Raw genomic sequence first — 92,807 nt, 5'->3', positions numbered from 1 at the left:
CGATCTTTTGACTTTGTTTTTTTTAGAATCAAGATCAAAAGATCGCAGCCTGCGGCAGCTCCTACGGGGTTTGTGTCAGAACGAGTCGCCTGGCACGCGAACGAAACCTTCCATCAACACCCGCGCACTGCGGCTCATGATTGCCTTGTTCACGGTCCATTCGCCATTGACCTGACTGGCCTCGGCGCCGACACGCAGGGTGCCGGACGGATGGCCGAAGCGCACCGCATTGCGTTCGATACCGCCTGCAGCGAGGTTCACCAAAGTGCCGGAAATCGCTGCGGCCGTACCGATCGCCACTGCCGCCGTGCCCATCATCGCGTGGTGCAACTTGCCCATGGACAATGCACGCACCAGCAGGTCGACATCCCCCGCCGCTATCGCCTTGCCGCTTGATGCCACGTAGTCCGCAGGCTTGGCCACGAAGGCCACCTTCGGCGTGTGCTGCCGCTTGGCCGCTTCGTCGATGTTCGAAATCAGACCCATGCGTAGCGCGCCGTAGGCACGGATGGTTTCGAACATCAGCAAGGCTTTCGGATCGCCATTGATCGCGCCCTGCAACTCGGTGCCTTTGTAGCCGATGTCTTCGGCATTGATAAAAATTGTCGGGATGCCGGCGTTGATCATGGTCGCCTTGAAGGTACCGACACCGGGTACTTCCAGGTCATCCACCAGGTTGCCGGTAGGGAACATCGAACCGCCGCCACCCTCTTCATCCGCTGCCGGATCGAGAAACTCGATCTGCACTTCGGCCGCCGGGAAGGTCACGCCGTCGAGTTCGAAATCACCGGTTTCCTGCACTTCACCATTGGTGATCGGCACGTGGGCGATGATGGTCTTGCCAATGTTGGCCTGCCACACGCGAACCACCGCCACGCCGTTGTGCGGGATGCGGCTGGCGTCCACCAGACCATTGCTGACGGCGAACGAACCGACCGCCGCCGACAGGTTGCCGCAGTTGCCGCTCCAGTCCACGAACGGCTTGTCGATCGACACCTGACCGAACAGGTAGTCGACATCGTGATCGGCCTTGATGCTTTTCGACAGGATCACGGTTTTGCTGGTGCTGGAAGTCGCGCCGCCCATACCGTCGATTTGCTTGTCGTACGGGTCGGGGCTGCCGATTACGCGCAGCAGCAAAGCGTCGCGGGCCGGGCCTGGGACCTGTGCCGCTTCAGGCAAATCCTTCAGGCTGAAAAACACGCCTTTGCTGGTGCCGCCGCGCATGTAAGTCGCTGGAATTTTGATCTGCGGTGCATGAGCCATGGTGCTCGTTACTCCTAATCTGAAAGCAGACACGGGACTTGAAGTCCCGTGTCGGTACAGCCTGTTTTAGACGGCGACCGCCGATTCTTCGAGGAAGTCCTGGGCGAAGCGTTGCAACACACCGCCAGCCTCGTAGATCGACACTTCTTCGGCGGTATCGAGGCGGCAGGTCACCGGCACATCGACGCGTTCGCCGTTCTTGCGATGGATCACCAGCGTCAGCTCGGCACGTGGCGTGCGCTCGCCAATCACGTCGTAGGTTTCGCTGCCGTCGATGGCCAGGGTATGACGGTTGGTGCCCGCTTTGAATTCCAGCGGCAACACGCCCATGCCCACCAGGTTGGTGCGGTGAATGCGTTCGAAACCTTCGGCGGCAATCGCTTCCACACCCGCCAGGCGCACGCCCTTGGCCGCCCAGTCGCGGGACGAACCCTGGCCGTAGTCTTGACCTGCGATGATGATCAGCGGCTGCTTGCGATCCATGTAGGTTTCGATGGCTTCCCACATGCGCATCACTTTGCCTTCCGGCTCGACACGGGCCAGCGAACCCTGCTTGACCTTGCCGTTTTCCTGAACCATTTCGTTGAACAGTTTCGGGTTGGCGAAGGTTGCGCGCTGCGCAGTCAGGTGGTCACCACGGTGAGTCGCGTAAGAGTTGAAGTCCTCTTCCGGCAGGCCCATTTTCGCCAGGTATTCGCCGGCGGCGCTGTCGAGCATGATGGCGTTGGACGGCGAAAGGTGATCCGTGGTGATGTTGTCCGGCAGCACCGCCAGCGGACGCATGCCCTTGAGCGGACGTGCCCCGGCCAATGCACCTTCCCAGTACGGCGGACGGCGAATGTAGGTGCTCATCTCGCGCCAGTCGTACAGTGGCGCGACTTTCGGACCGGTGTCTTCGTGGATGGCGAACATCGGGATGTAGACCTGACGGAACTGCTCCGGCTTGACCGAGGCCTTCACCACCGAGTCGATTTCTTCGTCGCTCGGCCAGATGTCTTTCAGGCGGATTTCCTTGCCATCCACCACGCCCAGCACATCTTTTTCGATGTCGAAACGGATGGTACCGGCGATGGCGTAAGCAACGACCAATGGCGGCGACGCGAGGAACGCCTGCTTGGCGTACGGGTGAATCCGGCCGTCAAAGTTGCGGTTACCGGACAACACGGCAGTGGCGTACAGGTCGCGGTCGATGATCTCTTGCTGGATCACCGGATCCAGCGCGCCGGACATGCCGTTGCAGGTGGTGCAGGCGAAGGCCACGACGCCGAATCCGAGCTGCTCCAGCTCATCGGTCAAACCGGCTTCGTCGAGGTACAGCGCGACGGTTTTCGAACCCGGTGCCAAGGACGATTTGACCCACGGCTTGCGGGTCAGGCCGAGCTTGTTGGCGTTGCGCGCCAGCAGGCCGGCGGCGATCACGTTGCGCGGGTTGCTGGTGTTGGTGCAACTGGTGATGGCGGCAATGATCACCGCGCCATCCGGCATCTGGCCAGGTACGTCTTCCCACTGACCGGCGATGCCTTTGGCTGCCAGATCCGAAACCGCGACACGGGCGTGCGGGTTGCTCGGGCCAGCCATGTTGCGCACGACCGAAGACAGGTCGAAGGTCAGGCCGCGCTCGTATTGCGCGCCTTTGAGGCTATCAGCCCACAGGCCGGTCTGCTTGGCGTAGTTCTCGACCAACTGCACCTGCTCGTCTTCACGGCCGGTGAGCTTGAGGTAGTCGATAGTCTGCTGGTCGATGTAGAACATCGCCGCGGTGGCGCCGTATTCCGGGGCCATGTTGGAGATGGTCGCGCGGTCGCCGAGGGTCAGCTTTGACGCGCCTTCGCCGAAGAACTCCAGCCACGCACCGACCACTTTTTGCTGGCGCAGGAACTCGGTCAACGCCAGCACCATGTCGGTGGCGGTGATGCCCGGTTGCAGCTTGCCGGTCAGTTCGACGCCGACGCTTTCCGGCAGGCGCATCCAGGAGGCGCGGCCGAGCATCACGCTCTCTGCTTCCAGGCCGCCAACGCCGATGGCGATCACACCCAGCGCATCGACGTGCGGGGTGTGGCTGTCGGTGCCGACACAGGTGTCGGGGAAGGCCACACCGTCGCGCACCTGGATCACCGGGGACATTTTCTCCAGGTTGATCTGGTGCATGATGCCGTTGCCCGGCGGGATCACGTCGACGTTCTTGAACGCCTTCTTGGTCCAGTTGATGAAGTGGAAACGGTCTTCGTTGCGACGGTCTTCGATGGCGCGGTTCTTCTCGAACGCCTGCGGATCGAAACCACCGCGCTCGACGGCCAGGGAGTGGTCGACGATCAGTTGGGTCGGCACCACCGGGTTGACTTGTGCAGGGTCGCCGCCTTGCAGGGCGATGGCATCACGCAGGCCGGCGAGGTCGACCAAAGCAGTCTGGCCGAGAATATCGTGACACACCACGCGGGCCGGGAACCACGGGAAGTCGAGGTCGCGCTTGCGTTCGATGAATTGCTTCAGGGATTCGGTGAGCGTGGCCGGGTCGCAGCGACGCACAAGGTTTTCCGCCAGCACACGGGAGGTGTACGGCAGGGTGTCGTAGGCGCCAGGCTGGATCGCCTCGACCGCTGCGCGGACATCGAAGTAATCCAGTTTGCTGCCGGGCAGCGGTTTACGGAATTGAGTGTTCATCGTCAGGACTCGGTCACGGTAGTTACAAAAGGTGGGGCCTGGCACCAGACTTGAATTGAACACAATCCACTGTGGGAGCGAGCTTGCTCGCGATAGCGATGTAACTGGCGACATTGATGTTGAATGTCAGCCCGTCATCGCGAGCAAGCTCGCCCCCACAGGGATCTGCGTTGATTTCAGATCCCGGTGCCGACCTCCACCATTCAGCGTTGTTCGATTGGTACGAACTTGCGCTGTTCAACGCCGGTGTACTCGGCGCTTGGACGGATGATGCGGTTGTTGGCACGTTGTTCGTACACGTGGGCAGCCCAGCCGGTCAGGCGCGAGCAGACGAAGATCGGTGTGAACAACTTGGTCGGAATGCCCATGAAGTGGTACGCCGAGGCATGGTAGAAGTCGGCGTTCGGGAACAGTTTCTTCTGCTCCCACATGGTCTTGTCGATGGCTTCGGAAACCGGGAACAACACTTTGTCATCCACTTCGTCAGCGAGTTTTTTCGACCAGCCCTTGATCACCTCGTTGCGCGGATCGTTGTCCTTATAGATCGCGTGGCCGAAGCCCATGATCTTGTCCTTGCGCTCGAGCATGCCGAGGGTGCCTTTGATCGCGTCTTCCGGCGACGAGAAACGCTCGATCATTTCCATCGCCGCTTCGTTGGCACCGCCGTGCAGCGGGCCGCGCAGCGAGCCGATGGCCGCGGTGATGCACGAATACAGGTCGGAAAGGGTCGAGGCGCAAACACGTGCGGTGAAGGTCGAAGCGTTGAACTCGTGCTCTGCGTAGAGGATCAGCGAAACGTTCATCACCTTGACGTGCAGCTCGCTCGGTTTCTTGCCGTGCAGCAGGTGCAGGAAGTGGCCGCCGATGGACTGCTCGTCGCTCACGCAATCGATGCGCTTGCCTTCGTGGCTGAAGTGATACCAGTAAGTCATGATCGCCGGGAACGCGGCCAGCAGGCGGTCGGTCTTGTCGTGCTGCTCGGAGAAGTTGTTCTCCGGCTCCAGGTTGCCCAGGAACGAGCAGCCAGTGCGCATCACGTCCATCGGGTGGGCGTCGGCGGGGATGCGTTCCAGCACTTCTTTCAGCGCTTGCGGCAAGTCACGCAGCTTGCTCAGCTTGGTGATGTAGGCTGCAAGTTGCGCTTTGCTCGGCAGTTCGCCGTACAGCAGCAGATAGGCAACTTCTTCGAACTGTGCGTCAGCCGCCAGTTCACGTACGTCATAACCACGATAGGTCAGACCGGCACCCGACTGGCCCACGGTGGACAGTGCGGTTTGCCCGGCTACCTGGCCACGGAGCCCGGCGCCACTGAGTACTTTTGCTTCGGCCATTTTTGTCTCCAATATTCTTGAATTTTTTAGGAAATCGGCAAACACACGGGTCGGGAATCATCCCGGTCCTGTAGGAGCGAGCTTGCTCGCGATGGTGGACCGAACACCGCGGGGTGCCAATTTTCCCGCGTCATCGTTAACGACCATCGCGAGCGAGCTTGCTCCTACCTCTTCGCGGCGAACAACGCATCGAGCTTCTGCTCGAAGGTGTGGTAGTCGATGCGATCGTAAAGCTCCATGCGGGTCTGCATGGTGTCGATGACGTTTTGTTGAGTGCCGTCGCGACGGATCGCGGTGTAGACGTTTTCTGCAGCCTTGTTCATGGCGCGGAACGCCGACAGCGGGTACAGCACCAGCGATACGTCGGCAGCGGCCAGTTGCTCGGTGGTGTACAGCGGCGTCGCGCCGAACTCGGTGATGTTGGCCAGGATCGGCGCTTTCACGCGGTTGGCGAACAGCTTGTACATGTCCAGCTCGGTGATGGCTTCCGGGAACACCATGTCGGCGCCGGCTTCGATGCACGCGGCGGCGCGATCCAGGGCAGACTCCAGGCCTTCCACCGCCAGGGCGTCGGTACGGGCCATGATCACGAAGCTGTCATCGGTACGCGCATCGACGGCGGCCTTGATGCGGTCGACCATTTCCTGTTGGGTCACAATCTCTTTATTCGGACGGTGACCACAGCGCTTGGCGCCAACCTGGTCTTCGATGTGAATCGCCGCGGCGCCGAACTTGATCATCGACTTGACGGTGCGAGCGACGTTGAACGCCGAGGAACCGAAACCGGTGTCCACATCCACCAGCAATGGCAGGTCGCAAACATCGGTGATACGGCGCACGTCGGTCAGCACGTCATCCAGACCGGTGATGCCCAGGTCAGGCACGCCGAGGGAGCCGGCAGCCACCCCGCCACCCGACAGGTAGATCGCCTTGAAACCGGCGCGTTTGGCCAGCAGCGCGTGGTTGGCGTTGATCGCGCCGACCACTTGCAATGGATGCTCGCTGGCGACCGCATCGCGGAAACGCTGGCCTGGAGTGCTCTTGTTCAAACTCATGACTCACCTCGTTTGGCTGTCGGGTTAGCGCCGTCCTGGTAATGACGGGCGATGTTGCGTTTGGAGGCGCCGATATGACGGCGCATCAACAACTCGGCCAGTTCACCGTCACGGTCGGCGATGGCATCGAGAATGCGGTGGTGCTCGGCGAACGCCTGGTGCGGGCGATTGGGCGTGGTGGAAAACTGGATGCGGTACATGCGCACCAGTTGATACAGCTCGCCGCAGAGCATTTGGGTCAGCGTGCGGTTGCCGCTGCCCTGGATGATTCGGTAATGGAAGTCGAAATCGCCTTCCTGCTGGTAGTAGCCTCTCCCGGCCTGAAACGCCTCATCGCGCTCGTGGGTTTCCAGGACCCGACGCAGTTCGTCGATTTCCTCGAGGCTCATGCGCTCGGCGGCCAGGCGACAGGCCATGCCTTCCAGGGATTCGCGGATTTCGTATAGCTCAATCAGTTCGGCGTGGTTGAGCGACACCACCCGGGCGCCGACATGCGGCACGCGAACCAGCAGACGCTGGCCTTCCAGACGGTGGATGGCCTCGCGCAACGGGCCACGGCTGATGCCGTAGGTGCGCGCCAACTCCGGCTCGGAGATTTTGCTGCCCGGCGCAATCTCGCCTTTGACGATAGCCGCCTGAATGCGTCGGAAGACGTTCTCGGACAGGGTCTCCGTATCGTCTTGCGTTGAAACGGGGGGATCGAGTTGATCCAGCATATTGTCGACACCTTGTGAGCCAATGCCGCAAAAACTAACGAATACAGGCGACACAGTCAAAGGTTAAATCGATATTGTCGACAATCTTCTGATAACCGGCTGCACCATAACGAAGCAATCCCTCTGTTTATAGCCACCGGCCAGCGCTGGCGCCATCAAACTACCGTGCTAGAATGCCGCCCGCATTTGTTTGTCACATCTGCACTGCCTGTCATAAAAACCTGACAGGCATACGAGGGAGCTTGCGCAGCGATGCCAGGGCCTTGAATCAAGTCGGACCGCTGCGCATCAGGATTTATGAGACTCAAGCCCTTCCCTGCCTTCCTTTATTTCCTTTGTCTGCCTGGTTTCGCAATGGCCGGGGAAAAGACCGTGTATGGCCTTAATGAGTACGCATCGCTCAATGGCATTGACCTGGAAGTGGCGGCCAAACTCGACACCGGGGCAAAAACCGCTTCCCTGAGCGCGCGGGATATCAAACGTTTCAAACGCAACGGCGAGTCATGGGTGCGCTTTTACCTGGCCATCGACGCCGCCCATTCGCACCCGATCGAACGCCCGCTGGCCCGTGTCAGCAAGATCAAGCGCCGGGCCGGCGACTACGACCCCGAAGAGGGCAAGAAGTACACCGCCCGCCCGGTGATCGAACTGGACATCTGCATGGGCTCGGCCCTGCGTAGCATCGAAGTGAACCTGACCGACCGCAGCGCTTTCCAATATCCGCTACTGATTGGCTCCGAAGCCCTCAAACGCTTCGATGCACTGGTTGACCCCAGCCTTAAATATGCTGCCGGCAAACCTGCCTGCACCACCGACGCTCATACCGCCGAGTAATTTCAATGCGCTCTCTTACCCTTCATCTGAAACTGCTGATCGCCATCCTGGTGGCGCTGGGCATTTCAGTTACGGCCTATCAGATCTTCGTGCTGGGCATCCCGGTGACCGAAGACGCCACCGACGACCTGTGGAACATCGACGCCAAGGTCGAGTTCGTCGCCAGTGCCAAGGACCCGGTCAAGATCCAGATGTTCGTGCCACCGCTGAGCCGCGACTTCGTCAGCCTCAACGAGAGCTTCATCTCCAATAACTACGGCGTGGCCGTGAACCGGGTCGACGGCAACCGCAAGGTCACCTGGTCGGCGCGCCGGGCCAAAGGCAATCAGACGCTGTATTACCGCCTGGTGCTGACCAAGCGTTATTCCGGTGAGAAAGCCAAGATCAAAGGCCCGACCTTTCGCGACAGCATGACCATCGAAGGCCCGGAAAAAATCGCCGCCGAAGCCCTGCTTGCTCCGATTCGCCAGCACTCGGCCGACGTCGAAACCTTCGTCGGCGAAGCCATCAAGCGGGTCAACAACCTCAACGACGACAACGTGAAGCTGTTGCTGGCCGGTGATCCGTCCACCGCGCACAAGGCGAAAATCGTCGAGTTGCTGCTGTCCGTCGCCCACGTGCCGATCGAGAAGGTCCACACCATCCGCCTGGTGGCCGATCAGCCGCAAATCCCGGAACTGTGGCTGCGCAGTTTCAACGGCACCGACTGGCTGTACTTCAATCCGGAAACCGGTGAACAGGGCCTGCCGACCGACCGCCTGCTGTGGTGGACCGGCGACGAAAACCTGATCACCGTCGATGGTGGCAAGAAAGCCAACGTGACCTTCAGCCTGAACAACAGCGAAATGAATGCCATTCGCCTGGCCAAGCTGACCGACGAAAACACCGACGCCAACTTCCTCGAATATTCGCTGTACGGCCTGCCGCTGCAAACCCAGCAGACCTTCATGATCATGGTGATGATCCCGATCGGCGTGCTGGTGATCCTGATCCTGCGCAACCTGATCGGCATCCAGACCCTGGGCACCTTCACCCCGGTGCTGATCGCCCTGGCCTTCCGCGAAACCCAGCTCGGCTTCGGTATCGCGCTGTTTACCATCATCACGGCGCTGGGCCTGTCGCTGCGTTCCTACCTCGAACACCTGAAACTGCAAATGCTGCCGAGGCTGTCGGTGGTGCTGACGTTCGTGGTGGTGTTGATTGCGGCGATCAGCCTGTTCAGCCATAAACTCGGCCTGGAGCGTGGCTTGTCGGTGGCGCTGTTCCCGATGGTGATCCTGACCATGACCATCGAACGCCTGTCGATCACCTGGGAAGAACGCGGCGGCGGCCACGCCATGAAAGTGGCCATCGGCACGCTGTTCGCCGCGTCCCTGGCGCACCTGATCATGACCGTGCCGGAACTGGTGTACTTCGTGTTCACCTTCCCGGCGATCCTGCTGATCCTGGTGGGCTTCATGCTGGCCATGGGGCGTTATCGCGGTTATCGCCTGACCGAACTGGTGCGCTTCAAGGCCTTCCTGAAAAAGGCTGACGCCTGATGTTCGGCTTCTGGAAGACCTGGAAGGCCCTGGAAGCCCAGGGCATCATGGGGATCAATCGGCGCAACGCAGACTACGTGCTCAAGTACAACAAGCGCAGCCTGTACCCGATCGTCGATGACAAGATCATCACCAAGGAGCGCGCCATCGCCGCTGGCATCCATGTGCCCGAGCTGTATGGCGTAATCTCCACCGAGAAGGAAATCGACAATCTCGAAGAGATCATCGGCGCACGCAGCGACTTCGTGATCAAACCGGCCCAGGGCGCTGGCGGCGACGGCATCCTGGTCATCGCCGACCGCTTTGAAGGCCGCTATCGCTCGGTGTCCGGCCGGATCATCAGCCATGAAGAAATCGAGCATCAGATTTCCAGCATCCTGACCGGCCTGTACTCCCTGGGCGGTCACCGCGACCGGGCCCTGATCGAATACCGCGTGATTCCGGACCAGATCTTCAAGAGCATCAGTTACGAAGGCGTGCCGGACATTCGCATCATTGTTTTGATGGGTTACCCGGTGATGGCCATGTTGCGCTTGCCGACCCGCCAGTCCAACGGCAAGGCCAACCTGCACCAGGGCGCCATCGGCGTCGGTGTGGATCTGGCCACCGGCCTGACCCTGCGCGGCACCTGGCTGAACAACATCATCAACAAACACCCGGACACCACCAATGCAGTGGATGGCGTGCAACTGCCCTACTGGGACGGTTTCATGAAACTCGCCGCCGGCTGTTATGAATTGTGCGGGTTGGGCTACATCGGAGTCGACATGGTCCTGGACCAGGAAAAAGGCCCGTTGATTCTTGAACTCAACGCCCGGCCTGGGCTGAATATTCAGATTGCCAATGACTGCGGGCTGACGTTGCGTACTCATGCGGTGGAAGCACGAATGGAAGACCTCAAGGCTCGTGGCGTGACCGAATCGGTCAAAGAGCGTGTGGCGTTTGTACAGGAGATGTTTGGGCACATTCCTGCGGTCGAGGGTTGATCTTTTGTGGCGAAGGAGCAAGCTCCCTCGCCACAGAATGTAATTTCAGTCGCTTCCGATGTGCCTTCCCTCTAGGACCAAATCCTGCAGAGGACTACAATCGCCACCCCGCCTCGATGGCTGACTTCCCCCGCCCATGTTGACCTGCTCCGTACACCCGCTGCCCTATCGCGCCAACCCCGCCCAATACTTCGCGGCGATTCGCCATGCCCCCGGCGCCGTGCTGCTCGACAGCGGCCGCCCCAGTGCTGACCGCGGTCGCTATGACCTGCTCAGCGCCTGGCCACTGGAACAACTGACGGTATCGCCCGACGAAAGTGGCGATGCCTTCCTGCAACGCCTGCGCGATAACCTGACACGCCTGGGCGAAGCGACTCTGCCGGTACCTTATGAGTTGCCGTTTGCCGGTGGATTGATCGGCTACCTGAGTTACGACTTCGGCCGGCATCTGGAGCGCCTGCCGAGCCAGGCACAGGACGACCTGCAACTGCCTGACGCGCGTTTCGGCCTGTACGGCTGGGCATTGGTCAGCGATCACCTTTCGCTGACCAGTCAATTGGTGTTCCACCCGACACTGCCCACCGGCGAACGCCAGCGCCTGATCGATCTGTTCAGCCAGCCTGCACCGGAAGTGGTCGCGCCCTTCAAACTGCTCACCCCGATGACTGCCGACTTGAGCGCTGACCAGTATCAACAGGCAATCGAGCGCATCCAGCAATACATTCAGGCCGGCGACTGTTATCAGGTCAACTTCGCCCAGCGTTTTCGTGCGCCCTGCCAAGGTGATCCCTGGACCGCTTACTGCGCACTGCGCGCAGCGTGCCCGACGCCTTTTTCCGGTTTCCAGAGCTTGCCTGACGGCGATGCCGTACTCAGCCTGTCGCCGGAACGCTTCGTCAAAGTCAGCCAGCGCCATGTGGAAACCCGCCCGATCAAGGGCACTCGACCTCGGGGCCTGACGCCTGAGCAAGACGCCGCGAACGCCACCGAACTGCTGGCCAGCCCCAAGGATCGCGCGGAAAACCTGATGATCGTCGACCTGCTGCGCAATGACCTCGGCCGGACCTGCCGCACCGGTTCGGTTCGGGTACCGGAACTGTTCAGCCTGGAAAGCTATCCGAACGTGCATCACCTGGTCAGCAGTGTCACCGGTGAACTGGCGGATGACCGCGATGCCCTGAACCTGATTGCTGGCAGCTTCCCGGGGGGCTCGATTACCGGCGCGCCAAAGATTCGCGCCATGCAGATCATCGATGAGCTGGAACCGACCCGACGCGGACTGTATTGCGGTTCATTGGTCTACCTGGACGTGCGTGGCGAAATGGACAGCTCCATCGCCATCCGCAGCTTGCTGGTCAAGGACGGGCAGGTGTGTTGCTGGGGCGGCGGCGGGATTGTCGCGGACTCGGAGTGGCAGGCTGAATATCAGGAGTCGATCACCAAGGTGAAGGTATTGCTCGATACCCTGCAAAACCTCTGACACCACACCCGTCCCTGTAGGAGCGAGCTTGCTCGCGATGGTCGTCAACGATAACGCGGCATGCCTGACATCCCGCAGCGTTTTCAGATTCATCGCGAGCAAGCTCGCTCCTACAGGAAATGTACTTACAGGCTCAACGTCCGGTTCGAAGCCTTGATGAACTCCTGCTTCAGCTCTTCAAACGTGTGCACCGCCGGGAACTGCGGGAACTGCGCAATCACGTTTTCCGGCGCATGGAACAGAATCCCGGCATCGGCCTCGCCCAGCATCGTGGTGTCGTTGTAGGAATCCCCCGCTGCGACCACCCGGTAGTAGAGGCTCTTGAAGGCCAGGACCGACTGACGCTTGGGATCTTTCTGACGCAACTGGTAGCCAGTGACGCGCCCGCTGTCGTCGGTAATCAGACGATGGCAGAGCAAGGTCGGGAAGCCCAGTTGGCGCATCAGTGGCTGGGAGAACTCATAGAAGGTGTCCGACAGGATCACTACCTGGAAGCGCTCGCGCAGCCAGTCGACGAACTCGATGGCGCCATCCAGTGGCTTGAGCGTGGCGATCACTTCCTGAATGTCGGAAAGTTTCAGGCCGTGCTCGTCGAGAATCCGCAGGCGCTGCTTCATCAGCACGTCGTAGTCGGGAATGTCCCGGGTGGTGGCCCTGAGGGACTCGATCCCGGTTTTTTCGGCGAAGGCGATCCAGATTTCCGGGACCAGCACACCTTCAAGATCCAGACAGGCAATTTCCACAAGACACTCCCATTTGTATTGATTATTGAGTCGAGCGAGCATAAAGCCTGCCGAACTCTAGCGACTCGGGCCTGCCTGCGCAACGCAGAGGATGCCCCGGCCCGTGCAGCTTTTTGTTACCATCGACCCCATATAGAGCGCCCAGCGCCACCGACCTGTAGGAAGCCGCCCTGATGAGCCCAACGTTCGACGTCGTGGAACTCGCCACGACCTATGCCAACAAATCCGCCCAGGACATCCTGAAGCTCGCTTTTGCCGAGTTCGGCGATGACCTGTGGATATCTTTCAGCGGTGCCGAGGACGTGGTGCTGGTGGACATGGCCTGGAAGCTGAACAAGAACGTCAAAGTGTTCAGTCTCGACACCGGCCGCCTGCACCCCGAGACCTACCGCTTCATCGATCAGGTGCGCGAGCACTACAAGATCGACATCGAGCTGGTGTCGCCGGACCACACCAAACTCGAACCCTTCGTGAAGGAAAAAGGCCTGTTCAGTTTCTACAAGGACGGCCATGGCGAATGCTGCGGTATCCGCAAGATCGAACCGCTGCGCCGCAAGCTGTCCGGCGTGAAAGCCTGGGCCACCGGCCAGCGCCGGGACCAGAGCCCCGGCACCCGCAGCGCCGTCGCAGTGATGGAAATCGACACCGCGTTCTCCACCCCGGAACGCACCTTGTACAAGTTCAACCCGCTGGCGCAAATGACCAGTGAAGAGATCTGGGGCTACATCCGCATGCTGGAACTGCCGTACAACAGCCTGCACGAACGCGGTTTCATCAGCATCGGCTGCGAACCCTGCACCCGCCCGGTACTGCCGAACCAGCATGAGCGTGAAGGCCGCTGGTGGTGGGAAGAAGCGACGCAGAAGGAATGCGGGTTGCATGCGGGGAATATCATCAGCAAGGGGTAGGAGCGAGCTTGCTCGCGATGGTCGTCAACGAAAACGCTGTAAACCTGATTCCCCCGCGACGCTCTCGAGTTTTTCGCGAGCAAGCTCGCTCCTACAGAGTCAATGTGCCACAACACACAACGTGTACACACGAATGTCACCATAAGTGCCATTTGTGTGTGCACTTTTAGTTTCAGCGCCCCAAAAAGTTACATCTCCTTTCTCATCACCTCGCCCACATCCTCCCTCTCCAAAAATAAATACCTGTTCAATCGGTCAATTTAAATTTTCTATTTTTCAGTCAGTTATTCGTTTTCGATAACAAAACGAAATGAGCACTGGTTTTTATAGAATCGCAACTGGCACAAATCTGGCTTAAGTGCATACATGTTTTGTATACAATCAAATCAAAACATACGCACACTTTATATCCGCAAGCCTGAAGCGCCCTATCCCGTACAGGCTGCAGATGCCCCGTAACCAATGATATTCGCCACCCGCGACGAAGATTTGTCGAGCCAACGCTCATGCACAGTCATCGCGGCGTCGAGCATCAGGAGCCTGCCGGAATGCGTACTAGTCTCTCCAATAACAACATCGCGCTGGATCTACCCTCTTCCCATTCCACCCACACCGCCGACAACCAGGCGCATCACGCCCCCGTGGTGCTCAGCCCCCGACTGCACAACAAGGACCTGGCACCGACCAAGGCCGAAGGCCGGCGCTGGGGCCGCTACAGCATCTTTGCCCTATGGACCAACGACGTTCACAACATTGCCAACTACTCGTTTGCCATCGGTCTGTACGCTTTGGGTCTGGGTGGCTGGCAGATCCTGCTGTCCCTGGGTATCGGCGCGGCGCTGGTTTACTTCTTCATGAACCTGTCTGGCTACATGGGCCAGAAAACCGGGGTGCCGTTTCCGGTCATCAGCCGGATCAGTTTCGGCATTCATGGTGCGCAGATTCCTGCATTGATCCGCGCCGTGATCGCCATCGCCTGGTTCGGTATTCAGACGTACCTTGCGTCCGTGGTGTTTCGCGTGCTGTTGACGGCGGTCCATCCAGGGTTCGCCGACTACGACCACGACTCGATCCTCGGCCTGTCGACCCTGGGCTGGGTGTGTTTCGTCGCGATCTGGTTCGTGCAACTGGCGATCCTTGCTTATGGCATGGAGATGGTGCGGCGCTACGAGGCGTTTGCCGGCCCGGTGATTCTGCTGACCGTCGCCGCACTCGCCGCGTGGATGTACACCCAGGCCGATGCGACGATTGCCTGGTCGATCCGCGAGCCGCTGACTGGCGGTGAGATGTGGCGCAACATCTTTGCCGGTGGCGCACTGTGGCTGGCGATCTACGGCACCTTGATCCTCAACTTCTGCGACTTCGCCCGCTCTTCGCCGTGCCGCAAGACCATCAAGGTCGGAAATTTCTGGGGCTTGCCGGTGAATATCCTGGTATTCGCCAGCATCACGGTCCTGCTGTGCGGCGCGCAATTTCAGATCAATGGCCGGATCATCGAAAGCCCGACCGAAATCATCGCCTCGATCCCCAACACCTTCTTCCTGGTGCTCGGCTGCCTGGCATTCCTGATCGTCACCGTGGCGGTGAACATCATGGCCAACTTCGTCGCCCCGGCGTTCGTACTCAGCAACCTGGCGCCCAAGTACCTGACCTTCCGCCGCGCCGGGCTGATCAGCGCGACCATCGCCGTGCTGATCCTGCCGTGGAACCTCTACAACAGTCCGCTGGTGATCGTGTATTTCCTGTCCGGCCTCGGTGCCCTGCTCGGCCCGCTGTACGGGGTGATCATGGTCGACTACTGGCTGGTACGCAAAGGCCAGGTCAACGTGCCGCAGTTGTACAGCGAAGACCCGAACGGCGCGTATTACTACAGCCGCGGGGTCAATTTGCGCGCCGTGGCGGCGTTCATTCCCGCTGCCCTGATCGCCATCGTCCTGGCCCTGGTGCCAGGGTTCCACAGCGTATCGCCGTTCTCCTGGCTGATCGGTGCCGGCATCGCCGGGATGCTCTACCTGATCATCGCCAAGCGCCAACCGCACTACGCCGATGTCAGCGGCGAAGCCATCGCCGTCGACAACGTCAGCCACTGATCCTGTCGCGGCCCGGCGTGGTCGGGCCGCAGAACCAACTGCAATAAGGACTTTCAATGCGCATTCTCGTGGTCAACGTCAACACCACCGAATCCATCACCCAGGCCATCGCCCGTTCGGCGCAAGCCGTCGCGTCGCCCGGCACGGAAATCGTCGGCCTCACCCCGCACTTCGGCGCCGACTCCATCGAAGGCAATTTCGAAAGCTACCTGGCGGCCATCGCGGTCATGGATCGGGTGATGTCCTACGACCAGCCATTCGACGCCGTGATCCAGGCCGGCTATGGCGAGCACGGCCGTGAAGGCTTGCAGGAACTGCTCAATGTGCCGGTGGTGGACATCACTGATGCCGCCGCCAGCACGGCGATGTTTCTCGGACACGCCTATTCCGTGGTCACCACCCTCGATCGCACCGTGCCGCTGATCGAAGATCGCCTCAAGCTCTCCGGCCTCTGGGACCGTTGCGCCTCGGTACGGGCCAGTGGTTTGGCAGTGCTGGAACTGGAACACGAACCGCAACGCGCACTGGAGGCCATCGTGCATCAGGCCGAACTGGCGGTGACCCAGGACAAGGCCGAAGTGATTTGCCTGGGCTGCGGCGGCATGGCCGGGCTGGACGAGCAGATTCGCCGGCGTACCGGGGTACCGGTGGTGGATGGCGTGACGGCGGCGGTGACCATTGCCGAGTCCTTGGTGCGACTGGGGCTGTCGACGTCGAAAGTGCGGACTTATGCGGCACCGCGGCCGAAGAACATCATTGGCTGGCCGGCGCGGTTTGCCCGGTAGACCGCGGTGCCCCCTTCGCGAGCAAGCTCGCTCCCACAGGTTTGGCGTCGCACCTCAGTGATGTATACGACGCAAAACCTGTGGGAGCGTGGCTTGCCCGCGATGGCCGCGCCTCGGTCCTGAGCCTGACTCAAACCGCACTGAACCTCCGCTCCAACCCCCGTTCGGCAAACTGCTCAATGATGAAATCGACAAACGCCCGGGTTTTGCCGGGCAGCAGCTTGTGTTCGGCGTAATAGATGGAGGTGTAACCATCATCGATGTACCAGTCCGGCAACACCCGCTGCAACCTGCCCGACTCCAGATAACCCGAGGCAAACGGCATGCTCACCAGCGCAATGCCCAAACCCTGCGCAGCCGTGGCGCAGGCGGCCTCGGAATCGCTCATGGTCATCCGCGCCTTGAGCGTCAACGGGCTGTGTTGCTGATTGCGATGGGTCAACTGCCAGGAGCGTACCCGTCCGGTCTGCGGCGAGCGGATAAGAATCCCGTCATGGTGCTTGAGGTCATCCGGCTCGCTGATCGCCGCATGTGTCTCCAGGTAGTCCATCGTAGCCACCAACACCCGATGCGCGGGACTCAGCCGGCGTGCCACCACGCCCTGGGGTAATTCGAAGCCACCGCCGATTGCCGCGTCGAAACCTTGCCCGATCAGATCGACCTGGCGGTTGTCGAAGTGCCAGTCCGGGTTGATCGCCGGGAATCGCCGCAGAAACTCACCGAGCATCGGCACAATGTACAGGCAGCCAAATACCGTCCCCATGCTGACTTTCAAGGTGCCGGCCGGCTGCCCTCCGGCACTGGCGAGATTGGCCACGGCATTCTGGATGGTGTGCAGGCTGCCGCTGACTTCGCCGAGAAACAACTGGCCGGCCTCCGTCAGCGTCAGGCTGCGAGTGCTGCGCTGAAACAATCTGACGCCCAGCCGCGCTTCGAGCTTGGCGACGCTCTTGCCTACCGCCGCCGGTGTCAGGCTCAGACGCCGCGCGGCCTCGGCGAAGCTGCCGACCTCAGCGCTGCGCACAAAGCATTCGATACTGTTGAAGGTTTCCATAGGCGCCACTATAAACTTTTGGTTTACACAGACTATCGCGATTATGGTCTACACAGCATGGAATCCTGAATCGATACTAGCCTCCATCAACCGGGACATCTCGCCTCGGGACTTGGAGATCGACATGACTACTCAGAACCTCAGCGGCAAAGTGGCATTGATTCAAGGTGGTTCCCGCGGCATTGGCGCAGCCATCGTCAAGCGCCTGGCTGCTGAAGGCGCAACCGTTGCCTTCACCTATGTCAGCTCCACGGCAAAAGCTGAAGAACTGCAAGACAGCATCACCGCCAAAGGCGGCAAGGCCCTGGCCATCAAGGCCGACAGCGCCGACGCCGACGCCATTCGCGGCGCCGTGTCCGCCACGGTAGACGCTTTCGGTCGCCTGGATATCCTGGTCAACAATGCCGGCGTACTGGCCGTCGCACCGCTGGCCGAGTTCAAACTCGAAGACTTCGACCAGACCCTGGCCATCAACGTGCGCAGCGTGTTCATCGCTACACAGGCCGCCGCCAAATACATGACCGAAGGCGGACGCATCATCAACATCGGCAGCACCAACGCCGACCGCATGCCCTTCGCCGGTGGCGGCCCATACGCCATGAGCAAGTCGGCACTGGTCGGCCTGACCAAAGGCCTGGCCCGTGATCTCGGCCCGCAAGGCATCACCATCAATAACGTGCAACCGGGTCCGGTCGACACCGACATGAACCCGGCCCACGGTGACTTTGCGCAAAGCCTGATCCCGCTGATGGCCGTGGGCCGTTACGGCAAGGCCGAAGAGATCGCCAGTTTCGTCGCCTATCTTGTCAGCCCTGAAGCCGGCTACATCACAGGGGCCAGCCTGACCATCGACGGTGGCTTTGGCGCCTGACATTTGTCAGTCCTGGGGGAGCGAGCCTGCTCGCTCCCAGATTTTCAGTCGTCAGGTCCACTCAAGCGCCGGTAAACCACAAGCGCCCGGCTCGAACGCCTTCAACGTACGAAGAATGCCATCGGCGTGTGCATACCTGGCGTCGGCCATTGCCGCATCCGGAATTGCAATCGCCGTCATCCCCGCTGCTTTCGCCGCAGTAACACCAAAGGGCGAATCCTCGAACACCAGGCAATCTTCGGGTGCAACGCCCAGACGCCGCGCCGCCGTCAGGAAAATATCCGGTGCCGGTTTGGCGGCACCCACCTCGGGGTCATCGGCGGTGACGATGAAGTCGAACAAGGCGAACCAGTCGCGGTGCAGGGTGGTTTTCTGGCCGAACGACTGGCTCGAAGAACTGGTGCCCACGGCAATGGGTATGTTGTTGGCCTTCAGATGCCGTACCAGCTCCTGTGCGCCAGGCATTGCCTGCGCTGTAGGAAAACGCTCGCGCATCAGCGGTTCGCGGATTATCAGGAACTCTTCGGCGGTAATCGGCAGGTCCAGCGCTTCAACCACATAGCACGCCAGATCACCTGCACCGCGGCCGATAATGTTCTGTTTGATGCTCCAGTCGAACGTCCGCCCGTAACGCGCGGCAATGATGGACGTGACTTCGGTGTAGATGCCCTCTGTATCCAGCAACAAGCCGTCCATATCGAAAATCACGGCCTTGATCGGGCCGAATGTTTTCAGTGGTGCATTCATCGCATCTGATCCGTTTTCCAGGGCATCCCGGGCGGCGCAGGTGAAGCCCGCCCCCGAATGGATTAAAGGATTCAGCAGCATAGCGAGCGTCGCTGGCTTAGAGCAACGATGAAATCCTGATCCACGCCGAATGGCTCTCGTGAATTAGCGATTCGCCCTACATCAAACGCCAACTTTCCCGACTTCTTTCCTTGAAGATCCTCCGCAGAGTCTCACGTCCTACATTCCGCCAAGCGAAAGTCTGCAGATGTTCGATCCCCAAAAGGTATTGGCATGTCCCGCCAGCGGTCCACTGACACAGGTGCACAGGTTCGCCACCAGTATCGACACAATCGAGTGCATCGCCACCCACAACTGCCCGGTGTCGATGGTCACCGGCGAAGTATTGCTGACCTTCACGGACAGCACCCTCGACGGGATCTTGCCGTTCGACTTCAACCGCATCTATCGCACCAGTGCCGTCGAACTCGACACCGGCCTCGGTTTTGGCTGGAGCCATTCGCTGTCCCAGCACCTGGAACTCCACGACGAGCGGGTGCTGTGGATCGACCCCGAAAACCACCGTACGCCATTTCCACGGCCAACGGCGACGCGCCCGGTGATCCACAACAGCCTGTCGCGGGCGGCGATTTACCTCGGCGAGGAGCCGGACGAACTGATCCTCGCCCTGGCCGGCGACTGCGCGCGGTTCTACCACTTTCATGGCGGCCGGCTCAGCGCGATCAGCGACGCCTACGGCAACCACGTGACGGTGCAGCGGGACCGCTTTGACCGGATCCAACGCCTGGACAACGGCGCCGATCGCGCCTTGTTGCTGCGTTACGATGTCAAGCACCTGGTGGCCGTCGACTATCAGGTGTTTCAGCGCAGCGGCCCCAAGGCGTCCACCTGGCGCACCGAACAGACACTGGTCAGCTACCGCTACGACGCCCGCCAGCGTCTGATCGAGGCGACCAATGCCGCGGGTGAAAGCGAGCGCTATGACTACGACGATCAGCACATCATCCTTCAACGGCAACTGGCTGGCGGCGCGAGTTTCTTCTGGGCGTGGGAACGCTCCGGCAAGACGGCCCGCTGCATTCATCACTGGGCCTCGTTTGCGCAGATAGAGGCGCGTTACGCCTGGGACGATCAAGGCGGCGTGACGGTGAACAACGCCGACGGTAGCGAAGAGGTTTACGTTCATGACGACCGTGCACGGTTGCTACACCACGTCGGGCTGGATGGCGGTGAGCAGCACAAGGCCTACGACGATCAGGGCCGTCTGATCGCCGAACAGGACGCCCTCGGCGCTGTCACCGAATACCATTATGACGAGGTCGGCCGGCTGATCGCGCTGCTTGCGCCGGATGAGGCGCTCACGTCCTACGAGTATCGCAACGGTTTCCTGCATACCCGCATCTGCGGTCAGGCGACATGGAGCTACCAGCGCAATGCCCAGGGCGACATCACTGCCGTCACCGATCCCGACGGGCAGATCACCCGCTATTTCTACGACTCGCAGGGGCGCTTGCTGACGATCCGTTTCCCCGACCAGAGCGGTCACCGGTATGTCTGGAACGCCTTGGGACAATTGCTGGAAGAGACCCTGCCGGACGGTGCTCAGCGCACTTTTTCCTACAATGCGTTGGGGCGGCGGATTACCCGGCAGGACGAACACGGTGCCGTCACCGGTTATGAATGGGACGCCGTGGGTCGACTGACCCGGACCACGCGGCCCTCCGGTGCCCGCCGTGCCTATCGCTACAACGCCTATGGCCAGGTCACCGCCGACACCGACGAACTGGGACGGGTAACCCGTTACGAATACGCCGACGACCTGCGCCTGGTCAGCCGTCGAATCAACCCCGACGGCAGCGCGCTGAAATACCGCTACGACCATGCGCAATTGTTGCTCACCGAGATCGAAAACGAGGTTGGYGACACTTACCGGCTGGATTACACCCCAGGCGGATTGATCCGACAGGAAACCGGCTTTGATGGCCGTCGTATCGCCTACAGCTACGACCTCAATGGCCAATTGCTGAAGAAAACCGAGTTTGGCGACGACAGTTCGCTGCTGGTTACCGGTTATCAACGTGACAGCGCTGGGCGGTTACTGGTCAAAACCCTGCCCGATGGGGTCAAGGTCGAGTACCGCTATGACAACCTCGGGCGACTGGTCCGCGTCGATGACGGCCAGGACCATCCGCTGGCGTTCGAATACGACCGCCAGGACCGGCTGATCTCCGAGCGTCAGGGCTGGGGCACCCTGAGTTACGGCTATGATGCCTGCGGTCGGCTCAAGCGCCTGCGCCTGCCGGACGCCTGTGTCCTCGTCTACCACCACGCCAAGGGGGGCGACCTCACGGCCATTGACCTCAACGGCACGCGCCTGACCAGCCATCGCTTTGTCGGCGGGCGCGAACAACAACGCCAACAGGGCCTGCTCCTCAGCGATTACGCCTACGACGAGCAAGGCCGTTTGCAGGCCCATGCCGTCGGCCAAAAGCACCGACCGCTATTTCGCCGCAAGTATGCCTACAGCATCAAGGGCAACCTCCTGCAGATTACCGACAGCCGCCACGGTTCACGCCGCTACCAATACGATGCGCTCGACCGCCTGACCGGCGTACGCCACGCCCGCGACCAGTTCGCGGAGAATTTCACCCATGACCCGGCCGGCAATCTGCTGATCCACGACCGCCCCGGCCCGTGTGTGCTTGAGGGCAACTGTTTGCGTCGCCGTTTCGACAGCCACTACGACTACGACGCCTTCGGCAACCTGATCCGCGAACGCCGCGGTATGCCGACCCAGGTCACCGAATACACCTACGACAGCCAGCACCGCCTGATCGGCGTCAGCACCCCGGACGGTAAACGTGTCAGCTACTGCTACGACGCGTTCGGCCGGCGCATCGGCAAAACCGTCGACGGCCAGACCACGCAATTCTTCTGGCAAGGCGACCAACTCATCGCCGAAAGCGGCCCCCGACACTACCGCAGCTACGTCTATGAGCCCGGCAGCTTCCGCCCGCTGGCGCTGCTCGACGGCAAAGGCCGGGTAGACGCCTGCCCGCTCTACTACCAACTCGACCACCTCGGCACCCCGCAGGAACTGACCAGCTACGGCGGCGTCATCGTCTGGTCGGCCAAATACACCGCCCACGGCAAACTGCGCGAACTGAGTCACGGCGACGGCGAGCGACTCGAACAGCCGCTACGGTTTCAGGGGCAATACTTCGATGCTGAGAGTGGCCTGCACTACAACCGGCATCGCTACTACCATCCGGACATCGGTCGTTATATGACGCCGAATCCGCTCAAGTTGGCCGCAGGGTTGAACCCGTATCGGTACACCCGGAACCCGACTGGGTGGGTTGATCCGCTGGGGTCGAAGGGGAACTGTCCACTGGCGAACAAGGCCAGGGGCTCGGCGACAAATGGGGTGGGTGGGGTAAAGGTTGATGAGTGTGGACCCAATGCGCCCTCTCCAAAACCTCCAAACCGATACTTGCATCACGCAGACTCAGGCCACGACATATCGAGGACTGGGCGATGGACGCATTCGATCAGCTAGACAACCGGTCAATCCGGCAACACGACTCGATCAATCTTCGTCCTCTTCCTCATCTTCCAACTCAATATTCCCCACATCGCCCAAATCATCAGCATCGTTAAGCGGCACCGTCGCATCATCCATCAGCGATCCCGGATCTTCATTGCCGGGATCGTTGATGGATGGCAGTCCGCTCGGGTCCTTTTCTTCCTTGCCTTCGCTTTTCGCAGTCATGGGATGCCTCGCTCAACTAGTGATGCTTTTTGTGGTGCTTGTTCGCGTGTTTATAACCGTTACCGGAATGGGAGTGACCGCTGTCACTCCCCAGATTATTGCCAACCGCACCGCCAGCTGCACCGCCCAGGCCTGCACCGATGGCCGATCCGGTCGAACCGCCAAGACTGTTGCCGACCACCGATCCACCCGCCGCTCCCAAACCACCGCCTACCGCCGCCTCGGTGCGACTGTGCTTGGGCGCGGCAATGGCACTGCCAGCCGCTCCGCCGACACCTGCACCAATCGCTGCGCCCGTACTGCCGCCCACCTGGCCACCGACAACGTTGCCCAGCACCCCACCAAGACCACCGCCTACCGCGGCATCTCCATTACCTCCCGCCAGCGCCACCTGAGAGACCAGCAATCCAAAAACAATCGCAGGCACCATCAATAGTCGAGCACTCAGGCTTCCGTTTTTTTTGCCGTTGGTTTTCGGGTTCATGGCACGCCTCGCATTCTTCCAGGGTATGGAAGATTTGAGCTGCTGCGGCGTGAAACGTTCATAAATGAAAAAGCCCGGCATCAGGCCGGGCTCTTTTCAAATCTGAATCAGGATCAGTGGCGCTTGTGACCATTGGCCAGGTTGCTGCCTACGCCGCCGCCCAATGCACCGCCCAGGCCTGCACCGATGGTGGCACCGGACTTGCCGCCAAGGCTGTTACCGATCACCGAACCACCGGCCGCGCCGACACCGCCACCGATAGCAGCGCTGGTGCGATGACCTTTTTTGGCGGCAACTGCGCTGCCCGCCGCGCCAGCGACGCCCGCACCAATCGCTGCACCAGTGCTGCCGCCCATCTTCTGGCCGACCACGTTACCCAACGCGCCGCCCAAGCCACCGCCCAGCGCGGCAGTGCCGTCACCAGCCATTGCACCTTGAGCAACCAGAAGCCCCAGAACCAGAGCAGGCAGTGTTAAACGCATGACAAAAACCTCAAACAATAGGGGTAAACAAAAAGGGGGCGAGATTGAATGCTTTTGCGCGGATAAAGTCCAGCACGCCGGTCCAACTTCGCGATTGGCGACGGTTGGACAGCATTTCTGGAAAAGGTTTTATGACGGACAAAAAAAAGCCCGCTGGGGAAACGGGCCAGGTGTTGCTTTCTAACGGATGAGTCGAGATTACGGAGACTGCTGTGAAAAGTTTGTGAAAGATCACCACTTTAAAATACTTGTCATAAAACCCTTTCAGACATTAAAAACCCCGTTCAATGAGGGGGTCTGCCTAACATTCGGTTACTTCCTGACCGGTGCTGTCACCTTGGGTAAGAATTTGCCCTTCAGTACCCGGCACGCCCTGGTCTTGATCTTGTCGACCTCTGTCTGGTCCTCGCCGAAACTGGCCACATACTGGGTCTGGCCACACCGCACGGAATTGTTGATCGGAAACTCTGCGCCATCGTCCTCGATATACGGATCAGCCATCTCTTCACCCCTTGTCAAAAAGCGGGATCGACACCGGCAAGCCCTTTTGCCGAACAATATCGACCGCCAAGGTTTTTGAGACTAGACGGTCACTAATGGACCTGCCGTTCTTATTTCCCCGTGAGCGACGAATGGCTTCTCACCTTTCACCCCAACTTGACCGCAGTCCCGGTCACGAACACCACGACCATCCCGCCTTTGCCGGCCGGCATACTGATCTCATAATCAAGCCCGACCACCGCGTCCGCCTGAAGCGCCTGCGCCCTCTCCTTGATTTCATCGGTGGCCTGAATGCGTGCTTCTTTCAACGCTCGCTCCAGTGTCTGGGAGCGTCCGCCGAAAAAATCGCGCATCCCGGCAAATACGTCTCGAACAATGTTGATCCCTTGCACCGACTCGGCGCTGACGATGTCCAGGTAGGCGGTAATTTGTCGGCCTTCAATGGAGTGGGTTGTGGTGGTGATCATGGGTGTTCCTTGCTGTTCAGAAATTCAGCCAGCACATCAAACGCCGAAATAGCGCTCGTAGACAACTTTCCCGCGAGGGATTGCTCCCAGGTCATGGGTGCCCTGGCGCCAAGCGGGACGAAACTGATCCCGTCGATATCTTTGCGTAGTGCTATCTCCAGAGGAACCGGAGCCCCCAGGCCGCGAGAAACGTTGATCGTCGGCATCAGTTGCCGAAAGTTCGAAACACTCCAGCGCATTGCCGGGAACTGGAAATAGCTGCCGTCTTCAAAACGCACAGTGCGATCAGCGGGGGGTGGCGAACCGACCATCCAGCCGAGTTTGGCAGGGTCACTGGCTTCAGCGTCGGGAAAAGTTGCAGGGGCGGATGCGAGGGCCATTGATGACATGGCAACAATCGACACAGCCGCGATGAGCTTGGCTGCGCCGCGAAAACTGGCGTGAGGATGGAGCATGATATCGATTCCGTTCGAAGAGTTTGAGCAGTCTACAGCCGGATCGGCTTATTCACTGCTTAAGCATGCGCCTCGCGATCAAGAACATCAGCAACCCACTGATTGATACTTTTGTGGGCTAACTGAGCTTTCACAGCAACCGTCGCGTGAAGGGCTGGGGCCAGGCGCAGACTGAGATGGCCTGAATAGGGTTTCTGTGGGGTGCGGCCGAGTTTGGCGCAAGTCTCCAGATAATCGGTGACGGCCGCTTCAAATGCGGTGCGAAGTTCTTTGACTGACTCGCCGTGAAACCCGACAACATCCTTGATGCCCGCAATGTGGCCGACAAACAGACCGTCTTCATCGCTGTATTCGATCCGGGCTGAGTAGCCGTTGTAGTTCATTACGTTCACGGGGTAACTCCTGCTTGTTCAAGAAAAGCCCGGGCGTCACGCACCTGATAGGGCTTGGCTTCTTTGTCGGGGTGCGGCCGGTGGAAGGTGGCGACCACTGCGTTCAGTTCAAAACGTACTCGCGATCCATTACCTTCGATGGTTATGGCCCCTGCAGCGCTGAACAAGGATTCGATGCGGGACCACTCCATGGTGGCCGGAGGTGGGTCTTGAAAATATGGCTTTGAGGGCGCTGAGTTGTTTATTGTTCATGGTATTAAATCATGATACCGCACGAGATTTAGCAACCGCGAATGACATCGCTGATGCGTGGGAGCAGCCTCTGACACGTGCGTAAAAAAACGCCGCTTATCCAGATCAGGAAAGCGGCGTTTTTGTGTGGAAGGGTTTGTTTTGCACGGCAAGCAGGATATCGGGGTGACTCTCGCCGGGCTTGTAGGCAATTTCCGAGAGTTGCGTAAAGCGTTACGCTTGCTGCGTTTTTAGCTGGTCCCTCCCCCCCCACGCTAATCTATGTGGCGATCACAGAAGCGCACCCTGTTTGCTCAGCGTTGCTTAGCCAACTTAGGAGCCGGTGCACAGAGTGTTGGATTAACGCCCAGAGACATCAGCAATCAGCCCAGCCCCCAGAACCTGTGGTGTTCAAATGACGAAAACGCTATCCGCAGGCGGGTCTTGAGGAATTGAACGCCCCTGCCTCGAAGTGGCCAGCCTCGCAAGCTCAGCACTCAAAAGATGAAGAAAGTTCGTACGCTGACCACCCAGCGCGTGCCGCGTGAGGCGACGCATTGGAGTGGCAGTGGTCAGAGTAGGATAAGATGCCTGCAAATCAGGCTCGCTGTGAGTAGCCCCACATGACAGATAACAGTCGGAACACCACCCGTCTGATCAAGAAGTACCCGAATCGCCGCCTGTATGACACGCACACCAGCAGTCATTTGACCCTTGCGGATATTCGTCAATTGGTCATCGATAAAATCCCCTTCGAGGTGGTCGACGCCAAGACTGGCGAGGATCTGACCCGAAGTATTTTGCTGCAGGTCATTCTGGAAGCCGAAAGTGGTGGTGAGCCGATCTTCTCCATTGAGATGCTCATGGGGATTATCCAGTTCTACGGTCCTTACCAGGGCGTCCTCGGCAGCTACCTGGACAAAAGCATCCAGACGGTCATCGACATCCAGACCCAGACCGGCGCTCAGTCCTCTGAAGCCTGGGGTGAGTTCATGCATCAGCAAGCACCGGTCATGCAGGATTTGATGCGCCAGTACGTCGACCAGTCAAAAGCCCTCTACCTGAACACTCAGAACCTCTTTGGCCTGTTCGGCGGCACACCGTCAGGCAAGCCAGGCGCGGGTGGCGGGTCGAAAAAAAATGGCGATGGGGAATAAACCCATCGCCATCGGTGTAACCGTTCTAACTTGACTTACTTGTTACCGCTTGTTGCCTTGCCAGTCTCTGGCGCGGTTTTCCCGGCTGCGGCAGTCGCTGCAGTTGCTGCAGTCGCTGCCTCGAAACCGCTCTGGGCAACGTCAGTAGCCTGTTTTACGGCTTTCTGTGCGCTTTCAAAAACGGTGCCAGCATTGGCCAGCGACGACTTGAACGCTGCCACAACAGGCTCGGAGCCAGCCGGTGCATTCTTGCTGATCACTTCAACGAACTCTTGCACCTGCTTGGTGCCCGCCTCGACCTGACGCGTGGTCAGTTGGGCGATTTCCGACTGGGTGCCAACAATCAGCGCGTGTACTTGACGATTGAACTCAGCCAGGCGTTCGGCTTGCACATTTGGCTGGGTGAAAGAAGCCTGGAGCTCAGCGAACCCTTGTGGATCACGGACTGCCAGCAGTTTGCGCAAACCGTCGAACTGCTCCTCGGTGGAGGCCTGCAGAGTCTTGATCTGCAATTGGGTGAGCTGTTCAACGCTGGCGAAGATTTTGCCGCTGATTTGCTGCAGGAGGTCTAGGTTGGCTTTCTGAGCGTCTTGCAATTTTTCCGAGTTAAAAAAAGTCATGCTTGAATCTCCTGATTCTGAAAGGCCGACATGAGCCTGAGGACGCGATAGCGATCCTGCCGATCATCGCGTTAGCCTTGATATTGCAGTGCACAAATTCGTTTGGCAATGTTTTTTTGTGCACCGCACAATAATCTTTCACCTCCCGCCACTATTCGCTATAGACTCCTGAAAGGCGAACGGCCAGCCAAGCTCTCTTTAATGATGAGATGCAGGCGAGCTGCTTCTCATGCATAAAGCCAGGAGATCACCATGGGCCAGGAAGATATTATTGCATCGCAATATGACAGACTCTCCTCTCAACGCGGTCTGTTCGAACACCTGAGTCATCTGCAGCGCCTCAATACCCTGAACGTCCTTGATGCTTTGCGCCAGCGCCAGGAAAAAACCCTCATGCCTCTGAAGCGGGGCCAACTCAGACAACCCACGCCCGCTGACTGGCAGGAATACTTCACCGACCTCGCTCAACGCAGCCTGCTGTTCTGGGACACCCTGCGCCAGCGCGGCGACAATACACTGGCCCATGAACGCGCCGGGTATCCGCTGCTGCTCAAGTTCGATCATGAAACCCTGATCGCAGGCGCCGATCTCCCGCGCCCGGTCAACTATTCACTGCTGCAAATCCTCCCCGGGCCAGAGCAAAAAATCGACAGCAACGGCCAGCCGGTGATCATCATTGACCCACGCGGCGGCCACGGCTCGGGAATCGGCGGTTTCAAACAGGATTCGGTATTAGGCGAAAGCCTCAGAGCCGGCCACCCCACCTATTTCATTTCTTTCAGTCACTCGCCACAGCCTGGGCAAACCCTGGCCGATATTGTCGAAGCCCAGGCCCGGTTCATCGAAGTCGTCAGTGCCCTTCACCCGGCCAACAGCAAGCCGATCATCATCGGCAACTGCCAGGCCGGTTGGGCCTTGATGGGATTGGCGGCAACACGGCCGGAACTGCCAGGGTTGATCATTATCAATGGTGCCCCCTTGTCGTACTGGGCCGGTGTCAATGGACGCAATCCGATGCGCTATACCGGTGGCCTGCTGGGTGGCGGCTGGATGGCTCGCCTGGGCAGCGACTTGGGCAATGGCCGTTTCGACGGTACCTGGCTGGTCAGCAATTTCGAAAACCTGGACCCGGCCAACACCTATTGGGGCAAGTACTACCAGTTGTTCAGCCAGGTCGACAGCGAGGCTGCACGCTTCCTCGACTTCGAACGCTGGTGGGGCAGCCCGACCCTGCTCAATGGCGAAGAAATCGAGATGATTGTCGATGACCTTTTCATCGGCAACCAGTTGTCCGGCGGTCTCGGCCGCAAGAGCTCCGGCATTGACCTGAAACGGATCGAAGTACCGGTGGTGGTGTTCTGCTCCTACGGAGACAACATCACCCCTCCACAGCAGGCATTGAACTGGATCGCCGATGTCTATCCCAGCGATCTCGCTTTGCATGACGCAGGACGTACCATCGTCTACCTGCGGCACGCCAGCATCGGCCATTTGGGCATTTTTGTTTCCGGCAAGGTGGCGCAACGTGAACACCGTGGGTTGCTCGGTGCGGTGGAAGCCATCAATGCGCTGCCGGCAGGGCTATATGAAATGCTGATCGACGATCTGCCGGCCGCCTCAGGCAGCGGTGACGTGCAATACCGAGTGCGTTTCGAATCAAGGCGAATCGCCGATATCCATGATGACGTCGAGCCGACTCGTGATGACGATCGCGAATTCTCTCTGGTGGAGCGTGCGTCTGAAATCAACAGCACGCTTTACGACGGGTTCATACGCCCGTGGCTACGTCAGATAGTCAACGAGCCGGTTGCCGAACTGATGCGCAGGACGCATCCCTTCCACCAACAGCAAGTGCTATGGAGCAGCCTGAACCCGGCGCTGTGGTGGTTGGCCGGGACCGCCTCCCAAGTCAGCAGTGATCGTCGTCCTGCACGCAAAGATAACCCGTTGCTGGCCTGGCAGGAGCTGTTCTCCAACCAGACGCAAGACGCCCTGAATGCTTATCGCGATATCCGCGATGCCACCCAGGAGCTGTGTTTCTATGGCATTTACGGCGCACTGAGTGTCCTCACCAGCAACAAGCCTGTGCGAAATCTCCAGGCACATGCTGATCAGCAAGACCAAGCCCTGATCGAACGCCTGCAGGATGCACTGCCCCATGGGGGCCCGCTGGAAGCGTTGGTGCGGATTCTGTTTTTGCTGGGCCGCGACAGCGACAAGGCGGGCAAGGAAAGCATTGAAAAACTGATCCAGCAGGTGCATCTGCTGGTCCAGGACTACAGCAATGAGCCTGCTGCCCTGCGCGAAGCCATCCGGTTGCAGAACCTGCTGGTTTTTGCCCACCCACAAGAAAGCTTACGCAGCCTGCCCTTGCTACTCCCGGACACCAAGGCACGCCAACAGGTCCTCGCAGCCGTTGGGCAATTGATGCCCGAACTGCTGACAATTACTGGAGCTGAACGGGAATTCTGGCGTGAACTGCACGCGCTACTCGAAGTCCCCCTGCCGGGCTTCAGCCTGACCCAACCGCCCAGTGAAACAGATGTCATTCAGCAGGCGCCCCCTCTGGAGCCATCCCCGTTTGTGGCAGTGCTGCCGTCGGAGATCACACCGGCGCCCGCCCCCGTCATCGTAGCTAAAGCCCCAAAACGCAAAGCGAGCAAAAGGACAAAAGGTCCAAAGTCTCAATGAACGCCTCAATGCGCCTTCACAAGGGACTAGCGGTGCATCCGTTTGGCGAAGCCTGCGATCTTTTGATCTCTGCGCAAACCGACGGGGTTCATGAGTCTAACCGGCGCGAGTTCCTCGAGCATAAGCAACGACTCGTCGGTTCGATACTGACCGGGGGTCATACCGAACCAGCGGGTGCATGCCTTATGGAAGCTGCTGTGATCATGAAAGCCGAGCAGGTAAGTCACATGCTTCATGTTGAAATGAGAATGGCGCAAATAGAAGTCGGCCAACTGCCGGCGCACATCGTTCAGGACATCCTTGAATTGTGTGCCGTCCTTCTCAAGGCCTCGTTGGAGCGTTCGCTTGCTGATGCTCAGTGCCGCAGCAATCGATTCCATATCACATTGGCCTTGCCCCTGGCTCAAGCGCTCGTTAATCAGCGCGCGAACCCTGCCAACAATAGAGTAGCCGGACAACAGGTCCAATTGAGCCTCGGCAAAACTGTCATGGAGTATGGCCAACGCCTCGTTGGCCATACTCAAAGGACTCAGAAGCTCCTGGCCATCGAACAAGATGCTGTCATAAGCCGCCCCGAAACGCAGCGGACAGCCAAACAACCGTCGATGCTCGGAGGTATCTTCAGGTTCGGGATAAGTGAACTCCACACTCAACGGTTGCAGCGACTTGCCACCCGCCAGCCAACGGCAGAAACCCAGCAGCGACGCCAAGCCTGCATCCGTATATTGCCGGGGTTTGACCGAGCCAGGTTGTTGATGCTCGAGGCTGGCCAGTCGGTAATGCTGCTGCTCCGGGACAAAGAAAAGGCTTAGTCCGGTGCCAATCAGCGGGCTGAAACGAACCAGACGTTCAAGCGCCCTTTTCAGATTCGAACTGGACATCATCGTGTAGCCCACGATCTGAAAACTGCTGGGATGGAATTCCCCGTAGGCTTTCAAACCGATATTCAGATCATCCGAAGCCTGAGCAGCCAGGTCCCAAAGACGATAGATAACGCTTCGCTCGCAGAATGCTCCTGGTTTATTCACGAACTCGACATCCAGTCCCGCCTCTTGGCACAGACCGGCAAGGTCCAGTCCTTGGGCCAAAAACGTATTTGCCAGCATGCTGGCATAACCTGAACTCATTCTATACATGGCGTCCTCAGTGACCAATGGAACCGAACGTCCTGTCCGGAGCCGATACTGACATGCGTTGAACATATTTCAACTACGTTGCAGGAATATTAACCATCCATTCAGTTTCAAACATTGACCCCAGTATAGGTACTCCTCACTTTTTGCCAGCGAGCACCTCCCCGCGTGGCACCAATGGACATGAAAACGTCACCTTCAAACACTTCCGCACGGCCCGTCGATATCGAACAATCATCTCTCCTGCAGCGCAAAAAAAAAGGAAGTAGAAATATGGAGTCGCGTAGTCGTATTGCTGTGGTAACGGGTGGTATGGGCGGCATTGGTACGGCAATTTGCCAGCGTCTGTACAAGGAAGGATTCAAGGTAATCGTCGGCTGCAGCTCTGATTCCAGCCGCAAGGACGACTGGATTGCCAGTCAGCTGGCGGCGGGTTATCAGTTTGAGTGCATCTATGGCGACGTCACCGATTGGGAGACGACCCGCAAGTCTTTCGAGATGGCTCGTGAACAATTCGGCCCGATCGATGTGCTGGTCAACAACGCCGGCATCACTCGCGACGCCTCTTTTCGCAAGCTCACCCCGGAAGACTGGAACAGCGTGATCGGGACCAACCTGACGGGCATGTTCAACACCACCAAGCAGGTCATTGAAGGCATGCTGGCCAACGGGTGGGGGCGGATCATCAATATCTCCTCGATCAACGGTCAGCGTGGCCAGTTCGGTCAGACCAACTACTCCGCCGCCAAGGCTGGCATCCATGGTTTCACCATGGCACTGGCCCGGGAAGTCTCCGGCAAGGGCGTGACCGTCAATACCGTATCCCCAGGCTACATCCAGACCTCCATGACTGCGGCAATTCGTCCGGACATTCTCGAAGGCATGATCGCAGCAACTCCGGTTGGTCGCCTTGGCCAACCCGAAGAGATCGCCTCAATCGTAGCCTGGCTGGCTTCCGATGAGTCCGCCTACAGCACCGGTGCCGATTTCTCGGTAAACGGCGGCATGAACATGCAGTAACCCCGATCAGGGCAGGAATGCCCTGGTTTGTTCGACGAATTTTGTCTTTTCGATGAGGTCACGCATGAACGAAGTCGTAATCGTTGCCGCTACTCGTACCGCCATTGGCAGCTTCCAGGGTGCTCTGTCTGCAATTCCCGCGACCGAACTGGGTGCCGCAGTGATTCGCCGCCTGCTTGAGCAGACCGGTATCGATGCTGCTCAAATTGATGAAGTGATACTCGGCCAGGTACTCACTGCCGGCGCTGGGCAAAACCCGGCACGCCAGACAGCGATCAAGGCTGGTTTGCCACACACCACGCCTGCCCTGACCCTGAACAAGGTCTGCGGCTCCGGTCTCAAGGCGGTCCATCTCGCCGTCCAGGCAATCCGTTGCGGCGACGCGGAACTGGTCATCGCTGGCGGCCAGGAAAATATGAGTCTGGCCCCCTATGTTCTGCCCAAGGCACGCACCGGCCTGCGTATGGGCCATGCGCAACTGCAAGACAGCATGATCCAGGATGGCCTGTGGGACGCCTTCAACGACTATCACATGGGTATCACCGCTGAGAATCTGGCGCAGAAGTACGAGATCTCTCGTGAAGCACAGGATACCTTCGCTGCCGCCTCGCAACAGAAAGCCGCCGCAGCCATTGAGGGAGGGCGTTTCCAGAGCGAAATCACCCCGATCCTGATTCCTCAGCGCAAGGGCGAACCGCTGGTCTTCGACACCGACGAACAGCCGCGTATCGACAGCACTGCGCAAGCGTTGGCGAAACTCAAACCGGCATTCCAGAAAGACGGCAGCGTGACCGCCGGCAACGCTTCGACCCTCAACGATGGTGCGGCCGTGCTGTTGCTGGCCAGCGCCGCTAAAGCACAAGCGCTCGGCCTTCCGGTACTGGCACGGATCAAAGCCTATGCCAGCGCCGGTGTGGACCCGTCGATCATGGGCATCGGCCCAGTCCCGGCTACACGCCTGACCCTGCAAAAGGCCGGCTGGAGTGTCGAGGACCTGGACCTGATCGAAGCCAACGAAGCCTTCGCCGCCCAGGCGCTGGCGGTTGGCAAAGAGTTGGGTTGGGACACCAGCAAAGTCAACGTCAACGGCGGCGCTATCGCCCTTGGCCATCCGATCGGCGCGTCGGGGGCACGGATTCTGGTGTCGCTGGTGCACGAACTGATCCGTCGCGACGGCAAGAAGGGGCTGGCCACTTTGTGCATCGGCGGCGGACAAGGCGTCGGCCTGGCTATCGAGCGCTAACCAACGGCATCTGAGTAGCCCATGCGCGGACTTGGGACCCTTGTTCCGCGCATCAGGTTGGCGTCAGTCAACGCTGCCCGCATTCCTGCCGTCGCTATGTCGGAGTCCGGCAAAGCGCGGCTTTTTTCTGCCCGGCTCATCTGTATGGGCAAGGAACTTTATGGACAACAACGCACATACATTCAAAACCTATTGGTCAGGCCAGGTTCCGTTCATCGCTTCCTTTGCAGTGCAACAATTACGCCTATGGGTCAGCACTAATCCGTGGTTTTCCGGGCATGAGCACGGCGCCTGGTTCGAGCTGCCTCGCGAAACCCTGGACAGCCTTCAAGCGGACTACCAGGTTCAATGGGGCCAACTCGGCCAAAAACTGCTGACCGGCCAACCCTTCAGCTTCGATGATCGACGCTTCTCCAGCGGCAACTGGAGCGAGCCACTGTTCGGCTCCCTCGCTGCGTTTTACCTGCTCAACGCAAGCTTTCTCCTGAAACTGCTGGACAAGCTGCTGATCGACGAAAAAAAACCGCGCCAACGCCTGCGCTATCTGGTGGAGCAAGCCATTGCCGCCAGTGCGCCAAGCAATTTCCTGGTCAGTAACCCTGATGCGCTCCAGCGTGTGGTTGAGACTCAAGGTGCCAGCCTGCTCACAGGTATGCAGCATCTGGCCAGCGACATGAACGAAGGCAAAATGCGCCAGTGTGATAGCGACGCCTTCAAGGTTGGCGTCGATCTGGCGAACACCCCCGGCGAAATCGTCTTCGAGAATCACCTATTCCAGCTGATTCAGTACTACCCGCAAAGCGAAACCCAGTACCGACACCCGGTATTCGTCGTACCTCCGTCGATCAACAAGTACTACATCCTTGATCTGCGCCCGGACAACTCGATGGTCCGCCACCTGCTGGAACAGGGACATCCCGTATTCCTGATGTCCTGGCGCAACTTTGACGAGGAACACGCTGGTACCACCTGGGATGACCTGATTGAGCACGGGGTAATCGACGCCTTGCAGGTGGCCCGCGACATCAGTGGCGAGCAGCGACTCAATTGCGTGGGCTTCTGCATCGGCGGCACCCTGCTGAGCACGGCGCTGGCAGTACTTGCTGCACGCGGCGACAGGGAGATCGCCAGCGTGAGCCTGTTCACCACGTTCCTTGACTACCTGGATACCGGTCCCATCGACATATTCGTCGACGAAGAACTGGTGGCCTATCGAGAGCGCACCATCGGCGGCATGAATGGTCCCATCGGTCTGTTTCGTGGTGAGGACATGGGCAATACCTTTTCCCTACTGCGCCCCAACGAGCTGTGGTGGAACTACAACGTCGACAAATACCTCAAGGGGCAGAAGCCGATCCCGCTTGATCTGCTGTACTGGAACAACGACAGCACCAACCTTCCGGGGCCGATGTACTGCTGGTAYCTGCGCCACACCTATCTGCAGAACGATTTGAAATCAGGCGAGCTGGAGTGCTGTGGGGTCAAGCTTGATTTGCGTGCAATTGACGCTCCCGCTTACATCCTCGCCACCCATGACGATCACATCGTGCCTTGGAAAAGCGCCTACGCCAGCACCAACCTGCTCTCCGGGGCCAAGCGTTTTGTATTAGGAGCTTCAGGGCATATCGCCGGCGTCATCAATCCACCGGCCAAGCAGAAGCGCCATTACTGGACCAATAATCGGGTCTCGAAAAACCCGGAAACCTGGTTCAAGAATGCTGAGCAGCAACCCGGTAGCTGGTGGAATGATTGGTTCAACTGGCTGGCGGGACACTCCGGCGAGCGCCAACCAGCGGTTGCGCACATAGGGAATGACAAATTCCCGCCTCTGGAGCCGGCGCCAGGCAGTTATGTAAAGCAATGAAAGACTGAAATGCCCTGCTGCATGACTGCATGCAGCAGGTCAACTGCGGATCATTTGTTTCGGTACAAGGAGAGAGGCCCCATGAGCACCGCGTTGCGCATCAACGAAGCACTTTTGATTGCGGGCCACGCATTCGAACCTTTTCAATGCGTCGCCTGGGCCGCGCAAGGCGGTAATGGCGAACTGAGCCTGAGCATCATCGACCGGGCCAACACTCGTATTTGTCGCAAACAGATTCCAACCAGTACCTATTCCGACCCGGCACAGCTGGAAATTCTGCTGGAAGAGGTGCGCGCCGAGTTGAGCCAGGAAGGCTACAAGCTACAGTCCTGGACAATGCCAGAGTAAGCATTCTCGCGGACCGCGACCGGTGATCCGCCGGATACTCCACTCTCAAGATCATCGAAGGCAGCCTCATGCACCTGGTGTTGGAATCAGCCAGTCGTGCAGAGGGCCATGCCTTGGGCTTTCGCGATGCGGGGATCATCACTGAAATACAATGCGTCGAATGATGCGCACCGCTTGGAAACTGTCGAAAAATCAGCCTTTGGTCGCAAAGCACTGAGCCGTCCAGGGTATGGGCCAAAGCATGGGCTGAATTTTTCAGAACCGCAGAAACGAAAAAGCCCCGAATAATCGGGGCTCTAACGTTTAAATGTGGCGGTGAAGGAGAGATTCGAACTCTCGATACAGTTTCCTGTATACACACTTTCCAGGCGTGCTCCTTAAGCCACTCGGACACTTCACCGTATCTCTTCAAACAAGTTCTGTCTGTCGAGGCGCGCTAATGTAGTCGAAAGCTTTTCCGATGGCAAACATTTTTTTCAGAATTTTCATGCGGTTAACGCGGTTCAGCGTTTCCCGTCACTCCGGGCCATGGCAAACCGGCCAATCTCCGGCTTCGTGCCCTCTTCTATATAGAGGGGAATGCGCGGCAGGCACGGCGGGTCAGGCCTGGCGGGCAGGCAAAGGGTGACTGGCGGGTCAGTCACGGCGCTTTACCTGGCCTGCGGCGGTGGGTAACGTCTGCCCAACTTTATTGAAAGGAATAGCGTCATGAGTGAGTTGATTTCCTACCATCTCGAAGACGGTATCGCGACCCTGACCTTGAGCAATGGCAAGGTCAATGCCATTTCCCCGGATGTGATTGCCGAGCTCAACGCTGCGCTGGATCAGGCCGTGACTGATCGTGCGGTGGTGATCATTACTGGCCAGCCRGGCATTCTCTCCGGTGGTTATGACTTGAAGGTGATGACGGCCGGCCCTAAAGAAGCCGTGGCACTGGTGACCTCCGGCTCGACCCTGGCCCGCCGCCTGCTGTCGCATCCCTTCCCGGTGATCGTCGCGTGCCCGGGGCATGCGGTGGCCAAGGGTGCGTTTCTGCTGTTGTCGGCCGACTATCGCATCGGCGTAGACGGTCCGTTCAGCATTGGCCTTAACGAAGTGCAGATCGGCATGACCATGCACCACGCGGGTATCGAGATTGCCCGTGACCGCCTGAACAAAGTGGCGCTGCAGCGTTCGGTGGTCAACGGCGAGATGTTCAATCCACAAGGCGCCGTGGCGGCCGGTTTCCTTGATGTCGTGGTCTCGCCTGAAGAACTGCAGGGCGCGGCACTGGCGGCGGCTCGCCAGTTGAAGAAAATCAACATGACCGCGCACAAGAACACCAAATTGAAAGTGCGCAAAGCACTGCTGGAGGCTCTGGACAACGCAATCATCCAGGACCAGGAACATTTGGGTTAAACCCGAATCTGCAACAACGAAAGCCCGACCGTCGTGTCGGGCTTTTTCATACATGTCTGTGTTAAACCTCTGTAACCGCTCTAGACTGCTTCTGACCGACTGGTCGGAAACATCAGCACAAACATCGGCTATCTCCCACTTCCCTGGCAGTAATTGCCGAAAACAGTGCACATCCGTACACTGCGCCACCTTTTGTCCCGGTGGGCCTGTAGATGCTGTTTTTGTTTCGTATGTCATTGATGGGCCTGCACTTTATCGTGGCGGGTGTGCTGGGCGTGATTCTCGGCCTGTGCCGGCCATTCAACCCGGACAACAGCCGTCTGTGCGCACGCCTGTACGCATGGCCGGCCATGTGTATTTTGCGTTTGCGGGTGAAAGCCGACGTCGGGCCGTTGATGGATAAACCGGACAGTTGCGTGATCATCGCCAATCACCAGTCCAACTACGACCTGTTTGTGTTTGGCAATGTGGTGCCCCGCCGTACCGTGTGCATCGGCAAAAAGAGCCTGAAATGGGTGCCGCTGTTCGGACAGTTGTTCTGGCTGGCCGGCAATGTGCTGATCGACCGCGGCAATGCGCACAAGGCGCGCAACTCGATGTTGACCACTACCCACACCCTGCAAAACAAAGACACCTCGATCTGGGTTTTCCCGGAAGGCACACGCAACCTGGGTGAGGACTTGCTGCCCTTCAAGAAAGGCGCCTTCCAGATGGCCATTGCCGCCGGGGTGCCGATCGTGCCGGTGTGTGTCAGCAGTTACGTCAAACACATGCGATTGAACCGCTGGCGCAGCGGGAAAATCCTGATTCGTTCGTTGCCAGCGATCCCCACCGCCGGATTGAGCCTGGACGACATGCCCCTGCTGATCGCCCAGTGCCGCGAGCAGATGCGTGAATGCATCGAGTCGATGGACCGGCAACTGCAAGCCGCCTGAACAAGAAAACCCGCCTGGTGCGGGTTTTCTTTTGCCTGCGAGTCTTTCCCCCAGAACTCGCCAGATTTAACTGACTCTCAACCATTGCGAGGCTAAGCTGATCCACACTGCCATTGCATTTGTTGCCACTTGAAAGCTGCCAAAAGAAGTGAATCACCATCATGGGTAGAGTTGTTGCTTCAGCGGTTTATAGCGCCGGTAAGAGAGTCACCAATATCACCCTCGACGAAGGCGCAGCCTGGGCTGCCAAGCCCGGACACTTTGTCTGGATCGGCCTCGAAGAGCCGAACGCCGAGGAACTCTACAATCTGCAACGCCAGTTCAACCTGCACGAACTGGCGATCGAAGACGCCCTGGAAAAGCACAGCCGGCCGAAGCTGGAAACCTTCGGCGATGCACTGTTCATCGTGACGTATTCGCCCATCCGCCATGAAGGCAAACTCGAGTTCATCGAGACACATATCTTTGCCGGCAATGGCTACATCATTACTGCGCGCAACGGCCACTCAGCGTCCTACGCCCATGTCCGACAACGCTGTGAGGCGCGTCCGCTGTTGCTTGAGCACGGGGAAGATTTTGTACTCTATGCCATCCTCGATTTTGTGATCGAGAACTACCAGCCGATGGGCGAAGCCATTCACGGGGAAATCGATGAACTGGAGCGCAATGTGTTGTGTGGCTCGCTGAATGATTACGACATCCAGAAGCTACATGGCCTGCGTCGTGATGTTTTGCGCTTGCGTCGTTATGTGGCCCCGATGATTGAGATAGGAGAGGAATTGCAGAGGCTGAGCTTCCCGTTCATCGACAAGAACATGCGGCCGTACTTTCGCGATGTGCAGATTCATGTAACGCGGCAGATGGAAGACCTGACGACGCTGGCGGATATTGCCAGCCAGACGATTGAGGTCGGGGTGCTGTTGGAGGCCTCTCGCCAGAGCGTGGTGCAACGCAAGTTTGCGGCCTGGGCGGCGATTCTGGCTTTCCCGACGGCGGTGGCGGGGATTTACGGGATGAATTTCCAGAACATACCGGAGTTGAGCTGGCACTACGGGTATTTCGGAGTGCTGGGGTTTATTACGGTGGGTTGTCTGGGGTTGTGGGCGAGTTTCAAGAAGTCGGGGTGGCTTTAAATCCAAGGCGAGTGCTTCGCACTCGATCGCGAGCAAGCTCGCTCCCACAGTGGATCTTCGGTGTTGCAGAGATCAATGTAGGAGCGAGCCTGCTCGCGATGCTTTTAGTTTCAATCAGCTGCTGGCTTGTGCGCCACAAACCGCATCATCCACTCGGCCACCGTGGCGCCGTGGTGTTCCTGTTCCAGGCTCGCGATACCTTTGGAGTAGACCTGCTCACCCAGTGCCTGCTGGCGAATCTCCAACAAGGCGCGGGAGTAGTCGTGGATGAACTCCGGATGCCCCTGGAAGCACAGCACCTGATCGTTGATGTGGTAGGCGGCATACGGGCAGAAATCGCTGGAAGCGATGACAGTGGCGTTCTCCGGCAGTGACGTAACCTGGTCCTGGTGACTGATCAACAACGTCAGTTCTTCGCGCACCGGACTCATCCAGGGCGCCTTGGCGGCCAATTTGTAGTTGTGGGTGCCGACGCCCCAGCCTTGGGTCGCACGCTCGCTCTTGCCACCGAGCAGCAGTGCCAGCAACTGATGACCGAAGCAGACGCCCAGCAACTTGTCGCCGCGCTGGTAGCGGGTCAGCAGATACTTCTTGAGGGTTTCGATCCACGGGTCGGTGCCGAAGGAGTCGGCCTTGCTGCCCGTCACCAGGTAGGCGTCGAACGTCAGGTCGTCGCTTGGGTATTCACCCTGCACCACGTTGTAGACGGTGAACTCGGCGGCAATCGGCTGCTGCGAAAACAGGTGTTTGAACATCTGCCCGTAGCCCTGATATTGGTCAACCAATTCCGGACGCAGGTGGTCGGTTTCCAGAATGCAGATGCGTAACGACATAAAAAATACCTGACACGTGATGGGAATAATGCACACCTCAGAGCCTGCCTTGAAACGCTGTGACAAGGCAAGCCCCGAAATGCAACATCTCCCCCTTAGAACGCCTCCCCTTTGGCCGCCTTCTCCAGCAGCAAGGCGGGCGGCGCGAACCGCTCGCCATATTGCTTCGCCAGATACTGGGCGCGGGCAACGAAGTCCTGCACGCCGTACTGGTTGATGAACTGCAGCGCACCGCCGGTCCAGGCGGCGAACCCGATGCCGAAGATCGAGCCAACGTTGGCATCCGCCGTGGAGGTCAACACGCCCTCCTCCACACAGCGCACGGTTTCGATGGCTTGCACGAACAGCAAGCGATCACGCACATCCTTCGGCGAAATCTGCCCATCGGTTTTCTCGAAGCGCGCCTTCAACTCCGGCCACAAGTGTTTCTGGCCGCCCACCGGATATTCGTAGAAACCTCCACCGGCAGCCTTGCCCGGACGCTTGAACTCATTGAGCAGCACGTCAATCACGGCAAATGCCGGGTGTTCTATCAGCGGTTTCCCTTCTGCTTGCAAGTCCTTGGCGGTTTGCAGGCGGATATGGCTCATCAGGCTGAGGGAAACTTCGTCAGAGATCGCCAGCGGTCCTACAGGCATGCCGGCTTTACGCGCTTCAGTCTCTATCATCGCCGCGTTGATGCCTTCACCCAGCATGGCGATGCCTTCGTTGGTGAAGGTGCCGAACACCCGCGACGTGAAGAAACCGCGGCTGTCATTGACCACAATCGGGGTTTTCCTGATTTGCAGGACGTAATCGAAGCCGCGGGCCAGGGTTTCGTCGCTGGTATTGGCGCCCCTGATGATTTCCACCAGCGGCATTTTTTCCACGGGGCTGAAAAAATGCAGGCCGATGAACTTGCTCTGGTCGGGCACGGCGCACGCCAGGCCGCTGATCGGCAAGGTCGAGGTATTGGAGGCGATAACCGCGTCCGCGCCGACGACCTTCTGCGCTGCCAACGAAACCTTGGCTTTCAAATCTCGATCCTCGAATACGGCCTCGATGATCAGGTCGCAACCGGCCAGGTCGGCATCGCTTTCGCTGGTTTGAATGCGTGACAGAACGGTGTCGCGTTGCTCGAGGCTCATTTGTCCGCGAGCGACTTTCTTGTCCAGCAGCGCCGCCGAATGCGCCTTGCCCTTCTCAGCCGCCGCGAGGTTGATGTCCTTGAGCACCACCTCGATACCCGCCAACGCGCTGACAAACGCGATACCGGCGCCCATCATCCCGGCACCGAGCACACCGACCTTGCGGGTGACATAAGGCGCAAAACCTTGAGGCCGCGAGCCGCCGGCATTGATTTCGTTGAGCTGGAACCAGAACGTGCCAATCAGGTTTTTCGAGACCTGGCCGGTGGTCAATTCGGTGAAATAGCGGGTTTCGATCAGGTGTGCCGTATCGAAATCCACCTGGGCGCCCTCGACCGCCGCGCAGAGGATTTTCTCCGGCGCGGGCATCGTGCCCTGGGTTTTGCTGCGCAGGATCGATGGCGCAATCGCCAGCATCTGCGCAATTTTCGGGTTTGACGGTGTGCCGCCCGGTATCTGGTAGCCCTTCACGTCCCAGCGCTGTACCGCCGTCGGGTTGGCGAGAATCCACGCCCGCGCCTTGGTCAACAGGTCTTCTTGATCGGTCGCCAGCGCGTCGATCAATCCTGCCTGCAACGCTTGTTGCGGTCGCAGTCTCTTGCCTTCAAGCAGATAAGGCAGGGCTTTTTCCAGGCCGAGCATGCGTACCATGCGCACCACGCCACCACCGCCCGGCAGCAGACCGAGGGTGACTTCCGGCAGGCCGAGTTGCACTGATGGATTGTCCAGCGCCACGCGGTGATGGCAGGCCAGGCAGATTTCCCAACCGCCGCCCAATGCGGCGCCGTTGATCGCGGCGACCACCGGCTTACCGAGGGTTTCCAGGGTGCGCAACTGGCCCTTGAGGGTCAGCACCATGTCGTAGAAGGCCTTGGCCTGGGGTTTGCCGACCTTGATCAGTTCGTTGAGGTCGCCGCCAGCGAAAAACGTCTTCTTGGCCGAGGTGATGATCACACCGGCGATGCTGTCTTTGTCGGCCACCAGGCGCGCAACGCAGTCAGCCATGGCTTCGCGGTACACCGCGTTCATGGTGTTGGCGCTCTGACCGGGCATGTCGATGGTCAGGACAACGATCTGGTCCTGGCCTTTTTCGTAACGAATGGCTTCGTTCATAAGTGGGTTCCTTGAAGTCCGGGCTCAGAGGCGTTCGATGATGGTGGCAATGCCCATGCCGCCGCCGACACACAGGGTCGCGAGGCCATAACGCAGGCGTCGGGCTTCCAGTTCATCGAGCAGCGTGCCGAGAATGGCGCAACCGGTGGCGCCCAACGGGTGGCCCATGGCGATTGAGCCGCCATTGACATTGACCTTGTCCGGATCGACGGCCATGTCCTTGATGAATTTCAACACCACGGAGGCAAAGGCCTCGTTGACCTCGAACAGATCGATGTCTTCAACCCGCAGCCCGGCCTTGGCCAGCGCCTTGCGGGTCGCCGGCGCAGGGCCGGTGAGCATGATGGTCGGGTCGGTGCTGGTGACCGCAGTGGCGACAATCCGCGCCCGGGGCTGCAAGCCCAGCGCCCGGCCCTTGGCTTCGGAGCCGATGAGCATCAGCGCCGCGCCGTCGACGATTCCGGAACTGTTGCCTGGGGTGTGGACGTGGTTGATCCGCTCGACGCGGCTGTAGACCCGCAGTGCGGTGGCATCGAAGCCCATCTGCCCCATCATCTCGAAACTTGGCTTGAGCTTGCCCAGGCCTTCCAGGGTCGATTCGGCGCGGATGAACTCATCGTGATCGAGCAGGACGATGCCGTTCTGGTCCTGCACCGGCACCAGCGACTTGTTGAACGAACCGTCGGCCCGCGCCCGCGCAGCCTTTTGCTGCGAATGCAGCGCATAGGCATCGACGTCCTGACGGCTGAAGCCTTCAAGGGTGGCGATCAGGTCGGCGCCCACACCCTGTGGCGTGAATTGACTGTGCAGGTTGGTCGCCGGGTCCAGCGCCCAGGCCCCGCCATCGCTGCCCATCGGCACCCGGGACATCGACTCGACACCACCGACCACCACCAGGTCTTCGAAGCCGGAACGCACTTTCATCGCGCCAAGGTTCACTGCCTCCAGCCCCGAAGCACAGAAACGGTTGATCTGTACTCCCGCCACGCTGACATCCCAATCGGCCACCTGAGCGGCGGTCTTGGCGATGTCGGAACCTTGATCACCAATCGGTGTCACGCAGCCGAGCACCACGTCATCGACCTGACTGGTATCCAGAGCCGTGCGCCGTTGCAGCGCGGTGAGCAAACCGGCAACCAGGTTCACCGGCTTGACGCTGTGCAAGGCGCCATCGGCCTTGCCTTTGCCACGGGGCGTGCGTAACGCGTCGAAAATCAATGCTTGGGTCATGACGTCCTCGAACCGCAGTGCAGATGGGTAAATACCGAGTGCCCACTCTTGGCCCGAGCCACGTTTGATTCAATGACCGCAGCGCTCACAGACGTTGACGCTCACGCTCAGACGGACGGTAGTCAGCTACCGGATTAACCGATTCAAGACACCAAGCTGTCTAGCCAACGGGCGCCAAAGAAGCTGGCAATAGGCCTCATACCTTTTTTAAAGCGAATCGTAACGACTCCATATGAAATGGATCTAAACCAAGCGCAACGCGGGCTCTAAGGTGAACTTGTACGAAGTTGTCGTCGGGTTTTGCCGAGGCGCTCGTCACTACAGGAAGTGCAACGCTCTGCCACCATGGAGCTATGCGGGCAGGCATCAGGAAATAACAAAAAAGGCGGTCAAGCCATGTTCAAACAATCGAAAGTACGTCAAGCCGGGCTCATCCTTTTCGCCACCACGCTGTTGTTGATATTGCCGAACCTGACCAAGGTGATCGGCTAGTCGCGTCTAAAAGATACGGCGTCACAGTTTTTGAATTGCCACTCTCAAAATGTGACTGGCCCGCTACCCGGGCCAGCGTGGCTGTGCCAATCTTGCGGCACTTGCACGACATGGACTGCGATCACTTGAAAATGCTCATTCTGCTCGGGGCCGTGCTGTTCGGCTCGCCCCTGTATGCCGCACAGCTGAACCTGGAGCTGGGCGCGAACAGTCGCACCTGGCAGACCGAGCAATTGCTCAAGCATCCTCAGGCTCAAACCATCAACATCAGTAACGACGTTTCCTACAAGCGGGACATGAGCTACCGCGCCGTGCCCTTGTCCGCGCTGCTGAACGGCATCAAGCCTGAGGACCACCTGCAAGCCGTGGCCCTGGATGGCTTTGCCGCCGAAATGGCCGCGGCGCCGTTGCTCAATACCCAGGGGGCACAGGCGTGGCTGGCGATTGAAGACCCGGCCAAACCCTGGCCACCGCTGTCGGAAGGCAAGCCAGGCGCCGGGCCGTTCTATCTGGTCTGGAGCAATCCGCAGGCCGGCAACATCAGCCCCGAACAATGGCCGTTCCAGGTGGCGAGCATCAAACGCCTGGCGCCCGTGGCCGAGCGCTTCCCTGCCCTGCTGCCCGATCCGGCGTTGAAGGCGGATGATCCGGTGAACAAGGGATTTGCGTTGTTCCAGAAGAATTGCCTGGCCTGCCATCGACTCAACGGCGCCGGGGACGCGCAATTCGGGCCGGACCTGAATATTCCGTACAACCCGACCGAGTACTTCGGCGCGGACTTCCTCCTGCGCTACATTCGCGATCCACAGAGTTTGCGCCAGTGGCCGCAGGCGAAGATGCCCGGGTTCTCGACCGAGGTGTTGCCGGATGGGGATCTGGGGATGCTGGTGGAGTATTTGAAGCACATGGTGGGGCGCAAGGTGAAGCCGTAACAACATAGTACCTGTGGGAGCGAGCTTGCTCGCGATGGCGTCATTTCAGTCAGTACTTTTGTGACTGACACTCCGCTATCGCGAGCAAGCTCGCTCCCACAGGGATCACCTCTGCCTGTTACTGCTGCTGCACTGAAATCACCGGCGCCGGCGTCGGTGAAACCAGTACCTTGGCGTGCATCTGCTCACACCCGCCGCCCCGGCGCATCCCGCGCACCGGACAGGCATCCAGGTAGTCCAGGCCCACCGCCAGCTTCAGGTGACGTTCCGGCCGGGCCAGTTCATTGGTCACGTCGAAGCTGTACCAGGCATCATCCAGCCAGGCTTCGGCCCAGGCGTGGCTGGCCAGGTGTTCGCTGTTTTCGCTGTACAGATAGCCCGACACATAACGCGCAGGAATGCCCAGGCTGCGGGTACAGGCGAGAAACGCGTGGGTGTGGTCCTGACACACACCGGAGCGTCCGGCAAAGGCCTGGGCCGCGCTGGTGTCCACTTCCGTGGAGCCCGGCGTGTAGGTCATATGCTGGTTAAGGCCATGCATCAGATCGATCAGCGCCGTGCGATCGCGGCGCTGCCTGCATTCCTTCTCGGCGAACGCACGCAGGGCGGCATCGGCTTCGGTCAAACGGGTGAAGCGCAGAAACGGCAGCGCCGACTGGCTCTCGTGTTCGGCCTCACGCCATTCGTCGATATCGACCTGGCCACGGGCGCCGATGATGATCGCCTCGTGCGGTTCGTCCATGGTCAGCACATGCAGGATGTTGCCGAACGGATCGAGTTGCGCCCGCACCGGACGCGGCAGGTCGAGCTGCCAGCTGAGCACGTGCTGACGCTCGCTGTCGTGGGGAGTCAGGCGCAGATACTGGATGCTCGCCCGCACCTTGTCTTCGTAGTGGTAGGTGGTCTCGTGGCTAATGGAAAGTCTCATGCGGCCTCCAGATAAGAACTGTGAATCGCGTTACCCAACTGGCGCACCAGCGGGATGAACTCGGTCAGCCAGGCGTGCAGGCCTTCGTCAAGAATTTCGGTGATGCCGGTGTAGCGCAGGCGTGCGTCCATTTCTGCCGCCAGGCGTTGTGCTGGACGACCATTGGCCCCCGGTAATTGCGCGAGGATCAGGTCGATTTCTTCGGTGCAGGCGCGCAGGGATCGCGGCACATCGGCCCGCAACAACAGCAATTCCGCCACATGCCGGGCACCGGGGGCATCGCGGTAGATTTCCGTGTAGGCCTCGAACGACGACAACGCCCGCAACAACGCGCTCCATTGGTAATAGGCGTGAGCGGTGCCATCGCTGACCGCTTCGGCTTGGTCGCCGGCCATTTCGTAGCGGGCATCGAGCAGGCGCAAGGTGTTGTCCGCCCGCTCGATAAAGGTCCCCAGACGAATAAAGCGAAACGCATCGTTACGCATGATGGTGCCGTAGGACGCGCCCCGGAACAGGTGGGAACGTTCCTTGATCCACTCGCAGAAACGGCTCATGCCGTAGCGACTGAGGCCCTGTTCGGCGATGCCGCGAATTTCCAGCCACGTGGCGTTGATGTTTTCCCACATGTCGGCGGTGATGCGCCCACGCACCGCATGGGCGCTGGCCCGTGCGGCACCGAGGCAGCTGTAGATGCTCGCCGGGTTGGCCGCATCCAGGGCGAAAAAATGCAGCAGCCGTTCGGCATGCAATTCACCATGGCGCTCCAGGTAATCGTCCAGGGTGCCGGTGATCAACAGTGGCATGGCCAGTTCGTGCAAACCGTCGCCACGACCGTCTTGCGGCATCAGCGACAGCGAATAGCTGATGTCGAGCATCCGGGCGAGGTTTTCCGCCCGCTCCAGGTAACGCGACATCCAATACAAATCCGAGGCAGTTCTACTTAACATGACAGGCTTCCTTTAATCCTCGACCACCCAGGTGTCCTTGGTTCCGCCGCCCTGGGAGGAATTGACCACCAGGGAGCCTTCGCGCAGGGCGACGCGGGTCAAGCCGCCGGGCACGACCCGGGTTTCACGACCCGACARGACAAACGGCCGCAAGTCGATGTGGCGTGGAGCGATGCCGTTTTCGACAAAGGTCGGACAGGTCGACAGCGACAGCGTCGGTTGCGCGATATACGCATGGGGCTTGGCGATGATCCGCGCGCGGAAGGCTTCGATTTCCGCCGCCGTCGCCGCCGGCCCCACCAGCATTCCGTAGCCGCCGGAGCCCTGAGTTTCCTTGACCACCAGTTCTGGAAGATTGGCCAACACGTGGGAAAGCTCAGACGGATTACGACACTGCCAGGTCGGCACGTTCTTCAGGATCGGTTCTTCGTCCAGATAGAAACGGATCATGTCGGTAACGAACGGATACACCGACTTGTCGTCCGCCACCCCCGTGCCGATGGCATTGGCCAGCACCACGTTGCCGGAACGGTAGGACGACAACAGCCCCGGCACGCCAAGCATCGATTCCGGGTTGAAGGCCAGGGGATCGAGGAAGGCGTCGTCAAGGCGACGATAAATCACGTCAACCGCTTTCGGCCCGTCGGTGGTGCGCATGTAGACCTTGTCGTCACGCACGAACAGGTCAGCGCCCTCCACCAGTTCCACGCCCATTTCCCGCGCCAGGAACGCATGTTCGAAGAACGCACTGTTGAAGCGCCCCGGCGTCAGCACCACCACGCTCGGGTTATCGATCGGGCTTGAGCTTTTCAGTGTGTCGAGCAGCAGGTTCGGGTAATGGTCGATAGGAGCGATGCGTTGCGCCGCGAACAGCTCGGGGAACAGGCGCATCATCATCTTGCGGTCTTCGAGCATGTAGCTGACGCCGCTCGGTGTGCGCAGATTGTCTTCGAGCACGTAGTAGGTGCCATCGCCGTCACGCACCAGGTCGACGCCGGAGATGTGCGAGTAGATATCGCGGTGCAGATCCAGGCCCTGCATCGCCAACTGGTACTGCTCGTTGGCCAGCACCTGCTCGGCCGGAATGATGCCCGCCTTGATGATGCGCTGTTCGTGGTAGAGGTCGGCGAGGAACATGTTCAACGCCTTGACCCGCTGGATGCAGCCGCGCTCGACGACGCGCCACTCGCTGGCGGGGATGCTGCGGGGAATGGTGTCGAAGGGAATCAGGCGCTCTGTCCCTTGCTCATCACCGTAGAGCGTGAAAGTAATCCCGGCGCGATGAAACAGCAGATCGGCCTCGCGTCGCCGTTGTGCCAGAAGCTCGTCAGGCGTCTCGGCCAGCCAACGGGCAAACTCCCGATAATGCGGGCGGACCTGGCCGCCGGCATCGTACATCTCATCAAAATAGTTGCGGATCATGCCGTACTCCTTGTCACTCGGACGTCCAGACCTTCGCAAGGCCCGTGCCATCGGCATAAACGCTTAGATTTCAATCGGTTGGATAATCAAGACGCACGCGCCGCACCAATCCTGTGCGACAAATGCCCCAACCTGATTGCCCCCGCTTCATTGCAAGGCGCTGTGATCGCCTATCACCAGCATAGTCTGTAGGAGCCAGCTTGCTGGCGAAGGGGCCCCTGAGTCATGCGTCGCTCTTCGGGGACGCCTTCGCTGGCAAGTCGGATCGCCGCACCGCAGCTCCTACGGGGTCGTGTTCAATGTCCTGTCGGCGAAAACGAAAACGGCCAACCCGAAGGTCAGCCGTCATTGCCGGTTGTCACTGTTCATAAGATTATGCGAGTCGCCCTCGTACCTCTTGTTTCACACCCCAGCCTTCGATGATGCCGCCCAACGGCTCGACCACCGCTTCGAAACCCTGTTCGAAATCGCCGATGTCGTCGTAGGTGGCATACATGACTTTGCACAACTCCAGCGCCCAGGCGCCATCGTCGCGCACACTGACTTGCGCATCCAGGGCTTCACCACGGTGGAAATGACCTGCCGCCCTGCGTGCCCGCTCCTCGTCCGGGAAAATGGCGTAGAACTCGATGGGATGAAACCGCGAAAAGTCAAAACCGCCTTCTTTCATGCGGCGCAACACGCTGCTGCTGATGTCTTCTTGATAGGCTGTGCTCATGAAACGTCCTCCTCAAAACGATGGATAGACTTTCCGTACTCCCTCACCCGCAACCGAACAGCGCGAGCGACGGCAACCGATGTGCCGGCGGGAAACAAGCATGGAGCTGACAAGACCAGACCTTAGCGATTCATTCGCTGATCTCGCTTGCAGAGTAGCCTCAAGATAGAGCCTCTGCCAAGGCCTGGATGTGAATGCGACAGGTGCCGTTCAGATTGGAGTAATGCCGAGGATTTGAATGCTGTTCTGGGTCTTGAGGTTCTTGACGCTGGCGTCAGCGGTTCGCCCTTCCAGATCGTTCAGATCCAGTTCGGCGGCAATAGGAAGGAGCCGGGCCTTGATGAGTTTGGCAGCGCGTTCGTTATCCGGGCACTCGTCGCACTCAAAGACTTCGTCGACAGTTTCACCGTGATCATCCACGAAAGTGATTTTCCACTTTTGCATCAGAGCCTCCTAGAACAAACCCGCAAATGGGCTTACATCTATCTGGACTTTTGCCCTGAGTGATCGTTCAAACGGTTTATGGGGTGTTGGCATGAAATCATGGAACTGTGGGAGCGAGCCTGCTCGCTCCCACAAGGGTTGCGTCCTACTTTCAGTCGTTGCTTGGCTTGCCCACAGCCTGCAGAACGTACTGCGGCAAGGCGAAGGCGCCGATGTGGATTTCCGGGTTGTAGTAGCGGGTGACGATGCCGCTGCCGGCGAAACGCTGTTGCAGGGTTTCACGAGACAGTTGGCGATAAGCGGTATTGGTGGCGCCCCAGGCGAAGGTCATCGAGCCACCGATGTAGGTCGGCACGGCGGCCTGGTAGAAGTGCCAGTCCGGGAACAGGCTGCGCAGGCGACCGGCGGTGGTCTTCACTTCTTCGATCTGCATGAACGGCGTGCCGTTCTGCGTCACCAGAATGCCGCCTTCGTTCAGGCAGCGGTGGCAGGCCTGGTAGAAGTTTTCCGAGAACAGCACTTCCCCCGGTCCGATCGGGTCGGTGGAGTCGGAAATGATCACGTCGAATTTTTCAGTGGTGGTGGCGACGAAACGCATGCCGTCGTCGATCACCAGGTTCAGGCGTGGATCTTCGAATGCACCTTTGGAGTGGTTCGGCAGGAATTCCTTGCACATGTCGACCACGGTGCCGTCGATCTCGACCATGGTGATGTGCTCGACACTGCGGTGCTTGGCCACTTCACGCAACATGCCGCCGTCGCCGCCGCCGATGATCAGCACACGCTTGGCGGTGCCATGGGCGAGGATCGGCACGTGAGTCAGCATTTCGTGATAGATGAACTCGTCGGCTTCGGTGGTCTGGATCACGCCGTCCAGCGCCATCACCCGGCCCATGCGCGGGTTCTCGAAGATCACCAGGTGCTGGTGCTCGGTGCGCACTTCGTGCAGCAGTTTTTCCATGCGAAAACGCTGGCCGTAGCCTTCGTAAAGGGTTTCCAGGTAGTCGCTGGTCGGGGTGTTGCTCATGGGAAGTGCTCCGATGAATGCGGGTGGCAACGGACGGTTACCCGCCCATGATGGTCATTCGATCGTATCGATTGACCGGGAAAGGCGCGCATTCTACGTCGCGGAACATGACAGGTCGAACCTTCGTCATCGAAGTACCCGCAGAACATTGTGGGAGCGAGCCTGCTCGCGAAGCGGCCGATGCGGTGTCAGTGGCTCCGCGTTATCGTTCTTCGCGAGCAGGCTCGCTCCCACAGGTTCAGTGTCGCCTGTTCAGAATTTGACGTTGCCCCGCGGTCCGGCGATGGCCCAGATGATCAGTCCCAGCACTGGCAATAGCGCAATCAGCAGCACCCAGAGGATTTTCATCCCGGTCTCGGCGCTACTTTTGAAGACGTTGATGATGGCCCAGATGTCCAGGGCAAAAATGATCAAGGCAACCAGGCTGTTGAACGTGGAACCCATGGTGACGCTCCTGAAGAGTGATTTGCCCTCTCAGGATAGACGGTCGTCGCGAGGGTTCCTTTTTATTGACAGTGTTTGGCTATCAGACGTGGATCGCCACTTTCAAGGCTTCCAGGGATGGCGCGGCCACGATGCCGACTTCGGCGCTCAATTCCAGCACGCGTGGCAGGTCATTGCCGTAGACCAGCACCACCTGCAACTCGTCATCGAGCAACTGGCTGAAATTCATCAGCGTGTAGCCACCGTTTTCCTTGTTCATGCTGCTCATCTGCACCTGGATGCGGTTGAGCGCGGTCAGGGCTTCGGTCTTCGCCAGTTGCTTGGGCTTGAGATTGAACTCCACCCCCGGACCGAACGAGGCGACGATTTGCGCGAACAGATCCATGTAGGTGTCCGCCTGGAACAGCACCGTTTCCGGCAGGCTGCCGACCACCACCCACTCACCCAGCGGGATCGGGAAGCTGTCGTCGTAGTTGATGTCCGGATTGGCGGTCAGGAAAGCATCCTGATCGGCGTAGGCCTGGGCCGCTTCGTCCGCGACCTTGAGGATTTCGTCTTCGCCCATGCACCCGGAGCTGATTTTGCTGATGAGTTCGACAAGTGCGGCTTTCATGGAGCGGATCCTGTAGCGAGGGGAATGTTGAGGGCGCGAAGGATAGCGCAAGCCAAAAAAGATCGCAGCCTTCGGCAGCTCCTACAGGTGTACGCCACTCAATGTAGGAGCTGCCGAAGGCTGCGATCTTTTAAAGCAATCAGCCAATCAGCTTCTCAAGCTGAGCAACCGTATCGGTAGCGCCCATGGTTTTAGCCGCTTCCAGCGCGGTGATGCCATTGGCGTCCTTGGCTTTCGGGTCGGCGCCCTCGCCGATCAGGTAATCGACCACTTCAACGCGGTTGAACATCGCCGCCATCATCAGCGCCGTGCGGCCATCGAAGGACGAGCCTTCAACCTGCGCGCCACCCTCGACCAATGCCTTGATCACCGCCAGGTCGCCCTTGAAGGCGGCGCCGGCAATCGGGCTCTGGCCGTTGTCGTTGCGGATCTCCGGGTCGGCCTTGTGCTCCAGCAGGACTTTTACCGTGTCCACATGTCCGTGGTACGCGGCCAGCATCAGCAAGGTATCGCCCTTGTGGTTACGCAGGTTCGGCGGCAAACCCTTGGTCAGCAGCGCGGCCATCATTGCCGCATCGCCCTCCCGTGCCTTGTTGAATACCTGTTCGGTGAATTCGGCGGCTTCTTCGGGGGTCATCTGGCGGCTTTTGTCTGACATTGGGCACTCCCTTTTCTGTCATTCGTAAAAGCCGACAGTTTCCCGAGCGGCCCCGGCACTGTCACTTGTTTTTTCTCATGGGCCGCCATAGCCAGATTCAATAGCGGTACTTTCCGTCGTGAATGTCGGACAACAACTGCTCGGTGACCTGCACGTAAGTCTGGGTCCCCGGCAGCCAGGCATAGATCGGGTCATCTCCGGTTTTACCCGGGTCGAAGGCCTCGTCCCTGAGTCGGGTCTTCTGATATTTGAACGTTCCGGTGGTTTCCATTTTCACTTTCACCCGCAGGAACAACGGCACCGCATAGGCCGGCATTTGCTCACGGGCGAAGGCCAGCAGTTCGCTGAAGTCCAGGGTTGCCAGGGATTCGGCAGGCGTGATCGCCGCCATCCCGGCGCGGCCATTGGTGTTGCGGATTTCCACGCCATAGGCCACGGCTTCGGAAATATGCGGGTGTTGCAGGAGTATGTTTTCAACCTCCGTGGTCGAGACGTTTTCGCCCTTCCAGCGGTAGGTATCGCCCAGGCGGTCGACAAACTGCGCATGACCGAAACCGATGTTGCGCAACAGGTCGCCGGTGTTGAAGTAGCGGTCACCCTTCTCGAACACATCCTGGAACACGACCTTGGCGGTTTTCTGCGGATCGGTGTAGCCGTCCAACGGTGCCTTGTCGTCGATTTTCGCCAGCAACAACCCCTGCTCGCCCTTGGCGACCTTGCGCATCAAGCCATTGGCCTGACGAATCGGCGCGCCGCTGTCGTGGTCGTACGCGACTAGCTCCCAGGACATCAGGGAAAAACCGATGGTGTTGTCGAAATTGAGAATATTGGTGAAACCGATATTGCCATCGCTGGCGGCGTACAGCTCACAGATGTGATTCACCGCAAAGCGGGTCTTGAACTCGCTCCAGGCGCCGGGACGCAGACCGTTGCCGATCATTTTCTTCACATCGTGCCGGCTGTCGTCGGCGCTGGGCGGTTGATCGACCAGGTAGCGGCACAGTTCGCCGACATAACCGATGGTGGTCGCCCGGTACTTGCGCGCATCGCTCCAGAACTGACTGGCGCTGAATTTGCGGCGGATGGCGAACCCGCTGGCACCACTGACGGCCGCCCCCCAGCACACGCAAAGGCCCGTGGCGTGGTACAGCGGCAAGGTGCAATAGACGACATCGTCGGGGCGCATGTCCAGGGCGATCATGCCGAAGCTCGCAGAGCTGCGCATCCAGCGTCCGTGCTTGAACACGCCAGCCTTGGGCAGGCCAGTGGTACCCGAGGTGTAGATATAAAAACAGGGATCGTCGAAGAAAATCTGCTGGCTGCCGGGTGGGTTTTCGCTGGCATCGTCGAGACTGGCGGTCATCAGGTTGATGAAACCTTCAGGCGCGATACCCGGTTGGCGAGAGGTGTCCTGATCGGCGACGAACCAGGTTCGGTCAGCCTTGATCGACACCCGATCACGCACCGTCAGGTACGCCGGGACCAACTCTTCACCGACAACGATCGCCACCGGCGCCACCAGATTCACACTGTGCACCAGGGTGTCGCGGGTCTGCGAGGTATTGAGCAGCGCACTGATCGCGCCGACCTTGGCCACCGCGAGAATCGTCACCAGCAGTTCCGGACGGTTCTCGATAAAGACCGCCACCACATCACCCTTGCCGATGCCTTGGCCGATCAGATGATGGGCGATGCGATTGGCCCATTGGTTGACCTCGGAGTAACTGAGCGTTACGTCGCCTTGCAACAGCGCCGGGCCATCCGGGTTGCGCAACGCAGCTTGCTCGACACTCCAGCCCAAACCACACGCCTGGGTCGGGTCCTTGACGTTGGCGGCCTTCATGCCCTTCACCACCCGGGGGATGGCCTTGGCGATGGAAGGCAACTTGCGGAGCATCATGCCCCAGGTAATCGTGTCGTTCGACGTACGGCTCATGATTGCTCCCGTTCGATCTTTTTTTATTGTCGGGTGGCTATGACTGAGCCCGAAAATACGTCAACGGTTCTTGAGCTGTACACGCGGTTTTTGAAATGTTTTGTATCCGCGATCTTGATCTACGATCTTGATCCGCGATCTTGATCTGCGATAGCGCTGCGCGAAGATGATCCCGTGCGCGCCAATTGGTTCCATCGAGTCGCCGACGTACCTGCAAAATGCAGGATGCACGATGGCCATTCATGCAGATTGCACGAAAGCAAAAATCACCAAAAACAATAAGCTATTGATTTTATTAACACTTAACCACTGAAAATACTGGCACAAAGGCTGCAACAGTCTCCCCATGCTTACCATTCAAGTCATCACGGAGCTGAACGACATGAGCCTTATCCAGGAAAAATTTTCGTCCTTGTTCTCCAACTTCGCAGTCACTACCCAGGACCGCCCTGATGGCGGGATTCTGCTGACCTTGCGCAGCGCCGACGGCAGAGAATTCATGCGCTCGATCTCCTACCAGCAATTGCACAATGGCGATCAACTGTCCTGGGTCATCAGCGCGATTCGCCGTGACCTCGCTGAACAGGCCAGCGAATTGCCGCAGATTTCCATGCTGCAGAGCCAGCAACGGTTTGCCCTGCCGACCTATCACTCGCTGTAAAAAACATTGTGGAAAAACACTGTAGGAGCGAGCCTGCTCGCTCCTACAAGTTGTGTAGTGCTTAGAAGGCGGCAGGATCGATCCGCGCAAAGCTGTCCACGGTGACATGCCCTGCCAGTTCACCGCCCTCACGGGCCAACCCGCAAGTGGCCATCCCCGCCACACGCGCCGCCTCGAGTTCTTCGACGATGTCCGACAAAAACAGAATCTGTGCCGCCTCGACCTCAATCGCCTGCGTAATGTTGGCGTAGGACTGCGCTTCGCGCTTGGGCCCTGAAGTGGTGTCGAAGTAACCACTGAACAACGGTGTCAAATCCCCCGCCTCCGAGCAGCCGAAGATCAACCGCTGGGCCTGGATCGAACCGGACGAATAAACAAAAAGTTGATAACCGTCCTGATGCCAGTGCTTGAGCGCGTCAACGGCGTCCGGGTACACGTGCCCCTTCAACTGCCCGGCCAGATAGCCCTGCTCCCAGACCATTCCCTGCAACGCTTTCAACGGAGTGGCCTTGCGGTCTACGGCAATCCAGCCCAGCAGGATCTCGACAACGCGCTCGACATCGGCGTCCGGCTCATTGCTGTCGCGGCGCACGGCAGCCAGTTGCTCCGCCACATCGGCGCGTTCGGCGTGCTGACGGACAAACGCCGGCAAGTGTTTGGCGGCATAGGGGAACAGCACGTCGAACACAAAACTCACCGCGCTGGTGGTGCCTTCGATGTCGGTGAGAATCGCTTTGATCGGCATCGACTCAGTCCTCCAGGCGTGGGAATTGGCTGGCGATGTCTTCGCCGGTGAAGTTGGCCACCCAGCCTTCCGGATTGTTGAACAGGCGGATCGCAATGAAATGCGGGTGCTCGCCCATGTCGAACCAGTGTTTGGTGCCCGCCGGCACCGAGATCAGGTCGTTTTTCTCGCAGAGCACCGCGTAGACGTAATCGTCGATGTGCAGGGTAAACAGGCCACGACCGGCGACGAAAAATCGTACTTCGTCTTCGCCATGGCGGTGTTCGTTGAGGAACCTGGCACGCAGTTCGGCTTTTTGCGGGTGGTCGCTGTTGAGGCTGATCACGTCAACGGTGATGTAACCGCGTTCGGTCATCAGCTTGTCGATTTGCTCTTGATAGGCGGCGATCACTTCATCCTGGCTGGCGCCCGGCTGGAGTTTTATCGCGGCCTGCCAGCGGTCGAAACGCACGCCCTGCTCGGCCAGGGTCGAGGTGATGTCTTCGAAATGGGTCAGCACCTTGTTGGGGATCTCAGGGCTGGAGACGTGATAAACGGACAGGCTGCTCATCAGGGCAACTCCTTAACGGTTCATGCTTTAAAGAGCGAGCGCATCTTCAACTCGCACTCGAACAAAAATTCAAAGGCCTCGATCTGCCGCAGGGCATCGCTCATGCGCGCGCCCCAAGTGTAGAGGCCGTGGCCGCGAATCAGGTAGCCGACGCAATCGGGATGGGCGTCCAGCCAAGGCTGCACCTTGGTGGCCAGGTGCGCAATGTCCTGATCGTTGTCGAAAATCGGCACGCGCACCCGGGATTCGTGGGTGGTCACACCACTGAAGGCTTTTTGCAGTTCGTAGTCTTCGAACTCGATGAAGTCTTGCGGCGTCAGGCGCGACAGCACGGTGGCATTCACCGAATGGGTGTGCAACACCGCACCGATCTCAGGGCGCCAGCTGTAGAGCTGGGTGTGCAACAGGGTTTCGGCGGACGGCTTTTTGCCCGGTTCCAGGCTGTTGCCCGACAGGTCAGTGGCCAGCACGTCGTCCATGCCGAGTTGCCCCTTGTGCTTGCCGGACACGGTCAGCAAGGCTTCGGTCGGCGACAGGCGGGTCGAATAATTGCTGCTGGTGGCCGGCGACCAGCCGCGGCCGTACAGAAAACGCCCGGCGTCGATGATTTCCTGGGCGAGGTGTTCACGGGTAAGGCTCATGGCCTGTCCTCTTGCATACGTGTGGCAATGATAACGGCAGCCGCGACGGCTGCGAGACTGGCAATACTAAAGGTCCATGCCGCACCGAGGGCATTCCAGCTGTAGCCGGAATACAACGCGCCCAATGCACCACCGGTGCCGGCCAGGGCGGCGTACAACGCCTGACCCTGGCCTTGCTGGCGCGCACCGAAACTACGTTGCACGAATGAAATGGCAGCGGCGTGAAAGCTGCCGAAGGTTGCCGCGTGCAACACCTGGGCGAACAACAGCACCCAAAGAAATTCTGCGAGCGAGCCCAGTAACAGCCAACGCAACGCCGCCAGCAGAAAACTGGCCATCAGCACCCGGCGCAGCGAGAAGCGGGCAAGAATCCGGCTCATGGCCAGAAACGTCAGCACTTCGGCGACCACGCCGACCGCCCAGAGCATGCCGATCACGCCACGGCTGTAACCCAGGCGCTCAAGGTGCAAGGTCAAGAACGTGTAATACGGCCCGTGGCTCATCTGCATCAGCGCCACGCAGGCGTAAAACGCCAATACGCCAGGGTTGCGCAGTTGCTTGAGGAAACCCTCCCCCGCCACCCGGTTGCCCGGCGCCGGTTGGGCATTGGGCACCCACAGGCTGCTGAGGACGATACCGGCCATGATCAACACCAGCGCCGCCGGGTAGATGTCCAGGCTCAGCCATTCGAACAAACGCCCGAGCGCGACCACGGTAATGATGAAACCGATCGAGCCCCACAGGCGAATCTGGCTGTAGCGCGAGGTCTGGCCCTGCAAGTGCGCCAGGGTGATGACTTCGAACTGCGGCAACACCGCGTGCCAGAAGAACGCATGCAAGGCCATGACCATGGCCAGCCAGGCGTAGGTCTTGCTGACGAAAATCAGCGAGAACGTCAGCAGCGTGCACACCGCGCCAAAGCGCACGATGGCCAGCCGCCTACCGGTGTAGTCGCCCAGCCAGCCCCAGATATTCGGCGCCACGCAGCGCATCAGCATCGGGATCGCCACCAGCTCGCCGATGCGCGCGGCACTGAATCCGAGGTGATCGAAGTACAGCGCCAGGAACGGTGCTGTCGAACCGAGCAAGGCGAAATAGAACAGATAGAAACTGGAGAGCCGCCAGTACGGGAGCGCCGCCACGCCTGTCAAACCGCAGCGGCTGCGAGGTCAGCCATTAAAGCTGACCCAGCACCGGCGTGCTCACGCGCACATCGGCGTTCTGCCCACGGTGGCGCAGCAGGTGGTCCATCAACACGATGGCCATCATCGCCTCGGCAATCGGCGTGGCGCGGATGCCGACGCACGGATCGTGACGGCCCTTGGTGATAACTTCCACCGGGTTGCCGTGAATGTCGATGGAACGGCCCGGTGTGGTGATGCTCGACGTCGGCTTCAGCGCCAGGTGCGCAACGATAGGCTGCCCGGAGGAGATACCGCCGAGAATGCCGCCGGCATTGTTGCTGAGGAAACCTTGCGGGGTCATTTCATCGCGATGCTCGGTGCCACGCTGGGCGACGCTGGCGAAACCGGCGCCGATTTCCACGCCCTTGACCGCATTGATACTCATCAGCGCATGGGCCAGTTCGGCGTCGAGACGGTCGAAGATCGGCTCGCCCAGGCCCGGCATCACGCCTTCGGCGACCACAGTGATTTTCGCGCCGACTGAATCCTGGTCGCGGCGCAACTGGTCCATGTAGGCCTCCAGTTCCGGCACCTTGTCCGGGTCCGGGCTGAAGAAGGCGTTCTGCTCCACCGAATCCCAGGTCTTGAACGGAATTTCGATCGGCCCGAGTTGGCTCATGTAGCCGCGAATGACGATGCCCTGGCTGGCCAGGTATTTTTTTGCAATCGCACCGGCCGCGACGCGCATCGCGGTTTCGCGGGCCGAGCTACGGCCGCCGCCGCGGTAGTCGCGCTCACCGTATTTGTGGTGGTAGGTGTAGTCGGCGTGGGCCGGGCGGAACAGATCCTTGATCGCCGAGTAGTCCTTGGACTTCTGGTCGGTGTTGCGGATCAGCAGGCCGATCGAGCAGCCAGTGGTGCGACCTTCGAACACGCCAGAGAGGATCTCGACTTCGTCGGCTTCCTGGCGCTGGGTGGTGTGGCGGCTGGTGCCGGGTTTGCGGCGGTCCAGGTCGCGCTGCAGATCCTCCAGGGATATCTCCAGGCCCGGCGGGCAGCCGTCGACAATGGCGACCAACGCCGGACCATGGCTTTCGCCCGCGGTGGTGACAGTGAACAGCTTGCCGTAGGTATTGCCGGACATGCAGGACGCTCCGTGAAATGAACCTGAATACGTAATGCGCGCCAGTATACGCAGGCTACCCAAGTAGTTCATCCTCGAACCTTATGGGTGCCTGTGAGTCCAACTGGCATCTTCTGGATGATGGCGCGATGATGCTGCGAGTTCTTGCCTTGAGCCTTACCCTGATTTCCGGCTTCGCCCAGGCGACTGTCCTGCAACGACCGATCACATTGGATACCGGCACCGGCGAGCTTTTCGGCTCGCTGTTACTGCCAAAATCCGACAATCCTGTGCCGGTTGTCCTGATCATTTCCGGCTCCGGCCCTACGGATCGCGACGGAAACAACGCCGACGGCGGGCGCAATGACAGCCTCAAGCGCCTGGCCTGGGTGCTGGCCAAACACAACATCGCCAGCGTGCGTTACGACAAGCGCGGCGTGGCCGCAAGCCTGGCCGCCACGCCGGACGAGCGCAATCTGACGGTAGAGGCCTATGTGTCCGATGCCGAAGCCTGGGGCCAGAAGCTCAAGTCCGATCCGCGTTTCGGCAAATTGATTGTGCTGGGTCACAGCGAAGGTGCCTTGATCGCCAGCCTCGCTGCGCCGGGCATCGATGCCGACGCGGTGATTTCCGTCTCCGGCAGCGCCAGGCCGGTTGATCAGGTCATCCGCCAGCAACTGGGCAATCGCCTGCCTCCACCGCTGATGCTGCGCAGCAATGAATTGCTCGACAGCCTCAAGGCCGGGAAACCCGACGACAAGGTGCCGCCACCGTTGCAGGCGATTTTCCGTCCGAGCGTGCAGCCGTACCTGATTTCCCTGTTCCGCCAGGACCCGTCCGCGGCGTTTGCCAAGCTGAAAATGCCGGCGCTGATCATCCAGGGCAGCAACGACATCCAGGTCGGCGTCAATGACGCAAGGCTGCTCAAGGCCGCCAAACCGGACGCCGAACTGGCGCTGATCGAGGGCATGAACCACGTCATGCGCATCGTGCCCAACGACGTCAAACGCCAGATGGCCTCCTATAAGGACCCGCAGTTGCCCCTGGCAGCGGAACTGGGCACGCGAATCCTCGGGTTTATTGACGGACTTCGCACCAGTTGACCCCTCTTTACCCTCCAGTCCTGGGAAAAACGGCCGATAAGCCTTTGTCGCCGCCACATTGGTTGGCGACACGCTGAGCTTGGACAGGATCTCGCCGTTATGACTGATACCCAGACTTCACCCGACACCAGCGCTGAAACTGACGCACCGCCAGCGGTCGAGCTGCCCTGGGCGGACGTCCACGTCGAGCACCACAAGATGCTCCGTCTGGCACCGCTGCAGACTGACCGCAACACGGGCGGGCGCCCATTGCGCTTTGTCGAATCAGGTTATGCCGAGCGCAACGACAAGGCGCGCAGCCTGATGCGCATGAGCATCACCCTGCCCGGCCAGCGTGTGCGCAAGGAACAGAATCATCTGGACGTGTGGGTCGATCACGCCGAAAAGCGCGTGCATTTCGGCCCGGACAGCAGTTTGCAGGTTGAACCGCTGAACCGTGGCATTGGCCGCTACCTGGCGGCCCAGGGCATCAACTGGGCGAAGAAACGCTGGCCGACCTACACCGTCGACGGCTTTGACCTGAACAACAAGGATGCGCTGAACGAAGACACCCGCCTGCGCCGCGATCACTTTTTGCGTGTGCACGGTTTCGACGTGGTGTATGCCGATGCCCAACATTTGAAAGGCAGCGTCAAGCCGGTCAAGGTCGGCGACCTTTCTGGCGACTGGAACAGCGAAAAACTGCAGGTCGTGGAGATCCTCGAGGCGGCGCAGATGCTCCAGCAAGCCGAGCAGAACCTGGCCGAGCAGGAAGTCAAACTCAAGAAACACGAAGAGAAAGTCAGCAAGTACAAACGCGAAGACGCCGGGCTGCGTTTCACCATCACCTGTCTGGTGGCGTTCGCGGTGTTTCAGGCGGGATTGCTGATCTGGATTGCCACGCACCGGTAATCGGCGGTGCGGTCATTTCTTGTAGGAGCGAGCTTGCTCGCGATGGACGTTAACGATAACGCGTGCTTTCTGGATAAACACATCGCTCTCAGGTCCATCGTCGGAACGCCGCCCGGAGCAAGCTCGCTCCTACAAAGGTCAGACGCGGGAAGCGAACAACGCCTGATGCTCCCGGCACTGCTGCGCACTCAGCATGAACACACCATGGCCGCCACGCTCGAACTCCAGCCAGGCGAAGTCGACTTCCGGGTACAACGCCTCGACGTGCACCTGGCTGTTGCCCACTTCAACAATCAGCAAGCCCTTCTCGGTCAAATGATCCGCCGCTTCGGCGAGCATGCGCCGTACCAGGTTCAAACCGTCGTCACCGCAGGCCAGGCCCAGCTCCGGTTCGTGCTGGTATTCGTCCGGCATGTCAGCAAAATCTTCCGCATCGACATAGGGCGGGTTCGACACGATCAGGTCGAAACGTTGTCCCGGCAAGCCCTCGAAACCATCGCCCTGCACCGTGTACACACGCTCATCGACACCGTGGCGCTCGATGTTCTGGTTAGCTACTTCCAGCGCTTCGAACGACAGGTCCGCCAACACCACCTCGGCACGCTGGAACTCGTAGGCGCAGGCGATACCGATGCAACCGGAACCGGTGCACAGGTCGAGAATTCGCGCCGGCTCGTTAGCCAGCCATGGGGTAAAACGGTTTTCGATCAACTCGCCAATGGGTGAACGCGGGATCAGCACGCGCTCATCGACGATGAACGACATGCCGCAGAACCAGGCCTCGCCCAACAGATACGCCGTAGGCACCCGCTCTTCGATGCGGCGCTTGAGCAAAAGCTGCAGGTGGACCACTTCGTCTTCTTCCAGATTGCAGTCGAGGTAGCTGTCGGCGATTTCCCACGGCAGGTGCAGCGCRCCCAACACCAATTGCCGGGCTTCGTCCCAGGCATTGTCGGTGCCATGGCCGAAAAACAGATCCTCCCCATGGAAGCGGCTGACGGCCCAACGGATATGGTCACGCAGGGTGCGAAGGCGGGAAGTGATCACGACGGCAAACTCCAGAAAAATCGACGGGCGATTCTACCAGTCAAACGACGTTACGACGACGCGGGAAACTACCGATTCAAATGTAGGAGTTATCCGTTTTTTCGCCAGGCTATTGAACAAAATGCGACTATTGACAAGGCTACAGGCCAGCAACGACGGCACCTACGATCGTAGCGATTCACAGAACCGCTCAGCCAGAGGACAATGTCGCAAAAGCCCCACTCCAAGGAGCCCCAGAATGTCTGTTCCAAAAACGATGTTTCAACTCAGCGGTCGCGGCTATGCAGCGGCCAATCTGAGCCATGCCACGCTGGTCATCATCGATGCCCAGAAAGAATACCTCAGCGGTCCCCTGGCCCTGAGCGGCATGGATGAAGCTGTCGCGAACATCAAGCAACTGCTCGCCGCTGCCCGCGCCGCCGGCCGGCCGATCGTGCATGTCCGCCACCTCGGTACGCTCGGCGGGTTGTTCAACCCCCAGGGCGTAGGTGGTGAATTCATTCCGGGCCTGGAGCCACAGAGCGATGAAACCGTCATCGGCAAATTGTTACCAAGCGCCTTTCACGGCACCGAACTGGCCAAACGCCTGGAAGACCTCGGTGCCCTTGACCTGATCGTCTGCGGTTTCATGAGCCACTCCAGCGTCAGCACCACCGTGCGCGCCGCCAAGAACCTGGGTTTTCGCTGCACCTTGGTGGAAGATGCCTGCGCCACCCGCGACCTGCCATACAAGGGCGGCGTGCTCAGCGCCGAACACGTTCATCAGACAGAAATGGCGATCATGGCGGATAATTTCGCCACCCTCGCCCTGAGCCGGGAACTGATCTGATCGACGCTCAATGAGCGGCCTGGTATGCCGCTCATCCGCAAAAACCGCTCAATTGCCGTAATTGTCTTAGCCTCAGGAACATCCCGGTCAACTCCCGGTCGAAGGGCCGATACCCATTGAGGAAGGTCGGAATGAAGTTATCCGATGGTTTTGACGCTCGCCGCTTGCGACCCAAAGGCCAAAGCAACTGGCGTTTTCGAATCGGCGCGACGTTCGCGGCATTGCTGGCGATGTGCGGTGTGTTGCTTGTCATGGCCGGTGTCGCCAGCCTGCTCGGCCACGCACCCGCCCTGGGTGAATTGAACACCAGCCGCGCCGGTGCTGCCGTGATCCTGGTCATCGGCCTGTTCGTGCTGTACCTCGGCGTGTGGCTATGGCGCCGTTGCCGTCGTCGCTCGCGCCAGTCGCGGGAACTGGCCATGTCGCCGCACCTGATGAAAAAACACGACTGAGCCAAGCGTCGCGCGCGTTTTTGTCGCGCCCGATTCGCTTCGAGTTGGGTAAACTGGCCGCCCTTCGCGGAGGCTGACATGCAAGACGACGATTTTTCCCTGTTCAAAAGCGCGATCCAAGGCGTCAAGCCAATCAGGCACGATCGCGCCGAAACCGGCAAACCCAAGGCTGACCGCGCGCAGATTGCCATGCTGCGCCAAGCGGCCACCGTGCGCACCGAATCCACCACCGTAGACGGGCTGTCCGATCAGTTCGTCATCGACGTCGGCCCTGAAGACGAGCTGATGTGGGCGCGTGACGGCGTGCAGGAAAGCCAGATGCGCAAGCTCAAAGTCGGACAGATTCCGTTCGAAGGCAGCCTCGACCTGCACGGCATGAGCGTGGAAAAGGCCCGGGAAACCCTTTGGGCGTTCCTCGCCGAAGCCACCCGATTCGAAATCCGCTGTGTACGCGTCACCCATGGCAAGGCGGTACGCCTGGATGGCAAGCGGCCGATGATCAAAAGCCACGTCAACACCTGGCTGCGCCAGCATCCACAGGTGCTCGGCTTCACCTCGTGCCAGGCGAAACACGGCGGTGCCGGTGCGGTTTATGTGATGCTCAAACGCACCATGATGGAAGGTCGTGACGAGTAAAGCTGACGCGCTACGCTTGCAGCGTCGTGTCCGCCACCGTACCCTTGACCTTTGCGTAAAATCCCACAGGTAGTTTCATGTCCCTGGAACAGAATTACACCGCGATCCTTGGCCAACTGGGCGAGGACGTCTCCCGCGAGGGCCTGCTCGACACGCCCAAGCGTGCCGCCAAAGCCATGCAGTACCTCTGCCGCGGCTATGAACAGACACTGGAAGAGGTCACCAACGGTGCCCTGTTCAGCTCCGACAACAGCGAAATGGTGCTGGTCAAGGACATCGAGCTGTACTCGTTGTGCGAACACCACCTGCTACCGTTCATCGGCAAGGCTCACGTCGCCTACATCCCGAGCGGCAAGGTCCTGGGCCTGTCGAAGGTGGCGCGGATCGTCGACATGTACGCCCGTCGCCTGCAGATCCAGGAAAACCTCAGCCGCCAGATCGCCGACGCGGTCCAGCAAGTCACCGGCGCCCTGGGCGTTGCAGTGGTGATCGAGGCCAAGCACATGTGCATGATGATGCGCGGTGTGGAAAAGCAGAACTCGACGATGATCACCTCGGTGATGCTCGGCGAGTTCCGCGAGAACGCCGCGACCCGCAGCGAATTCCTCAGCCTCATCAAGTAATTCGCGGCACGAAGAAAACCGGCGTTCATCGCCGGTTTTTTTTCGTCTGCAAAAAATCAGGTAAGCTGCGCGCCCTTATTCATTAGCACCGTGAGGCTTTCAACGTGTTCGTAAAAGCGCTTCGTGTCGGCCTTGGCCAACTGATCATTTTCATCGACTTCATTACTCGTCCAAGCAAGAAAAAGCGCCCCGCCGCCGCTCAGGCCCAGGTCGAATCCGCCGCCAAGGGTCTGACCCTGTATCAATTCCACGCCTGTCCGTTCTGCGTGAAGACCCGCCGCACCCTGCGCCGCCTGAATGTGCCGGTGGCCCTTCGCGATGCGAAGAACAACGAACAGGATCGCCAGACCTTGCTGGAGCAAGGCGGCAAGATCAAGGTGCCATGCCTGCGCATTGAAGAGAATGGCCAGACCACCTGGATGTACGAGTCCAAGGTGATCATTGATTATCTGGACAAGCGTTTCGCGGCAGCCTGATGTTTATGTGGTGATCTGACTGACGCCATCGCGAGCAAGCTCGCTCCCACAGGTTTTGTGCACACCACAGCCCCCCTGTGGGAGCGAGCTTGCTCGCGATGAGGCCACTACAGCCACCACAAATCTCCAGGCAAAAATAAACCGGCCCTTGCGCCGGTTTATTTGTTTCTAGGCTGCCTGCACTGCCTGCGCCTGTCGCACCACCGCCGCTAATCGCTTGAGCCCCTCATCCAGCCGCGCCGGATCAATGTGGCTGAAGTTCAACCGCAAATACCCCGGATGGTTATCCGGCTCAGGGAAAAACGGCTCACCCGGCATAAACGCCACGTCATTGGCCAGCGCGGCGTTGAGCAAGGTGCGGGTGTCTTGCGGCTGCTTGAGTTTCAGCCAGAAAAACAACCCGCCCTGCGGTACGTTCCAGTCCGCCAGATCGGAGAAGTGAGTTTCCAGCGCAGCCTGAAACGCATCCCGTCGCCCCCGATAAAAATCACGCAACTCACTGCGGTGTTGCTGATATTTCTCGCTGCCGATCCATTGCAGTGCCTGCCATTGGCCGACCCGATTGGTGTGCAAATCCGCCGATTGCTTGAGTTTCAACAGATGGGGAAACAGGTCCGGACTGGCAATCAAGTAACCAACGCGCAAACCCGGTAGCAGGGTTTTCGACACGGTGCCGGTGTAGATCCAGCTGGCCTTCTTCAAGCGACTGACGATCGGTGTGGCGCTGCCACCGTCGAAGGTCAGTTCGCGGTAAGGCTCGTCTTCAATCAGCGTCACGCCAAATTCATCGAGCAACGCCGCCACCGCGTCACGCTTGGCTTCGCTGTAACGCACCGCCGATGGATTTTGGAAGGTCGGGATCAGGTAGATGAAAGCCGGTCGGTGTTGTTCCAGGCAAACGCGCAGCTCCGCCAGGTTCGGCCCCTCAGCCTCCAGCGGCACGGTCAGGCAATCGGCGCCGAATAACTGGAAAATCTGCAACGCCGCCAGATAAGTCGGCGCTTCGAGCAGGATCTCGGTGCCCTTGTCGATGTACAGCTTGGCGGCCAGGTCGAGGGTCTGCTGTGAGCCGCTGACCACCAGTACCTGGCTCGCCTCACATGGCACTCCCAACGCCCGCGCCTCGGCGGCCAGCGCCTCACGCAGCGCCGGTTCGCCTTCGCTCATGCCGTATTGACCCATGGAAACCGGCATCTCGGTCCAATCGACCTTCGGCAACATGGCTTCGGCCGGTAGACCGCCGGCAAACGACATCATCTGCGGACGCTGGGCCGCGGCGAGGATTTCACGGATCAAAGAACTTTTAAGGCGCGAGACACGTTCGGAAAAAGCCATGGGGATCACCGGTAGCGAGGCATGTGGAAAATGAGTCAAACTTGTTGACCGAAATTACGCCTCCTCGAACGGATACGTCAATATGCTTGACCTTAAAAACCCGCTTTCCCAGCAGCAAGCCATGGAAGCGTTTTTCTTCGGCTACCAGGCCTTCACCGCCAAGGCCGATGAAATGCTCGAACGTCGCGGCCTGAGTCGGGTGCATCAGCGCATCGTGTTTTTCATCGCCCGCTATCCGAACCTGAGCGTCAAGGAGCTGTTGGCGTTGCTCGGCGTGAGCAAGCAGGCGCTGAACATGCCGTTGCGGCAATTGTTGGAGATGCATCTGGTCGACAGCGTCGCGTCCGAGACTGACAAGCGCAAGCGTCTGCTGGAGTTGACCGACGAAGGCGCGCGGTTTGAACAGGCGCTGCGCCGTGAGCAGGTGAAATTGTTGGAGAGAGTATTCGGCGAGGCTGGGGAGACGGCGGTAAACGGGTGGCTGGCGGTGAATCTGGCGTTGGGGAAAAACCAGTAAAAATCTACCTGTCCTCAAGTCAGTCATCGCGGGCAAGCCACGCTCCCACAGGGTCTTCGACGTTCACAGGGTCAGCGAACGACACAAAACCTGTGGGAGCGTGGCTTGCCCGCGATGGCGTCCTATCAGGCGATATATCCCTAAAGCCAAATATTTCGTCGACAAAACCAAAAACATTATTTGCATTATTTGTATACAAAAGCATAATCCACTTCGTGCGAGTTCCTGACCAAGCGGTCAACAAATTCGCAAGTGCCTCAAAGGGCCGCTGCCACCCTCATGGGTCCGGCCCTGGAAATAACAATAAAACTCTTGAGGAGTATTCGCTGTGGAAAGCCGCAAATCCGAAGCATCGACGCTGGAACTCTCGCCGCCATTACGCAATGGCTTGCTGGAGCGTCTGTTCAAACTCAGCTTGCATGGCACCACGGTGAAGACCGAGCTGATTGCCGGTCTGACAACCTTCATCACCATGGCTTACATCATCTTCGTCAACCCCAACATCATGGCCGATGCCGGGATCGATCACGGTGCGGCGTTCGTCGCCACCTGCATCGCCGCGGCACTCGGTTGCCTGTTGATGGGTTTGTACGCCAACTGGCCGGTCGGCCTGGCACCGGGCATGGGGCTGAACGCCTTCTTCACCTACACCGTGGTCGGTACCATGGGCTACAACTGGGAAACCGCCCTCGGTGCGGTGTTCGTTTCCGGTGTGCTGTTCATGATCCTGACCTTCTCGCGGATCCGCGAATGGTTGCTCAACAGCATCCCGGTCAGCCTGCGCTTCGCCATGGGCGCCGGCGTGGGGCTGTTCCTGGGGCTGATCGGTCTGAAAACCGCGGGTATCGTCGTCGATAGCCCGGCTACCCTGATCAAGCTCGGCTCCCTGCGCGAACCCGGCCCGCTGCTCGCCGCCGTGTGCTTCCTGATGATCGCCATCCTCAGCTACCATAAAGTGTTCGGCGCGATCCTCATCAGCATCATCACCGTGACCCTCGCCGGTTGGGGCCTCGGGCTGGTGCACTACGAGGGCATCATGTCCGCTCCGCCAAGCCTGGCTCCGACCTGGATGGCCATGAACGTCGCCGGCGTATTCAACGTCAGCATGATCAGCGTGGTCCTGGCGTTCCTCTTCGTGCACATGTTCGACACCGCCGGCACACTGATGGGCGTTGCCCAGCGCGCCAACCTGGTCGGCGCTGACGGCAAGATCGAAAACCTCTCCCGCGCGATGAAAGCCGACAGTGCGTCCAGCGTATTCGGTGCAGTGGTCGGTGTTCCGCCGGTCACAAGCTACGTAGAAAGTGCTGCTGGCGTGGCCGCTGGTGGTCGGACTGGTCTTACCGCAGTCACCGTTGGTGTGCTATTTATAGCCGCAATGTTTTTCGCACCACTGGCCGGCATGATTCCCGCCTATGCCACCGCTGGCGCACTGATTTATGTAGCGATGCTGATGATGGGCGGCATGGCCCACATTGAATGGGACGAAGCGACCGACAGCATTCCGGCGATCGTTACCGCCATCATGATGCCGCTGACCTTCTCGGTCGCCGACGGTATCGCCCTGGGCTTCATCACCTACGTGGCGCTGAAGGCCGGTACCGGCAAGTACAAGGAAATTTCCGTGAGTTTGTGGGTGCTCTGCGCGATCTTCATCGCCAAGTTCATCTTCCTGTAAACCTTACGCGGGACCCGCTTGAAAACAGCCTCACCCCGTCGGGTGGGGCTTTTGTGCAAATGGAGGAAAGTGATGAGTCTGGAAACCTGGCTGCTGTTCAGCGGCGCTGCGCTGATAGTGATCCTGATCCCGGGGCCGTTGTCTTTGCTGATGATCAGCAACAGCCTGAATTACGGTTTGGTCCGCTCCTACCCGGCGTTTCTGGGTGGCGTGATTGCCTCGATCTGCCTGCTGAGCGCCTCGGCGCTGGGCCTGGGCGCGTTGCTGCTGGCGTCGGAACAGTTGTTCCGCGCCTTGAAAATCGTCGGTGCGTTGTACTTGTTCTATCTCGCCTGGCAGAGCTGGCAGCAATCGCGCCAGCCTTCCCATGGCGCCGAAGTGCCTCAAGCTGCAGCAGTGCCGCGCTTTCGCGCACTTTTCGGCCGCGCGTTCATGCTGGGCGCGAGCAACCCGAAAGACATTCTGTTCTTCGCCGCTTTCCTGCCGCAGTTCTTGAGTGCCGAACAAGCGTTCCTGCCGCAGTTGCTGGTGATGATTGCGACCTGGACCGTGCTCGACCTGCTGTGCAAACTGGCCTACGGCCTTGGTGCCCATGGTGCGGCGCGGTATCTGCGCAGCGGCAAGGGGCAGAGCTGGTTTAACCGGATCAGTGCGGGGTTGTTCAGTGGTGCGGGTGCTGCGTCCTTGCTTAGCCGCTAAAAGCAAAAGCATCGCGAGCAAGCTCGCGATGGCGTCGGCACAGGCGCCACATTTCTCAAGACGAAAAAAAGCCCGCAGTGTGAGCGGGCGAAAGACCAAAGAAGCTATATGCGCAGTCGCTTCCAGGGTGCAGCAGCTGCCTGGGGGATCAGCTGCCGCGATAGGTGGAGTAGCTGTAAGGCGAAATCAACAACGGCACATGGTAGTGATCCTGCTCGGCGGAGATGCCAAAACGCAGCACTACGACATCCAGGAAGGCAGGCTCCGGCAGCTTGACGCCACGGGCGCGGTAGTAATCGCCGGCATGAAACTGAACCTGATAGACCCCGGAGCGGTAGTCATCGCCTTGCAGCAGCGGTGCATCGACACGACCATCGCTGTTGGTTATCGCGCTGGCGACCAATTCCAGCTGCGATCCTTCAACGCGGTACAACTCGACCTTGATCGAGCTGCCCGGGCAACCGTGTGCTGCGTCCAAAACGTGTGTAGTCAAACGTCCCATTGATTCTGCGCGCCTGCCTGCGTGGAGCAGTCAGACTTCGCGCCTCCCGAAGTCAGTTGAAAAGGAGACCGCACCGATTCGGAGCACGAAAAGCTGCGGCGATCGACCAATTAAGACACTTTTCAAAAAAATTGTACACAATAAAAACGACATTTTTCGCATGACTCCCGGCATCGGCATATTTTCCGTCGATTTCCCGCCAAACCGCACCACCTATGAGCCCTTCAATCAATAATTGACCAGTCAGGCAGATTTCTTGCAGGCTCACGCCAATAGCAGTAAAAGATGACAGTCGGTGAAAAATGCGAAAATTCAGGCTTACAAAGTGAATATAAAGTTGTATACAATCAGCCCATCGCTGTGACGCCAGCCTGCCACCCTTTTTTCAGCTGCGTCACACCAACCGTCATCATCGAACAAGAAGGAAGCCTGCAGTGAGCGCTGACTACCCACGCGACCTGGTCGGTTACGGCAGTAACCCTCCTCACCCACACTGGCCGGGCAATGCCCGTATTGCCCTGTCGTTCGTACTCAATTACGAAGAAGGCGGCGAGCGCAACATCCTGCACGGCGACAAAGAATCCGAGGCGTTCCTCTCGGAAATGGTTTCCGCCCAGCCGCTGCAAGGTGCGCGCAACATGAGCATGGAATCCCTCTACGAGTATGGCAGCCGTGCCGGCGTGTGGCGGATCCTCAAGCTGTTCAAGGAATTCGACATTCCGCTGACCATCTTCGCCGTGGCCATGGCCGCCCAGCGTCACCCGGACGTGATCCGCGCCATGGTCGATGCCGGCCACGAGATCTGCAGCCACGGCTATCGCTGGATCGACTACCAGTACATGGACGAAGCCCAGGAACGCGAGCACATGCTCGAAGCGATCCGCATCCTCACCGAAATCACCGGTGAACGCCCACTGGGCTGGTACACCGGCCGCACCGGCCCGAACACCCGTCGCCTGGTGATGGAAGAAGGTGGTTTCCTCTACGACTGCGACACCTACGACGACGACCTGCCCTACTGGGAACCGAACAACCCGACCGGCAAGCCGCACCTGGTGATCCCGTACACCCTGGACACCAACGACATGCGTTTTACCCAGGTCCAGGGTTTCAACAAGGGCGACGACTTCTTCGAATACCTCAAGGACGCGTTCGACGTGCTCTACGCCGAAGGCGCCGAGGCACCGAAAATGCTGTCGATCGGCCTGCACTGCCGCCTGATCGGCCGTCCGGCGCGCCTGGCTTCACTCAAGCGCTTTATCGAATACGCTAAAAGTCATGAACAGGTGTGGTTCAGCCGTCGCGTCGACATCGCGCGCCACTGGCAAGAAACCCACCCGTACCAAGGGGCTGCCAAATGAGCACCTTTCAAACATTGAAACCATCGACACTGAGCCGCGACGCCTTCGTCGCCGCTTTCGCCGACATCTACGAACATTCGCCATGGGTGGCCGAGAAGGCCTTCGACCTGGGCCAGGACGCTTCGATCGACGAGATCGAAACCTTGCACCAGCGCATGAGCGACATCCTGTTGAGCGCCGATCACACAAGCCAGCTGGCCCTGATCAATGCTCACCCGGACCTGGCCGGCAAAGCTGCCGTCCAGGGCCATCTGACCGCAGCCAGCACTGAAGAACAGTCTGGCGCGGGTATTCACCAATGCACGGCCGAAGAGTTCCAGCGCTTCACCGAGCTGAACGATGCCTACAAAGCCAAGTTCAAGTTTCCCTTCATCATGGCGGTAAAAGGCAGCAACCGGCATCAGATCCTCGCAGCGTTCGAAACGCGCATCCACAACCCGGTCGACACCGAGTTCAAATGTGCGCTAGCGGAGATCAACAAGATCGCCCTGTTCCGATTACTGACCCTATAGCAAGCCTGGCCCTGCGAATTCAAGAACGCCGAATCACCAAGGGCCCTGCAAGCATCCCAAGCCACTTATTTAAAGGCAGACAAGAAGAATGAAAGCTTACGCCGTACCTTTCGAGAAGTTCGTCAACCTGGCCGATGCCCGCCTGGGCACCAAAATCATCTCGGTCACCGATGACTGGTTCGCAGACGCCAACCGTCTGTTCCAACCGACCCCGGCCGTATGGAAGGAGGGCGTGTTCGATGACAACGGCAAGTGGATGGACGGCTGGGAATCGCGCCGCAAACGCTTCGAAGGCTTCGACAGCGCAGTGATCCGCCTGGGTGTGCCGGGTTCGATCAAGGGCGTCGACATCGACACTTCATTCTTCACCGGCAACTTCCCGCCTTCGGCTTCCCTGGAAGCCTGCTTCCTGGCCTCGGGTGAGCCTGATGAAAACACCCAGTGGACTGAAGTGCTGTCCGCCGTCGAGCTGCAAGGCAACAGCCACCACTACCACGAAATCAACAACGACCAGGCGTTCAGCCACCTGCGCTTCAACATCTACCCGGATGGCGGCGTGGCCCGTCTGCGCGTGTACGGTGTGCCGTTCCGCGACTGGTCGGCTATCGGCGACAACGAGCAGGTCGACCTGGCTGCAGCCCTTAACGGTGGCCGCGCCCTCGCCTGCTCCGATGAACACTTCGGCCGCATGAGCAACATCCTCAACCCGGGCCGTGGCATCAACATGGGCGACGGCTGGGAAACCGCGCGTCGCCGTACCCCGGGCAATGACTGGGTGATCGTCGCGCTGGGCCATGCCGGTGAAGTCGAGAAAGTCATCGTCGACACCCTGCACTTCAAGGGCAACTACCCGGACAGCTGCTCGATCCAGGGCGCCTTCGTGAAGGGCGGTACCGACAGCCAGATCGAAACCCAGTCGCTGTTCTGGCGCGAACTGCTGCCAAGCCAGAAGCTGGAAATGCACGCCGAACACACCTTCGCCGAGCAGATCAAGGCACTGGGCCCGATCACCCACATCCGCCTGAACGTGTTCCCGGATGGTGGTGTGAGCCGCCTGCGGGTATTGGGCAAGGTCGCGAAGTAATGCTGAGCCTGTAGGAGCGAGCTTGCTCGCGAAAAACTCAAGGACACCGCGTTCATCCTGGATGCACGCGTTATCGTTGACGACCATCGCGAGCAATCGAACGTCGACCGGCTGCTCCTACAAAGAATCATCCACACCTGAACGAATTAAGAAGAACAGCATGCGCACACTGACGATTGAACCGCTGACCAAAGAAGCCTTCGCCCCTTTCGGTGACGTGATCGAAACCGACGGCAGCGATCACTTCATGATCAACAACGGTTCGACCATGCGCTTCCATAAACTGGCGACGGTGGAAACCGCTACGCCAGAGGACAAGGCGATCATCAGCATCTTCCGCGCCGACGCGCAGGACATGCCGCTGATCGTCAGCATGCTGGAGCGCCATCCGCTGGGCAGCCAGGCTTTCATTCCGCTGCTCGGCAACCCCTTTCTGATCGTGGTCGCGCCAGTTGGCGATGAACCTGTATCAGGCTTGGTCCGCGCCTTCGTCACCAACGGCAGGCAGGGCATTAATTACCATCGCGGCGTCTGGCACCACCCGGTGCTGACGATCGAAAAGCGGGATGACTTCCTGGTGGTTGATCGCAGTGGCACAGGCAATAACTGCGATGAGCATTTTTTCAAAGAGGATGAGCGTTTGATCCTCGCCCCCCACCAATAAGAGAAGGCCTGATCACTCGACAACAGAGTGACAGGCGAGAGGTAAAGACTGTGGAAGCACATCTGTTGGAATGGCTGAACCTGAGCGTGCGCTGGGTTCACATGATTACTGGCGTGGCCTGGATCGGTGCGTCGTTCTATTTCGTCTGGCTGGAAAACAACCTCAACCGCGTCAATCCGAAAAACGGGCTGGCCGGTGATTTGTGGGCAATCCACGGTGGCGGTATCTACCACCTGGAAAAATACAAACTGGCCCCACCGACCATGCCGGACAACCTGCACTGGTTCAAATGGGAAGCCTACTTCACCTGGCTGTCGGGGGTCGCGCTGCTGTGCGTAGTGTTCTACTCCAACCCGACGCTCTACCTGCTGGCTCCGGGCAGCACCCTGAGCGGTCCTGAAGGCGTGGCCATCGGTCTCGGCTCGCTGTTCATTGGCTGGTTCATCTACTCCTTCCTGTGCGACTCGGCCCTGGGCAAACGCCCTGCCCTGCTAGGCGCAATCCTGTTCGTCCTGATCATCGGCGCGGCCTACGGCTTCAGCAAAGTGTTCAGCGGTCGGGGTGCGTACCTGCACGTCGGCGCGATCATCGGCACCATCATGGTCGGCAACGTGTTCCGCATCATCATGCCGGCGCAACGCGCACTGGTAGCGGCGATCGCCGAGAACCGCACGCCGGATCCGGCGCTGCCAGCCAAAGGCCTGCTGCGTTCGCGTCACAACAACTACTTCACCTTGCCAGTGCTGTTCATCATGATCAGCAACCACTTCCCAAGCACTTACGGCAGCCAATACAACTGGCTGATCCTGGCCGGGATCGCGGTACTGGCGATATTGGTGCGTCACTACTTCAACACCCGTCACGACAGCCACAAGTTTGCCTGGACCCTGCCAGTGGCAGCCGTCGGCATGATCAGCCTGGCTTACGTCACCGGCCCCGCGCCGCTGAACAGCCCGGAAGTGGCCAAGGCGCCAGCGAAGATCGAATACCAGCCACTGCCGGAAACAGCAGTGGGCGGTGGTTTGAAACCGGCTGAAGCCAAACCTGCAGAAACGCCGGCTGCCGCACCGGCGCAAGCGTCCAACACAGGCCCAGGCTTTGACAAAGTGCACAGCGTGATTCAGGAACGTTGTGCGGTTTGCCATTCGGCCAAGCCAACCAGCCCGCTGTTCAGTGCGGCCCCTGCCGGTGTGATGTTCGACACCCCCGAACAGATCCGCCAGAACGCACCGCGGATTCAGGCGCAAGCCGTCACCAGCCAGATCATGCCACTGGGCAACATCACCCAGATGACCCAGCAGGAACGTGACCTGATCGGTGCCTGGATTGTGCAGGGTGCCCAGACCAACTAAGCAACAAAAGCATCGCGAGCAAGCTCGCTCCCACAGGTTTTGCACTGCCTGTGTGGGAGCTGGCTTGCCTGCGATTGGCCGCAAAGCGGCCCACCTGATTCGAATACAGCTGCCAGCAGCACTGCAGCTGTAAATCACAAGAATAAAAAAGATCCGAGGTGTTGCATGTCCGAGCTATCCACAGCGCGCATCCCCGACGCACCCGCCATTCAGCGTTTGCCCCTCTTGCAACTGATCCTGGTCGGCTTGCAACATGTTCTGCTGATGTACGGTGGTGCCATCGCGGTACCGCTGATCATCGGACAGGCCGCTGGCCTGAGTCGTGAAGAAATTGCCTTCCTGATCAACGCCGACCTGCTGGTGGCGGGTATTGCCACCATCGTCCAGTCCCTCGGCATAGGCCCCATGGGCATTCGCATGCCGGTGATGATGGGCGCCAGTTTCGCCGCCGTCGGCAGCATGGTCGCCATGGCCGGCATGCCCGGCATCGGCCTGCAGGGGATCTTCGGAGCTACCATCGCCGCCGGGTTCTTCGGCATGCTCATCGCCCCGTTCATGTCCAAGGTTGTGCGCTTCTTCCCGCCACTGGTGACCGGTACGGTCATCACCTCGATCGGTTTGTCGCTGTTCCCCGTGGCCGTGAACTGGGCCGGCGGCGGTGCTGGCGCCAGCCAATTCGGTTCGCCGATCTACCTGACCATCGCCGCACTGGTACTGGGCACCATCTTGCTGGTGCACCGCTTCATGCGCGGCTTCTGGGTCAATATTTCCGTACTGATCGGCATGTGCCTTGGCTATGTGCTCTGCGGCCTGCTCGGCATGGTCGACCTCAGTGGCATGGCTCAGGCGCCATGGCTGCAATTCGTCACTCCGCTGCACTTCGGCATGCCGAAATTCGAACTCGCGCCGATCCTGTCCATGTGCCTGGTGGTGGTGATCATTTTCGTCGAGTCCACCGGGATGTTTCTGGCGCTGGGCAAGATCACCGGCCAGGAAGTCTGCCCACGGATGCTGCGTCGCGGCTTGCTGTGCGATGCCGGCGCCTCGTTCTTCGCCGGCTTCTTCAACACCTTCACCCACTCCTCCTTCGCCCAGAACATCGGCCTGGTGCAAATGACCGGCGTACGCTGTCGCTCGGTGACCATCGTCGCTGGCGGGTTGCTGATCGTTCTGAGCCTGCTGCCCAAAGCCGCGTTCCTGGTGGCCTCGATTCCTCCGGCAGTACTGGGTGGCGCAGCGATTGCGATGTTCGGCATGGTCGCCGCCACCGGGATCAAGATTCTCCAGGAAGCCGACATCGGTGACCGTCGCAACCAGTTGCTGGTGGCAGTGAGCATTGGCATGGGTCTGATCCCGGTAGTGCGCCCGGAGTTTTTCGCCCACCTGCCCGTATGGATGAGTCCGATCACCCACAGCGGTATCGCCATGGCCACCCTCAGCGCGCTGACGTTGAACCTGCTGTTCAACATCCTGGGTGGCGCCGAACGCGCGGCCATCAACGACTGCCACGCTCACACACATTGATCTGACGGATAACCAAGGGGGCCTGCCTGTGGCCAGCCCCCTGGCCACAACCTGCGCCTCAAAAATAAAAACAAGAGGGAGCAACAGATGATTCGGACACAAACCAACCTGCTGTTGAGTGCTGGCCTGCTGGCCGCGAGTCAGGCCATGGCCGGCGATTTACTGCTGTGGCAGACCAACAGCCTGAGCTACCTGTACGGCAAGGATTTCGTGGTCAATCCGTCGATCCAGCAGACGATAACCTTCGAACACGCCGACCGCTGGAAGTACGGCGACAACTTCCTGTTCGTCGACAGCACCTGGTACAACGGCGAGAAAGACCGCAACAAAGGTGCTCATGCCTACTACGGCGAGTTCAGCCCGCGCCTCTCCTTCGGCAAGATCCTCGACCGCCGTTTCGAATTCGGCCCGATCAAGGACGTGCTGTTGGCCATGACCTACGAGAACGGCGAAGACGACACCGAGGCCTACCTGATCGGCCCCGGTTTCGACCTCGCGGTACCGGGCTTCAACTTTTTCACCTTGAACTTCTATTACCGTCAGACCGAAGGCTCGCGTCCCGGCGACGATGTCTGGCAGATCACACCGGCCTGGTCCTACACCCTGCCATTGGGCAACTCGAACCTGCTGATCGACGGCTACATGGACTGGGTGGTGGATAACGACCAGAACTCCCATGGCACTTATCACGCCAACCTGCACTTCAACCCGCAGATCAAGTACGACCTGGGCAAGGCCCTGAGCTGGCGGGAAAAACAGGTGTACGTCGGCGTCGAATACAGCTACTGGAAAGACAAGTACGGCATCGAAAACAGTTCCAGCTTCGACACCAACGAAAACACCACCAGCCTGCTGGTGAAGGTGCATTTCTGATGCTGCCCCGCAACCGTGCCCCAAACCTGTCGTCGGTGCGCCGTTGCGGAGCACTTGAGACCTGGCCGAGGAGTCAGTATTCTCCGCGGCCGCCCGAATCCGGTTTAAAAAAAAGCCCGGATGTAAAACCTGACCATAAAGCCAACTTATCCCGGCTCTGGCAGGCACCAAGGCACTCCAAAACCCCTCTCAATCGACCGCTCTTGAGCCGCCGAACGGGAGTTTTTTGCTTTTTGAAAGCCTTGGCTCAGCTCTTGCTAACAGCACCAAAGCTGACCGAATGGATGATTTTTTACCGCTACGGAAACAGGCGCCACACCAGAGCGCCGACCTTAAAAAAATAACGTGGAACCACCTACTTTTTGGGAGCAACCGAATGAAACGTACGTGCACTAGCCTGATGCTGGCGGGATCATTGCTGGCGGGGGGTCAGGCCATGGCCGGCGACTTGCTGCAGTGGCAGAACAACAGCCTGTCCTACCTTTACGGTAAGGACTTCCAGGTCAACCCGCGCATTCAGCAGACGGTGACCTTTGAACACGCCGACGGCTGGAAATACGGCGACAACTTCTTCTTCATCGACAAGATCTTCTACAACGGCAAGGAAGACGCCTTCGCGGGCAAGAACAGCCACTACGGCGAGCTCAGCCCGCGCCTGTCGTTCAACAAGATCTTCGACCAGAAGTTCGAGCTCGGCCCGATCAAGGACGTCCTGCTGGCCATGACCTACGAGTTCGGTGAAGACGATACCGAGTCCTACCTGATCGGCCCTGGTTTCGACCTGGCCATCCCGGGCTTCGATTACTTCCAGTTGAACTTCTACAACCGCCACACCGAAGGCGACCGCCCGGGCGACAACATCTGGCAGGTCACGCCGGTCTGGTCCTACACCATCCCGGTGGGTGGCTCGGATGTGCTGATCGACGGCTTCATGGACTGGGTGGTCGACAACGACGTGAACAAAAAAGGCGAATACCACGCCAACCTGCACTTCAACCCGCAGGTCAAATATGACCTGGGCAAGGCGCTGAACCTGGGTGCCAAGCAGCTGTACGTCGGTGTCGAGTACGACTACTGGAAAAACAAGTACGGTATTGAAGACAGCCAGGGCTTCAAGACTGATCAGAGTGTGACCAGTTTTCTGGTCAAGGTTCATTTCTGACGGAATGGATGTCCCAACCTGTCGGATAAGTCAGGTTGGGACTCGCTCACGCTGTGAGCCAATTTCGCCAGCGTGAACTTCTGAGATCAGTTGCTGATATCACGTTCATAGACTCGTTGTAACGAATATGCTGAAAATATGGTGGTATCTGCATTGTTTTTGGCCATTGCGACCCTTACTGCCGGGCCACTGTTAAATGTTGCAACGGCTTCACCCCAAGTACTCACTTGGCTTTCTTGCGAAACAAGCAAGTTAACTCTTCCAATAAAACTTTCATCCTCTGCCAAGGCGCCGGGGCCATAACCCGGACTATCCAAGCCCGCCAAAATATCTCGTGATACTTTTCGCGTCGCTTCTAAATAGACGTCTACTTTTTCTAATTGCTTGTGAGAAAATTTAAAGCCAATACCGGGCAAATAAAAATTATCCTCCGTCCCAACCAAATGACTTATTTCATGCCCCAGTGTAATAAGCGTATCGTGGTTATTGCTTATAAAACTCTCGTTAATCCATACTCGCCCATGAGGATCACCCTTCGATACATAGGCCCTTTTTGTCTCCCCCTCTGAAAGTCGAACCTTAACAAACTTATCTTGCCCAAGCTCAGATTGATACTCACCTATCAATTTATCTGCATCCTGCCACACACCGACCACATCACTTAATTCCGATAGTGACGCAGCCGCATAATAGTCCTGAACCACCGGTGCACTCTCACGTTCAAACTCCTTCATCATTAGAGCAGCAACTTGATAGGCTTGTCGTGCCCGCTTCAGATTTGAAGTAATCGCCATTTGCTCAGAAAAACTAAACTCCGATAGACCTCGCGCGACGATTTCGTGTCCGAGTCCGTTAACGGGATCTATCACTTTACGTTCATACTCATCATCCTTACCCTCATAAAACCGCCCATCCCTGTCAGTACGAACCATCGGTCCGTTGACCACAAAAGCATAAAGATTCAACCCATCAATACTTCCTGCCGGATCCGCACTCACCCAGCGTTGCAACCACGGCGCGTAATATCGATACCCGTAATAATAGAGCCCCGTCGCATCCCGCTCTTTCCCGGAATAACGAATCGTCTTGTAATTTACTTGAATTTCGCTGGAGCCCGCCCAGAGGGCCGTCCCGCCAAACGGGTAGTAAACCTCTCGAGTCACAACACCGCCCTGCTCATCCAACTCCAACGTGCAGGAATTCAAATGATCGCTCAGGCAATAACGCAGTTGGTCGTTGGACGCACCTTCAGGTGGTTTGGTGACCCAGTACAAAACGCGGATCCTACTGCGACCTGCTTCAACGCTGATGACATGCCACTCTTCACCCGTGGCCGTTTCACGATGGATTTCCAACCCAGGCAAATAACGAACTTCGGCACGGATCGTGCGCCGTGCAGCTTCGCTGAGTCGAACCTTTCGCAACCGATGCCCAAGACTGTCGTAGAAATAACTTTCGGTATCGTCGGGTCCATCTTCACGACTGACCATCGTGATCCGGTTTAACTGGTTGCGACTGTCCCAGCTCATCTTCTGACCGCGCAACAGCTCCTGTTGATTGCCGTTGGCATCAAAGCCGTTTGCCAGGTTCTCCTTATCCGCGACGCTGCGATTACTGATCAGCGATGTGAACATCTCGAAGGTTTGCACGTCGCTGTGATGGCGGGTCTGCAGGTTCCCGGCAGCGTCGTAGTTGAAGGTCTGGATGTAATTGCGCAACTGATTGGGGTCCAGCGGCGTGGTTTGCCAGACAGACAATGCAGGGCCATTGGCGGGTCGGCTCACTTCCCGGCCAGAGGCCTCGACCAGCTGATACTGGCTGTCATAGCGATAGCGGTTGATCGGGTCGATCCGCTGATTGTTGAAATAGCGGGTCGTTTCAAGCTTGTCTTCGAGGCTGGTGATATTGCCAACCGGATCGTATTCATATTCGAGGTGTTGCAGTGGCTGGCCATTGCAGGACAGCAATTGCAGCAAACGCCCATCTTCATCGGCGTAGTGAGCAGTGGTGATTACGCCGTTTCCAGCCCGTTCACTTTCAACCCTGCCTAACGCGTCGTAGTGGATGTCACTGACCAACAACTGAGGTGTTTCGGTGGCGCCTGCCAGCTTCAATCGGGTTTCTTTCAACTCACCAGACTGGTTGTACGCGAGCCCTCTGACGTTGCCCATGGCATCGGTCTGAGCGTGTATTTCCCCCAGTGGACCGTGTTGCTGCGCGGTCGTGAACACTTGCATCTCCAGCCAGCGCTCACGCTCTACAACATCGAATGGCCAGTCGGGAGGAGCAAGGGAGAGCAAAAACCGGGTCTGCTCCGCCAATGCCAGACCGCCTATGCCAAATTCATCAAGGATACGTGTGCCTGCCGGATGGTCATGGCGGATCAGTTGGCCGCACTGGTTATGAATAACAGACACTTCTCCCGCATCGCCATAAGCAAAACGCTCGGCGACACGCGACGGGTCATCTGTCATTTGCTCCGTCACTGCCGTCGGACGCTGAAGCTCATCGTACTCAGTGTGCCGCTGACTCCCGCGACCGTCCCAGAATGAGCGCACCATACCGGCCTGATCCAGCAAACTCAGTTGCCAACCGGCATCGACGCTGTCCACCAGCAGAGGCTGACTTAGTAAATTGTGCGTCGTGGCGAGGTTGGGTTTTGGCGCCRTGCCCCACAATCGTGGATCCCAGGAAGCCACCAGCCGTCCGGCAGCGTCAAAGTGATTGCGGGTGATGCGAGTCTCAATGGACGGGTTCCGCGGATGACGGCAATAGGCGACACTGCGCACAGCCAAACCGCGCGGATCCCCCACCGACACGCTCGGTGTGTGAGCATCAATCCATTGCGCAGCCGCCATCTTCGAACCCTCTGCCTGAGGGGTTCAATCTGATGGAAAAACCTGAGCACATCTACTGTCAGATCTGACAGTTCAAACGGCCTCAGCCACCGAGAGCCCGAGAAACCGGCACAACTCCCCGCGCTTGGCCAACGCATCCCGCCGCCCTAGCTCGATCAACTCGCTGCAATACCCCGCCTCGAACAACAGATAGCTCAGCACCCCGGCCCCGCTGGTCTTGGTCGCGCCCGGCCCGCGCAGAAACAGGCGCAGTGCCGCCGGCAATTCCTGACGATGTCGCGCGGCAATTTCATCGATCGGCTGGCTCGGTGAAATCACCAATACGTCCACCGGCGCCACGCCCAATGCGCGGGTCGGCGTGCCGTCGGGCATCAGGTGACTGAACTGGTTCAGGCGCTGCAACAGCTCGATGTCACTTTCCAGGCTGTCAATGAACGTACTGTTGAGCATGTGCCCGCCAATCTGCGCCAGGGTCGGCTGCTGACCGGTGTAGCTGCGCACCAAGGGTTGTTGCGGGTCGACGCCGCGGGGGTTGCCGCTGACGCCCACCACCAGCACCCGACTGGCGCCCAGATGCAGCGCCGGACTGATCGGCGCCGACTGCCGCACCGCGCCATCACCGAAATATTCTTCGCCGATTTTCACCGGGGCGAACAGCAGTGGAATGGCCGAACTGGCGAGCAGATGTTCAACCGACAGTTGGGTGGGAACGCCGACGCGTCGATGGCGCAACCAGGCATCGATCTTGCCTCCGCCCTGATAGAAGGTGACGGCCTGGCCGGACTCATAGCCGAAAGCCGTGACTGCCACTGCATGCAATTGTTGCTGTGCGATCGCTTCGGCGATGCCGCCCATATGCAGCTTGTCGCTGAGCAAGTCCCGCAGCGGAGAACTATTGAGCAGCGCCACCGGCATGTGCCTGCCGATGCCGAGCAAACTGTGGCTGACAAAGCGGCTGGCCTGGCGGATCACCCCGGGCCAGTCGCTGCGCAACACCAGGTGACTGCGAAAGCCCTGCCAGAAAGCTGTCAGGCGTTCGATGGCGTTACGAAAATCCATCGCCCCGCTGGCGAGGCTGACGGCGTTGATCGCGCCCGCCGAGGTGCCGACGATCACCGGAAACGGATTGCGTGCCCCCGGCGGCAGCAATTCGGCAATCGCCGCCAGCACCCCGACCTGATAGGCCGCCCGAGCCCCGCCACCGGAAAGAATCAACCCTGTAACCGGCTCAACTGGACTCATCGCAACACTCCATGGTGCTTGGGAAAACGGTTACTCAACCGCGCTTGGCGTACAACTTCGGCTCGCCCGGTGGACGACTCTTGAAGCGGCGATGAGCCCACAGGTATTGCTCGGGATGCTCGCGCAAAACGCTTTCGATCCATTGATTGATGCGAATGCAGTCTTCTTCTTCGGTTTCGCCGGGGAAGCCTTCGAGCGGCGCATGAATCACCAGGCGATATCCGCTGCCGTCCGCCAGACGCTCCTGGGTGAACGGCACCACCAGCGCCTTGCCCAGCCGCGCAAACTTGCTCGTGGCGGTGACGGTCGCAGCCTGAATGCCGAACAACGGCACGAAGAGGCTTTGCTTGGCGCCATAGTCCTGATCCGGTGCGTACCAGATCGCGCGGCCCGAGCGCAGCAATTTGAGCATGCCGCGCACGTCTTCGCGCTCCACCGCCAGCGAGTCGAGATTGTGCCGCTCGCGGCCCTGGCGCTGGATGTAGTCGAACAGCGGATTCTTGTGCTCGCGGTACATGCCGTCGATGGTGTGCTGTTGGCCAAGCAGCGCGGCACCGATTTCCAGCGTCGTGAAGTGCAGCGCCATCAGGATCACGCCCTTGCCTTCGCGCTGAGCCTTTTGCAAATGCTCCAGCCCTTCGACATGAGCCAGGTTCGCCAGGCGCTTGCGCGACCACCACCAGCTCATCGCCATCTCAAAAAAAGCGATGCCGGTGGAAGCGAAGTTCTCCTTGAGCAGGTGTTTGCGTTCGGCGGCGGTCTTTTCAGGAAAACACAGTTCCAGATTGCGCTTGGCAATGCGCCGTCTGTCGCCGGCCACCCGATACATCAAAGATCCCAGTACACGACCGATCCACAACAGTGCCGGATACGGCAACTGGACGATCAGCCACAACAGCCCCAAGCCACACCACAGTGGCCAGAAACGTGGAGATAGAAATGCTTTTCGAAAACGCGGGCGGTCCATTAATGCTTCCGGAATGACAATGGCCGCGCATTCTACATCGTTCGACCCGGCTTGCGGCCTGCGGGCGTTCTCGTTATAAGTCTCGGCACTTTTAGTGACAAGTCGTTGTATGCCGACCATGAGCCAAACCGAACCGCTAGACCAAGATCCCGTGTTCCAGTTGAAGGGCAGCATGCTGGCCATTACGGTGCTGGAACTGGCCCGTAACGACCTCGAAAGCCTTGATCGGCAACTGGCCGCCAAGGTCGCCCAGGCGCCCAACTTCTTCAGCAACGCGCCGCTGGTACTGGCCCTGGACAAACTCCCGGCCAACGAAGGCGCGGTCGATCTGCCCGGCCTGATGCGCGTGTGCCGCCAGCATGGCCTGCGCACCCTGGCGATCCGTGCCAGCCGCATCGAAGACATCGCCGCCGCCATCGCGGTCGACCTGCCGGTGCTGCCACCGTCCGGTGCCCGCGAGCGTCCACTGGACCTGACCGAAGGCGAACCGAAGAAAAAACCGGAAAAACCGCCCGAGCCGACCATCAAACCGACGAAAATCATCACTTCGCCAGTACGCGGCGGCCAGCAGATTTATGCCCAGGGCTGCGATCTGGTGGTGATCTCCTCGGTCAGCCCGGGGGCGGAACTTCTCGCCGATGGCAACATCCATGTATACGGCCCGATGCGGGGTCGCGTGTTGGCCGGCGTCAAGGGCGACACCAAGGCGCGGATTTTCTGTCAGCAAATGAGTGCTGAACTGATTTCCATCGCCGGGCATTACAAGGTTTCCGAAGATCTACGCCGCGACCCGCTATGGGGTTCGGGAGTGCAGGTCAGCCTGTCCGGCGACGTGTTGAACATCATTCGGCTTTAACGGATACTGCCGCATTTTCCAAGCATCTCTAAAACGTAGCGAAAACGGCTCAAACGAAGTAGGAAAAAGGCCGAAAGCAGTGTTTACCGGGGGTAAACGCCGCTCAAAACCGGATTCCAGCCAAGGCTGTCCGACTGCAGTAGTTTTTCAGGAGATGTTTTTCAAGGGCTGAAAAGTCCTCTTTCCTTAGGGGTGAAACACCTTGGCCAAGATTCTCGTGGTTACATCCGGCAAGGGTGGTGTGGGTAAGACCACCACCAGCGCCGCTATCGGTACCGGCCTCGCTCTGCGCGGCCACAAAACAGTGATCGTCGACTTCGACGTGGGCTTGCGTAACCTCGACCTGATCATGGGTTGCGAGCGCCGCGTGGTGTATGACTTCGTCAACGTGGTCAACGGCGAAGCCAACCTGCAACAGGCCCTGATCAAAGACAAGCGCCTGGAAAACCTCTACGTGCTGGCCGCCAGCCAGACCCGCGACAAAGACGCGCTGACCGTCGAAGGCGTGGAAAAAGTCCTGATGGCCCTGAAGGAAGACTTCGAATTCGTGGTCTGCGACTCTCCGGCAGGTATCGAGAAAGGCGCCCACCTGGCTATGTACTTCGCGGATGAAGCGATTGTCGTGACCAACCCGGAAGTGTCCTCGGTACGTGACTCGGACCGCATGCTGGGCTTGCTGGCCAGCAAGTCCCGTCGTGCCGAACGTGGCGAAGAGCAGATCAAGGAACACCTGCTGATTACCCGCTACCACCCGGAGCGAGTCGAAAAAGGCGAAATGCTCAGCGTCGAAGACGTCAAGGAAATCCTCTCGATCAAACTGCTCGGTGTGATCCCGGAATCCCAAGCGGTGCTCAAGGCTTCCAACCAGGGTGTGCCAGTGATTCTTGATGATCAGAGCGACGCAGGTCAGGCCTATAGCGACACGGTTGATCGCCTCTTGGGCAAAGAAAAGGAACATCGTTTTCTCGATGTAACGAAGAAGGGATTCTTCGAGCGCCTGTTTGGAGGTAGGTAATGAACCTTTTTGACTTCTTTCGTGCCAACAAAAAGCAAAGCACCGCGTCGGTAGCGAAAGAGCGTCTACAGATCATCGTGGCGCACGAACGCGGCCAACGCAGTACCCCGGACTACCTGCCGGCCTTGCAGAAGGAACTGGTCGAGGTGATCCGCAAGTACGTCAATATCGGGTCCGATGACGTGCATGTCGCACTGGAAAGCCAGGGCAGCTGCTCGATTCTGGAACTCAATATCACCCTGCCAGATCGCTGAGTCGATTCGCCAGGAGCCACGGCGGCTCGGGTTTCCAACCTTGGCGTAGGAGCTGCCGCAGGCTGCGATCTTTTGATCTTGTTCTTAAAAACAAAGTCAAAAGATCGCAGCCTGCGGCATCTCCTACACGGGGATCAGGGAAGCCCGAGCCGCCGTTGGCGTTTGTTACGAGGCTGTTTTAATGCCGTTGTCCAACATCCACATCATCCATCAGGATGCCGCCGTACTGGTGGTGAACAAACCGACCCTGTTGCTCTCCGTCCCCGGCCGGGCCGATGACAACAAGGACTGCCTGATTACCCGCCTGCAGGAAAATGGCTACCCGGAAGCGCGAATCGTCCACCGGCTGGACTGGGAGACTTCCGGCATCATCCTGCTGGCCCGTGACCCGGACACCCATCGCGAGCTGTCCCGGCAATTTCACGACCGCGAAACCGAAAAGGCCTACACAGCCCTGTGCTGGGGCCAGCCGGAACTGGACAGCGGCAGCATCGACCTGCCCTTGCGCTACGACCCGCCGACCAAGCCACGGCACGTGGTCGATCACGAATTCGGCAAACATGCGCTGACCTTCTGGCGCGTGCTCGAACGTTGCGGCGACTGGTGCCGCGTTGAGCTGACACCGATCACCGGCCGCTCCCACCAGTTGCGCGTGCATATGCTCTCGATTGGTCATCCGCTGCTGGGTGACGGCCTCTACGCCCATGAACAGGCATTGGCGGCCTGGCCGCGCCTGTGCCTGCACGCGAGCATGCTCAGCTTCACCCACCCGCAGACCGGTGAGCGCCTGCGCTTCGAGTGCCCGGCGCCGTTCTAAGCGAAAGCAAACCCTGTAGGAGCGAGCTAGCTCGCGATGATCCCGAGAGCGCCACGAGGCGCCAGGCTTCCCGCGTTATCGTTGACGACCATCGCGAGCAAGCTCGCTCCTACAGGGGATTGCGCCACTCCACCCGCACTCCACCGCCAATTCAATGGCCAATACGTTAAACTGGCGCCACTGCTGTCTGGAGCTACTTTATGCGCGAAGAGTTGAACCAAGGCCTGATCGATTTCCTCAAGGCCTCCCCTACCCCGTTCCATGCCACCGCCAGCCTTGTTCAGCGCCTGGAAGCGGCGGGCTATCAACGCCTCGACGAGCGCGAGCCGTGGAATACCGAAGCCAACGGTCGCTACTACGTCACCCGCAACGACTCTTCGATTGTCGCGATCAAGATGGGCCGTAACTCACCGCTGCACGGTGGCATTCGACTGGTCGGCGCCCACACCGACAGCCCGTGCCTGCGGGTCAAGCCGCAACCGGAACTGCAACGCCAGGGCTTCTGGCAATTGGGCGTCGAAGTGTATGGCGGCGCGCTGCTGGCGCCGTGGTTCGACCGTGACCTGTCTCTGGCGGGCCGCGTAACCTTCCGTCGTGATGGCAAGGTCGAGAGCCAGTTGATCGACTTCAAGACTCCGGTCGCGATCATTCCGAACCTGGCGATTCACCTCAACCGTGAGGCCAACATGGGCTGGGCCATCAACGCCCAGACCGAATTGCCGCCGATCCTCGCACAATTTGCCGGTGACGAGCGCGTGGACTTCCGCGCGGTGCTCACCGATCAACTCGCCCGCGAACACGGCCTGAACGCTGATGTGGTGCTCGATTACGAGCTGAGTTTCTACGACACCCAAAGCGCTGCGGTCATTGGTTTGCATGGCGACTTCATCGCCGGCGCACGCCTGGACAACCTGCTGTCGTGCTACGCCGGCCTGCAAGCGCTGCTGACAGCCGACACCGACGAAACCTGCGTGATGGTGTGCAACGACCACGAAGAAGTCGGCTCCTGCTCAGCGTGCGGTGCCGACGGCCCGATGCTCGAGCAAACCTTGCGTCGCCTGCTGCCTGAAGGTGATGAATTCGTACGCACTATTCAGAAATCCCTGCTGGTTTCGGCTGACAACGCCCACGGCGTGCACCCGAACTACGCCGACAAACACGATGCCAACCACGGCCCGAAACTCAACGCCGGCCCGGTGATCAAGGTCAACAGCAACCAGCGCTACGCCACCAACAGCGAAACCGCCGGGTTCTTCCGTCACCTGTGCATGGCTGAAGAAGTGCCGGTGCAGAGTTTCGTGGTGCGCAGCGACATGGGCTGTGGCTCGACCATCGGCCCGATCACCGCCAGCCACCTGGGGGTGCGCACCGTGGACATCGGCCTGCCGACGTTCGCCATGCACTCGATCCGCGAATTGTGCGGCAGCCATGACCTGGCGCATCTGGTCAAGGTGCTGAGCGCGTTCTACGCCTGCCGCGAGTTGCCGTAAACCTGAAAAAGCATCGCGAGCAAGCTCGCTCCCACATTGGATTGCATTTCAAATGTGGGAGCGACGGTGCGGCGATCCGACTTGCTCGCGATGACGGCAGCTCAAACACTGCAGATTTCATGATCGCGCTGGTTCATTCCTGATACACATCACGCCTGCCACTTTAAAAACCGCCTAGACTTCAAGTATCTCTTCGACAAGGCTGTCTCCATGATCTCGATGTCTACCTTCCACGCCATGCTGGTCCCGATCCTTGCCGGGATGATCATGCTGGCCGTCGGCTTCAACTTTCGCGACAAAAATGCCGGTGTATTTGTCATGTGGATCGGCATGCTGAGCATCCTCGCGACTGTGGTAATCAAGATCCTCGCCAAACTCAACGAATAATTCATCGCCCTTGGCTCGCATTGATTTTGACGGGCTCGTACACTCGGTCGATCCGCTCCCTGCGAGGTTGACCGCCTAGTGTTCGCTCGTCTTTTTGCCCTCCCGTGTATTGTCCTTGCCTGCCTGATGACGCTGCTGTCAGTGGCGCCTGCCCAGGCGGCCGGCCTGCCAGGCCTGCTCAGCAGCCAGGCCAAGACCCAGCCCGAAGCACAGGAACCGCTGGGGCAATCCCTGGACGAAGTGATCAAGTCTCTGGAGAACGATCAGCAACGCACCAAGCTGCTGACCGATCTGAAAAAGCTCCGTGACACCACCAAAAAGGCTCAACCAACGACCGAGGAAGGCGTGCTGGGCCTGATTGGCGGAACCCTGTCCAACATCGAGAAGAAATTTTCCGGCGACGACAGTCCGCTCACGCGCTGGTCCAGTGAGTTCGATCAGGCCCGGGAAGAACTGGTGGCACTGGCGTTGCCGGCCAATGAATGGCTGCCCATGCTGTTCGCCTTTGCCATGATCCTGATGGTCTGGAGCCTGCTGGCCGCCGCCCTGATCTGGATCAGCCACCGCGTGCGGATGCGTTTCGGCCTGACCGAAGAACTGCCGCAGCACCCCCGGGCCCTCGACATGTTGCGCTTCGCCTTGCGCAAACTCGGGCCATGGCTGATCGCCCTGGTGATCACGGTCTACATGAGCTACGCCTTGCCCTCGTCCCTGGGCAAAAGCCTGGCGATGGTGCTGGCCTATGCACTGGTGGTCGGCACCTGCTTCTCGGCCATCTGCGTGATTGCCTTTTCCCTGCTCGACGGCCCGCACCGCCACCGCGCCTTGTACATCCTGCGGCACCAGGCGTTTCGGCCGCTGTGGCTGATCGGCAGCTTCGCCGCGTTTGGCGAAGCGCTGAGCGACCCGCAACTGGTCGACAGCCTCGGCAGCCATCTGGCCCATACCGCTGCGACTGTCGCCAATGTCCTGGCAGCGCTGTCCACAGGGCGATTCATCCTGCGCTTCCGCCGACCGATCGCTCACTTGATCCGCAACCAGCCGCTGTCCCGGCGCCTGACTCGCCGCGCCCTCAACGACACCCTGTCGATCCTCGGCACCTTCTGGTACGTGCCGGCGTTGGTGCTGGTGGCCATCTCCCTGTTCGCCACCTTTATTTCCGCTGGCGACACCAGCACCGCCCTTCGCCAGTCGCTGATCTGCACCGTTCTGCTGGTGTTGTGCATGGTCATCAACGGCCTGGTACGCCGCTACGCCCTCAAACCCAAGCATGGCATCCGGCGTTACGCCGTGTATTCGGAACGGCTGAAAAACTTTTTCTACACCATCGTTCATCTGCTGGTGTGGCTGGCCTTCATCGAGCTGGGCCTGCGGGTCTGGGGCATGTCGTTGATCCGCTTCACCGAAGGCGACGGCCACGAAGTCAGCGTCAAACTGTTCAGCCTCGCCGGCACGCTGCTGTTCGCCTGGCTGATCTGGATTCTCAGCGACACCGCCGTGCATCACGCGCTGACCCGCTCGCGCAAAGGCCTGGCCAATGCCCGCGCACAGACGATGATGCCGCTGATCCGCAACGTGCTGTTCGTGGCGATTTTCATCATCGCGCTGATCGTTGCCCTGGCGAACATGGGCATGAACGTCACGCCACTGCTGGCCGGTGCCGGTGTGATCGGTCTGGCCATCGGTTTTGGTGCACAGTCGCTGGTAGCCGACCTGATTACCGGGTTGTTCATCATCATCGAAGACTCCCTGGCCATCGACGACTACGTGGATGTCGGCGGCCACCTCGGCACGGTCGAAGGCCTGACCATCCGCACCGTGCGCCTGCGGGACATCGACGGCATCGTCCACACCATTCCATTCAGCGAAATCAAAAGCATCAAGAACTACTCCCGGGAGTTCGGCTACGCGATCTTCCGGGTCGCGGTGCCGGCCAGCATGGACATCGACAACGCAATCAAACTGATGCGCGAAGTTGGTCAGAAAATGCGCACCGATCCGTTGCAGCGGCGCAATATCTGGTCGCCACTGGAGTTTCAGGGGGTGGAAAGTTTTGAGTCGGGCAATGCGATCCTTCGCGCCCGCTTCAAGACCGCGCCAATCAAGCAGTGGGAAGTGTCGCGAGCGTTCAATCTGTCACTCAAGCGGCACATGGATGAAGCCGGACTGGATCTGGCGACACCGCGGATGAGTATTCAGGTGATGACCGCTGGTGGCTCCCCGGAACAACCCCTGTAGGAGCTGCCGCAGGCTGCGATCTTTTAAGAATCAAGATCAAAAGATCGCAGCCTGCGGCAGCTCCTACAAGGTCAAACCACGTCAACACCGACATGAATCGCATCATGCCGCCAGAACTCCAGGTCGCAGTCGATCAACCGTTCATGCTGGTCATAGTTGACCCGGGCAATCCGCAAGCCCGGGCTGCCTGTTGACACCTTCAACGCCGCCGCCGCATCTACCGACAACGCCGTGGGCACAATCTCGAAGCGCACCCGCCCGTAGTGCAAATCGTAATGCCGCGCATATAACTCGGTGATCGACTGATTCAAATCGAAATCGAGGATCCCGGGAAAGTACTGCGGGTTCAGATAGTGCTCCACATACAGCACCAGTCGCCCGTCGATCCGTCGCGAGCGGCAGATCTGGATAACGCTCGACAGCGCTGGCAATTGCAGCCAGGCACACACCGCTGCCGATGCCGGTTGCAATCGCGCTGAAATCACCTCGGTGGACGGGATCCGCCCCTGGGCGCTGACCATTGCGTGAAAGTGGCTGCGCTGCATGAGGTTGTACGCCAGGCGTGGTGGCGAGACGAACCAGCCGCGACGCTCCTCGCGGTAGATCTGCCCTTGTGACTCCAACTGCAACAACGCTTCACGCAAAGTGATCCGCGTGGTGCCGAACAATTCACTGAGTTTGCGCTCGGCCGGCAATTTGCTGCCGGGGGTCAACAGTCCATGGTCGATCTGCTCCTGAAGCACCTGGCCGATGGCTGTTACCGCTTTTGTTGCCTCTTCACGCATCAACGTTTCCTTTCTGGACTAGACCAGCACCAATTCAGGGCAGAACCGCAGCGCAAACCGGCTCATTCAATAGTCTGCAAGCGTAGGCAGTGCAGATGACCGAGGTGTGACAAAGGCGCCCAACGGTCGCCACTCCCGGTTTTCAATAACTTGCAATTCATCGGCCATGTCCCTTGCCTGCCTGGGCTTTGACCATGGTCTACGCTTAGCAGGCCACCCGCGATACCGCCGAACAAAAAGTCATCCCGGGCGACGAACGACATCAAAGTGTCATCCAGCCCCCTTAAATTGGCTCAGGTATTGCTGACCTAGACCAACACAACCGCAATCGCAGCGTTGAACACGCCCCAAGGAGCTTTGGAATGAAACAGTTTTTCCTGGCATCACTGTTAGGCTCGACCATTGCAATGTGCACCGCCGCCATGGCGGCCGACACCGATCTGAAAACCCTGGAAGCCGCTGCGAAAGCGGAAGGCGCCGTCAACAGCGTCGGCATGCCCAATGACTGGGCCAACTGGGCCGGCACCTGGAAAGACCTGAGCGACAAATACGGCCTCAAGCACATCGACACCGACATGAGCTCGGCCCAGGAGATCGCCAAGTTCGCCGCGGAAAAAGACAACGCCAGCGCCGACATCGGCGACGTCGGTGCAGCGTTCGGCCCGATCGCGGTCAAGCAAGGCGTGGTCCAGCCTTACAAGCCTTCCACCTGGGATCAGGTGCCAGCCTGGGCCAAGGACAAGGACGGCAATTGGGCACTGGCCTACACCGGCACCATCGCTTTCATCGTCAACAAGAAGTTGCTGCACGGCTCCGAAGCCCCAACCAAGTGGGCTGACCTCAAGGGCGGTAAATACAAGGTCTCCATCGGTGACGTGAGCACCGCAGCCCAGGCCGCCAACGGCGTACTGGCAGCGGCACTGGCCAATGGTGGCGACGAGAAAAACCTCAAGCCTGCCCTGGACCTGTTCGCCGACATTGCCAAGCAAGGTCGCCTGTCGATGTCCAACCCGACCATCGCCACCATGGAAAAGGGCGAGATCGAAGTCGGCGTGGTCTGGGATTTCAACGGCCTGAGCTACAAGGCCAAGATGGCCAACCCGGATGATTACGTGGTGCTGATCCCGTCCGACGGTTCGGTGATTTCCGGCTACACCACCATCATCAACAAGTACGCGAAAAACCCGAACGCCGCCAAGCTGACCCGCGAATACATCTTCAGCGACGCCGGCCAGATCAACCTGGCCAAGGGCAACGCCCGTCCGATCCGTGCCGAGCACCTGACCCTGCCAGCCGAGGTGCAGTCCAAGCTGCTGCCTAACGAGCAGTACAAAAAGGTCACGCCGATCAAGGACGCGGACGCCTGGGAAAAGACCTCCAAGGCCCTTCCTCAGAAGTGGCAGGAAGAAGTCATCATCAATATGCAGTAATGCTGCATCCGTAGGAGCTGCCGCAGGCTGCGATCTTTTGATTTGG

Annotated in this window: 89 protein-coding genes, 1 tRNA gene and 2 pseudogenes; 47 read left to right on the top strand and 45 right to left on the bottom strand. The window is 59.3% G+C overall.

What is annotated here, in order from left to right:
- Positions 1-75: 75 nt before the first annotated feature.
- The 5 genes from prpF to AC1DXW_RS12440 form a co-directional block, all read right to left on the bottom strand.
- Positions 76-1,266 carry a 2-methylaconitate cis-trans isomerase PrpF gene (gene prpF / locus AC1DXW_RS12460; protein ID WP_477752597.1) on the bottom strand — a complete coding sequence of 397 codons (1,191 nt, stop codon included), beginning with the start codon at positions 1,264-1,266 and terminating at the stop codon, positions 76-78.
- A 66-nt stretch (positions 1,267-1,332) separates the two neighbouring features.
- On the bottom strand, positions 1,333-3,927 hold the full coding sequence (gene acnD / locus AC1DXW_RS12455) for a Fe/S-dependent 2-methylisocitrate dehydratase AcnD (protein ID WP_477760048.1): 2,595 nt from the start codon (positions 3,925-3,927) through the stop codon (positions 1,333-1,335).
- A 203-nt stretch (positions 3,928-4,130) separates the two neighbouring features.
- On the bottom strand, positions 4,131-5,258 hold the full coding sequence (prpC, locus tag AC1DXW_RS12450; RefSeq protein ID WP_477752595.1) for a bifunctional 2-methylcitrate synthase/citrate synthase: 1,128 nt from the start codon (positions 5,256-5,258) through the stop codon (positions 4,131-4,133).
- A 164-nt stretch (positions 5,259-5,422) separates the two neighbouring features.
- Complete coding sequence (gene prpB / locus AC1DXW_RS12445; protein ID WP_477752594.1) at positions 5,423-6,313, bottom strand: methylisocitrate lyase; 891 nt, start codon at positions 6,311-6,313, stop codon at positions 5,423-5,425.
- Positions 6,310-7,029, bottom strand: coding sequence for a GntR family transcriptional regulator (locus AC1DXW_RS12440; protein ID WP_218431358.1), 720 nt, complete (start codon positions 7,027-7,029; stop codon positions 6,310-6,312). The genes prpB and AC1DXW_RS12440 overlap by 4 nt, the downstream gene beginning before the upstream one ends.
- A 297-nt stretch (positions 7,030-7,326) precedes the next feature.
- Between AC1DXW_RS12440 and rloA the strand changes: the two genes are divergently transcribed.
- The 4 genes from rloA (at position 7,327) to pabB (ending at position 11,870) form a co-directional block, all read left to right on the top strand.
- Complete coding sequence (gene rloA, locus AC1DXW_RS12435; protein WP_217837642.1) at positions 7,327-7,863, top strand: retropepsin-like aspartic peptidase RloA; 537 nt, start codon at positions 7,327-7,329, stop codon at positions 7,861-7,863.
- 5 nt (positions 7,864-7,868) lie between these two features.
- Positions 7,869-9,404 (top strand): osmotic stress tolerance membrane protein RloB, encoded by a 1,536-nt coding sequence (gene rloB / locus AC1DXW_RS12430; RefSeq protein WP_477752593.1) that lies wholly within the window; start codon positions 7,869-7,871, stop codon positions 9,402-9,404.
- Entirely contained in the window at positions 9,404-10,390 is a 987-nt protein-coding gene (locus AC1DXW_RS12425; protein ID WP_477752592.1) for an alpha-L-glutamate ligase-like protein, read from the top strand. The genes rloB and AC1DXW_RS12425 overlap by 1 nt, the downstream gene beginning before the upstream one ends.
- A gap of 136 nt (positions 10,391-10,526) precedes the next feature.
- Positions 10,527-11,870, top strand: a complete 1,344-nt coding sequence (pabB, locus tag AC1DXW_RS12420) for an aminodeoxychorismate synthase component I (protein WP_477752591.1) — start codon at positions 10,527-10,529, stop codon at positions 11,868-11,870.
- Positions 11,871-11,995: 125 nt separating this feature from the next.
- Here the strand turns inward: pabB and thrH are convergent, their stop codons facing one another.
- Positions 11,996-12,613, bottom strand: a complete 618-nt coding sequence (gene thrH, locus AC1DXW_RS12415; protein WP_477752590.1) for a bifunctional phosphoserine phosphatase/homoserine phosphotransferase ThrH — start codon at positions 12,611-12,613, stop codon at positions 11,996-11,998.
- 173 nt (positions 12,614-12,786) lie between these two features.
- Between thrH and AC1DXW_RS12410 the strand changes: the two genes are divergently transcribed.
- From AC1DXW_RS12410 to AC1DXW_RS12400, 3 genes are all read left to right on the top strand, one after another.
- Positions 12,787-13,521, top strand: coding sequence for a phosphoadenylyl-sulfate reductase (locus AC1DXW_RS12410; protein WP_477752589.1), 735 nt, complete (start codon positions 12,787-12,789; stop codon positions 13,519-13,521).
- A 548-nt stretch (positions 13,522-14,069) separates the two neighbouring features.
- Positions 14,070-15,611, top strand: a complete 1,542-nt coding sequence (locus tag AC1DXW_RS12405) for an NCS1 family nucleobase:cation symporter-1 (RefSeq protein WP_477752588.1) — start codon at positions 14,070-14,072, stop codon at positions 15,609-15,611.
- A gap of 56 nt (positions 15,612-15,667) precedes the next feature.
- Positions 15,668-16,396: an aspartate/glutamate racemase family protein gene (locus AC1DXW_RS12400; RefSeq protein ID WP_477760047.1), complete on the top strand. Its 729-nt coding sequence runs from the start codon at positions 15,668-15,670 to the stop codon at positions 16,394-16,396.
- Positions 16,397-16,526: 130 nt separating this feature from the next.
- On the opposite strand, the gene AC1DXW_RS12395 is transcribed toward AC1DXW_RS12400, so the two are convergent.
- Positions 16,527-17,450: a LysR family transcriptional regulator gene (locus AC1DXW_RS12395; RefSeq protein ID WP_477752586.1), complete on the bottom strand. Its 924-nt coding sequence runs from the start codon at positions 17,448-17,450 to the stop codon at positions 16,527-16,529.
- A gap of 124 nt (positions 17,451-17,574) precedes the next feature.
- On the opposite strand from AC1DXW_RS12395, the gene AC1DXW_RS12390 reads away from it, so the two are divergent.
- A complete protein-coding gene (locus tag AC1DXW_RS12390) occupies positions 17,575-18,321 on the top strand; it encodes a 3-oxoacyl-ACP reductase family protein (protein ID WP_477752585.1) in 747 nt (248 codons plus the stop codon).
- A 51-nt stretch (positions 18,322-18,372) separates the two neighbouring features.
- Here AC1DXW_RS12390 and AC1DXW_RS12385 read toward each other — a convergent pair whose 3' ends face one another.
- Positions 18,373-19,068, bottom strand: coding sequence for an HAD-IA family hydrolase (locus AC1DXW_RS12385; protein WP_477752584.1), 696 nt, complete (start codon positions 19,066-19,068; stop codon positions 18,373-18,375).
- Between the two features lie 247 nt (positions 19,069-19,315).
- Here AC1DXW_RS12385 and AC1DXW_RS12380 point away from each other — a divergent pair, with 247 nt between their 5' ends.
- Positions 19,316-22,627: an RHS repeat-associated core domain-containing protein gene (locus AC1DXW_RS12380; protein ID WP_477752583.1), complete on the top strand. Its 3,312-nt coding sequence runs from the start codon at positions 19,316-19,318 to the stop codon at positions 22,625-22,627.
- Positions 22,628-22,657: 30 nt separating this feature from the next.
- Here the strand turns inward: AC1DXW_RS12380 and AC1DXW_RS12375 are convergent, their stop codons facing one another.
- From AC1DXW_RS12375 to AC1DXW_RS12340, 8 genes and pseudogenes are all read right to left on the bottom strand, one after another.
- Entirely contained in the window at positions 22,658-22,840 is a 183-nt protein-coding gene (locus AC1DXW_RS12375; protein ID WP_477752582.1) for a hypothetical protein, read from the bottom strand.
- A 16-nt stretch (positions 22,841-22,856) separates the two neighbouring features.
- Entirely contained in the window at positions 22,857-23,324 is a 468-nt protein-coding gene (locus AC1DXW_RS12370; protein ID WP_477752621.1) for a glycine zipper domain-containing protein, read from the bottom strand.
- Positions 23,325-23,437: 113 nt separating this feature from the next.
- Positions 23,438-23,806 (bottom strand): hypothetical protein, encoded by a 369-nt coding sequence (locus tag AC1DXW_RS12365; RefSeq protein ID WP_007988063.1) that lies wholly within the window; start codon positions 23,804-23,806, stop codon positions 23,438-23,440.
- Positions 23,807-24,118: 312 nt separating this feature from the next.
- Positions 24,119-24,307 (bottom strand): hypothetical protein, encoded by a 189-nt coding sequence (locus AC1DXW_RS12360; RefSeq protein WP_032829518.1) that lies wholly within the window; start codon positions 24,305-24,307, stop codon positions 24,119-24,121.
- Positions 24,308-24,453: 146 nt separating this feature from the next.
- Positions 24,454-24,774 (bottom strand): YbjQ family protein, encoded by a 321-nt coding sequence (locus AC1DXW_RS12355; protein ID WP_477752581.1) that lies wholly within the window; start codon positions 24,772-24,774, stop codon positions 24,454-24,456.
- A gap of 39 nt (positions 24,775-24,813) precedes the next feature.
- Positions 24,814-25,229: pseudogene (locus AC1DXW_RS12350) on the bottom strand (6-aminohexanoate hydrolase); the annotation flags it as partial.
- A gap of 59 nt (positions 25,230-25,288) precedes the next feature.
- A complete protein-coding gene (locus AC1DXW_RS12345) occupies positions 25,289-25,621 on the bottom strand; it encodes a type II toxin-antitoxin system HicB family antitoxin (RefSeq protein ID WP_477752580.1) in 333 nt (110 codons plus the stop codon).
- Positions 25,618-25,812 carry a type II toxin-antitoxin system HicA family toxin gene (locus tag AC1DXW_RS12340; RefSeq protein ID WP_477752579.1) on the bottom strand — a complete coding sequence of 65 codons (195 nt, stop codon included), beginning with the start codon at positions 25,810-25,812 and terminating at the stop codon, positions 25,618-25,620. Before AC1DXW_RS12340 ends, AC1DXW_RS12345 begins: the two co-directional genes overlap by 4 nt.
- A 370-nt stretch (positions 25,813-26,182) precedes the next feature.
- On the opposite strand from AC1DXW_RS12340, the pseudogene AC1DXW_RS12335 reads away from it, so the two are divergent.
- Together AC1DXW_RS12335 and phaR are read left to right on the top strand one after the other, a co-directional pair.
- Positions 26,183-26,416 (top strand): annotated as a pseudogene (locus AC1DXW_RS12335) (IS630 family transposase); the annotation flags it as partial.
- 59 nt (positions 26,417-26,475) lie between these two features.
- Positions 26,476-27,009 (top strand): polyhydroxyalkanoate synthesis repressor PhaR, encoded by a 534-nt coding sequence (phaR, locus tag AC1DXW_RS12330; RefSeq protein WP_477752578.1) that lies wholly within the window; start codon positions 26,476-26,478, stop codon positions 27,007-27,009.
- A 35-nt stretch (positions 27,010-27,044) separates the two neighbouring features.
- On the opposite strand, the gene phaP is transcribed toward phaR, so the two are convergent.
- Positions 27,045-27,629, bottom strand: a complete 585-nt coding sequence (phaP, locus tag AC1DXW_RS12325; protein WP_477752577.1) for a TIGR01841 family phasin — start codon at positions 27,627-27,629, stop codon at positions 27,045-27,047.
- Positions 27,630-27,881: 252 nt separating this feature from the next.
- Between phaP and AC1DXW_RS12320 the strand changes: the two genes are divergently transcribed.
- A complete protein-coding gene (locus AC1DXW_RS12320) occupies positions 27,882-30,320 on the top strand; it encodes a DUF3141 domain-containing protein (RefSeq protein ID WP_477752576.1) in 2,439 nt (812 codons plus the stop codon).
- A gap of 26 nt (positions 30,321-30,346) precedes the next feature.
- Here AC1DXW_RS12320 and AC1DXW_RS12315 read toward each other — a convergent pair whose 3' ends face one another.
- Positions 30,347-31,456: an AraC family transcriptional regulator gene (locus AC1DXW_RS12315; RefSeq protein ID WP_477752575.1), complete on the bottom strand. Its 1,110-nt coding sequence runs from the start codon at positions 31,454-31,456 to the stop codon at positions 30,347-30,349.
- A 270-nt stretch (positions 31,457-31,726) separates the two neighbouring features.
- Here AC1DXW_RS12315 and phbB point away from each other — a divergent pair, with 270 nt between their 5' ends.
- The 4 genes from phbB to AC1DXW_RS12295 all read left to right on the top strand — a co-directional run bounded on the left by phbB (position 31,727) and on the right by AC1DXW_RS12295 (position 35,928).
- Entirely contained in the window at positions 31,727-32,473 is a 747-nt protein-coding gene (phbB, locus tag AC1DXW_RS12310) for an acetoacetyl-CoA reductase (protein WP_477752574.1), read from the top strand.
- 64 nt (positions 32,474-32,537) lie between these two features.
- The gene (locus AC1DXW_RS12305) at positions 32,538-33,716 is read left to right on the top strand and encodes an acetyl-CoA C-acetyltransferase (protein ID WP_477752573.1); all 1,179 of its coding nucleotides are present in this window, start codon (positions 32,538-32,540) and stop codon (positions 33,714-33,716) included.
- Between the two features lie 160 nt (positions 33,717-33,876).
- Positions 33,877-35,580, top strand: coding sequence for a class I poly(R)-hydroxyalkanoic acid synthase (gene phaC, locus AC1DXW_RS12300; RefSeq protein ID WP_477752572.1), 1,704 nt, complete (start codon positions 33,877-33,879; stop codon positions 35,578-35,580).
- Positions 35,581-35,661: 81 nt separating this feature from the next.
- Positions 35,662-35,928, top strand: a complete 267-nt coding sequence (locus tag AC1DXW_RS12295; RefSeq protein ID WP_477752571.1) for a hypothetical protein — start codon at positions 35,662-35,664, stop codon at positions 35,926-35,928.
- A gap of 310 nt (positions 35,929-36,238) precedes the next feature.
- Here AC1DXW_RS12295 and AC1DXW_RS12290 read toward each other — a convergent pair.
- Positions 36,239-36,328: transfer RNA gene (locus AC1DXW_RS12290), tRNA-Ser, on the bottom strand.
- Positions 36,329-36,636: 308 nt separating this feature from the next.
- Here AC1DXW_RS12290 and AC1DXW_RS12285 point away from each other — a divergent pair.
- The 3 genes from AC1DXW_RS12285 to AC1DXW_RS12275 all read left to right on the top strand — a co-directional run bounded on the left by AC1DXW_RS12285 (position 36,637) and on the right by AC1DXW_RS12275 (position 39,394).
- Complete coding sequence (locus tag AC1DXW_RS12285; protein WP_477752570.1) at positions 36,637-37,326, top strand: crotonase/enoyl-CoA hydratase family protein; 690 nt, start codon at positions 36,637-36,639, stop codon at positions 37,324-37,326.
- A 212-nt stretch (positions 37,327-37,538) separates the two neighbouring features.
- Entirely contained in the window at positions 37,539-38,261 is a 723-nt protein-coding gene (locus tag AC1DXW_RS12280; protein WP_477752569.1) for a lysophospholipid acyltransferase family protein, read from the top strand.
- 161 nt (positions 38,262-38,422) lie between these two features.
- The gene (locus tag AC1DXW_RS12275) at positions 38,423-39,394 is read left to right on the top strand and encodes a magnesium and cobalt transport protein CorA (RefSeq protein WP_218431334.1); all 972 of its coding nucleotides are present in this window, start codon (positions 38,423-38,425) and stop codon (positions 39,392-39,394) included.
- Positions 39,395-39,504: 110 nt separating this feature from the next.
- Here the strand turns inward: AC1DXW_RS12275 and AC1DXW_RS12270 are convergent, their stop codons facing one another.
- The 3 genes from AC1DXW_RS12270 to AC1DXW_RS12260 form a co-directional block, all read right to left on the bottom strand.
- A complete protein-coding gene (locus tag AC1DXW_RS12270; RefSeq protein WP_477752568.1) occupies positions 39,505-40,227 on the bottom strand; it encodes an amidotransferase in 723 nt (240 codons plus the stop codon).
- A 95-nt stretch (positions 40,228-40,322) separates the two neighbouring features.
- The gene (locus AC1DXW_RS12265; RefSeq protein WP_477760046.1) at positions 40,323-42,467 is read right to left on the bottom strand and encodes a 3-hydroxyacyl-CoA dehydrogenase NAD-binding domain-containing protein; all 2,145 of its coding nucleotides are present in this window, start codon (positions 42,465-42,467) and stop codon (positions 40,323-40,325) included.
- Between the two features lie 24 nt (positions 42,468-42,491).
- The gene (locus AC1DXW_RS12260) at positions 42,492-43,697 is read right to left on the bottom strand and encodes an acetyl-CoA C-acetyltransferase (protein ID WP_477754164.1); all 1,206 of its coding nucleotides are present in this window, start codon (positions 43,695-43,697) and stop codon (positions 42,492-42,494) included.
- Positions 43,698-44,299: 602 nt separating this feature from the next.
- On the opposite strand from AC1DXW_RS12260, the gene AC1DXW_RS12255 reads away from it, so the two are divergent.
- Positions 44,300-45,121 (top strand): c-type cytochrome, encoded by an 822-nt coding sequence (locus tag AC1DXW_RS12255; protein WP_477754184.1) that lies wholly within the window; start codon positions 44,300-44,302, stop codon positions 45,119-45,121.
- 118 nt (positions 45,122-45,239) lie between these two features.
- Here the strand turns inward: AC1DXW_RS12255 and AC1DXW_RS12250 are convergent, their stop codons facing one another.
- The 10 genes from AC1DXW_RS12250 to AC1DXW_RS12205 all read right to left on the bottom strand — a co-directional run bounded on the left by AC1DXW_RS12250 (position 45,240) and on the right by AC1DXW_RS12205 (position 54,258).
- Positions 45,240-46,049, bottom strand: coding sequence for a transglutaminase family protein (locus tag AC1DXW_RS12250; protein WP_477754165.1), 810 nt, complete (start codon positions 46,047-46,049; stop codon positions 45,240-45,242).
- Positions 46,046-46,996, bottom strand: a complete 951-nt coding sequence (locus tag AC1DXW_RS12245) for an alpha-E domain-containing protein (RefSeq protein ID WP_477754166.1) — start codon at positions 46,994-46,996, stop codon at positions 46,046-46,048. Before AC1DXW_RS12245 ends, AC1DXW_RS12250 begins: the two co-directional genes overlap by 4 nt.
- 12 nt (positions 46,997-47,008) lie before the next feature.
- On the bottom strand, positions 47,009-48,418 hold the full coding sequence (locus AC1DXW_RS12240) for a circularly permuted type 2 ATP-grasp protein (protein WP_477754167.1): 1,410 nt from the start codon (positions 48,416-48,418) through the stop codon (positions 47,009-47,011).
- Positions 48,419-48,791: 373 nt separating this feature from the next.
- The gene (locus AC1DXW_RS12235; protein WP_477754168.1) at positions 48,792-49,136 is read right to left on the bottom strand and encodes a ribonuclease E inhibitor RraB; all 345 of its coding nucleotides are present in this window, start codon (positions 49,134-49,136) and stop codon (positions 48,792-48,794) included.
- Positions 49,137-49,346: 210 nt separating this feature from the next.
- A complete protein-coding gene (locus AC1DXW_RS12230) occupies positions 49,347-49,580 on the bottom strand; it encodes a hypothetical protein (protein WP_477754169.1) in 234 nt (77 codons plus the stop codon).
- A 151-nt stretch (positions 49,581-49,731) separates the two neighbouring features.
- A complete protein-coding gene (speE, locus tag AC1DXW_RS12225; protein ID WP_477754170.1) occupies positions 49,732-50,607 on the bottom strand; it encodes a polyamine aminopropyltransferase in 876 nt (291 codons plus the stop codon).
- Between the two features lie 252 nt (positions 50,608-50,859).
- A complete protein-coding gene (locus AC1DXW_RS12220) occupies positions 50,860-51,051 on the bottom strand; it encodes a PLD nuclease N-terminal domain-containing protein (RefSeq protein WP_007993066.1) in 192 nt (63 codons plus the stop codon).
- Positions 51,052-51,133: 82 nt separating this feature from the next.
- Complete coding sequence (locus tag AC1DXW_RS12215; protein WP_477754171.1) at positions 51,134-51,664, bottom strand: hypothetical protein; 531 nt, start codon at positions 51,662-51,664, stop codon at positions 51,134-51,136.
- Between the two features lie 139 nt (positions 51,665-51,803).
- Entirely contained in the window at positions 51,804-52,322 is a 519-nt protein-coding gene (locus AC1DXW_RS12210) for an ankyrin repeat domain-containing protein (protein ID WP_477754172.1), read from the bottom strand.
- 97 nt (positions 52,323-52,419) lie between these two features.
- On the bottom strand, positions 52,420-54,258 hold the full coding sequence (locus tag AC1DXW_RS12205) for a long-chain-acyl-CoA synthetase (protein WP_477754173.1): 1,839 nt from the start codon (positions 54,256-54,258) through the stop codon (positions 52,420-52,422).
- 382 nt (positions 54,259-54,640) lie between these two features.
- Between AC1DXW_RS12205 and AC1DXW_RS12200 the strand changes: the two genes are divergently transcribed.
- Positions 54,641-54,919 carry a DUF3509 domain-containing protein gene (locus AC1DXW_RS12200; protein ID WP_108219055.1) on the top strand — a complete coding sequence of 93 codons (279 nt, stop codon included), beginning with the start codon at positions 54,641-54,643 and terminating at the stop codon, positions 54,917-54,919.
- A gap of 61 nt (positions 54,920-54,980) precedes the next feature.
- Here AC1DXW_RS12200 and mtnC read toward each other — a convergent pair whose 3' ends face one another.
- The 5 genes from mtnC to aroC are packed head-to-tail and all read right to left on the bottom strand — an operon-like array spanning position 54,981 to position 59,123.
- Positions 54,981-55,664, bottom strand: coding sequence for an acireductone synthase (gene mtnC, locus AC1DXW_RS12195; RefSeq protein ID WP_477754174.1), 684 nt, complete (start codon positions 55,662-55,664; stop codon positions 54,981-54,983).
- A 4-nt stretch (positions 55,665-55,668) separates the two neighbouring features.
- Positions 55,669-56,214 (bottom strand): 1,2-dihydroxy-3-keto-5-methylthiopentene dioxygenase, encoded by a 546-nt coding sequence (locus tag AC1DXW_RS12190; RefSeq protein ID WP_477754175.1) that lies wholly within the window; start codon positions 56,212-56,214, stop codon positions 55,669-55,671.
- Between the two features lie 20 nt (positions 56,215-56,234).
- The gene (locus AC1DXW_RS12185; protein ID WP_477754176.1) at positions 56,235-56,855 is read right to left on the bottom strand and encodes a methylthioribulose 1-phosphate dehydratase; all 621 of its coding nucleotides are present in this window, start codon (positions 56,853-56,855) and stop codon (positions 56,235-56,237) included.
- The gene (locus tag AC1DXW_RS12180) at positions 56,852-57,997 is read right to left on the bottom strand and encodes an MFS transporter (protein WP_477754177.1); all 1,146 of its coding nucleotides are present in this window, start codon (positions 57,995-57,997) and stop codon (positions 56,852-56,854) included. Before AC1DXW_RS12180 ends, AC1DXW_RS12185 begins: the two co-directional genes overlap by 4 nt.
- 34 nt (positions 57,998-58,031) lie before the next feature.
- A complete protein-coding gene (gene aroC, locus AC1DXW_RS12175) occupies positions 58,032-59,123 on the bottom strand; it encodes a chorismate synthase (protein WP_218431318.1) in 1,092 nt (363 codons plus the stop codon).
- An 83-nt stretch (positions 59,124-59,206) separates the two neighbouring features.
- On the opposite strand from aroC, the gene AC1DXW_RS12170 reads away from it, so the two are divergent.
- Both AC1DXW_RS12170 and AC1DXW_RS12165 read left to right on the top strand, forming a co-directional pair.
- On the top strand, positions 59,207-60,205 hold the full coding sequence (locus AC1DXW_RS12170) for an alpha/beta hydrolase (protein ID WP_477754178.1): 999 nt from the start codon (positions 59,207-59,209) through the stop codon (positions 60,203-60,205).
- A gap of 99 nt (positions 60,206-60,304) precedes the next feature.
- Positions 60,305-61,096, top strand: coding sequence for a hypothetical protein (locus AC1DXW_RS12165; RefSeq protein ID WP_477754179.1), 792 nt, complete (start codon positions 60,305-60,307; stop codon positions 61,094-61,096).
- A 138-nt stretch (positions 61,097-61,234) separates the two neighbouring features.
- Here the strand turns inward: AC1DXW_RS12165 and prmB are convergent, their stop codons facing one another.
- The gene (gene prmB, locus AC1DXW_RS12160; protein WP_477754180.1) at positions 61,235-62,143 is read right to left on the bottom strand and encodes a 50S ribosomal protein L3 N(5)-glutamine methyltransferase; all 909 of its coding nucleotides are present in this window, start codon (positions 62,141-62,143) and stop codon (positions 61,235-61,237) included.
- A gap of 238 nt (positions 62,144-62,381) precedes the next feature.
- Here prmB and AC1DXW_RS12155 point away from each other — a divergent pair, with 238 nt between their 5' ends.
- The 5 genes from AC1DXW_RS12155 to AC1DXW_RS12135 all read left to right on the top strand — a co-directional run bounded on the left by AC1DXW_RS12155 (position 62,382) and on the right by AC1DXW_RS12135 (position 65,159).
- Positions 62,382-62,972: a cysteine hydrolase family protein gene (locus tag AC1DXW_RS12155; protein ID WP_477754181.1), complete on the top strand. Its 591-nt coding sequence runs from the start codon at positions 62,382-62,384 to the stop codon at positions 62,970-62,972.
- A gap of 131 nt (positions 62,973-63,103) precedes the next feature.
- Positions 63,104-63,424 (top strand): hypothetical protein, encoded by a 321-nt coding sequence (locus AC1DXW_RS12150; RefSeq protein WP_477754182.1) that lies wholly within the window; start codon positions 63,104-63,106, stop codon positions 63,422-63,424.
- 78 nt (positions 63,425-63,502) lie between these two features.
- A complete protein-coding gene (locus tag AC1DXW_RS12145; RefSeq protein ID WP_477754183.1) occupies positions 63,503-64,060 on the top strand; it encodes a Smr/MutS family protein in 558 nt (185 codons plus the stop codon).
- Positions 64,061-64,137: 77 nt separating this feature from the next.
- Positions 64,138-64,683, top strand: coding sequence for a GTP cyclohydrolase I FolE (gene folE, locus AC1DXW_RS12140; RefSeq protein WP_007988130.1), 546 nt, complete (start codon positions 64,138-64,140; stop codon positions 64,681-64,683).
- 104 nt (positions 64,684-64,787) lie between these two features.
- Positions 64,788-65,159, top strand: coding sequence for a glutathione S-transferase N-terminal domain-containing protein (locus AC1DXW_RS12135; RefSeq protein WP_150724597.1), 372 nt, complete (start codon positions 64,788-64,790; stop codon positions 65,157-65,159).
- Between the two features lie 168 nt (positions 65,160-65,327).
- Here AC1DXW_RS12135 and AC1DXW_RS12130 read toward each other — a convergent pair whose 3' ends face one another.
- Positions 65,328-66,494, bottom strand: coding sequence for an aminotransferase-like domain-containing protein (locus tag AC1DXW_RS12130; RefSeq protein ID WP_477754844.1), 1,167 nt, complete (start codon positions 66,492-66,494; stop codon positions 65,328-65,330).
- 82 nt (positions 66,495-66,576) lie between these two features.
- Here AC1DXW_RS12130 and AC1DXW_RS12125 point away from each other — a divergent pair, with 82 nt between their 5' ends.
- The 3 genes from AC1DXW_RS12125 (at position 66,577) to AC1DXW_RS12115 (ending at position 69,388) form a co-directional block, all read left to right on the top strand.
- A complete protein-coding gene (locus tag AC1DXW_RS12125) occupies positions 66,577-67,011 on the top strand; it encodes a MarR family winged helix-turn-helix transcriptional regulator (protein ID WP_477754845.1) in 435 nt (144 codons plus the stop codon).
- Between the two features lie 328 nt (positions 67,012-67,339).
- Complete coding sequence (locus AC1DXW_RS12120) at positions 67,340-68,689, top strand: NCS2 family permease (protein WP_477754846.1); 1,350 nt, start codon at positions 67,340-67,342, stop codon at positions 68,687-68,689.
- A gap of 72 nt (positions 68,690-68,761) precedes the next feature.
- Complete coding sequence (locus AC1DXW_RS12115; RefSeq protein ID WP_477754847.1) at positions 68,762-69,388, top strand: LysE family translocator; 627 nt, start codon at positions 68,762-68,764, stop codon at positions 69,386-69,388.
- Positions 69,389-69,536: 148 nt separating this feature from the next.
- On the opposite strand, the gene uraH is transcribed toward AC1DXW_RS12115, so the two are convergent.
- Together uraH and AC1DXW_RS12105 are read right to left on the bottom strand one after the other, a co-directional pair.
- On the bottom strand, positions 69,537-69,890 hold the full coding sequence (gene uraH, locus AC1DXW_RS12110) for a hydroxyisourate hydrolase (RefSeq protein WP_477754848.1): 354 nt from the start codon (positions 69,888-69,890) through the stop codon (positions 69,537-69,539).
- A gap of 52 nt (positions 69,891-69,942) precedes the next feature.
- Positions 69,943-70,158, bottom strand: a complete 216-nt coding sequence (locus tag AC1DXW_RS12105) for a hypothetical protein (protein ID WP_477754849.1) — start codon at positions 70,156-70,158, stop codon at positions 69,943-69,945.
- Between the two features lie 166 nt (positions 70,159-70,324).
- Here AC1DXW_RS12105 and puuE point away from each other — a divergent pair, with 166 nt between their 5' ends.
- The 8 genes from puuE to AC1DXW_RS12065 all read left to right on the top strand — a co-directional run bounded on the left by puuE (position 70,325) and on the right by AC1DXW_RS12065 (position 78,422).
- A complete protein-coding gene (gene puuE / locus AC1DXW_RS12100; RefSeq protein ID WP_007988146.1) occupies positions 70,325-71,251 on the top strand; it encodes an allantoinase PuuE in 927 nt (308 codons plus the stop codon).
- Positions 71,248-71,763 carry a 2-oxo-4-hydroxy-4-carboxy-5-ureidoimidazoline decarboxylase gene (gene uraD, locus AC1DXW_RS12095; RefSeq protein WP_477754850.1) on the top strand — a complete coding sequence of 172 codons (516 nt, stop codon included), beginning with the start codon at positions 71,248-71,250 and terminating at the stop codon, positions 71,761-71,763. The genes puuE and uraD overlap by 4 nt, the downstream gene beginning before the upstream one ends.
- Positions 71,764-71,851: 88 nt before the next feature.
- Positions 71,852-72,847, top strand: coding sequence for an allantoicase (alc, locus tag AC1DXW_RS12090; protein WP_007988149.1), 996 nt, complete (start codon positions 71,852-71,854; stop codon positions 72,845-72,847).
- A gap of 160 nt (positions 72,848-73,007) precedes the next feature.
- Positions 73,008-73,511 (top strand): ureidoglycolate lyase, encoded by a 504-nt coding sequence (locus AC1DXW_RS12085; RefSeq protein WP_477754856.1) that lies wholly within the window; start codon positions 73,008-73,010, stop codon positions 73,509-73,511.
- 50 nt (positions 73,512-73,561) lie between these two features.
- Entirely contained in the window at positions 73,562-74,863 is a 1,302-nt protein-coding gene (locus AC1DXW_RS12080; RefSeq protein WP_477760045.1) for a urate hydroxylase PuuD, read from the top strand.
- 165 nt (positions 74,864-75,028) lie between these two features.
- On the top strand, positions 75,029-76,387 hold the full coding sequence (locus tag AC1DXW_RS12075; protein WP_477760044.1) for a nucleobase:cation symporter-2 family protein: 1,359 nt from the start codon (positions 75,029-75,031) through the stop codon (positions 76,385-76,387).
- 87 nt (positions 76,388-76,474) lie between these two features.
- Positions 76,475-77,260 (top strand): outer membrane protein OmpK, encoded by a 786-nt coding sequence (locus tag AC1DXW_RS12070; RefSeq protein WP_477754853.1) that lies wholly within the window; start codon positions 76,475-76,477, stop codon positions 77,258-77,260.
- 376 nt (positions 77,261-77,636) lie between these two features.
- A complete protein-coding gene (locus AC1DXW_RS12065) occupies positions 77,637-78,422 on the top strand; it encodes an outer membrane protein OmpK (protein WP_477754854.1) in 786 nt (261 codons plus the stop codon).
- A gap of 86 nt (positions 78,423-78,508) precedes the next feature.
- Here the strand turns inward: AC1DXW_RS12065 and AC1DXW_RS12060 are convergent, their stop codons facing one another.
- The 3 genes from AC1DXW_RS12060 to AC1DXW_RS12050 all read right to left on the bottom strand — a co-directional run bounded on the left by AC1DXW_RS12060 (position 78,509) and on the right by AC1DXW_RS12050 (position 83,489).
- Positions 78,509-81,280 (bottom strand): RHS repeat domain-containing protein, encoded by a 2,772-nt coding sequence (locus AC1DXW_RS12060; RefSeq protein WP_477760043.1) that lies wholly within the window; start codon positions 81,278-81,280, stop codon positions 78,509-78,511.
- A gap of 72 nt (positions 81,281-81,352) precedes the next feature.
- Positions 81,353-82,522 carry a patatin-like phospholipase family protein gene (locus AC1DXW_RS12055; RefSeq protein ID WP_477754108.1) on the bottom strand — a complete coding sequence of 390 codons (1,170 nt, stop codon included), beginning with the start codon at positions 82,520-82,522 and terminating at the stop codon, positions 81,353-81,355.
- Positions 82,523-82,556: 34 nt separating this feature from the next.
- The gene (locus AC1DXW_RS12050) at positions 82,557-83,489 is read right to left on the bottom strand and encodes a lipid A biosynthesis lauroyl acyltransferase (protein ID WP_477754107.1); all 933 of its coding nucleotides are present in this window, start codon (positions 83,487-83,489) and stop codon (positions 82,557-82,559) included.
- Positions 83,490-83,607: 118 nt separating this feature from the next.
- On the opposite strand from AC1DXW_RS12050, the gene minC reads away from it, so the two are divergent.
- From minC to AC1DXW_RS12015, 7 genes are all read left to right on the top strand, one after another.
- The gene (minC, locus tag AC1DXW_RS12045) at positions 83,608-84,345 is read left to right on the top strand and encodes a septum site-determining protein MinC (protein ID WP_046037759.1); all 738 of its coding nucleotides are present in this window, start codon (positions 83,608-83,610) and stop codon (positions 84,343-84,345) included.
- 202 nt (positions 84,346-84,547) lie between these two features.
- A complete protein-coding gene (gene minD / locus AC1DXW_RS12040; protein WP_414876892.1) occupies positions 84,548-85,360 on the top strand; it encodes a septum site-determining protein MinD in 813 nt (270 codons plus the stop codon).
- The gene (gene minE, locus AC1DXW_RS12035; RefSeq protein WP_007974947.1) at positions 85,360-85,614 is read left to right on the top strand and encodes a cell division topological specificity factor MinE; all 255 of its coding nucleotides are present in this window, start codon (positions 85,360-85,362) and stop codon (positions 85,612-85,614) included. Before minD ends, minE begins: the two co-directional genes overlap by 1 nt.
- A gap of 181 nt (positions 85,615-85,795) precedes the next feature.
- Positions 85,796-86,431 carry an RluA family pseudouridine synthase gene (locus AC1DXW_RS12030; RefSeq protein ID WP_090324073.1) on the top strand — a complete coding sequence of 212 codons (636 nt, stop codon included), beginning with the start codon at positions 85,796-85,798 and terminating at the stop codon, positions 86,429-86,431.
- 200 nt (positions 86,432-86,631) lie between these two features.
- A complete protein-coding gene (locus tag AC1DXW_RS12025) occupies positions 86,632-87,921 on the top strand; it encodes a M18 family aminopeptidase (protein WP_477754106.1) in 1,290 nt (429 codons plus the stop codon).
- 210 nt (positions 87,922-88,131) lie between these two features.
- The gene (locus tag AC1DXW_RS12020) at positions 88,132-88,308 is read left to right on the top strand and encodes a hypothetical protein (RefSeq protein ID WP_223462172.1); all 177 of its coding nucleotides are present in this window, start codon (positions 88,132-88,134) and stop codon (positions 88,306-88,308) included.
- A 126-nt stretch (positions 88,309-88,434) separates the two neighbouring features.
- Entirely contained in the window at positions 88,435-90,546 is a 2,112-nt protein-coding gene (locus tag AC1DXW_RS12015) for a mechanosensitive ion channel family protein (protein WP_477754105.1), read from the top strand.
- Between the two features lie 71 nt (positions 90,547-90,617).
- Here AC1DXW_RS12015 and AC1DXW_RS12010 read toward each other — a convergent pair whose 3' ends face one another.
- On the bottom strand, positions 90,618-91,331 hold the full coding sequence (locus AC1DXW_RS12010; RefSeq protein WP_477754104.1) for a UTRA domain-containing protein: 714 nt from the start codon (positions 91,329-91,331) through the stop codon (positions 90,618-90,620).
- A gap of 362 nt (positions 91,332-91,693) precedes the next feature.
- Between AC1DXW_RS12010 and AC1DXW_RS12005 the strand changes: the two genes are divergently transcribed.
- A complete protein-coding gene (locus AC1DXW_RS12005) occupies positions 91,694-92,761 on the top strand; it encodes an ABC transporter substrate-binding protein (RefSeq protein ID WP_477760042.1) in 1,068 nt (355 codons plus the stop codon).
- The last annotated feature ends 46 nt before the right edge of the window (positions 92,762-92,807 follow it).

It is taken from the genome of Pseudomonas sp. P4_C4 (assembly GCF_056402055.1).
Note: the sequence above shows the minus strand (reverse complement) of the source record. Positions and strands in the feature narration are given on the sequence as shown.

Bases quoted from the DNA above. Each gene is read 5' to 3' on its own strand.
- AC1DXW_RS12185 (WP_477754176.1), bottom strand. From the start codon at position 56,855: ATGAGCCTTACCCGTGAACACCTCGCCCAGGAAATCATCGACGCCGGG.
- AC1DXW_RS12425 (WP_477752592.1), top strand. From the start codon at position 9,404: ATGTTCGGCTTCTGGAAGACCTGGAAGGCCCTGGAAGCCCAGGGCATC.
- AC1DXW_RS12130 (WP_477754844.1), bottom strand. From the start codon at position 66,494: ATGGCTTTTTCCGAACGTGTCTCGCGCCTTAAAAGTTCTTTGATCCGT.
- prpB (WP_477752594.1), bottom strand. From the start codon at position 6,313: ATGAGTTTGAACAAGAGCACTCCAGGCCAGCGTTTCCGCGATGCGGTC.
- AC1DXW_RS12295 (WP_477752571.1), top strand. From the start codon at position 35,662: ATGAGCACCGCGTTGCGCATCAACGAAGCACTTTTGATTGCGGGCCAC.
- speE (WP_477754170.1), bottom strand. From the start codon at position 50,607: ATGAGCAACACCCCGACCAGCGACTACCTGGAAACCCTTTACGAAGGC.
- AC1DXW_RS12370 (WP_477752621.1), bottom strand. From the start codon at position 23,324: ATGAACCCGAAAACCAACGGCAAAAAAAACGGAAGCCTGAGTGCTCGA.
- AC1DXW_RS12255 (WP_477754184.1), top strand. From the start codon at position 44,300: ATGGACTGCGATCACTTGAAAATGCTCATTCTGCTCGGGGCCGTGCTG.
- uraH (WP_477754848.1), bottom strand. From the start codon at position 69,890: ATGGGACGTTTGACTACACACGTTTTGGACGCAGCACACGGTTGCCCG.
- AC1DXW_RS12070 (WP_477754853.1), top strand. From the start codon at position 76,475: ATGATTCGGACACAAACCAACCTGCTGTTGAGTGCTGGCCTGCTGGCC.
- AC1DXW_RS12025 (WP_477754106.1), top strand. From the start codon at position 86,632: ATGCGCGAAGAGTTGAACCAAGGCCTGATCGATTTCCTCAAGGCCTCC.
- AC1DXW_RS12015 (WP_477754105.1), top strand. From the start codon at position 88,435: ATGACGCTGCTGTCAGTGGCGCCTGCCCAGGCGGCCGGCCTGCCAGGC.
- AC1DXW_RS12245 (WP_477754166.1), bottom strand. From the start codon at position 46,996: ATGTTAAGTAGAACTGCCTCGGATTTGTATTGGATGTCGCGTTACCTG.
- rloB (WP_477752593.1), top strand. From the start codon at position 7,869: ATGCGCTCTCTTACCCTTCATCTGAAACTGCTGATCGCCATCCTGGTG.
- AC1DXW_RS12385 (WP_477752584.1), bottom strand. From the start codon at position 19,068: ATGAATGCACCACTGAAAACATTCGGCCCGATCAAGGCCGTGATTTTC.
- AC1DXW_RS12215 (WP_477754171.1), bottom strand. From the start codon at position 51,664: ATGAAAGCCGCACTTGTCGAACTCATCAGCAAAATCAGCTCCGGGTGC.
- AC1DXW_RS12400 (WP_477760047.1), top strand. From the start codon at position 15,668: ATGCGCATTCTCGTGGTCAACGTCAACACCACCGAATCCATCACCCAG.
- pabB (WP_477752591.1), top strand. From the start codon at position 10,527: ATGTTGACCTGCTCCGTACACCCGCTGCCCTATCGCGCCAACCCCGCC.
- AC1DXW_RS12010 (WP_477754104.1), bottom strand. From the start codon at position 91,331: ATGCGTGAAGAGGCAACAAAAGCGGTAACAGCCATCGGCCAGGTGCTT.
- AC1DXW_RS12270 (WP_477752568.1), bottom strand. From the start codon at position 40,227: ATGTCGTTACGCATCTGCATTCTGGAAACCGACCACCTGCGTCCGGAA.
- AC1DXW_RS12115 (WP_477754847.1), top strand. From the start codon at position 68,762: ATGAGTCTGGAAACCTGGCTGCTGTTCAGCGGCGCTGCGCTGATAGTG.
- AC1DXW_RS12005 (WP_477760042.1), top strand. From the start codon at position 91,694: ATGAAACAGTTTTTCCTGGCATCACTGTTAGGCTCGACCATTGCAATG.
- AC1DXW_RS12050 (WP_477754107.1), bottom strand. From the start codon at position 83,489: ATGGACCGCCCGCGTTTTCGAAAAGCATTTCTATCTCCACGTTTCTGG.
- AC1DXW_RS12220 (WP_007993066.1), bottom strand. From the start codon at position 51,051: ATGGGTTCCACGTTCAACAGCCTGGTTGCCTTGATCATTTTTGCCCTG.
- AC1DXW_RS12190 (WP_477754175.1), bottom strand. From the start codon at position 56,214: ATGAGCAGCCTGTCCGTTTATCACGTCTCCAGCCCTGAGATCCCCAAC.
- AC1DXW_RS12020 (WP_223462172.1), top strand. From the start codon at position 88,132: ATGATCTCGATGTCTACCTTCCACGCCATGCTGGTCCCGATCCTTGCC.
- AC1DXW_RS12145 (WP_477754183.1), top strand. From the start codon at position 63,503: ATGCAAGACGACGATTTTTCCCTGTTCAAAAGCGCGATCCAAGGCGTC.
- AC1DXW_RS12365 (WP_007988063.1), bottom strand. From the start codon at position 23,806: ATGCGTTTAACACTGCCTGCTCTGGTTCTGGGGCTTCTGGTTGCTCAA.
- AC1DXW_RS12155 (WP_477754181.1), top strand. From the start codon at position 62,382: ATGTCTGTTCCAAAAACGATGTTTCAACTCAGCGGTCGCGGCTATGCA.
- AC1DXW_RS12065 (WP_477754854.1), top strand. From the start codon at position 77,637: ATGAAACGTACGTGCACTAGCCTGATGCTGGCGGGATCATTGCTGGCG.
- minC (WP_046037759.1), top strand. From the start codon at position 83,608: ATGAGCCAAACCGAACCGCTAGACCAAGATCCCGTGTTCCAGTTGAAG.
- uraD (WP_477754850.1), top strand. From the start codon at position 71,248: ATGAGCACCTTTCAAACATTGAAACCATCGACACTGAGCCGCGACGCC.
- AC1DXW_RS12320 (WP_477752576.1), top strand. From the start codon at position 27,882: ATGGGCCAGGAAGATATTATTGCATCGCAATATGACAGACTCTCCTCT.
- folE (WP_007988130.1), top strand. From the start codon at position 64,138: ATGTCCCTGGAACAGAATTACACCGCGATCCTTGGCCAACTGGGCGAG.
- AC1DXW_RS12375 (WP_477752582.1), bottom strand. From the start codon at position 22,840: ATGACTGCGAAAAGCGAAGGCAAGGAAGAAAAGGACCCGAGCGGACTG.
- AC1DXW_RS12265 (WP_477760046.1), bottom strand. From the start codon at position 42,467: ATGAACGAAGCCATTCGTTACGAAAAAGGCCAGGACCAGATCGTTGTC.
- phbB (WP_477752574.1), top strand. From the start codon at position 31,727: ATGGAGTCGCGTAGTCGTATTGCTGTGGTAACGGGTGGTATGGGCGGC.
- AC1DXW_RS12170 (WP_477754178.1), top strand. From the start codon at position 59,207: ATGGGTGCCTGTGAGTCCAACTGGCATCTTCTGGATGATGGCGCGATG.
- mtnC (WP_477754174.1), bottom strand. From the start codon at position 55,664: ATGCCGATCAAAGCGATTCTCACCGACATCGAAGGCACCACCAGCGCG.
- phaR (WP_477752578.1), top strand. From the start codon at position 26,476: ATGACAGATAACAGTCGGAACACCACCCGTCTGATCAAGAAGTACCCG.
- AC1DXW_RS12165 (WP_477754179.1), top strand. From the start codon at position 60,305: ATGACTGATACCCAGACTTCACCCGACACCAGCGCTGAAACTGACGCA.
- minE (WP_007974947.1), top strand. From the start codon at position 85,360: ATGAACCTTTTTGACTTCTTTCGTGCCAACAAAAAGCAAAGCACCGCG.
- AC1DXW_RS12055 (WP_477754108.1), bottom strand. From the start codon at position 82,522: ATGAGTCCAGTTGAGCCGGTTACAGGGTTGATTCTTTCCGGTGGCGGG.
- AC1DXW_RS12390 (WP_477752585.1), top strand. From the start codon at position 17,575: ATGACTACTCAGAACCTCAGCGGCAAAGTGGCATTGATTCAAGGTGGT.
- AC1DXW_RS12305 (WP_477752573.1), top strand. From the start codon at position 32,538: ATGAACGAAGTCGTAATCGTTGCCGCTACTCGTACCGCCATTGGCAGC.
- AC1DXW_RS12205 (WP_477754173.1), bottom strand. From the start codon at position 54,258: ATGAGCCGTACGTCGAACGACACGATTACCTGGGGCATGATGCTCCGC.
- prpC (WP_477752595.1), bottom strand. From the start codon at position 5,258: ATGGCCGAAGCAAAAGTACTCAGTGGCGCCGGGCTCCGTGGCCAGGTA.
- AC1DXW_RS12405 (WP_477752588.1), top strand. From the start codon at position 14,070: ATGCGTACTAGTCTCTCCAATAACAACATCGCGCTGGATCTACCCTCT.
- AC1DXW_RS12250 (WP_477754165.1), bottom strand. From the start codon at position 46,049: ATGAGACTTTCCATTAGCCACGAGACCACCTACCACTACGAAGACAAG.
- AC1DXW_RS12210 (WP_477754172.1), bottom strand. From the start codon at position 52,322: ATGTCAGACAAAAGCCGCCAGATGACCCCCGAAGAAGCCGCCGAATTC.
- AC1DXW_RS12235 (WP_477754168.1), bottom strand. From the start codon at position 49,136: ATGAGCACAGCCTATCAAGAAGACATCAGCAGCAGCGTGTTGCGCCGC.
- AC1DXW_RS12280 (WP_477752569.1), top strand. From the start codon at position 37,539: ATGCTGTTTTTGTTTCGTATGTCATTGATGGGCCTGCACTTTATCGTG.
- AC1DXW_RS12340 (WP_477752579.1), bottom strand. From the start codon at position 25,812: ATGGAGTGGTCCCGCATCGAATCCTTGTTCAGCGCTGCAGGGGCCATA.
- AC1DXW_RS12230 (WP_477754169.1), bottom strand. From the start codon at position 49,580: ATGCAAAAGTGGAAAATCACTTTCGTGGATGATCACGGTGAAACTGTC.
- AC1DXW_RS12355 (WP_477752581.1), bottom strand. From the start codon at position 24,774: ATGATCACCACCACAACCCACTCCATTGAAGGCCGACAAATTACCGCC.
- AC1DXW_RS12315 (WP_477752575.1), bottom strand. From the start codon at position 31,456: ATGTATAGAATGAGTTCAGGTTATGCCAGCATGCTGGCAAATACGTTT.
- AC1DXW_RS12410 (WP_477752589.1), top strand. From the start codon at position 12,787: ATGAGCCCAACGTTCGACGTCGTGGAACTCGCCACGACCTATGCCAAC.
- AC1DXW_RS12395 (WP_477752586.1), bottom strand. From the start codon at position 17,450: ATGGAAACCTTCAACAGTATCGAATGCTTTGTGCGCAGCGCTGAGGTC.
- AC1DXW_RS12085 (WP_477754856.1), top strand. From the start codon at position 73,008: ATGCGCACACTGACGATTGAACCGCTGACCAAAGAAGCCTTCGCCCCT.
- AC1DXW_RS12075 (WP_477760044.1), top strand. From the start codon at position 75,029: ATGTCCGAGCTATCCACAGCGCGCATCCCCGACGCACCCGCCATTCAG.
- AC1DXW_RS12440 (WP_218431358.1), bottom strand. From the start codon at position 7,029: ATGCTGGATCAACTCGATCCCCCCGTTTCAACGCAAGACGATACGGAG.
- AC1DXW_RS12150 (WP_477754182.1), top strand. From the start codon at position 63,104: ATGAAGTTATCCGATGGTTTTGACGCTCGCCGCTTGCGACCCAAAGGC.
- alc (WP_007988149.1), top strand. From the start codon at position 71,852: ATGAAAGCTTACGCCGTACCTTTCGAGAAGTTCGTCAACCTGGCCGAT.
- AC1DXW_RS12200 (WP_108219055.1), top strand. From the start codon at position 54,641: ATGAGCCTTATCCAGGAAAAATTTTCGTCCTTGTTCTCCAACTTCGCA.
- AC1DXW_RS12030 (WP_090324073.1), top strand. From the start codon at position 85,796: ATGCCGTTGTCCAACATCCACATCATCCATCAGGATGCCGCCGTACTG.
- AC1DXW_RS12260 (WP_477754164.1), bottom strand. From the start codon at position 43,697: ATGACCCAAGCATTGATTTTCGACGCGTTACGCACGCCCCGTGGCAAA.
- acnD (WP_477760048.1), bottom strand. From the start codon at position 3,927: ATGAACACTCAATTCCGTAAACCGCTGCCCGGCAGCAAACTGGATTAC.
- AC1DXW_RS12125 (WP_477754845.1), top strand. From the start codon at position 66,577: ATGCTTGACCTTAAAAACCCGCTTTCCCAGCAGCAAGCCATGGAAGCG.
- prpF (WP_477752597.1), bottom strand. From the start codon at position 1,266: ATGGCTCATGCACCGCAGATCAAAATTCCAGCGACTTACATGCGCGGC.
- rloA (WP_217837642.1), top strand. From the start codon at position 7,327: ATGAGACTCAAGCCCTTCCCTGCCTTCCTTTATTTCCTTTGTCTGCCT.
- AC1DXW_RS12275 (WP_218431334.1), top strand. From the start codon at position 38,423: ATGGGTAGAGTTGTTGCTTCAGCGGTTTATAGCGCCGGTAAGAGAGTC.
- aroC (WP_218431318.1), bottom strand. From the start codon at position 59,123: ATGTCCGGCAATACCTACGGCAAGCTGTTCACTGTCACCACCGCGGGC.
- AC1DXW_RS12360 (WP_032829518.1), bottom strand. From the start codon at position 24,307: ATGGCTGATCCGTATATCGAGGACGATGGCGCAGAGTTTCCGATCAAC.
- phaP (WP_477752577.1), bottom strand. From the start codon at position 27,629: ATGACTTTTTTTAACTCGGAAAAATTGCAAGACGCTCAGAAAGCCAAC.